83 protein-coding genes and 2 pseudogenes (2 of these 85 cut by a window edge) are annotated in these 115343 nt (G+C 54.6%); 37 read left to right on the forward strand and 48 right to left on the reverse strand.

What is annotated here, in order from left to right; translation table 11 throughout:
• The 3 genes in view from R9X49_RS07770 to R9X49_RS07780 are tightly spaced (at most 50 nt apart) and all read right to left on the reverse strand, a layout consistent with a single transcriptional unit that may run on beyond the window.
• Positions 1–258: the 5' portion of a contact-dependent growth inhibition system immunity protein gene (locus R9X49_RS07770; protein WP_319847840.1), read on the reverse strand. 132 nt of this gene lie to the left of the window's left edge; only the first 258 of its 390 coding nucleotides appear in the window; it begins with the start codon at positions 256–258; its stop codon lies off the left edge, out of view.
• On the reverse strand, positions 255–17495 hold the full coding sequence (locus tag R9X49_RS07775) for a hemagglutinin repeat-containing protein (protein ID WP_319847841.1): 17241 nt from the start codon (positions 17493–17495) through the stop codon (positions 255–257). The genes R9X49_RS07770 and R9X49_RS07775 overlap by 4 nt, the downstream gene beginning before the upstream one ends.
• Positions 17496–17545: 50 nt before the next feature.
• On the reverse strand, positions 17546–19219 hold the full coding sequence (locus R9X49_RS07780) for a ShlB/FhaC/HecB family hemolysin secretion/activation protein (protein ID WP_319847842.1): 1674 nt from the start codon (positions 19217–19219) through the stop codon (positions 17546–17548).
• Positions 19220–19553: 334 nt separating this feature from the next.
• Between R9X49_RS07780 and R9X49_RS07785 the strand changes: the two genes are divergently transcribed.
• Positions 19554–20219 carry a GntR family transcriptional regulator gene (locus R9X49_RS07785; RefSeq protein ID WP_319847843.1) on the forward strand — a complete coding sequence of 222 codons (666 nt, stop codon included), beginning with the start codon at positions 19554–19556 and terminating at the stop codon, positions 20217–20219.
• Positions 20220–20239: 20 nt separating this feature from the next.
• Here the strand turns inward: R9X49_RS07785 and R9X49_RS07790 are convergent, their stop codons facing one another.
• The gene (locus tag R9X49_RS07790; RefSeq protein WP_319847844.1) at positions 20240–20662 is read right to left on the reverse strand and encodes a type III secretion system chaperone; all 423 of its coding nucleotides are present in this window, start codon (positions 20660–20662) and stop codon (positions 20240–20242) included.
• 24 nt (positions 20663–20686) lie between these two features.
• Positions 20687–25570 (reverse strand): AvrE-family type 3 secretion system effector, encoded by a 4884-nt coding sequence (locus R9X49_RS07795; RefSeq protein ID WP_319847845.1) that lies wholly within the window; start codon positions 25568–25570, stop codon positions 20687–20689.
• 179 nt (positions 25571–25749) lie between these two features.
• Here R9X49_RS07795 and R9X49_RS07800 point away from each other — a divergent pair, with 179 nt between their 5' ends.
• Positions 25750–27231 carry a pectate lyase gene (locus tag R9X49_RS07800; RefSeq protein WP_319847846.1) on the forward strand — a complete coding sequence of 494 codons (1482 nt, stop codon included), beginning with the start codon at positions 25750–25752 and terminating at the stop codon, positions 27229–27231.
• 1 nt (position 27232) lies between these two features.
• Positions 27233–27556, forward strand: a complete 324-nt coding sequence (locus R9X49_RS07805) for a DNA-binding protein (protein WP_319847847.1) — start codon at positions 27233–27235, stop codon at positions 27554–27556.
• Positions 27557–27665: 109 nt separating this feature from the next.
• Here the strand turns inward: R9X49_RS07805 and R9X49_RS07810 are convergent, their stop codons facing one another.
• The gene (locus tag R9X49_RS07810; RefSeq protein ID WP_319847848.1) at positions 27666–31973 is read right to left on the reverse strand and encodes a hypothetical protein; all 4308 of its coding nucleotides are present in this window, start codon (positions 31971–31973) and stop codon (positions 27666–27668) included.
• A gap of 410 nt (positions 31974–32383) precedes the next feature.
• Positions 32384–33020, reverse strand: a pseudogene (locus R9X49_RS07815) (IS630 family transposase); the annotation flags it as partial.
• Between the two features lie 338 nt (positions 33021–33358).
• Here R9X49_RS07815 and R9X49_RS07820 point away from each other — a divergent pair.
• Positions 33359–33667, forward strand: a complete 309-nt coding sequence (locus R9X49_RS07820; protein ID WP_319847849.1) for a hypothetical protein — start codon at positions 33359–33361, stop codon at positions 33665–33667.
• A gap of 67 nt (positions 33668–33734) precedes the next feature.
• Here R9X49_RS07820 and R9X49_RS07825 read toward each other — a convergent pair whose 3' ends face one another.
• The 11 genes from R9X49_RS07825 to R9X49_RS07875 all read right to left on the reverse strand — a co-directional run bounded on the left by R9X49_RS07825 (position 33735) and on the right by R9X49_RS07875 (position 41087).
• Complete coding sequence (locus tag R9X49_RS07825) at positions 33735–34817, reverse strand: type III secretion protein HrpN (protein WP_319847850.1); 1083 nt, start codon at positions 34815–34817, stop codon at positions 33735–33737.
• Between the two features lie 145 nt (positions 34818–34962).
• Positions 34963–35310, reverse strand: coding sequence for a type III secretion protein (locus tag R9X49_RS07830; RefSeq protein WP_319847851.1), 348 nt, complete (start codon positions 35308–35310; stop codon positions 34963–34965).
• Positions 35303–35494, reverse strand: coding sequence for an HrpT family type III secretion system protein (gene hrpT / locus R9X49_RS07835; protein ID WP_319847852.1), 192 nt, complete (start codon positions 35492–35494; stop codon positions 35303–35305). The genes R9X49_RS07830 and hrpT overlap by 8 nt, the downstream gene beginning before the upstream one ends.
• Positions 35495–35517: 23 nt before the next feature.
• Positions 35518–37587, reverse strand: coding sequence for a type III secretion system outer membrane ring subunit SctC (sctC, locus tag R9X49_RS07840; protein WP_319847853.1), 2070 nt, complete (start codon positions 37585–37587; stop codon positions 35518–35520).
• On the reverse strand, positions 37580–38014 hold the full coding sequence (locus tag R9X49_RS07845; RefSeq protein WP_319847854.1) for a type III secretion system chaperone: 435 nt from the start codon (positions 38012–38014) through the stop codon (positions 37580–37582). The genes sctC and R9X49_RS07845 overlap by 8 nt, the downstream gene beginning before the upstream one ends.
• Entirely contained in the window at positions 38001–38225 is a 225-nt protein-coding gene (locus tag R9X49_RS07850; protein ID WP_319847855.1) for a type III secretion protein HrpF, read from the reverse strand. The genes R9X49_RS07845 and R9X49_RS07850 overlap by 14 nt, the downstream gene beginning before the upstream one ends.
• Before the next feature lie 160 nt (positions 38226–38385).
• A complete protein-coding gene (gene sctL / locus R9X49_RS07855) occupies positions 38386–38985 on the reverse strand; it encodes a type III secretion system stator protein SctL (protein WP_319847856.1) in 600 nt (199 codons plus the stop codon).
• A gap of 36 nt (positions 38986–39021) precedes the next feature.
• Entirely contained in the window at positions 39022–39672 is a 651-nt protein-coding gene (locus R9X49_RS07860) for a type III secretion protein (protein WP_319847857.1), read from the reverse strand.
• Entirely contained in the window at positions 39669–40436 is a 768-nt protein-coding gene (gene sctJ / locus R9X49_RS07865; protein WP_319847858.1) for a type III secretion system inner membrane ring lipoprotein SctJ, read from the reverse strand. Before sctJ ends, R9X49_RS07860 begins: the two co-directional genes overlap by 4 nt.
• Positions 40437–40442: 6 nt before the next feature.
• The gene (locus R9X49_RS07870; RefSeq protein ID WP_319847859.1) at positions 40443–40814 is read right to left on the reverse strand and encodes an EscI/YscI/HrpB family type III secretion system inner rod protein; all 372 of its coding nucleotides are present in this window, start codon (positions 40812–40814) and stop codon (positions 40443–40445) included.
• Positions 40815–40880: 66 nt separating this feature from the next.
• On the reverse strand, positions 40881–41087 hold the full coding sequence (locus R9X49_RS07875; RefSeq protein WP_009112561.1) for an Hrp pili protein HrpA: 207 nt from the start codon (positions 41085–41087) through the stop codon (positions 40881–40883).
• A 341-nt stretch (positions 41088–41428) separates the two neighbouring features.
• Here R9X49_RS07875 and R9X49_RS07880 point away from each other — a divergent pair, with 341 nt between their 5' ends.
• On the forward strand, positions 41429–43009 hold the full coding sequence (locus tag R9X49_RS07880; RefSeq protein WP_319847860.1) for an EAL domain-containing protein: 1581 nt from the start codon (positions 41429–41431) through the stop codon (positions 43007–43009).
• Between the two features lie 112 nt (positions 43010–43121).
• Here the strand turns inward: R9X49_RS07880 and R9X49_RS07885 are convergent, their stop codons facing one another.
• From R9X49_RS07885 to R9X49_RS07900, 4 genes are all read right to left on the reverse strand, one after another.
• Positions 43122–44192, reverse strand: coding sequence for a sigma 54-interacting transcriptional regulator (locus R9X49_RS07885; RefSeq protein WP_319847861.1), 1071 nt, complete (start codon positions 44190–44192; stop codon positions 43122–43124).
• Between the two features lie 366 nt (positions 44193–44558).
• A complete protein-coding gene (locus R9X49_RS07890) occupies positions 44559–45200 on the reverse strand; it encodes a response regulator transcription factor (protein ID WP_319847862.1) in 642 nt (213 codons plus the stop codon).
• A 36-nt stretch (positions 45201–45236) separates the two neighbouring features.
• Positions 45237–46706 carry a PAS domain S-box protein gene (locus R9X49_RS07895; RefSeq protein ID WP_319847863.1) on the reverse strand — a complete coding sequence of 490 codons (1470 nt, stop codon included), beginning with the start codon at positions 46704–46706 and terminating at the stop codon, positions 45237–45239.
• A gap of 242 nt (positions 46707–46948) precedes the next feature.
• The gene (locus R9X49_RS07900) at positions 46949–47494 is read right to left on the reverse strand and encodes an RNA polymerase sigma factor (RefSeq protein ID WP_319847864.1); all 546 of its coding nucleotides are present in this window, start codon (positions 47492–47494) and stop codon (positions 46949–46951) included.
• A 327-nt stretch (positions 47495–47821) separates the two neighbouring features.
• Between R9X49_RS07900 and sctW the strand changes: the two genes are divergently transcribed.
• Genes sctW through sctU form a run of 11 tightly spaced genes read left to right on the forward strand, consistent with a single transcriptional unit; the run spans position 47822 to position 58382 of the window.
• Complete coding sequence (gene sctW / locus R9X49_RS07905) at positions 47822–49030, forward strand: type III secretion system gatekeeper subunit SctW (protein ID WP_319847865.1); 1209 nt, start codon at positions 47822–47824, stop codon at positions 49028–49030.
• Positions 49027–51129 carry a type III secretion system export apparatus subunit SctV gene (gene sctV / locus R9X49_RS07910; protein WP_319847866.1) on the forward strand — a complete coding sequence of 701 codons (2103 nt, stop codon included), beginning with the start codon at positions 49027–49029 and terminating at the stop codon, positions 51127–51129. Before sctW ends, sctV begins: the two co-directional genes overlap by 4 nt.
• Positions 51130–51138: 9 nt before the next feature.
• Entirely contained in the window at positions 51139–52074 is a 936-nt protein-coding gene (locus tag R9X49_RS07915; RefSeq protein WP_319847867.1) for an FHA domain-containing protein, read from the forward strand.
• Entirely contained in the window at positions 52074–53441 is a 1368-nt protein-coding gene (sctN, locus tag R9X49_RS07920) for a type III secretion system ATPase SctN (RefSeq protein WP_319847868.1), read from the forward strand. The genes R9X49_RS07915 and sctN overlap by 1 nt, the downstream gene beginning before the upstream one ends.
• The gene (locus R9X49_RS07925; RefSeq protein ID WP_319847869.1) at positions 53431–53868 is read left to right on the forward strand and encodes a type III secretion protein; all 438 of its coding nucleotides are present in this window, start codon (positions 53431–53433) and stop codon (positions 53866–53868) included. Before sctN ends, R9X49_RS07925 begins: the two co-directional genes overlap by 11 nt.
• Positions 53865–54410, forward strand: coding sequence for a type III secretion system HrpP C-terminal domain-containing protein (locus tag R9X49_RS07930; RefSeq protein WP_319847870.1), 546 nt, complete (start codon positions 53865–53867; stop codon positions 54408–54410). Before R9X49_RS07925 ends, R9X49_RS07930 begins: the two co-directional genes overlap by 4 nt.
• Positions 54407–55564, forward strand: coding sequence for a type III secretion system cytoplasmic ring protein SctQ (gene sctQ / locus R9X49_RS07935; RefSeq protein ID WP_319847871.1), 1158 nt, complete (start codon positions 54407–54409; stop codon positions 55562–55564). The genes R9X49_RS07930 and sctQ overlap by 4 nt, the downstream gene beginning before the upstream one ends.
• Positions 55561–56214, forward strand: a complete 654-nt coding sequence (sctR, locus tag R9X49_RS07940; RefSeq protein WP_319847872.1) for a type III secretion system export apparatus subunit SctR — start codon at positions 55561–55563, stop codon at positions 56212–56214. Before sctQ ends, sctR begins: the two co-directional genes overlap by 4 nt.
• Before the next feature lie 7 nt (positions 56215–56221).
• Positions 56222–56482: a type III secretion system export apparatus subunit SctS gene (gene sctS / locus R9X49_RS07945; RefSeq protein WP_180740882.1), complete on the forward strand. Its 261-nt coding sequence runs from the start codon at positions 56222–56224 to the stop codon at positions 56480–56482.
• Between the two features lie 6 nt (positions 56483–56488).
• Complete coding sequence (gene sctT, locus R9X49_RS07950) at positions 56489–57289, forward strand: type III secretion system export apparatus subunit SctT (protein ID WP_319847873.1); 801 nt, start codon at positions 56489–56491, stop codon at positions 57287–57289.
• Positions 57290–57302: 13 nt separating this feature from the next.
• Entirely contained in the window at positions 57303–58382 is a 1080-nt protein-coding gene (gene sctU, locus R9X49_RS07955) for a type III secretion system export apparatus subunit SctU (RefSeq protein WP_319847874.1), read from the forward strand.
• Between the two features lie 10 nt (positions 58383–58392).
• On the opposite strand, the gene R9X49_RS07960 is transcribed toward sctU, so the two are convergent.
• A complete protein-coding gene (locus R9X49_RS07960) occupies positions 58393–59319 on the reverse strand; it encodes a LysR family transcriptional regulator (RefSeq protein WP_319847875.1) in 927 nt (308 codons plus the stop codon).
• A 142-nt stretch (positions 59320–59461) separates the two neighbouring features.
• On the opposite strand from R9X49_RS07960, the gene R9X49_RS07965 reads away from it, so the two are divergent.
• A complete protein-coding gene (locus R9X49_RS07965) occupies positions 59462–60880 on the forward strand; it encodes a M20 family metallopeptidase (RefSeq protein ID WP_319847876.1) in 1419 nt (472 codons plus the stop codon).
• A 99-nt stretch (positions 60881–60979) separates the two neighbouring features.
• Here the strand turns inward: R9X49_RS07965 and R9X49_RS07970 are convergent, their stop codons facing one another.
• From R9X49_RS07970 to R9X49_RS07995, 6 genes are all read right to left on the reverse strand, one after another.
• On the reverse strand, positions 60980–61300 hold the full coding sequence (locus R9X49_RS07970; RefSeq protein ID WP_039358997.1) for a helix-turn-helix domain-containing protein: 321 nt from the start codon (positions 61298–61300) through the stop codon (positions 60980–60982).
• A complete protein-coding gene (locus tag R9X49_RS07975) occupies positions 61293–61730 on the reverse strand; it encodes a type II toxin-antitoxin system RelE/ParE family toxin (protein WP_319847877.1) in 438 nt (145 codons plus the stop codon). Before R9X49_RS07975 ends, R9X49_RS07970 begins: the two co-directional genes overlap by 8 nt.
• A 40-nt stretch (positions 61731–61770) precedes the next feature.
• Positions 61771–62595 carry a MetQ/NlpA family ABC transporter substrate-binding protein gene (locus R9X49_RS07980; protein ID WP_319847878.1) on the reverse strand — a complete coding sequence of 275 codons (825 nt, stop codon included), beginning with the start codon at positions 62593–62595 and terminating at the stop codon, positions 61771–61773.
• Positions 62596–62900: 305 nt separating this feature from the next.
• Positions 62901–64013, reverse strand: a complete 1113-nt coding sequence (gene menC, locus R9X49_RS07985) for an o-succinylbenzoate synthase (RefSeq protein ID WP_319847879.1) — start codon at positions 64011–64013, stop codon at positions 62901–62903.
• A 41-nt stretch (positions 64014–64054) separates the two neighbouring features.
• Positions 64055–64714, reverse strand: coding sequence for a methionine ABC transporter permease (locus R9X49_RS07990; protein WP_319847880.1), 660 nt, complete (start codon positions 64712–64714; stop codon positions 64055–64057).
• Complete coding sequence (locus R9X49_RS07995) at positions 64707–65729, reverse strand: methionine ABC transporter ATP-binding protein (RefSeq protein WP_319847881.1); 1023 nt, start codon at positions 65727–65729, stop codon at positions 64707–64709. Before R9X49_RS07995 ends, R9X49_RS07990 begins: the two co-directional genes overlap by 8 nt.
• Before the next feature lie 542 nt (positions 65730–66271).
• Here R9X49_RS07995 and R9X49_RS08000 point away from each other — a divergent pair.
• From R9X49_RS08000 to R9X49_RS23150, 3 genes and pseudogenes are all read left to right on the forward strand, one after another.
• On the forward strand, positions 66272–67615 hold the full coding sequence (locus R9X49_RS08000; RefSeq protein WP_319847882.1) for a phosphatase PAP2 family protein: 1344 nt from the start codon (positions 66272–66274) through the stop codon (positions 67613–67615).
• 438 nt (positions 67616–68053) lie between these two features.
• A pseudogene (locus tag R9X49_RS23145) lies at positions 68054–68806 on the forward strand (MCP four helix bundle domain-containing protein); the annotation flags it as partial.
• Positions 68801–69580 (forward strand): methyl-accepting chemotaxis protein, encoded by a 780-nt coding sequence (locus R9X49_RS23150; protein WP_413775885.1) that lies wholly within the window; start codon positions 68801–68803, stop codon positions 69578–69580. The pseudogene R9X49_RS23145 and the gene R9X49_RS23150, both read left to right, overlap by 6 nt.
• Positions 69581–69609: 29 nt before the next feature.
• Here the strand turns inward: R9X49_RS23150 and R9X49_RS08010 are convergent, their stop codons facing one another.
• From R9X49_RS08010 to R9X49_RS08045, 8 genes are all read right to left on the reverse strand, one after another.
• Entirely contained in the window at positions 69610–70914 is a 1305-nt protein-coding gene (locus tag R9X49_RS08010) for an aspartate aminotransferase family protein (RefSeq protein WP_319847884.1), read from the reverse strand.
• The gene (locus R9X49_RS08015; RefSeq protein ID WP_319847885.1) at positions 70911–72035 is read right to left on the reverse strand and encodes a phosphotransferase; all 1125 of its coding nucleotides are present in this window, start codon (positions 72033–72035) and stop codon (positions 70911–70913) included. The genes R9X49_RS08010 and R9X49_RS08015 overlap by 4 nt, the downstream gene beginning before the upstream one ends.
• On the reverse strand, positions 72028–72762 hold the full coding sequence (locus R9X49_RS08020; RefSeq protein WP_319847886.1) for an SDR family oxidoreductase: 735 nt from the start codon (positions 72760–72762) through the stop codon (positions 72028–72030). Before R9X49_RS08020 ends, R9X49_RS08015 begins: the two co-directional genes overlap by 8 nt.
• Positions 72763–73157: 395 nt before the next feature.
• Positions 73158–73976 (reverse strand): ABC transporter permease, encoded by an 819-nt coding sequence (locus tag R9X49_RS08025; RefSeq protein WP_319847887.1) that lies wholly within the window; start codon positions 73974–73976, stop codon positions 73158–73160.
• Between the two features lie 36 nt (positions 73977–74012).
• Positions 74013–75281, reverse strand: coding sequence for an ABC transporter permease (locus tag R9X49_RS08030; RefSeq protein WP_319847888.1), 1269 nt, complete (start codon positions 75279–75281; stop codon positions 74013–74015).
• A gap of 42 nt (positions 75282–75323) precedes the next feature.
• Positions 75324–76403: an ABC transporter substrate-binding protein gene (locus R9X49_RS08035; protein ID WP_319848610.1), complete on the reverse strand. Its 1080-nt coding sequence runs from the start codon at positions 76401–76403 to the stop codon at positions 75324–75326.
• 366 nt (positions 76404–76769) lie between these two features.
• Positions 76770–78236, reverse strand: coding sequence for an NAD-dependent succinate-semialdehyde dehydrogenase (locus R9X49_RS08040; protein WP_319847889.1), 1467 nt, complete (start codon positions 78234–78236; stop codon positions 76770–76772).
• Positions 78237–78246: 10 nt separating this feature from the next.
• Positions 78247–79512 carry a 4-aminobutyrate--2-oxoglutarate transaminase gene (locus tag R9X49_RS08045; protein ID WP_319847890.1) on the reverse strand — a complete coding sequence of 422 codons (1266 nt, stop codon included), beginning with the start codon at positions 79510–79512 and terminating at the stop codon, positions 78247–78249.
• 152 nt (positions 79513–79664) lie between these two features.
• Here R9X49_RS08045 and R9X49_RS08050 point away from each other — a divergent pair, with 152 nt between their 5' ends.
• The 8 genes from R9X49_RS08050 (at position 79665) to R9X49_RS08085 (ending at position 88284) form a co-directional block, all read left to right on the forward strand.
• Positions 79665–81158, forward strand: coding sequence for a PLP-dependent aminotransferase family protein (locus tag R9X49_RS08050; protein WP_319847891.1), 1494 nt, complete (start codon positions 79665–79667; stop codon positions 81156–81158).
• A 193-nt stretch (positions 81159–81351) separates the two neighbouring features.
• Positions 81352–82446 (forward strand): ABC transporter ATP-binding protein, encoded by a 1095-nt coding sequence (locus R9X49_RS08055; RefSeq protein WP_319847892.1) that lies wholly within the window; start codon positions 81352–81354, stop codon positions 82444–82446.
• A 515-nt stretch (positions 82447–82961) separates the two neighbouring features.
• The gene (locus R9X49_RS08060; RefSeq protein WP_319847893.1) at positions 82962–83741 is read left to right on the forward strand and encodes an SDR family oxidoreductase; all 780 of its coding nucleotides are present in this window, start codon (positions 82962–82964) and stop codon (positions 83739–83741) included.
• A gap of 163 nt (positions 83742–83904) precedes the next feature.
• A complete protein-coding gene (locus R9X49_RS08065) occupies positions 83905–84720 on the forward strand; it encodes a TauD/TfdA family dioxygenase (protein ID WP_319847894.1) in 816 nt (271 codons plus the stop codon).
• A gap of 13 nt (positions 84721–84733) precedes the next feature.
• Positions 84734–85783, forward strand: a complete 1050-nt coding sequence (locus R9X49_RS08070) for a sulfotransferase (protein WP_319847895.1) — start codon at positions 84734–84736, stop codon at positions 85781–85783.
• Positions 85767–87011 (forward strand): aspartate aminotransferase family protein, encoded by a 1245-nt coding sequence (locus R9X49_RS08075; protein ID WP_319847896.1) that lies wholly within the window; start codon positions 85767–85769, stop codon positions 87009–87011. Before R9X49_RS08070 ends, R9X49_RS08075 begins: the two co-directional genes overlap by 17 nt.
• A 74-nt stretch (positions 87012–87085) precedes the next feature.
• Positions 87086–87739 (forward strand): 2OG-Fe(II) oxygenase, encoded by a 654-nt coding sequence (locus tag R9X49_RS08080; protein ID WP_319847897.1) that lies wholly within the window; start codon positions 87086–87088, stop codon positions 87737–87739.
• Positions 87736–88284, forward strand: coding sequence for an AAA family ATPase (locus R9X49_RS08085; protein ID WP_319847898.1), 549 nt, complete (start codon positions 87736–87738; stop codon positions 88282–88284). The genes R9X49_RS08080 and R9X49_RS08085 overlap by 4 nt, the downstream gene beginning before the upstream one ends.
• A gap of 47 nt (positions 88285–88331) precedes the next feature.
• On the opposite strand, the gene R9X49_RS08090 is transcribed toward R9X49_RS08085, so the two are convergent.
• From R9X49_RS08090 to R9X49_RS08100, 3 genes are all read right to left on the reverse strand, one after another.
• Positions 88332–88580 carry a GlsB/YeaQ/YmgE family stress response membrane protein gene (locus R9X49_RS08090; protein ID WP_005972245.1) on the reverse strand — a complete coding sequence of 83 codons (249 nt, stop codon included), beginning with the start codon at positions 88578–88580 and terminating at the stop codon, positions 88332–88334.
• Between the two features lie 142 nt (positions 88581–88722).
• Positions 88723–92526, reverse strand: a complete 3804-nt coding sequence (locus R9X49_RS08095) for a hypothetical protein (protein ID WP_319847899.1) — start codon at positions 92524–92526, stop codon at positions 88723–88725.
• 167 nt (positions 92527–92693) lie between these two features.
• The gene (locus R9X49_RS08100; protein WP_319847900.1) at positions 92694–93317 is read right to left on the reverse strand and encodes a transcriptional regulator; all 624 of its coding nucleotides are present in this window, start codon (positions 93315–93317) and stop codon (positions 92694–92696) included.
• Positions 93318–93587: 270 nt separating this feature from the next.
• Here R9X49_RS08100 and R9X49_RS08105 point away from each other — a divergent pair, with 270 nt between their 5' ends.
• The 3 genes from R9X49_RS08105 to R9X49_RS08115 are packed head-to-tail and all read left to right on the forward strand — an operon-like array spanning position 93588 to position 96652.
• Positions 93588–94562: a threo-3-hydroxy-L-aspartate ammonia-lyase gene (locus R9X49_RS08105; protein ID WP_319847901.1), complete on the forward strand. Its 975-nt coding sequence runs from the start codon at positions 93588–93590 to the stop codon at positions 94560–94562.
• A 9-nt stretch (positions 94563–94571) separates the two neighbouring features.
• Positions 94572–95513: an ornithine cyclodeaminase family protein gene (locus tag R9X49_RS08110; protein ID WP_319847902.1), complete on the forward strand. Its 942-nt coding sequence runs from the start codon at positions 94572–94574 to the stop codon at positions 95511–95513.
• Positions 95510–96652, forward strand: a complete 1143-nt coding sequence (locus R9X49_RS08115) for a DSD1 family PLP-dependent enzyme (RefSeq protein ID WP_319847903.1) — start codon at positions 95510–95512, stop codon at positions 96650–96652. Before R9X49_RS08110 ends, R9X49_RS08115 begins: the two co-directional genes overlap by 4 nt.
• A gap of 102 nt (positions 96653–96754) precedes the next feature.
• Here the strand turns inward: R9X49_RS08115 and R9X49_RS08120 are convergent, their stop codons facing one another.
• Together R9X49_RS08120 and R9X49_RS08125 are read right to left on the reverse strand one after the other, a co-directional pair.
• On the reverse strand, positions 96755–97231 hold the full coding sequence (locus R9X49_RS08120) for an OsmC family protein (RefSeq protein WP_319847904.1): 477 nt from the start codon (positions 97229–97231) through the stop codon (positions 96755–96757).
• A 57-nt stretch (positions 97232–97288) separates the two neighbouring features.
• Entirely contained in the window at positions 97289–97852 is a 564-nt protein-coding gene (locus tag R9X49_RS08125) for a MarR family transcriptional regulator (protein ID WP_319847905.1), read from the reverse strand.
• A gap of 62 nt (positions 97853–97914) precedes the next feature.
• Between R9X49_RS08125 and R9X49_RS08130 the strand changes: the two genes are divergently transcribed.
• Entirely contained in the window at positions 97915–98787 is an 873-nt protein-coding gene (locus R9X49_RS08130; RefSeq protein WP_319847906.1) for an EamA family transporter, read from the forward strand.
• 272 nt (positions 98788–99059) lie between these two features.
• Here the strand turns inward: R9X49_RS08130 and narI are convergent, their stop codons facing one another.
• The 5 genes from narI to R9X49_RS08155 form a co-directional block, all read right to left on the reverse strand.
• The gene (gene narI / locus R9X49_RS08135) at positions 99060–99749 is read right to left on the reverse strand and encodes a respiratory nitrate reductase subunit gamma (RefSeq protein ID WP_319847907.1); all 690 of its coding nucleotides are present in this window, start codon (positions 99747–99749) and stop codon (positions 99060–99062) included.
• Positions 99749–100468, reverse strand: coding sequence for a nitrate reductase molybdenum cofactor assembly chaperone (narJ, locus tag R9X49_RS08140; RefSeq protein WP_256543280.1), 720 nt, complete (start codon positions 100466–100468; stop codon positions 99749–99751). Before narJ ends, narI begins: the two co-directional genes overlap by 1 nt.
• Positions 100461–102026, reverse strand: coding sequence for a nitrate reductase subunit beta (narH, locus tag R9X49_RS08145; RefSeq protein WP_319847908.1), 1566 nt, complete (start codon positions 102024–102026; stop codon positions 100461–100463). Before narH ends, narJ begins: the two co-directional genes overlap by 8 nt.
• A complete protein-coding gene (locus tag R9X49_RS08150) occupies positions 102026–105802 on the reverse strand; it encodes a nitrate reductase subunit alpha (RefSeq protein WP_319847909.1) in 3777 nt (1258 codons plus the stop codon). Before R9X49_RS08150 ends, narH begins: the two co-directional genes overlap by 1 nt.
• Before the next feature lie 781 nt (positions 105803–106583).
• Positions 106584–107972: a NarK family nitrate/nitrite MFS transporter gene (locus tag R9X49_RS08155; protein WP_319847910.1), complete on the reverse strand. Its 1389-nt coding sequence runs from the start codon at positions 107970–107972 to the stop codon at positions 106584–106586.
• A 336-nt stretch (positions 107973–108308) separates the two neighbouring features.
• On the opposite strand from R9X49_RS08155, the gene narX reads away from it, so the two are divergent.
• The 4 genes from narX to R9X49_RS08175 all read left to right on the forward strand — a co-directional run bounded on the left by narX (position 108309) and on the right by R9X49_RS08175 (position 113664).
• A complete protein-coding gene (gene narX, locus R9X49_RS08160; RefSeq protein WP_319848611.1) occupies positions 108309–110117 on the forward strand; it encodes a nitrate/nitrite two-component system sensor histidine kinase NarX in 1809 nt (602 codons plus the stop codon).
• Positions 110110–110760 (forward strand): two-component system response regulator NarL, encoded by a 651-nt coding sequence (gene narL / locus R9X49_RS08165; RefSeq protein ID WP_010276892.1) that lies wholly within the window; start codon positions 110110–110112, stop codon positions 110758–110760. Before narX ends, narL begins: the two co-directional genes overlap by 8 nt.
• A 283-nt stretch (positions 110761–111043) precedes the next feature.
• Positions 111044–112321 (forward strand): acyltransferase, encoded by a 1278-nt coding sequence (locus tag R9X49_RS08170; protein WP_319847911.1) that lies wholly within the window; start codon positions 111044–111046, stop codon positions 112319–112321.
• Positions 112322–112623: 302 nt separating this feature from the next.
• Positions 112624–113664: a DUF481 domain-containing protein gene (locus tag R9X49_RS08175; protein ID WP_319847912.1), complete on the forward strand. Its 1041-nt coding sequence runs from the start codon at positions 112624–112626 to the stop codon at positions 113662–113664.
• 67 nt (positions 113665–113731) lie between these two features.
• Here the strand turns inward: R9X49_RS08175 and R9X49_RS08180 are convergent, their stop codons facing one another.
• Positions 113732–114418: a gamma-glutamylcyclotransferase gene (locus R9X49_RS08180; protein ID WP_319847913.1), complete on the reverse strand. Its 687-nt coding sequence runs from the start codon at positions 114416–114418 to the stop codon at positions 113732–113734.
• A gap of 471 nt (positions 114419–114889) precedes the next feature.
• Between R9X49_RS08180 and R9X49_RS08185 the strand changes: the two genes are divergently transcribed.
• A protein-coding gene (locus R9X49_RS08185; RefSeq protein ID WP_319847914.1) for a siderophore-interacting protein crosses the window boundary here: on the forward strand, positions 114890–115343 show its 5' portion. The gene runs 350 nt beyond the window's last position; 454 of the gene's 804 nt are visible here — the first part of the coding sequence; the start codon lies at positions 114890–114892; its stop codon lies beyond the right edge, outside the window.

The raw sequence follows: 115343 nt of genomic DNA on the forward strand, positions 1-115343 counted from the left end.
ATTTAAAGAGGATATAGACGATATTAATTGTCCATCATAATCCTCTCCAGCCAGAGGGTCTTGCTTTAAAATAACTTCAGCTTTTGGCAAAACATCGGCTAAAAAAAGATCTTGCCTTATTGCTCGAGCAACATCACCAACACCTAACTCATCGAGAGAAATATCTATAATACTACCAAACCATTCATCTAAAGATGAATTTTCATTCGATTCATAATTGCTATTACTAATCAGTAATAACTCTCTAAATGTTGTCATATTCCGTGCCCCTTTATCGCTGATTCAAGTTTATTAATAGCATCAGTTGCTCTTCCATAAGCTGCCTGCGCCTCAGGATTATTGACATTTTTTAGTGTATTCGCATGATTTCGAAGACCATTAAGAGTGTCGTTCATTTCCTTCATATGATTCCAATACTTACCACTACCATCAGGCTTGATTACTGGATTACTATCCATATCTTTCAATGTACCGGTGATATCATGGTCTTTAATCGAGTTCTTAATCAGATTATCGATCTTCTTAACCGCGCTTTCCTGCTTCTGATTGAGTTTTTGAACAGGTTTATCATCCTGCTGTTTAGGATCATTTTCTGGCGGAGGTGGATTACCAGTTCCTGAACCTGTACCGCCCAATTCCTTTTTCTGATCATCGGTAAGGTTTTTACCTAGATTCGGATTAGAAGCATTTTCAGAACCGTACTTATCCTGAAGCGAGTTCAGATACTTCACGGTAATCTCATCATTACCCATCATGTTCAGTCTGATGAGATGATCCAGTTCATCCGACGAGAGATTGTCCGCGATTTCTTTCGCTACAACACCGGTAATACCCGCTTTCACACCGAGTTCAAGTAACTTTTCAGCAACCTTGGTTCGGCATGGTGCCGCTATCGCACATCCTTCAACCAACGCTTTGCCGAAGAAGTTATTCTCCACCGCATTACGCCCAGACTGCGCGCCGCTGGCGGCAGAAGCAGTGCTGTTGCTCGCCAGACCGGACAGCAGGCCAGACGCCAGCAACGAGAGGGCGCTGACTGACTGCTTTTCCTCTTCCGTCAGGTCGTTCGCCGTCTTGCCGGGATATTGATCGGCCATGATGGCGCGGGCAGCCAGTTCACCGCTGGAGGCACCGATGGCCCCCGCGGCCGCATCCTGACCTGACAGCTGGGCAACTACCGCCCCCACAACCGCGTGCGCCATCGCGTTGGCTGCGATATCCGACGCCGTGATTTTACTTTCATCCTTCGGTAGCGTGACATCTTTCACCAACTGGGCCAGATACGGTGATGCGCCGCTGGCAATCGCTTTCTGGATGTCCCCACCCGCCAGTGCCTGAATTGCCGCCGTCGCCGCCTGTGCCGCACGCTGGAAATCACTGCCCGTGCCGTATTTCTGCATCTCGGCCTTGTAGGTCGGCGATTCCGTCAGCGCCTTTTTATACTCCTCCCATTTATTCGCCGGATCGCCCTCTTTCGGACGCTCGACGGTGGCATCGCCTTTAGCTTCCGCGGCGTTCTGCGCTTTCAGCTCGCCTTCCGTGCGCACGATATCCATCACCTGCGCGCCGATTTCACCAATCAGCTGCGCCTGTTTCAGGCGTTTCTGCTCTTTCTCTTTGTTAAAGATCGGGCTGAGCGCGTTGTTCGCGTGCTCAACGTCACGGCTCAGCGTAGCGATATCCTGCACCTGCTTCGCTGTATCCCGCAGCAGCAGGGTGCCGTCACTCACCGCCGCATAGGTGGTGCTGGATGCATTGCCGCTGTGACCCAGCGCCATCAGCGCCGACGGCACGTTCATCGCCAGCGTCGACAGCATACTGCCGTTCAGGGACGGGCTGGCACTGAGGCCGATACCACTGTGTTCTACCTTGAATTCGGCTTTGTTGCTGAGCCCGCTCCAGCCCAGCGTCCCCGTGTCCAGCCGGTTTTTCTCGGCGCTGGCAGTGGAGCCAATGACCGCAGCGTCAAGCTGGGTGTGCTCACCGGTTTTTATACCAAATCCGTCTTTACCCGCAAAGAGCCCGGTCTGCTGCTGCACGCTGTCATAATTGCTGTGCATCTTGTCTTTGCTGAGGCTGATATAGCCGCTGCCGCCTCCGCCGCCCCAGGTAAAGCTGCCGCCCGCCGAGCCGCTAACCTGTTTAGAATCATAACGCTCGCTGTCCTGCTGACTTTGCAGCAGCAGGTTACGTCCGGCATCAACATCAATGCGCTCGCCGTTTACCTGCGCGCCAGTCAGCCGCGTATCGCGCTCGCTTTTCAGCGTGACGTGGTTACCCGCATCCACCGTCGTTTCTGACCAGCTATTGCCCGAACCGGTTTCGCGCCCTTTCGCCGCATTGACGTTGGCGAAAATGCTGAGCCCCGCGCTGCCGTTGCTTAAGCCCACGCTGACGCCGATATTCCCGCCGCTGCTGCTGTTCTTACCGCTGATGTCCTCGCTGTTGCGTGCCGAGAGCAGGTGGATATCCCGCGCCGCGTTCATCAGGACATCGCCGCCCGCCTTAAGCTGGCTGCCCGCGACCGTGATATCTCCGGTGCGTGACTCGATGCCAATATCTCCCGCCGCATTCAGCGTCGAGCCAAAGCTCTGCTTCTGCTCGCTGGTCTGGCTGGAGCGAGAGTTTTGCGCCCCGAGCGAAACGCTGACGCCGACAAAAGACGACTGCCCCTTATTGTTCAGTTCGGACTGGCTGCCCTGATAGGCCTGATAACCGGCCAGTCCGGCCTTCATGCCCTGAAGCAGCGCCAGCCGACCATCACTTTCACTTTTTGCCGCCTGAATGCTCTGCACCGCGCTGTTAAGCGCCGACCCTACCACACCAGACAGCGCCACGGTCAGACCCGCAGTTTTCTGCTGAAACTCCTGCTGCTGTTTGCGTGTGTCATAGCCTGGGTCGATGGTGACGTTGTTGCCTTGCAGGAAGATGTCTTTTCCGGCCACCATATCGGTGCCGCTAAGGGTGACATCATTCCCGGCCTTCACCGTCACCGAGTCGGTCGTGCTGCCGAGGGTGCTGATGCTCTGGCTTTGTGTCGCCGCCTGATCGCGCAGTTTCTGGCTGGTCGAGGTTGAACCGATGGTAAAGCCGATGCCGCCGCCGCTGAACAGGCCGCTTTTCTTCTTGCTGTGCTCTTCATAGTTCTGATAGTTCTCTACGCTGGCCGCGGTGTTGACATCATTATTTGCCAGTAACGTCACCTGCTTGTCGCCGACCACGGAAGAGCCTTGCAGGTTGATATCCTGATTGGCCGCCATCGTGACACTGTCACCCGACAGCAAACTGCCTTTCTCATCGGTTTGCAACGTTTCCCGCAGGGTATGCGTCACCGTCTTCGAGAAGGCCTTTTTCTTGACCTTCGTTTCTTCAAAGAAGGTGTGCTGCGTTTCGGTGGCCGACAGCAGGTTGATGTTGTTACCCGCCTGTGCCGTCACCGCACCGCTCGCCACACCCTGCGCCGCCTGCAAGTTGATATCTCTGCCCGCCTGCAAGTTCAGGCCCTTGCCCGTCGTTAACTCGGTACTCTGCTGGGTGATGTTTTGCTGCCAGTCGGCATGACGGTTCCACCAGTTGCCGCTGTAGGTTTCTTCCTCTTGGGACAGCAGGTTGAGATCGCGTCCGGCTGCCAGTGTCGCATTGCCTTTGGCGTTCAGGCTGGCCGCTTCTGACAGCACATCCCGCCCAGCCACCAGATTCAGATCGCCCCCGCTCAGGAGCTGGCTGTTTGCCACCTCCTGCGTGCGGCGCTGTGCGGTACTGCCGCCCTGATAGAGCGTCTCTTTCAGCGTGTCCTGTGCGGTCAGGCGAATATCGTTGCCCGCCGCCAGCGTCAGCGCCGTGCCGCCGGAAAGCGCGCTGGCATCAATCTGCACGTCCTTACCTGCCACCGCGCTCAGCGCGCCGCCCGCACTGATGGTGCTGCCCTGCACGGCCGTGTTCAGCGCGGTGTTGCTGCTGCCCCAGCCGATATCGACACGATTATTGGTCAGCGTCAGCGCCTCAATCGCGACATTACCTTTGGCGTTCAGCGCCATGTCCTGTCCGGCGTTGAGCGTAGCCGCCACATTGCGGATATCCTTGCCCGCGCTGAGTGCCAGGCTGTTGCCCGCGACGATTTCGGCGGTTTTGCCCAGTTCAGTAAAGACCAGCGAGCCAGTGCCGCTGTGGGAAGCCGTCGGCTGTGCGGTCTGGAAGTTGCGGCTTTCGGTTCGGTTGATGATATCGCCGTTGATGCTGGCGAGCTGCAGCGTGTTGCCTTCCATCCGGCTGCCGCTGTTGGTGATGTTATTCAGCGCCACCAGATTCAGGCCGCCGTCTGATTTGATCAGGCCGCCCTCGTGGTTATCAATCTTGTCGCCGCTGGCAATCGCCAGCACGTCAACCGCCTTGAGCGTACCGCTGTTGGTGACGCTGCCGCCGGCGTTCAGCTCAATTTTATTCGCGACAATCGCGCTGCCCTGCAGGTTGCTTTTATCCGCCTGCGCCAGATACAGCTTCGGCGCCAGCACGGTCTGCCCGTTGACCTCGATATTTTCCCACCAGACCATGCTTTGGCTGAGGTTCGCGACCTGATCCGGCGTCAGGCTGACGCCCAGTTGCAGGTTCATGCCTTTCTGCGCCGCGGCCGCGTTATCCAGCAGCGTCTGCATTTGTTCCAGATCGGAGCCGGTGCCATTCAGGTGACGCTGCCCGCTCTGTTTCAACACCGCCTGACTGATGTAGCGGGTATCAAACTCCGCGTCCCCAAGGAAGCGGTAATCGTGGTCTGCATCCAGATTCAGCTTATCCAGCAGATAGGACGAGCCCAGCACCCGGTCGGTCTGCGTCCACTGAGAGCGCGTTTCGACCGGCACCACCGTGGACGGCTGCTGCCCCAGTAGCGTCTGCAAATCGCTGAACAGCGCGTTGTCCACCTGTCCCAGTTGTTCCAGTTTCGGGTTGGTGTGGATCAGGTAGCGGCTGTCGGCATTCGGATCGACAACCAGCAGCCCGTTATTGCCCGTCGGCAGCGGGTAATCGGCAAGCGGATTGGTGCTCAGGTTTTGCAGCCCGTTGCCGATGGCGCTCAGCAGCGCGGCGGCAGAGAGAGGCTGTGGCGCAGAAGGCGACGTTCCGCCCGACGGGGTGTCTACACTGACCGCGGGCTTCGGTGCGTCAACCGCTGCCATGCCCGGTGTGGTCAACACAGCAGGCGTGCCCACCGTGCCCGCTATCGTGACGCCCGTTGCGGTATTGTCCACGTTAACCGGCGTCAGGCTCTTGCCGCCATCGGGCCGCTGACCTGTCGACGTCAGTGCGACCGCATCGGGGTTGTTGACGTGACCGGAGGTTGAAGGCTGTAGCACCACCGCATCACCGGTGTTGAGCGTCAGCGGCCCGGTGGTATTCGGAGCCGCAATTACCGCGCTGATGTTATCCGCCTGCGCGCCCGCTTGCAGCACGGTGCCTGCCTGCTGCGTCAATTCGACCGCATCAGGATTGCTGACGTGGCTGGAAGTCGAAGGTTGTAAGACCACCGCGTCGCCAGTGTTCAGCGTCAGCGGTCCGGTGGTAGTCGGGGCCGCGATGGCCGTGGTGATGTTGTCAGCCTGTGCGCCCGCGTGCAGCGCGGTGCCCGCCTGCTGCGTCAGCGTCACCGCTTTACCCGTCGCATTCACGCTTGCAGCATTACCTGACAGCGCAGCCTGTCCGTTCCCTGCTTGGGTAACGTCTACCGCACTGGTGTTAAACGACGAATCCTGACTGGCCAACTGGCGCGTGGTCTGCTTCTGCAAGGGGGATAACGTGGTAGCCACATCCAGCACCGGTTTGGTTGCCGCAGGCATAAACCCGCCGCTGCCCGGCTGTAGCGTGGTATTGCTGATATCCTGTTTAAAGTCGGCGGTAATGGTGCCACCTGCCTGAATTAACGCGTTATAGCTTTCGCCCTCGGTTTTTTCGTAGGTTGGAGTGCCTGATAATTTATAAGACATATATTTGTTCATTACACGATCATGCTTATCTATAAATTTACTAGGCCTCGCCACTTTCCCCCTTTCTTTATAAGAAATATGTTCATAAACCAAATATCCGAAATAATCACCTGATTTATATGATAAATTATTTAATTTATCACCTTTCAGATTGATGTTTTTAATCGCTTCCAATATAGATGATTGATTTGCAAAGTCATTAGAATATAAGAAAGCATCCTTCCCTGAACGAATAACTCCAGCTTGATTATCAGATTTTATTTCTATGGTTTTATGTTCAATGACGACTTTCTGTATATCAGCATCTTCAAAAGGGAGATACATGTATTCTGTAACCCATCTGGGAGCTCCATTTCCACCGCCACCATTATCAGTTCTTAAGGAATAGATTCCATAATCCTCAGGTTTAAACCACCCAATGGGAATATTCGCTATCGTTTTCCCTGCCCACTCCGGCACAGAGTCCCCCGCCAATTCCGTTTCCGTCACCACCAGTCCCTCACGCTGGTTAGTCAGCGTGCCGGTGTTAATGGTGATATCGCCAGACTGCGTTTCGATGGTGCCGGAGCTGTTGAGTAACGACGTGCTGGCGTTGCCCTGTGCGTCACGCTGCACCCACAGGCTGTTGCCCGCCAGAATGGTGCCGAACACGTTGGTCAGGGAATCCGACAGCAGGCGCATATTGCCACCTGCATACAGCATGCTGCTGTTATGCAAGACGCTCCCCGCCTGCACCAGCAGGTCGCCCGTGGTACCAACAAGTCCTTTGTTATTCAGCGTATTGTCGCTTATCAGCGTCAGATTACCGCCCGCCTGAACGCTGCCCGCTTCCAATTGCACGATATCTTTCGCGCTGACGCGAGACTCCCCGCCGCCTGCCAGAATGCGGCCCTGATTGGTCAGCGTGCCGGTGCTGGTCAACCGGACGGATTGACCCTGTAACGTCCCGCGCTGGTCGAGGTCACCCGCCACGTTCAGCGTCAGCTGCTGTCCGGCGGCCATGCTCTGGGTGAAGGTCAGCGGCCCGGTGACATCGGCGCTCAGGTTACCCAGCGCCACCAGTTGCCCGTCCTGCTGCAGTTCATGGGTTTTCAGGCGCAGATCCTGTGCGCTGTAGAGCTTCGCGCCCTGATGGTTGACGAGACGCTGCGTCTGCAGCGCCAGCTGTGTCAGGCCCAGCAGCGTACCGTGGTTGTCCAGTTCATCCGCGATAATCTCCAGTTCACCGGCCTGCACCAGCCCGTTGTTCACCCACTGCGGGATGGTTAGCGTCAGTTTGTCCTGCGCCATCAGGCTGCCCTGCTGGGTCAACTGCGCGGTGTTGAGCACCAGCCCACGCCCCTGCAGCCAGCCGTGGTTCTCGACAGCCGCCGCGTTCAGCGTGGTGGTGCCGTCGGACAGCAGTTGTCCGCTCTGCTGGTTGACAATCTTCTCTTTTCCATCCAATTGCAGCGCGGCGGTGCCCTGTACTGTGCCGCCATTGGTGATGGTGTTGCCCGTCAGCATGGTGGTGGCGGCCTTGATGTCGCCCTGATTGTCCAATGCAGTCGCCTGCACGTTCAGCGTGCCGTCGCTGCTTAAACGCGCCTGCGGCGCATTGCTGAACTGGCCGACAACGGTGGCATTGAGCGCGCGGTCGCCGCGCAGAGTGCCGTGATTAGTGAGTTCATCGGCACCCAGCGTCAGCGTGTTTCCCTGTATCTGCCCGCGATTGGTGATGTCATGCGCCGTCAGGCTCAGGTCGCCGCCGCTGACCAGCTGGCTGCCCTGCGCGCCCTGATAGGTCCCGCTCAGCTGCAGCGTCCCGCGTTGGACGCCCAGCAGATTGCCCTGCTGATCGAGGTCACGGGCAGTCAGGCGTAGGTCGTCCGATTGCCACAATCCCTGATTGCGCAGCACGCCCGTTGTCAATTCACCCGTACCGCCGCTGAGCAACCGCCCCGTCGCCAGGTTATCGACGCGGTCAGTGAGAGCCAGCGTAAAGCCGCCAACACCCGTCAGCGTGCCGCCGTTCTCCAGCGTCTGGCCGACCACTGTCACGGTACCTTGCGAGAACAGCTCGCCCTGATTGTTCAACACGTCGCCATTGAGCGACAGGCTGTTCAGCCCCGCGACGGTGCCGCGATTGCTGAATGTGTCACCGTTCAGCGTCAGTGTACCCGCCTGCCATAACCCGGCGTTGTCCGCCTGTTTAGCCTGGAGCGTAGCCGTACCGTTGCTGAGCAACTGGCTGCTTTTATCGCCGACATAGCGCAGCACATCAAGCAGGCGCAGCGCGTCGGTACCCTGAATACGACCCTGATTCTCCATCTCACGGGCGCGCAGTTGCAGGTTGTTAGCCTGTAGCGTACCGGCATTGCGCAGCGTGCCGCTGTCGAGGCGACCTTCGCCGTTGGTCAGCAGTTCCGCCCCGGCGCGGTTAATCAGCTCGTCACGGTTAGTCACCGTCAGGCCGTGGCTACCCAGCAGGCGTCCGCCATTATCCAGCGCGCGGGTGGTCAGATTCAGCGTGCCCGCGGCTATCTCACCGTTCTGGCTCAGGCGCTCGGCCGTGATAACAGCGTCGCCATCGCTCAGCAGGCGAGACTGCGCATTCCCCTGATAGATGTCCAGTAAATCAAGCCGTAGCCCGTCCTGACCGAGCAGCGTCCCGCCGTTGGTCAGGGCGTTTGCCGTCAGCGTCAGCGTGTTGCCCTGCCAGAATCCGTCGTTTGTGACATCACCCGCCCGTGCGGATAACACCCCGTTGGTCAGCAGTTGACCGGTAGCGCCGACCGTCAGGCCATCGCGCAGTTCCAGTGTGATGCCACGCTCACCGATAACCGTGCCGGTGTTGTCGAACGTCCCCCCGTTCAGCGCCAGCGCCCGGCTTTCCCAGCGTCCGCTATTGCGCAGCTGATTACCGCGCAGCGTCAGGGTGTCGGCAGTATGCAACAACCCCGTGCCCTGATAGTCGCCGTCAAGCGTCAGCGCCCCATCGGCAATCACGTTGCCCGCGTTGTTTACCGCACCGCTGTCGAGCGTCAGCTTACCCACGCCGGATACAATGCCCTGATTGTCGAGCTGGCTGGCGCTCAGCCAGCTGTCGCCGCCGGAGAGCAACGTGCCCTGATTGGTTAACCGGCTGGCGGGGTTAGCGCGATCCAGCGTAACGGCTAACCCGTTATCCCCCTGAATGCGTCCGCGGTTGGTCAGTTGCTGCGCGTCAAACGTCAGACGGTCTGCCTGCGCGTCGCCGTCGTTTGTTATCGTCGCCGCGCGTAAAACAGCAATACCCTGCGACAGCAGTTTACCGCCCTGCTGGTTGCTAAGGTCAGTGGTGGTGGTCAGCGACAGCGCATTAATACCAAAAATCTGCCCACGGTTGGTCAGGTCAGCCGCCTGCAGCGTGATATCGCCCGCCTGCCACTGGCCGTCATTGTCAACCTCCCCCGCCGTCAGCGTACTGCTGCCCTGACTCAGCCATTTGCCCTGATTGCGGGCCGTCCCCGCAATTGCCAGCGTCAGGGCATCCACGCCCAGCATCTTGCCGCGGTTCTCCAGCGTCTGCGCGTCCACCTTCAGCTTACGGGCTTCCAGCGTGCCCTGCTGATCGATATGGTTCGCCACCACGCCCAGCGTGCTGCTGCCGCTGATAAGCCCGCGGTTATCCAGTTGATTACGCACATTCAGTTGCAGATCGTCCGAGCCCAGCATCTGCCCGCGGTTCAGCACATTCGTCGCGCTGACGTTGATGTTTTTACTGGTGAGGTCACCGCTGTTGGTCAGGGTGCCGTCCAGCGTCAGTTGCAGGTCACGCGTGCCGTTCAGCTGTCCGCCGTTGGTCACGTCGCGGGCGGCAATGGCAAGCGCCTGGCTGTTCAGCGCGCCCTGATTATCAAGGTGATTACCGAGCGCCAGCGTCAGCCCGTTCACGCCCATTAGGGTACCGTGGTTGACGACGTCATTGGCCTTGAGGGTCAGCGCATGACTGCTGATGTCACGCGTATTATTCAGCGTCCCATTCAGATGTAGATTCAGGCTGTCGACGCCGGTGATCGCGCCGCTGTTGGTCAGGCCGTTCGCGCTCAGCGCCATCGCCGCCCCGTACAGCGTGCCAGCATTGTCGAGGCTTTCGTTTACTGTAATGTCCAGTAGATCAAGGCCGTTGATTTTCCCGCGGTTGTCCAGCCTGTCGGCCTGCGTGGTCAGCTGATAACTGCTCAACGTGCCCTGATTGGTTAAGGCGTCATCCAGCGTCAGTTGAAGACCGTCAACGCCGGTAATATCACCCGCGTTGGTCAGCGTACGGGCAGCAATCGTGGCGAGCTTGCTCCACAGCGTCCCCTGATTGGTGACATCGCCATTCGCCAGCGTCATCTTCAGGGATTTGTCGCCCTGAATGTGCCCGCGGTTGTTCAGGCTTTGCGCGTCCAGCGCCAGGCTGTCCGCCTGCCATTCGCCCTCGTTGCTCGCCTCGGCCGCGTTCAGTACCGCCATGCCCTGGGTGAGCAGCTTACCGGTTTGCGCATTGGTCAATTTATTTTTCGCCGTCAGCGTCAGCGCCGACAGCCCCAGCAGTTGTCCGGCATTCCCGACCTCATCCGCCGTCAACACCAGCGTGTTGCCCTGCCAGAACCCGTCGTTCATGACCGTGGCTGCCTGCGCCTGCAGAGCACCGTTGGTCAGCAGTTGGCCGGTGTTGCCAACTGTCAGCCCATCCCGCAGTTCCAGCGTGATGCCGCGCTCACCGATAACCGTGCCGGTGCTGTCGAACGCACCGCCGTTCAGCGCCAGCGCCCGGCTTTCCCAGCGTCCGCTATTGCGCAGCTGGTTGCCGCGCAGCGTCAACGTGTCGGCGGTATGCAACACTCCCGATCCCTGATAGTCGCCATCGAGCGACAACGCCCCGTCGGCGATAACCGTGCCCGCGTTGTTTACCGCACCGCTGTCGAGCGTCACCTTACCCACGCCGGACACGGTGCCCTGATTGTTGAGCTGGCTGGCGCTCAGCCAGCTGTCGCCGCCGGAGAGCAGCGTCCCCTGATTGGTTAACAAGCTTGCCGAATTGGTACGGTCCAGCGTGATGGCCAACCCGTTGTCACCCTGAATGCGCCCGCGGTTGGTCAGTTGCTGGGCTTCAAACGTCAGGCGGTCCGCCTGCGCGTTGCCGTCGTTTGCCACCGTCGCCGCACGCAATACCGCTATACCCTGCGACAGGAGTTTCCCATTCTGCTGATTAGTCAGGCCGTTGGCGGCGGTCAATGACAACGCATTGAGACCAAAAATCTGCCCGCTGTTGGTCAGGTCAGCGGCCTGCAGCGTGATATCGCCCGCCAGCCACTGCCCGTGATTCTCAACCTGATCTGCCGTCAGCGTGCTGGTGCCCTGACTCAGCCATTTACCCTGATTGCGTGCCGTTCCCGCAATTGCCAACGTCAGGGCATCCACGCCCAGCATTTTGCCCTGATTATCCAGCGTCTGCGCGTCCACCTTCAGCTTACGGGCTTCCAGCGTGCCCTGCTGGTCGATATGGTTCGCCACCACGCCCAGCGTGGCGCTGCCGCTGATAAGCTCGCGGTTATCCAGTTTATTACGCACATTCAGTTGCAGATCGTCCGAGCCCAGCATCTGACCGTGGTTCAGCACGTCCGCCGCGGTGATGCCTGCTCGTTGGCTGGTAAGGTCACCGGTGTTGGTCAGGGTGCCGTCCAGCGTCAGTTGCAGGTCGCGTGTGCCGTTCAGTTGACCGTCGTTGGTCACATCGCGGGCGGCAATGGTCAGCGCCTGGCTGTTCAGCGCGCCCTGATTATCAAGATGATTGCCGAGATCCAGCGTCAGCCCGTTCACGCCCGTCAGAGTGCCGTGGTTGACGACGTCCCTGGCCTTGAGGGTCAGCGCGTTACTGCCGATGTCACGCGTATTATTCAGCGTCCCATTCAGATTAAGGGACAGGCTGTCGACGCCGGTGAGCGTACCGTGGTTGGTCAGGTCGCTGGCATTCAGCGTCACCGCCGCCCCGTACAGCGTGCCGCGGTTGGTGAGGCTATTGCCGGTTGTCAGTTCAAGGCGGTCGAGGCCGTTGATTTTCCCGCTGTTGTCCAGTCTGTCGGCCTGTGCAGTCAGTTGATAGCTGTTCAGCGTGCCCTGATTGGTTAACGCGCCATCCAGCGTCAGTTGAAGACCGTCAACGCCGGTGAGGGTGCCTTCGTTGGTCAGCGACCGGGCAGCAACAGTGGCGAGCTTGCTCCACAGCGTGCCCTTATTGTGTAATTCGCCGTTTGCCAGCGTCACCTTCAGCGAGGTATCACCCTGAATGTGGCCGACGTTGGTCAGTTGCTGTGCGTCCAGCGTCAGGCTGTCCGCCTGCCATTCGCCCTCGTTACTTGCCTCGGCCGCGTTCAGCACCGCCATGCCCTGCGTGAGCAGCGTGCCGGTTTGTGTATTGCTCAGCGTATTTTTCGCCGTCAGCGACAGCGCCGACAGTCCCAGCAGTTGGCCGGCATTCTCGACGTCATCCGCCGTCAACGTCATCGTCTTCGTCTGCCACTGGCCTGAGTTCTCCAACCGTCTGGCGGTCAGCGTGCTGTCGCCCTGACTCAGCCATTTTCCGCTGTTGCGGGCCGTGGTGTTAATCGCCAGCGTCAGCGCATCCACGCCCAGCATCGTGCCCTGATTGTCGAGCGCATCCGCCTGCACAAGCAGTTGGCGGCTTTCCAGTGAGCCCAACTGATCGACCTGACTCGCCTCAAGCTGTACCCGCTGGCTGCCGCTCATCAGGCCGCTATTGCGCACCGTCTTCTGCAGCGTCAGGTGCAGCGCGTCACCGGAGACCTCGCCCTGATTGAACAGGTCAGTCGCCGACAGCCCCAGCGTCGCCCCATAAAGCTGGCCCTGATTGGTCAGGCGGTCAGCAACGGTCAGTTGCAGTGCATCAATGCCGGCAATCTCGCCGCCGTTAAACAGGGTATTGGCCGTAATCGCTGTCCGCTGCCCCAGTAGCGTGCCCTGGTTCTCCAGCGCATGTGCCTGCAGTTGGATAGTGTTAGCCTGCCAGCGCCCGCGGTTGGTGAGTGTGGTGCCGGACCAGTCCAGCAACCCGTCCGTCTGCAGCGTCCCGCTGCCCTGATAATTTCCCGCCAGTGACAGCGAGGTGACGGCCAGCACGGTTCCGGCATTTTCCACCGTCTCGCCGATAAGGGTTGCCGCGCCGTTACTGGCGAGTGAGCCCTGATTGGCTATCTGCGTGGCGCGCAGCTGCGTGTCCCCCCCGGACACCAGCGTGCCGCGGTTGTCCAGCACACCGTCTGTTGCTCCGCGGCCCTGACGTGTGGATGACGCGTTGAGTTGCTGAATATCTGCCGCCAGCGACAGCGCCATCGGCAGGAATGAACGCTGACGTGAGGCGCCTGCTGGCGCTATTGCGATGTCAATATCGCGATCGGCCTGAATCCGTCCCGTATTGATGAAATGGGCAGACTGCAGCGTCAGGTTATCCGCCAGCCACTCGCCGTGGTTCTCCGCCTGAGCCGCCTGTAACACCGCCGCCCCCTGCGTCAGCAGTTTGCCGCGTTGTTGGTTGGTCAACCCGCCCTGTGCCGTTACCGACAGCGCCTGAATACCGAGCAGTTGCCCCGCATTGGTCACGTCATCCACTTCCAGCGTGAGGTTTTCGGCCTGCATCAGCCCGCTATTGTTTATCTGCTGTGCAGTTACCACGCCATTTTTCTGGGTCAGCAGGCTGCCATCATTAGACAGGTTACCGGCAATCGACAGCGTCAGCGCATCCACACCCAGGATTTTGCCCTGATTGGTCAGCGAGGCCGCATCCAGCGTGACGGTATTTCCTTCCAGCGTGCCGCTCTGTTTGACATCACCAGTTGTCACTACCACAGACTGGTTGCCACTGATGAGGCCCGCGTTATCCAGCAGCCCGGTGGTGTTCAGTTGCAAATGATTAATGCCCTGCAACTCGCCACGGTTGTTCACGCCCGCCGCCGCAACCGACAGGCTGTCGCTGCGCAACGTGCCGATATTATTCAGGTTGCCGCCGAGCGACAGCGTCAGCGTATCGACACCCGTGATGTCGCCGTGGTTAACCAGACGATCCGCGGAAAGCACGACCGAGTTCCCCAGCACTGTGCCCTGATTGGTAACGTGCTTCCCTTGTAAGGACAGCGCACGGCTTTCCCAGTGCCCGTTATTCACCAGCGTGTCGCCGTGCAGCATCAGTGTACCCGCCGTATTCAGCAGGCCGCGGCCCTGATAGTCGCCACGCAGCGACAGCCCGGTTGCCGCGACCACTCGCCCGTCGTTAACCAACGACAGCCCCGTCAGCGACGTATGGCCCAGACTGGACAATGAGCCCTGGTTATCCATCAGGCGCGCGAACAGTGTGGCGTCCCCGCCTGTCGTCACGGTGCCACGGTTAACTAGTGTGCCTTTGCCATCCGTTGCGGGTAGCGTCAGGGATAAGGAAGTATCCCCCTGGATCTGGCCGTCATTGGTCAGATTCTCTGCCGCCAGCGTCAGGGCTTTCGCCTGCCAGTCTCCGGCATTGACGACCTCCGCCGCGGTGAGCGTCGCGGCGCCCTGAGACAGCAGTTTGCCTGCCTGCCGGTTGGTGAGCCCGTTTGTGGCCGTCAGCGCCAGCGAGGACACACCAACGATTTTCCCCGCGTTGTCCAGTTCATCGACCTGCAACGCGACATTTTTCGCCTGCAAGGTCCCCTGATTATCAAACCGGTGTGCCGATGTGGTGCTGTCGCCCTCACTCAGCAACTCACCCTGATTGGACAGGTTGCCGGCTATCGCCAGCGTCAGCGCGTCGGTGCCCCGCAACATACCCTGATTGTTGAGCTGCGCTGCTTCCACACGAAGTTGGTTACCCTGCAGCGTACCAGCGTTATCCAGACTGCCAGTTAAGAAGAGCGACAGGTTAGTGATACCGCTCATCGTGCCACTGTTGTCGAGAGACGTACCGTCTGCCGTCAGGGTTAATGCCTGCAGCGAGCCCCGATTCTCGGCCTTCGCCGCCTGAAGGCGCAGCGACTCTCCGCTGAGCCAGTCGCCGCTATTGGTAAAGGTATCGGCGATGCTCAGGTTCACTGCGCCCCGCGCCTGTGCCTGCCCGCTGCTGGTGAGGGTATTAGCCTGAACATGCAGGGCATTGCCCTGCAACGTCCCGGCCTGGCTGGCGGTATTGCTGTGAATCGTCCAGCTCCCGGTGGCCAGCAGGCTGCCGCGGTTGTCCAGATGGGTGGCCGTAATCTGTCCGTCGCCGGTAATACTGGTTTTACCCGCGTTGAGCCAGCGCTCGGCATTCAACAGGAACTGCTGCGCCTGAATCGCGCCATCGGTCTCCGCCTGTCCGGCGTTCACCGTCAGGTCTGCGCCCGCCAGCAGCGTACCGGTCGCGGATTGCGTCAGGGTACGCGTGGCGTCCAGTTGCAGTGCGTTGTCAGCCTGAAGCGTCCCCTGATTGGCGAGCGTACCGGTGTGCAGCTGTAATGTCGGGGCAGTAAGCGTACCGGCATTGCTGAGGCGGTCAGCGGTGACCTGCAGGGTGTTGCCGGCCTGCATCAGGCCGCGGTTATCCAGCGCGTCTCCCAGCGTCAGCGCCAGTTTTTCACCCGCACTGAGCGTGCCGCGGTTCACCAGACTACCGCCGTGCAGCGCCAGCATCTGTTGTGCATTGATAACATTATGGTTTTCGGTCGTCTGACTGGTCAGATCGAGTTCGTTCGCGGTCACCTCGCCCTGATTGGTGAACTGGTTAGCTTGTGCGTTCAGCGTCGCAGCCTGCAGTGTGCCGTCATTGGTGAGGTGGTCGGCCAGCAAAAACAGCTGATTATCGGTCAGAATGTTGCCCTGATTGTTCAGCACCGTTTGCAGTTCCAGTTTCACCTCGTTCCGGGCGCTGAGTAATCCGCTGTTGTCCAGACGCTGTGCGTTAGCCGTCAACCGCTCGGCCGCCGCTAACGTGCCGCGATTCGTTATGTCGCCGCCGCTGAACGTCAACGCCTGCAACGCCGCGATATCGCCCTGGTTATCCAGCGCATCCAGCGTCAGCGTGAGGGTTTTCCCCGCCAGCGTACCGCGCTGCACCAGACGTCCGCCGTCAACGGTGAGCCCATTACCGGCGGTCAGGTTCCCCTGCCAGTCACCCTGCTGCGCTACACGCACCGTGGCACGGTCTTTCGCCTGAAGCTGGGCGCTGCCTGCACCGTTAAGCGTTTTCGCCTCGAGTCGCACATCCTCTGCGCCCGCGCTCCCCGCCAGCGATACGGCGTCGCCGCGCACCTCAAGCACCGACTCCGCTTTGAGGCCGCTTTTCGCATCCTGCTGCAGCGATTGCCCTGCATCGACCGTCATTTTGCCCGCGGCAAGCTGGGTAGCCGCAAGCGTGACACCGTCACTCTTTATCGATAATTGGTTCGCTGATTTGACCTTGCCCTGCGCATCGACACCGGCACTGATGACGCTGTTTTGCGCGTTCAGCCCGCCACCCGATGACAACTCGATATTTTGCCCGGCACGCAGCGTCGCGTCCTGCAACGTGATGTCCTGTCTGGCGTTCAGCGTCAGCGCGTCACCCGCCTGCTGCTTACCCCGCAACGCCAGCGCATCCGCGTCGGCCTGAATCGTGCCTTGCGCCACCGTATCGCCCAGGCTGAGTTTACCGTTGGCCGACAGCGTGATATCGCCGCTGCGCGCACTCAGATTGCCGACGTTGACGCCCACGCCCTTATCGCTGGAAACCAGCTTGATGCGGTTGGTGTACATGCCACCCAGCGCGCCCGTATCCAGCGCCACTTTTACATTACTGCCAGTCACGCTGCTATCCGCCGCCTGCGCCGTCACCTTGCCCGTTGCGTCAACCTGATTGGCACCGAGCACAATCCGGGTATCGTTGGCATTCAGCCCGGCATCAATCTGCGCCGTGCGGGCAATCAGGCTAAGGTAGTCACTTTTGCTCGCATCCAGCCCCTGCCCGGTCAGCGTGATATCGCCGCGCTTCACGTCGATATGTTGCAGGTTTCCCTGCGCATCCAACTGGGGTTTTCCGGTGGTTAGCGTCACCTGCGGGGTATTGATAAAACCGCAGCCGTCGCAGGTAATGCCGTTCGGGTTGGCCACGATGACGCTGGCCTGTTTGCCCCCCACTTCAAGGTAGCCCGCCAGCGTACTGCGGTTGGTGGACACCACTTCGTTGATAATGGCGTCGGCGGCTTTGCCTTTCAGGTTGGGGTTGTTCTGGATCAGTCCGCCGAGCTGGGTAGGGTTCAACTGGGCCGTGCCGTTATTCAGGATCAGGCCGGGCTTGTCGACGTTAAAGTCCTGGTACTGGTTGTGGGAAATCCCCGCGCTGTTTGGCGTGGCAATATTGATGACCGGTACGCCATTACCCGCCTGAGCCAGCGAGGTGTTGCCCGTTGCAACCTGCACACCCGCCGCCATCGCTGGCAGCAGCGGCTGAAACGCAATAAGGTGGATCAGCGTATACGCCAGCAGGCGCTGTGTGGTTTTTACTGGTTTCATCCCTGATCCCCGGTCTTAATGATTAACAACGAAAAATTAAAAATGAATAATTAAAACGACAGCCCAACGCGGTAATACACCACGGCGCTATCCGGTTTTAGCCAGTCGGGGTGTGCCAACGGCCAGCCAACCGTGATTTGTTGTGATAAATATTGATTCGCGACCCCTGCCCCTACCGCCGCGCCCCACAGCGTGCCCGCCGAGTCGCTTTCGGCCTGATGTGAGAAAAGATGCCCGCCGTCCACCGCCGCCGTCAGGGTGACGCTGCCCAACAGCGGCAACTGTGTTGCCCGCCAGTTGAGTTCGTTGCGCCAGTAACCACCGCGATTGCCTGAGAGATACTGTTCTTTGAAACCACGTACGGAGGTTTCCCCGCCCAGCGTGACCTGTTCGCTGCCATACAGGCGCTGCGGTGAATACTGACCGTAGAGGTTGGTGAGGTAATGGAGGTTGTCTGCGATCGGGTAGTAATAACTGGCTGCCAGCGTCACTTTGTTGAACTCAGCGCGCAGCGCATCGTCAGACTTACCGTCATCCGTTTCCGCGCCAAACCAGCGCGTTCCCCTGCTGTAAGCCGGATTCAGCGTCGCCAGCCCGCCCCACAGTTTCTGGCTATGATTGATGCCAATAATCGCACTGCTGAGTTTACGGCTGCTGGTTTGCAGCAGTACATCGCTCAGGTAGTTCTTTCCGATGCGGTGCGACATGCCCGCCGAGAGGCTGGTTTTCATGTCGCCATTACGGAACACCACGCGTGACAGCGTGGCACGGTGCGTCTGGCTATCGCCGGTTGAATGCCAGAGAAAATCCCGGTTGATGAAATCGTTGCGATAGCGGCTCTCAGAATAGTCATAGCTGAGCGTCCAGTAGCCGTAAGGCAGCGACACGCCCGCCTGCAGGCTTTCGGCATTGCGGCTATCGCGAAATTCGCTGCTGTGCCCGCCGCTGATAAACCACTGATCGGCCAGCCCCAGTACGTTATCCGCCCACAGGCCGCCGTTTAGCTGCCGCTCCCCGGTACTTTTCTGCCCGCTATTGTCAAAACTGATGTTTGCCGTCAGCGGAATTTGCTTTTTGCTAGTCAGGTTGACGATAGAATAGCCTGGCTGGTTGCCGGGCTGAATTTCGATGCTCACCTGCTGCGTCGGCATGCGGTTGAGCTGTTCCATGCCCTGCTCGATATCCCGGAGATTGAGAATTTCGCCTTCCAGCCCTGGGAAAACCTGCTTTAATGCCCACGTCGATTGATTATTAATGTTAATAGATTCGAGGCGACCTTCCAGAATATCGATTTGCAATACGCCGCTGGAAAGATCTTGCTCAGCAATAAAGGCTCGACTGGTAATATACCCCCGTTCGATATACCAATTACTGACGTCATGAATCAGCTGATTTATATCATTAACATTAATACAACGATTAATATAATCTTTATTTAACCGTTCTTTGTCTCTTTCACGCAGCAGCGAACTATTGTGATAATTAATTTCCTTAATGGGAAAGCAGTGCCCAGTATCGCTGCCGCCGGCTGGATTTACCGTCGTTTGTGGCTGATTTAATTGCAATAAGGAATCACGCTGCTGCCGAGATTGATCGATCACCTCGGCCTGCCGCTGCTGGATGTCATTTCTGTCTGCCGGATTAAGCGGCGCGGAAAATGCCGGAAATACTGTACAAAAAAATAGCGCAGGCGTGATAAAGATCAGCCTGAAAAAACCACGCATGGTTTCATCCCTGAGATAATAATTTTTTTGGCATAGTAGAACCGTTAATTACCAAGCTCAATATGTCAGGTAATATATAATTTTATGACAATTGGTTTGCGTTAAGTCGCGATAAAATATTTCCTTAACCAATAATTTTAGGATTGTTACACCTCGCCATACAATACTGCGTATTTCATGACCTTTTCTTGTCGCTTCCCCCCCCAAGAGATGCCTCCCCCATAGCGTCGTTGATGCATCATATTATATAGTAGCGCCTCATTGCCGCAGGCTATTGCGGCGTTAACACCGGCTTATCTCACCACGTTGCGCAGCGCTTCTCTCTGGGGGAACAGTGAATTATCCAATTGGGCAGATCAATCACAGCTATTTAGGCTCCAGCGTTTATACCATGCTGCGCGAGGCGTTAATTACCGGTCAACTCAAACCGGACGATCGCCTGAGAATACGGGAGCTTGCCGCACAGGTTGGCACCAGCGTAACGCCGGTGCGAGATGCGATCCTACAACTGGCGAAAGAGCAGGCGCTGGTGCTCAAAACGCCGCGTGATATCCGTGTTCCCCAGTTGACCGAAGCACAATTTATCGAGATCCGCACATTGCGGCTGGCGCTGGAAGGCACGGGGGCCGAGCAGGCTGCCGCACACATTACGCCGAAGATGCTGGAGCAGATTGAAGAGAATATTCGCCAGAATCGTCTGGCGATTGACGAGAAAAATCTACGCGAAGCCCTGCGGTTAAATAGCGAATTTCACCTGTTTCTGGCACAGGCGGCGCGTATGCCGCTGTTAACGCAGTTTATCGGCAGCTTGTGGATGCGCACCGGCCCGTTGATTGCCCAGGCCTATGCGCATTTTTCCGTGCAGATGGCGATCGAACATCACGAAGACGTCCTCGCCGCGCTACAGCAGCGCGACGCCAGCGCCGCTCGGCAGGCCATCCAATCCGACATTCTGGACGGCAGTGAAACGATGCTGGCCTTTATTGCTATGGATCAATAAGTTAACACTAATCAACCGCGTTAAGCCGCCATGAGCCGGGGCAATAAGCCGCGAATCAGCAGTCGGGTTTCTTTGGCCTGACTGATAAATGCGGGCAGCAGCGCGGTAAAGCTGGGTTCATCGAGCGATTCTGCGGTGTGCTGAGTGCACAAACGCAGCGTCGAGTTCTCATCCAGCGCCAGCCAGCAGCCTTTCATCGCCGCCATTTCAAAATTAAGCATCAGCATCAGCTGGTAAACCGCCGTACTGACGTCCCCCTGAAATCGCATCACATCGCTGTGTAATAACAACACGCTGCTGCTGGCGGGGACCTCTAACACCACCGCCTCCTGCCCGTCAGATTCGCGTAGCGCGCAGATGCCGTCCTGCAAACTCAGTGGAGTACGGCTGAGCGAACCGTAATGGCGCAATAGGCGAGTAATATGCTGTTGTGTCGGTGTCATTCTGTTCTCCTTTACTCTTTACAATTAACCGTTAAGTTGCAGGCCTTCCTGCTGTAGTTGCTGTAAGGCGTTGGCGGTAGCCGGACTGGCTTTTGCAATCTCGCCGCTCAGTTTGTAACTTTGCGGCACGGTTTGATCCTGCCCGTAGCTGAAGCTGACGCTGCCAAGCAGTTTGTTCATGCTCACGCCTGCACTGCTTGAGGCGTTGATGATGACCGCCGGGGTATTGAACCCTTCGCTCTTCTTCACTGTCTGCGAAACATCAATACTGGCGAGGCGTAAATTATTGCCGTCCTTAAACAGCGCAATCACATCATCCTTGCCGTGCGTTTTGTTCTGAATGCCCTTCTCGATCTTTTCCCGCACATCGTCTTTCAGCTCTAGCGAAACCGTCACCGACGCACGGTCGTTATCCTGCAAGCGGCTCACGATATCCTTCAGCGCCGGATTGTCCGCAATCAGTTGATTAATGCGATCGGCGTTGCTCGGCGGCAGTGAAGAAAACAGATGGTTGCCGATGACCTGGAACAGCCCGTTTTCCGTCAGTTTGCTGAGATTGGTGTAGGACGTCGTGTGCTTGACGCTATCCAACGTGGCACCATCGCGCTGCGCGACATCCTGTCGCACGTTCAGCTTTTGCAGACTCATCAAACCCTGATGCTGGTCGTCAGTTTTTGCTGTTTTATCCGCAAAATGCTCATTCAGAATGGCCAGTTGGTCGTCCGGCTCCGCCATTTTTTTCACACCGTCAATCAAAAGCTGACTGGCCGGATCGTTAAACGCGGAGTTCAGCGTTTTGGTCAGCGCGTCGATGTCCTTTTTCTCCAGCGGCTCGGCTTTCTTCATACCCAGGCTGATCGATTGGTTCGTGCGCGAGTCAGCCGCCACATTCACCCCGATGCTGGCCGAAGTGAAGAACGGGACGGTGCCATCCGGCGTGGTTCTGGCGGCACCCGCGCTGAGGGTCGCGTTTGCCCCCATTGCGGCCTGATTCATGAAACGCAGGCGGTTGTCGGATTCCGTATAGGTGGTGGATTTTTCCCCTTGCGCGACGCTGGACGAACTGGTGGCAGACAGCACGTTGGCGCTTGCCGTCAGGCCCACCGATCCACGCAGCGTAGCGCTGGTTGGCGCCGCACCTTTTTCCGTCAGGTTTATGCCGCCGCGCAGTTCCAGCGCCGCGTTGCTATCCAGATTGAAGCTGACCGTTTTACCCGCCTTCACGCTGTGCTGCTCCCCTTTATCCAGCAGGGCAAGCGGGTTGATCGTGCCGCTCGACAGGCCATCAATAAATCCGGGCAGCTCTTCTTCGCTGAGGGTAAAGTTCAAGGCGTTTTGCTGCGCCATTTGCAGGCTGGCGGATACGCCGAATGAGGCGCGAACATCCGGTGCAAAACTGTGTTTGCTATTAATGTTTTGCGTCATCTGCGCCGAGGTTTTTCCTGTCAGATACTCGCTGACGTCATACCCGCCGGAGTAGCTCACTTTCCCCGTGATCCCGCCCGAACGCTCGAAGGCGACATTGATGCCGTTTTCACCGCGAGAAAAACTCAGATTGTAATTGCGTTCGCCGCTGACACCGCCACCCGGCACCGGAGGGAAAGGCAATGGCGTGCCGCTGACCACAAACGACATGGATGCCCCGCCGCCATAGGTCCGGTTAAACGCGATACTTTCGTTGCTGTCCAACGACAGAACGGTCGCTTTCATTTTATCGATCATGTCCGTCTGGCTGGCCGCCTGCATCACGGTCTTCGACGTTACGCTGACAGCGTTTTCTTCTTTCCTGAACGCCTTCATAAAGGTTTTAACCGAGTCATAATCCGCTTCCAGCGCTTTATGGTTGGTGAACCCCATGTCGGTCATCTTTTTCACCGGATTGTCGCCGTAGTCTCCCTGCCGCAGCGCGTTAAGTTCTTTCATCATCGAGGCCAGTTCCGCCTCACCCGGCGATGTGCCGGATAACGCACCGATGCGATCGGTCAGCTTATGCAAATCACCTAGCACCAGGGTATCCAGCACCAGTCGCGTTTTCGCCAGCGACAGGGCATCACTGGTATCCCGCTGCTGCCCAAACGCCTCGCTATTCGGCTTTTGCGCGATCGGCGTTTTACTGTCTACAAAGGTTTTAATCAGCGTACCGGCCGTACTCGTTTTCGATGACGGATGGCTTTCCATCGCTGCCAGCAGCACTGGAGCCAGATCTTTTTCTCTGCCATGCACGCTGGCAGGCTTGCCTTCCGTATTCATGACACCGTTATCGTTCACCACGCCCTGCTGCCTGCCGATAAGCAGGGCTGCTTTGGCCGAACTGCTTTCCAGTTCGGTCTGGAACTGTTTGAGCAAGTTCACCAACGGTTTCCCTTTCTCCCCCAGATCCAGCTTGTCTATCTTACTTTCCAGATCCATCGCCGCACCCTGCGGCTGGCCCGTCGTGGCATCCAGTTTTTTCAGTAACTCCGTCTGCATGTCGTAAACGGGCTTCAGTCCTTCACGCCCGCTGATCTGATGCTGAACATGGTCAGCAAAGGTTTTTAACGGCCGGGGGACTTCCATGGAGAACGAGACAACATGCGCTCTGAGCAAATCTGACAGCTTGCTTTTCACCTGCTGTGACTCTTCGCCGGTTTTCCCCAAAACCTGAACATCAGCTTTAACCGTCACCCCGGTCAACGGTATCTTCGTCCCTTTTGTCGCCACATCAAGCCGGCCAAACACCGTTTCTGCGGCACGGGGTTCTGCGGGTAAAGCTTCCTGCCCTTTTGGCACCGCCGTTTTCCACGCGTTGCCTTGCTGTGTATGGAGCTCATGATCGTCATGCGCCACCTGCAAATGATGCTGCGCATCCGTGCCCAGCGAATTGATTTTCCCCTCAATCGGCGTCTTCACCGGCTGCCATTGGGCAGTGTCATGATTAGCCGCATTTTGCCAGTCGGCCTTCGGCAGTTGGAAAAGCTGCCCATCTTTGTTCAAGGCGAAGAGCGTCTGCTGGTGATCCAGCGTGATGTCCTGAATCTCACCGGACAGCCCATTTTTAGGCAGCGCCAGCGGTGGTGATGCGAGTTTATCCGTGCCCGGCTTGATCTGGTGGAAATGCAGGTCACCCTGCTTATCGACAGCAATAAATTTATTACGGTTGATCACCGCCATCGCCGAGACGCCATCGTCCTTCGCGATACCAGGAAGCGCGGTGCCCGCAGACGGCGTCATTCGCACCTGCGGCAGCGCAAACACGGTGTTATCACCGTGCGTAAACGTGCCTGATTTCTGATTGATGGACAGCGGCGTGATTTCACCGTCTTTCAGCGTGTAAGCCTGATTGTCCAGTCCGCGCTTCAGCTGGCTGGCTTCAACGCTGGATGCCTCCCAGCTTTGGGTATTGCCGTTGTGAAAATGGACTTTGCCATCCTGTAACCCAATTTGCCCCAGCCGTCCCAGATCTAAGGTGTCTTTCGCCGCGGGCGCCGTCGTGGTCAGCCCCAGTTTATTATCCACCACCAAACTGTCGCTCAGGTTCCACCCCGGCGTTGGCGACAGCCCATTTTGTCCCAGAGGCGCAACGTGTTTTTGCCCCTGACGATCGGTGGCAAGTGCCTGCGTCTGGCCGTGTTCATCGTGGGCAAATCCGGTAATACGGTGGCCATCGCCCAGCACCGCATTCAGTTCTGGCGTGCTGGCTGGGGTTAATGTGACATGCGGTTCACCCGCCTCAGGCAGCGGTGCGTGGTAAAGCTTGCCGTCATTATCAGCAATCAGCAGGTGTTCTGCGGTTAACCCCACTGCTTTCGCATATACCGGTTCGCCGCTGTCCAGCTTGAGCGCCACCGGCTGCGGTGTCGCATCCAACGCACTCATCAGATGCAGCTGCGTAAGGTGATCCTGCTCGGTCAGCACGGCCGATTGCCCGTTCTGATTGGCAGAGAACGCCGTAATCTTATCGCTGAACGTTGATGACTCTGCCCCCGACGAGAGATTGCTCAGCGTGTGGCTATCTTTGACCGCGTACAGCTGTCCATCGCCCTGCCGGGATAACTGGCTGTGGGAGACATCGCTGCTTTGCTGCCAGACGCCAAACTCGGTATTCAGCGCAAAGAGCTTGCCGTCATGGAGACGCAATTGCTCGCCAGCACCGGAAGCAGAATCGGGCTGTCGATGGACACCGGTCAACAACTCATGGTTCATGCGCCCGGATAGCGGCACGCTGGTCGATTCCCCCGCTTTTGTTTGCAAAGAGAGGCGCTCCGGCGTGGATTCCAGCTGTACGTTACTCGCACTCATCTTGCCCGCTGGCATCGCGCTGCGACCGCTGCTGTGCAGCGCAATGTGCTGATTGTCATCGCTTTGAATCACGAACAGTCGCCCTGATTTGTCGACTAACGCGTGCTGCTGCGCCTCCTGATTTTCATGATGGGCGACGAACGGCTGGCTATTCTTCCCGATAGTCTGTTGTAACAGCGTGGTCAGCGCCTCCGGCAACCCCTTGCCGAACTGAAGCTTACCGTGACTGTCCAGCGTGATATCGGCTTTAGCAGCAGGTGTAGCGGTACTGCTGCCGCGGATGTTGATCTCAGCAGCCTCGGTAGCAGCAAAACGCGGCAGGCTTTGGATTGGTCCGCCCGACGCCAGCGAATCACGCTGTACGTGCGGTAAACGCTGACTCGCGCCTTCCAATGAAAATAGTTCGCGCAGGGTTGTCGACCGCGCACCCTGGTTTTTCACCTGGCTGCTGCTTCCCTGCTCCAGCGCTGGCGGTTTGCTTTTATCATGCAAACCTTGCTGAATCAGGGATTGCGCGCCTTTCTGGCTCGCACTGGTGCTACTGCCCTGCGATAACGATGCTTTAGCTAACGTGGCTGGTGCAATCTCCGAAATAGACAGACCAGGCTGAACATGCTGGATTTTCTGCATAACAAGTTCCAAAGGTAATGAAGTGAACGTGTCGGTTAAGTGGTCATTTTCACCTTTCGGTTCCCGACATCTTTCTCTTCCCGGAACGGGAACCACATCACACCTTCCCTCACTTAATACGCAACAGACGTAAGCCTGTTAATGACCCATCACGATTCATTCACTTTCAAGGAGATGTTATGGCTGATATGACGATTACGCTCAGCATACAACCCGGCGCAGGCCTGTCATCAACTGGCCTGAATTCCCCGCTTTCAGGCAGTAACAGCGGGGCATCGCCACGCTCTGCGCAACAGGATAGCCAGCTCATGGAGGCGCTGGGTACCCTGCTTAGCGCGCTCTTGCCTAATGCACAGGGCAATACGCCGTCCTCGACTGATGGCAGCCCGCTGGGCCAGTCTGGCGCAGGCAACGGTGGGAGCTCGGCGTTAGGGCAAAACGGCAGTCCTGCCGATATGCTGATGAAACTGCTGGAAGCGCTGATTCCGGGTAAAAACGGGCAGGAAGCGGGAAATCCACTCTCTTCCGGTTCGTCGGGCGCGGCAGGCGGCAACAGCGGTGCCTCACCGCTGGCGGGTTCATCCGGCACGGGTGGTGCAGGTGGTGCGCAAAATCCAGAAGATCTGAGTCGTTCTCTGCTGCAAGATTCGGCTGGCAGCGCATTAGATAATGCCATCAGCCCAACGGCAGACGGCGGCGGTCAACTGAGCGGTAACGATCTGTTAAAAGCGCTGTTGGAATTAATCGGCAATCTGATGGATTCACAGAAAGGTGAATTCGGCCAGCCGCAAGAAAGCGGACAGTCTCAAGGTGGCGGTTCGCCGTCAGTGGGCGCGCCGCAGGCTGCATCCGGCGGTGGCGGTGGGTCGCCTGCCGCACCGTCTGCGCCATCTGCTGGCGGTGGTGGTTCACCTGCTGCACCCTCAGCGCCGTCTTCACCCGTTGGCGGTAACGGCGGCGGCGCGTCTGCTCCACTGACGGCCGCCCCAGCTGGCGTTGGCGGTGGTTCCGCGGCATCGCCCAGCACATCAACCGCAGGTGCTGGCCCAGTTGCATTCCCAACAGCCAGCGGTGATGCCACCGTGGTAAATGAAACTATTAAAGTCGGCCCCGGAGAAACCTTTGACGGCGGCGGTAAAACCTTCACCGCCGGTAGCAAGTTAGGCGACGGCGGCCAGGCTGAAGGCCAGAAACCGGTATTTGAGCTAGCTCCGGGCGCGACCCTCAAAAACGTGGTGTTTGGTGATAACGCAGCGGATGGCGTACACGTTCGCGGCGATGCCAAAATAGATAACGTGCACTGGACCAACGTGGGTGAAGATGCACTGACGGTGAAATCCAATACCGGTAAGCCAGCCAACGTGGAGATCACCAACAGTAGCGCTCAGGGCGCTGCCGATAAGATTTTCCAGTTGAACGCAGATGCCAACCTGACTATCGATAATTTCAAAGCGAAAGATTTCGGTACGTTCGTTCGCACCAACGGTGGACAACAGGGTAACTGGAACTTGAACCTGAGCAACATTGACGCAGAAAACGGCAAGTTCTCGTTTGTGAAAAGCGACAGTGAAGGGTTGAACGTCAAAGGCAGCAATATCAACCTGACGAATGTCAATAATCACTACAAAGTGCCGGATTCCGCCAACTTGCAGGTGAATTAAGATGCCAAACACGATGACCTCTCCCACTCCGACACGCTGGGCGGATCTCGCTAAACAAGGCGGGTACATTACGCCGGCTCAACGCGAATCATTCACTCAGGCTATCCATCTGGTGAGAACACAGTTGAACACCGTACTTAGCCAGTCAGGATCGCTGCGGCGGGGTGAGTTCGAGTTTGACGCCTTTGTGGATTCGCTGGAGCAGGATTTTCTGCATCAGGCCGACATCCACACGAAGAACGGGCTACACAGCGACGTGGCGCAGACCTCGTTCTGGGTTGCCCGCCTGATCGCCGATCGTTTTATTGCGGTGCGTCAACTGTAATACCTGCGCCATCACCGCATCAGGGAAAAGCCAGCCTGGGAAACCTGTGCTGGCTTTTTTTGGGGGCTTTACTATAGATCCATGAACAGCTTTTACAACAATGTCATCTTCAATCTTTTGACTTCGCATCTCTAACAGTTAAATCGATTAAAATAACATCAATTGCGACTACACTAGGGAAATTACTGGCAACGGAATCCCAATAAGATTTGAGCGCATCTTTTAAGCCCGAAAGCATAATTCTCTGCTCCCCGATCTGCCAATGCTCTTTGTTAGATTGACCTTTCCAAACCAAAAGCATGACTCCGCACCCAGCAGTGTGTTCACGCAGATAGTCACCTGCAAGTTGATTACGCAATCGCTCACAGAGCTGTGGACCAGTCCAATTATCAAGTAATTTTAGCTCAATAGGAACTGGCGAAGGTATGAGTACATGTTGAGTCCAAATATCTGGTCTCTGACTGTTAGGAAGTTCGTTTTCCTGTGCACATGTGTAGCGTCCAGAAGAGTGATTGCTCAGCCATCCTGCCACAAGGTTTCGCATCTCCGTTTCTCCTTCAACTCTTTGCCAAGTTTTGTAGGGGCTGTCGTTGCCATTTTCGATCCATGCCTTAAGATCAATTAAACGGTCTACTGTGAGATCAAAGAGTTGTCGATGTGTCGTAGGCGTTCGCATCTGGTATTGGCTAAAATCCCGCACTTGCTGCGCTGACCAAGGTTCTAAGTCTGTATCTTCTTCAGCTCGTTTATACGCGAGTCTTTCCATCCAAGATCTAGATTTTACAACAGGATGTTCTCTGGAGAGTTCAATGAGAGCAACGTATGTCTCTTTGCCAGGAATTGAGGATAACTTGTTGAATAGTGCGTTACGACCATCTTGCGCATCATCTCTCAGCCCTGGGGAATATGCCACCCCGCTAACTCGTTCTATATCGTCTTGCACCCGAATATACGTATGCATAAGAACATAAAGCACCTTAAGGTGCATCACACTGAGGGAGTCTCCATGGCTAGCACCCATGTTGCAAGAATAACGACTACCCATCAATTTTGTTATAAACAACTGCGCTGCTTTTGATGCTTCTTTTGAAGGGAGGCTTATTAGCCACTTTTCAAAATCTGCAATAGCTTTACTAGCGTCAAGATCTACCCAAACTGCATACCAAGTTGCTAATTGTTCATTTGTTAGATTACTTGCAATTTTTAACTGGGCTAAATCTGAAACAGCATCACAATGGGTATTGTCACTCATCAAAATATGGATGCAGTAACGGAGTGCGTCAGGGTTCTGAATATCGTATTGTTTCATCCAGTTGAGAATCGATGGCACCAAACATTTATGCAACCAAGGAGCATAGTAAACCAGATCATGCAGAATATAATGTATCGACTGGTCCACAGTTGTATGTGCAAGTTCCCAATACAACTCAGTAAGTACTGTTTCTAAGACCAATTTTGGGTAAATTCGATATACACGCTCAAGCCAGTTCGGAAAACCATTAAGTTCCCAAACAATATACCGAAGTGCATGATGAACCTCTGCTTCGGTCAAATTTTCTGGAAAGCTGTTATTCTCCCTTGCTTCGATTTCGAGACCAGCCATCGCAAAGATCAAATGATAGGCTACCGAGTTTGTGTCGCCCCCCTCGGATCTGAGAGTTGGGGAAAATTTACGCCAATATGATACTGCCGCATCACGGTAAGCTCTTGCAACATCCTCCCCAAATTCAGGTATCAACTTCACCCAGTTTGCACCATCTGAACGGCTACCGTTGCCTTCAATTTCGTCTAATAAGTGATATTGATCATTGCTAAACTCGCCCGGATTCAATCCTGGAGGATTACGAATAACATCCGGTGTTGCTTTTAAACGCTCAATCCATTCCACTCGGTTACGATTGCGCTCTTCTTTTTCCCACTTAGCTTGCCGGCGTGATTCCTTTTCTTCCCATTCGGTAACTGCTTGCGACCTTAGTGGGTTCAAAAAAGTATCAAGGTGCTCTTTCAACTCCACTTGCCCTTCTGTAACACGCTTTAGTTTGTTTAACCAGTCTTCGGGCTCGTCAGCTAATTTGTAAAGTCTATATGCAAGAGATACAGCAACAAGCTTGTCATCCAAAAAATCTCGTGTTGCGACAAAACCCAGAACATCGCCAAATCTGTCTGTTCCAAACGTCCAAAAATGCCCGAGCCACTGCACAGAAAAATCATCAATTACACGTTCGGATTTCTTCGTATCTCTCCTTTCACGTACTTCCTCAATACTTTGCCAGAACAGTGCATCGTTCAACACCTTCCACGTTGGTACGATTTCGTGAAGTAGAGTTTTGTATTCGTCAAATCCTTCACCGCGCCAAAATCTCACTGCTGGTACCGTCAACATAATTGCGAGTGAGTCTGATGAAAGTACGTCCTCAGAATGAATGGAGGCCAATCTTTCAACGGCATGGGTCGCAGGAGATAAGAGCCATGTAAATTCTTTTGAAACATGGCATTCTCCCCGCGCAATGTAAGGTTTACGATTGAGATAACCATTTAAGCCACTAATGAGTGCCACCAAAAGTCTGGGCGCAGCTCCATCTAAAGGAAAACGCTTAATGAAGCCATGCAATGCACGGCACAATCCAGTTATGTTAGAACGCTCATAAGCTTCAAGTTTGTCGATTGACATCAACAAGCGTTCAACCGAGAGCATGTTTGAGTCAGCATTTTCTAACACTTCTGCAAGCAATCTTCTTGGCAGCGTATCAGGATGTGTGTTCAGTTGATCCCATAAGTGATCTTTTTGGCTACACATCCCACACGTCATCACAGCCCGCGCTGAAGCAATGCGCGCATAAATTCCTCGCGCTGAATCAACTGCGATATCAGTCAATGCAGGTACACATGCCGTCATATCACCTTGCCAAACCAATCTGCCTAAGAAGTAGATTGCATTGTCATTGTTTCGATGTTCCGTGATAAGACTGAGGACGTCTTTAATTAGGTCAGAGTGGGCAATGCGGGCTATAGCACTGTTGTCACCAACAGAACGTTCATCTCTATCTTCGGCAATACGCGTGACAATTTCTGTGAGGATGGCTTGGCGAACAGTAAAGGGTAAGTGCGCGGCGTCACCTCCTTCAACTGCAACTTCAGGTGCAATTTTCAATGCTTTATGACGCATTGCATCGTCGAACAAGATCAGCCAAGGCAATATTGGCCGCAACCGAGGTGTTATGACCGAATGGCCATATTGTTCACGAATAAACAAAGACTCTATTGCATGTCGAGAATGACCAGATCTTAGTTGATGACTGAACCATTCCGCCGCGAGTAGCTCTCGCACTTCTCGGTGTCGAAATCGCACAATACCGTAAAGTGCATCGTTGAAAATTCCACGCTCAAGCAATGCCTGAACTTCTGCCGGTTCCCAATCTCCTAAAACAGTCGCCGCATCAATGCCTTTATTAGACAGAGTTGAGTCTGGAATTCGAATGCCAGGTTCACCAGTCAGGATCACCGCAGCAGCAAGCAAACGTACGCCAACCATTGCTTTTTCTCTATTAAGTGGCTGACGTTGAGTGCGGCTTGGATCGATTTCATCCAAACAAAGTGCGATATTATGTCGCAATAATTCGAGCCGCCCATCAAGCTTTTGGTCTGTTTTCCACTTAGCAAGGATGCCTTCAAGATCAAACGGCCTGGCGGCCATCGATATCAAATTTGCACGCTGAAGATCAATGAGCAGTTTGTCTACTTGTGGCGTTCCCCGATGTTCTGCGAAGATGCGAATCCCACTATCATCAAGTGGATCGAGCAGGTATACCTGCAGCGCACTCTGAGGTTCAACAGACTCATCAATATCGATTTCTGAGGAACGACTCTCTATTCTAGTCGTATCCTCCATTGTCAGCCTGTCACATGGCAGGTACCGCTCAAGCAATTCTCGATCAGAGCGCGCTCGCCATGCATAGGGACGGCTGGAAACAAAAACGTGCGCACGCTGTTGCGCCGGTTTGATTTTCGTAGCAAAACGCCTAATTGCTTTCTCGAAAGTACGCGGGTTTTCCAGCCTAGCCTCGTCGATAGAATCTAGGAAAAACCAAGCTTGTTCATGCGAATCTAGCCAATGCTCAAAAGAATGTACGCAGCCAACTTCGAATGCATTCTCAAAGCCATCTTCGATATCTTCTATCCTGATGAAAAATGCTGCGCGGCCTGATTGCTCTACATGCTTTGCACGAGCCTCCATCTCGAAGCTTTTCCCTGCTCCAGCTTCAGCCAATATGACGCAACGATATTCTTCCTCAAGCTCCTGCCAACCAATGCGCTTCCGATCGATCCAGAGTGAATTCAATTCCTTCTCGTCTGAGTCAGTTTCGGATTTGGGTACCAAAGAAAAATACCGCATAAGTGGTACAGACTTGTCCGTCATATACAAAAACCTCGAGATTACATGGAGTTTAAAACCGACTTCTCACTAAATTAATATTTTCAGGCTAACTAATTAAAAATTAAAATGTCTCTGCTGTTAAGAGAGTACCTTCATCGATTTAGACAGATGAAACCGAATGAAGAACCGGCTCAATTGATTAGATTACCGACTTTAATATTACTCCTTCAAATGAAAAGAGAAATGAATCTTTACTGAGTTAGGAGTTCATCACTTTAATACCACTAACTGACTAATATAAAAAACTATTTTCTTCATCTCTCTTTGTTTATTCGATAATTTTCCTATCAATATAAGCAACTTGCTCGTTAGCCCAGCATCTTGCATTGAAGTTTTCGTGCTCAAATAAAGGACTTAGTGCTGCCTTATCCGATTCTAAATAACTTCGCATATTACCGCTCCATTTTAGCCATACCATGCTGATTACCGGGGAACGGCAAAGCAGCATTCATAAATAGCTTCACCTGTTTCAGTAGCTACCACATATACCGGAACTGATGGTTACGCGTTATCGCTTCGTCCAACAACAACCAGAGCAACTCAATTGGATTCAGCCACAGCGAATACGTGGGCAGGAACAACAACCGGAACTTCGTATTTTTTCCAGCCACCGTTCCACCTTGCAGCTTTTATGAATGATGTAGTTATCAACGGCCAGCGTAATGGTTTTCGCTCGCCAACACGCCCGCCGAAACTCAAATAATAATTTGATAAATAATAATATTTTTACAGCACTGCCATAATGGACTCGTCCCGTCTCCGAAGGCAACGCATCTGCCAGATATGTCCCGGTGTAGTAATACGTTTCTGTTGCCCTTTGAGCATCCAGTTCGCACCGATTTTCGGGTTCAGGTCAATATAAACTTCATCCTGATAAAACACGGGATGCTCTGCTCGCTTCTGGCCGACGGCGCATTCGATGACGAGCCGCTTTTCCACATAATGAGGGTCTTTGATTTTCAGTGCTGGCGCGGCGCTACGCCTGACAATACCCGCTCGTCTCAGGTAGCGGTGCAACGTGGCGGGATGAGGCTATACATATACCATTCTGGTTCTGGACAATCGTTCAGAACGTACTCTCACCCAAGTCATGAGTCCCACACATTGGGAACATATCGCTAAAGCTCTTGATCAATCGAAAGAAGGCGACCTTCTGGTGATGACAGCTGTGCCAGTGGGTTACCGAGATTTTGCTGCAGCAGAGTCCTTTGTCGACTAACCCCCTTGGGAAGAAGAAGTCACCGATGATTTAAAAGATCACTGGCGAGCTAAAGAGCACCAGGGTGAGCGCCAAAAGCTCATCATGAGTTTATTGGACAATACCAAAACGCGTAAAGGTAAAACCGTGATGCTTTCTGGCGATGTTCATGGGGGGTGCCTGGGGGTTATCCGCGACAAACGCCAAACCCCGCCGGTCAATATCCATCAAGTTGTTTCACCATCCAACTCCCACTTATATCCAATGGCCAGATATTTTGGCCATCACAAACGATGACACAGAATATCTGGATGAGAATAGATCTATCACCTCAGATATGCTCAAGCCGTATGGCTCGAATCGTTATATCCGCACCCGAAACTTTGTCACTCTACTCGAAGGTTCCGCCGAAAAGCTCTGGGTGAACTGGATTATTGAAGGAAAAGATAAACCGGCCTATCCATTAGCAAGTCAATAATATATACGAAAGGTAATGCCGGACACATGACGTGACCGGCATTCGCGTTTTCAAGAACACACACCGTTTAATCAGCGAGCTTCTTCAACCCCATATTGACGATACGGTCGCCAATCATGGCCGCATCAATACCCAGAGATGAGCCTCCATTGCCGCGAGCATTCAGGTTGGTATTGCCGGTATCACCGGCGACCGCGCTTTTGATCATGCCGACCGCCTTCATGAATTTATCCATGCTGCCTTTGGTCATGCCGTCGTCGTCCGGCTTGCTCAGCGCCTTCGCCCAGGATTTGTCATCCTGCTTCGCCGTCTGCCAGTGATCTTTCTGATATTCCGGCTTACCGAAGACTTCAGGATATTGATCCATAAACTGACCAATTTCTTTCGCCATCGCCCGATCTTCTTTATCCACGAAGTAGCGCGTCGGGCTGTCACTGTGCGTGCTGATGTTGTTCAGCTCCTGCAGGCCGGCTTTTTGCCCAACGCTCATCCCCAGCGTGCTGCCCAGTTGATTGAAAGCGCCCGCGCCACTCAGGCCTTGCAGGCCGTTGTTACCCAGTTGCAGCGGTGAAGTTTGCCCTTTCGTCTGGCTCAGGCCGTTGCCCAAAATAGCGGACAGCACATCGTTAACGCCCTGGGTGTAGGCGGAAATTTCCGGCGACGACGGCTGTTTGTTACCGAAAAGTCCCCCCTGTTGCTGCGACATGCCACCACCCAGCAAATCTTCCAGTGCGCTAAACAGCAGGCTGCCCATCATGGCCGATGGATTCATGGCATTCATACCGGCGCCCAGCGCTCCACCCAATCCACCGCCGAGCGCGCTGCCCAGACCGCTGCCGAGGCTACTACCGAGACCGCCACCCAGGCCACCGCCCAGCAAGCCGCCACCTAATCCACCCAGGCTGCTGCCCAAACCACCGAGCCCACCGCCTAAACCACCACCCAGGCCGCCGCCCATCAGGCTGCCCATGAACATCATGGTCGTCATAATATCGGACAGCTGTTCTGCGATGTTGCTACGCTGACCACCAAACGCCGACTGCGACGGCGAACCGCCCTGTTGTGAAGACTGAGATTGAAATAAACCGCCGTTACCGCCCGCCTTGATCGTGATTTGCAGAGAAGTGCCGCCACCAAGAGAATTAAGCATAATGTTTCCTCAATGAGTAAATGGGTTATGAAAGCGCCAATGGATGTGCGGTTAGCCCGCGTGATTGTGACACTCCCCTATTAAGTGATTTTCCTGCCTGTACGGTTCCCGTCTTATGCACGAAAACACACGACTTTTTCACGGCTCAGCGCGGCGGCAGACCGGCCAAACGCCAGAGTTCATCGATCGCCGCGACCGACTCACTCACGGTGGATAGCATGCGGCGTAACCGCAGATTTTGCTGTTCGTCCAGGCTCAGGCTACAGGCAGGCAGCGCGTCAGCCTCCAGAAAGCGACGTTGTAAAATTTGCCGCAGCATACCGGGGTAATGTCGGGCAGGCGCCAGCGTTAAGATGAGCGCCGCCTGTCGTGCCGACACCGCCGTAAACCACAGAGTGACGCCCGGCTGTACTGACCAACAGGCCGTCGACGCGGTTTCCAGCGCCGTGAGAAAGTCATGCTGATTGTCGAATATCTCTGCTGGCTCACTCATCCACGCTGACCCTGCTGTAATCCGCCGGGCCGCTGCGCAGATCGGGCTGCCACCAGATGATGAGCTGTCGCGTTTCCGGCTGCGGACGACAGGTGACGGAAGCGCAGTTAGCCGCCTGCCGCGGTGCATTGCAGGCGCTCAGCAAGAGAGCGATCAGCGCGACGGACAATGCTTTGTAGTTCATGAGAATGTCCTTGGTTAATTTAACTATCGAGATGTCAGCACATTACGTCGGGCTGGTTGAGACGCTAACGCGGGCTGCAACGCCAGGAATACCTCGCTGGATTCCCCCGGCGCCAGCGTCGTTTTTGGCCATACGGCGACCGCCAGCGTACGGCTACTGGCGCAGGCGGCTTCATCAAAACGCTGTGGCTGCGTTCCGCCGTTACGCACGACGCCGACGCTCAGGCGCACCTGACCATTGTCGTACCACTGATAGCGTGAACTGTCGTAGATCAGACCCGACTGCGAGCGACACACCTCGCCCAATCGCGCGCCGCTGCTGCCGGTCTTAAACCCGGCAGGCAGTTGACGGCTGGCGAGATCGCGAAATGCGCCTTCAATCAGGCTATAGAGGTCCGTTTTACCGTTGCGCGACGCGACGCGGCTCATCGCACCGTTCAACTGCTGGCGATTGGCGGAGGAAACATAGCGTGTGGGATCGGTCTGATCGCCGACAAGGTGCGGCGTCAGGATAAACAGGCGTTCACGGCGGGAAACTTCATGGCGCGTCGAGGTAAACAGTTTTCCCAGCAGCGGAATATCTCCGAGGATCGGAATGCGGCGATCGCGGTCACCGCTCTCCTCAACGTGGAAACCACCCAACACCAGCGCACGGTTCTCACCAATCAGCGCCTGCGTGCTAACGGTGCCCCGCTTCACGCCTGACGCCTCACCTTCGCGTCCTGTTTCCACCTGACCGTCTTCGATATCGATAACCAATTGGATGCTGCGCTGTGTCCCTTCGCCGACCACGCGCGGCGTCACCTGTAGGCTGGTGCCGGCGGTCACAGGTTGAATCTCTGCAACACGTTCGCCTGTCGCCGTAATGAACGCCGTCCGGCTGAAATCGACAATCGCGGGCTGATTCTCCAGCGTCAGCACGGAAGGATTGGCGACAATGGAAGCCGTTCCTTCCCCTTCCAGCGCCTGAATATCGGCGAAGAAGCGCTTGAAATCGCTGACAAACAGGGTGCTTCGCCCCATCATCATGGTACTGCCCGCGCTCACATTGCCGAGCTGCGCCTGCCAGTTCGCTTCCAGCCGTGACAGGGCGGTTCGATCCACATCAAGAATAATGGCGTCAATGTTGACCAGATTCTGCGGTACGTCGATGTGCTCGACGAGCTGCTGATACTCCGCCCGGCGTTTTTCATCATCCCGAATCAACAGCGCGTTATTGCGTACATCAGCGGAAATCTTGCCGCTTAGCGTCACGCGGTCCGATGCTTCACCACTGCGCCCTGGGTTATTACGGGTCGCCAGCCGGGTCATCAGCGAACGCGTACTGTCCCGCATCGCTTCCATCCCCGTATCCGGCTGCACAGGCATTGGCCCCGATGCGCCCGCTGGTGCCGCACGCTGACCATCCATCAGCTCATTGAGAATGGTCGCGACGCCGGGAATGGTGACCTTCTGATCGCGATATTGCAGCGTCCGGTCAGATACTGAGGCATAGCGCAGCGGAAAAATCATGACCTTGCGCCGTTCGTCCTGCTTTTCGCGCTGCTGGCTGAAATTACGGATCAGATCGATGTACGCCTGCGGACCGGTGACCAGCACCACGCCTTCTTCAGGCAATTCCCCCCAGCCGAAGCGCGTATCAAGCAGCCCGATACCGCTGAGTGCCTGTTTGATATCGGGCGCAGCATCCGGGGAAATCTCCAGCCTCACCGACGCCTGCTCATCCTGCGGGCTGACATACAGCGCATTGTTATATACGAACCACTGAAAGCGGTGCTCCAACGCCAGCCTGTCGAGAAACAGCGCAGGGTTCTCCGCCCGAATTTTCGCCGTGACGTCATTGTCCGCAATATTGCCCAACACCAAGTCCACACCGTGGCTGTTGGCAAAATCCGTCAGAATCGCAGACAGCGGCGTTTGTTCGGCAGAATACGCATACGCCCCCTTGTTCCAGTCAGCTGGCGTGGCGGCGTGCGCCAGCGCAATCATTCCGTTCACCGGGATAATCCCGATCAGCACCACCGCCCAGCAAAACCAGCGATAGACCGCCAGCAAAATGCGATACGATCGATGACGCATCAGTCCCTTACGCATGTCGTTCTCCTTGCAAAAAAGCCAGCGTGTTCAAATTCAGTGGAGCGGAAACGGGCACCTTCGCACGCGGCGTAAGCAGGCTCAGCCAGACGTCCCGTTGATTCAGTAAGGTTTCCAGGCTGCGGCAGAGCTGCATGACATCATCGGCATCGGGCCGCATCCATAGCCAGATCTGTTCATCCTGCGGTGAGAGCGACAGAATGGCGGTGTCATCCTGAAACTGGGCGTGGGCGGCGTCAGCCAGCTGCAAGGCTCGCGCCAGCATCGGCTCATCCGGCAACGCACGCAGCGGAATAGCCGCGCTGCATGCCACGCCCGATGACTGCCGCACCATCGCCACCGCGCCGCCGTCAATCTCCAGCCTCAGCGTCGACGTCCCGCCGTTTAGCCAACGCTCCAGCATCGCGGCCAACTCAGTTGAAGTCATTGATGATGGCCTTTGCCAGACCGTGTTTAACGCTCAACAGCTGCCCGACAGCCCAACTGGCATTGGAATAATCCATACTGGCTTCAAAAAAGGCGTAGCTATCCGCCTGACTGGCGCCGCCTTCGGCAACATTCAGCGCAATATCATCCAGTTGTTTCTGCGAATCGACCAGGTGCGCGTCAAGACGACGCTGGATCGGGGTAAGGGACATCGCACGCTCTCCTCATAAGGTAGTTTCCTCACAACACAGGTTTTGGTCGTTGACCTGACGTTTTGGCCGTTAACCTAAAAGTGGGTTATTGACCTGATAGTGAGTGGTTAACCCCGGCGTGCAGTTCCCCTTGTCAGTAGCAATTTTGTCAGAGGCTATTTCATCTGGCGGCAGAACGTTCAGGCGGAATGAGCTGTTTTGCCGCCTGCTGCCAGCTCAGCGACATCGCGCCGTGCGCCGTAATCAGCTTCATGGCATCGCTATCCAGCGCCTCATCGCTGGCGAGACGCCACTCAAGATGTGTATGTGCATCCAGCCAGTGCTGTACATCGGCAAGCTGGGCGGGATGGCAGTACAGCGTTCCCCGGCTTTCCCCCTGCTGTTGCTTTAGCAACTGCCGCAGTAAAGCGTGATGGCGCGACGGTGCAGGCGTTTTATCCAGCAAATGCGCCAGCGCATCGCGCAGCAACTGCCCGGCTTGCGTAATCACGATCTTCTCCAGATGCATTCGATCTTGCTGAACACCCTGCAATAGCGCGTTTGCCTGCTGCCAGAATTCCGCTTCTGCGTGTTCTACCGCCTGCTCACAGAGCGTCCGAGCACGTTCGTGCGCCTGTGCCACGATCGTCTCGGCCTGCGCATTGGCCTCTTCCCAGAGTGTCCGACTACGGCGGTGCGCCGCGACTCGCTCCGCCGGAATAATCACCGTTTCATCCCGACTGCCGCCGGGTAATGTCACAAACGTCTTCGTCATCAACATGCTTCGTCCTTAGCAAAATGAATAGAAATGGGAGGGTTATGTGGGTACCGACGCTTTCCAGATCAGAGCATCGCACAGCGCATTGAGTCTGGCTGCGGGCACTGACATCGTTGGAACAGGGTCATGATTTTCGCCGTCGCAGGGGCAATCGCGTGGAAAAAGCAGCCGCAGGTGCGGCCAGCACGCCTCACCATAGCGAATGCGCAGCAGCAACAACGCATCCTGATAGCCAGTTGCAAAGGACTCCGACGGCGAGGGTGCGGAAGATGGCGCAGAAAAGGTGATCGGTGCCGGTAGCCACAACCCCGGTCGCAACGCCTTTGCCAACCGCTCGCACCATATGCCCTCCGCATCGGAGCGATCTGGGTTACGCATGGGCTGACACACCCGCGCCATCAGGCGTAATACCGTTTCGCGCTGCGCCGTATCCAGCGCCCCTATCTGCATCAGTGAAACGTGCATCAGTGAGGCAAACGGGTCCGGCGGCGGCAAAGAAAAATGGCGATGAAGCTGGGCTGCGTTCACGTGCAGCCAGTCACGACGCTGCGACGACTCAGGCAACCTCACCTTCCCGCGCCACCAACTGGGATCGGCCTGTAGCAGGCAGTCCTTTACCCACCAGGTCAACCATGCCAGCGCGGTGGCGTCACCTGATTCGCGCCCTGAGTGTTGCGCTTGTGTTGTCATTGTGACGACGATGCCCCCGCTTTTTTCTGCTGCCATTGCCGCAGGCAAGGCGTGCCAACGCGCCAGCCTAATAGCCCGGCCAGTAGCAGACCGAACAATCCGGCACTCCACTGCCAGCGCCGCATCTCATCCGGCGTGAGCGTAAACGGCCCCAGCGTGACAACGGGGATCGTGTCCTGATACGGTTCGGCCGGAACAAAGACGATCGCCAGCTCTTTATCATCTTTACCGGACAGGCCGGGGATACTGCTGGCCACCATGCGGCGAATGCGCGGTTCCATCCCGTCAGGTTCCAGCTCGGCGCGGTATTTGATAAACACCGCCGCCGAGGCGGGTTGAACCGGCTCGCCGGGAGCGATACGCTCTGGCAGCACCACATGCACCCGCGCGACCAGCACACCATCAATCTGCGCCAGCGTCGCCTCGACCTCCTGCGATAAGGCATAGATGTAGCGGGCGCGCTCTTCCAACGGCGTCGAGATCACGCCGCTTTTCTGAAAAACCTCGCCCAGATTGGTACGCGATTGCTTCGGTAAACCCGCCGCATTCAGAATATTGACGGCACGTTCCATGTTTTTTGCATCGATCACCAGCGTGACGCCGGTTTTGTCCACCCGTTTCTCCGCACCGATCTGATAGCGGCCGAGCATCGAAATCGCTTCGTTGGCATCGTTCTCCGACAGCCCGCGATTCAGCTCAATCGGCTCGCCGCAGCCAGCCAATAGCCCGATCAGCAGAAGAAACACTCGCTTATCGATTTTCATAGGCCGCTACTGTAAGTTGGTGAGTTTTTCCAGACTTTGCACACTTTTCGCCACCAGTTTGGCGCTCAGCAGACTTTCCAGATAGAACGATGACAGCGTTCGGGTCGCATCCAGCACATCCTTGGGATTATTGGAGCGCATCGACTGGCTGACATCGCGTTCGGCGGATTTAAAGACGCCGTTCAGTCCCTGAGATTTTTCCGCCAGCGCGCCCAGCCACTGGCTATTACCGCTTTCTGCCGTCACCGGTGCTGACGACAGCGCCGCGCTAAACCAGGACACATCCTGATTATTGGCGGAGAAGGAAAAAGACGTGCCGTTGTCCGCCAGCGGAGCATCCCCCGACTGAGACGGCGTGGTGGCGTGATTGATTTTCATGGTGTGGATTCCATCGCGGACGGATAAAATAAAGCCGGAGCAAGGCTCCGGCTCGTTCACTCACAATCAGAACTGGATAGCTTTCGCCGCTTTCTGCCCGGAGTTCAGTGATTTGGACGCGGAATCCATCTGACCATCCAGAATGGAGTTTTCCGTATCCAGCGCAATTTTCTGTGCCTGAGCGCCAGCTGCACGCGTCAGAGAACCAGCCATTGCGGTATCCAGAGTCTGAGAAGCCGCCTGAGATGCAACCTGAGAAAGTCCTAAAGCCATGATATATCTCCAAATATAATGAATGTTTACGGTGGTGAACTGTCATGCTGTACATACAGTCATCTTGTTCATTCATTAAGTGGGAGAGCGGGTCAGTGAGTTCCAACAGAAAGGAAATTCTTTCAGCAATGGTCATTCAAGAGGAAGAACTAGCCCGGTTTTCGCTGTGTTTCCGGCCGTTAGTTATCGTAGATTTTCTTTTAAAATAATAAAAAGCGTTATTACCTTACCGAAAGGCCGTATGTTGTTTCTGATTTGCACGCTTTACGCTGTGTAACTGGCAAGGATGCGATATCTGAACCTATGCCGCACTATTCCCGTCACGCTGCCAAATGGTCGCTATGCCCAACTTAACTACCAATACCGGATTGTGGTTCAGACTTGTTTTGATTTCGTTTGCCAGCGCGTTGCTGGCGCTGTTTATTGGGCAAGGCATTTTAGCCAGGCTGGAACAAACGCAGCTGCAGCAGTATAGCCAGGAGGTGCTCGATCAGGGCATCGCCGTCGCGAATGAAGGCCGGGAGACCATCAACCGAGTGCTGATGCTGAACAACGCCCCGTGCTCCAGCGCCGATCTGAAAGAGTTACGCCTGATCTCCTTTTATTCCGTGTATCTGCGCGATATCGGGCGTATCAAAGACAACTATCTCATCTGTTCTGCGGGTTGGGGCATTCTTAACCCACCGATTTATCTGCTGCCACCAAACCTGACGACGCCCGAGGGCGTACAGCTGTGGACCGCAATGAAAGACGTGGTGGACCCACGTATTACCGCCGATATGGCCAGCCTCCACGGCGTGGTCACGATCACCGCTGCCGCGGCATTTCGTCGTTTCATTCATCCACCAGCCGAATACAGTGCGGTACTCCTCACGCGTAATCTGGATCATGTCTATCAGACCTTTGGCAATATCGACCTGTCAGCATTTAAACAGACACAACAGCAGCATAACGCGTGGCTGACCATGGGAAAACGTCAGGCGTTTTTCTGTGCGCCAGACCGGAATATCTGCGTACTGGCGCAGTTGGATTCCGCCGGTATCCTCTATCGTCCCTGGTATATCATCGCCGCCCTGTTTTCTCTCGGGGCACTCATCGGTGCCAGTTTTACCCTGTCCTATCAGCTCTATGACGATCGGCACCATGCTTTGCCATCGCAGCTAAAACGCGCAATCAAACATCAACGACTGCATGTCCATTATCAGCCGCTGATCAGCCTGCCACAGCGCGCGATTATTGGCGTAGAAGCGCTGGCCCGTTGGAAGAACGAGCGTGGTGACAATGTTTCGCCAGAACTTTTCATCAGTATCGCTGAAAAAATGGGTTACTCAGCCGAACTCACCCGCATCATTACCCGTCAGGCGCTGCGGGATATGCAGCCGTATCTCACCCAGGAAACACCTTTTCTTCTCAGTATTAATCTGTCCGTCTCCGACATTGTTTCGTCCGATTATCATCGCTTCCTACAGCAAATGTGTGACGAATTGGCGATCGATAAAACGCGCATCATGCTGGAACTCACCGAGCGGTCGAGTACGTCCCATAAGACGCTGGCAGATGGCCTTGAGGCCTTACGACGCTCGGGCTATAAGGTTGCGCTCGATGATTTCGGTACGGGCTATTCCAACCTCGACTATCTGAGCCACTTACCGTTCGACATGATCAAGATCGACAAGATTTTTGTCGATGCCATCGGCACAGACACGGTGAATGCCGCCATGGCAGATCTGTTATTTACCCTCATCAAAAAGCTGGATGTGCCGGTGATCATCGAAGGGGTAGAAACTCGCGAGCAAGCCGCCTACATCCTGCAACAATGCCCTTCGGCGATTATTCAAGGATGGTATTTCAGTAAGGCGGTGGCGCTGCACGATCTACCGGATATCCACCGCTATCCGTGCCCACCGATAGAAACGGTGTAACCAGAAACGGTTCAAATAGAAACGGTGAACCCGAACGCAGGCCTGCCGTCAAAAGCAGGTCTGCCAGCGTTGGCCACCGTATCCCGGCAGATAAACGGTCAGCGCTTGGTCCTCATGCCTGGCAGGCTTCCCCGCCCCCAGCGCACATCTCTCGCACCGTCACGTTCAGCACTTTCAGGCGGTGATAAAGCGTCCGTTTGGGGATCCCCAATTCCACAATCACATCATCAATACAGTGGTCATGGCGGCGCAGCGCATCCTGAATCAGAAATTTTTCTATCCGCTTTAATCGATCTTTGAGTTGCAGAGGACGCGGGTGCAGCAGCGGCTGGACTTCAGCCAAAGGCGACAGCCCCAGCGCCCAGCGATCCGCCGCCGCTTTCAGCTCGCGGATATTACCCGGCCAGCTGTGGGTCAGTAGCTGCTCGTAAATTTCTGCCGTCATCGGCGGCAGCGTCATTTTCAGACGTACCGCCGCTTCCTGACTAAAGCGCTGAAATAGAGGCAGAATGAGATCGCTGCGGGAGCGCAGCGTCGGCAGTTGAATTTTTACCGTATCAAGACGGAAATAGAGATCGCGACGAAACAGCCCTTTTTCCACCAGTTGCAGCAGCGGCGTTTGCGTCGCCACAATCACACGCATATCGACGGGCGTAAACTGGGTACTCCCCAACCGCTTTACGCCGCGGCTTTCCAGCACGCGCAGCATCTTGGCTTGCAGCGTCATGGGCATACTATCGATCTCATCCAGAAACAGAATCCCCTTATCTGCACTTTCCAGATAGCCAGCGCGGGAACGGTTTGCGCCGGTATAAGCTCCCGATACCACGCCAAACAGTTCGCTTTCGGCCAGATTTTCCGGCACAGCGGCGCAGTTCACCGCCACCAGAGGGCCGCTGCATCGGGAAAGCCGATGAATGCGATTCGCCAGCGTGTCTTTGCCCGTGCCGGTTTCACCTTCAAGCACGATGTCGACATTAAGCGGAGCAATAACATTGATGATGGGTGACAGCGATGAGTGAATATCATCAGCCGTAGAGGGGGAAAATCCCGACGGCGGTGGGAAATAGCCTAATGGTGCCCGACGATCTGCTGATGACGCGTTCTCTAAGGATGAATGATCGAATGATAAATGCTCGGGTGATGAATCGTGCTGTCTGTCCTGACGGTAATGATTATTCATTGACTACTCCTGGAGCCCAAACGGGCTAACTGACTGCCTTCCATAACGTGGGGCCCACCGATCATCCGTGACGTTTCTCCGCATAACGCACACCGATTCCTCCCCGGTGGAACGATGACAAGCATTACCGCCATTGAATAATGAAACCATCAGGCATCGCTGAACATCAGGTAGGAATTCCAGAGGAATTTGTAGGGAAATGCCTACAAAAAACGACCAAAGCAAGTAAAAACAGCCAATTAATCGTTCACATAACACGCAGGAAAACGAAAAGATATCGTCAGGAAATCGTAAATATCAGCAAAGGGATTCATCAACCGTTGAATCCCTTTTATCTGTTATTTTTCGCACAGCGGATTCCTACCGCTAAGGAATGAGCTTCTTGCTAACGACATATTTAACAATCTCCACATTGGTGCTGAACTGCATTTTTTCCATCAGGCGCGCCTTGTGGGTGCTGACCGTTTTGTTGCTGATGGCCAGCTCATTGGCAATGGCATTGATGCCCATCCCCTGCGCAAACATAATCATGATTTGGTGCTCTCTGGCCGTCAGCACATCGTGCTCGGCTCTACCGCCCTCCGTGTAGTTGGAAAACACCAGTTGCTCAGCAATCGTGTGGTCGATATAGCGAGCGCCCTGTGCCACGCGTCGGATCGCCGACAGCAGCGCTTCCGGATCTTTATCTTTGGTGATGTAGCCTCTCGCGCCGCTCTTCAGCGCATGCTGCGCAATTTGCGCCTCGCTATACATGCTCAGCACCAGAATCGGCAGACGTGGATACTGTGCCACCACGCGCGAAATCAGCGCTTCACCGCTGATACCGGGCATCGACATATCCAGCAGCAGTAAATCGGGGGTCACACTGCGCAGCTGCGCCAGGACCTGTGCGCCATTGCCGGCTTCGGCGACGACGCTCAGCGAGTCATCCAGCGCAAAGATCTGCTTGAGCCCCTCACGCATGATGACGTGATCGTCTGCGATCATTAAACGTATTGGTTTGCCCATCGCTCATTTCTTCCTTTTGTTGTTCTTGTCCCGTGGCTAACGGGTATAGCCATTTTTAGGAAACGTTAACTGCACCAGCGCGCCTTTCCCGGGCGTACTTTCAATGATGACTTCGCCTCCCAGCATTCGCCCTCGCTCCTTCATGCTCATGAGTCCGAAAGCGTTTTTATTTTTGGCGTGGGCATCAAAACCTTTACCGTTGTCCTTAATGCACAGCACCACGCAGTCCTGCTGGTTATCCAGTGTGATGAGCACCTGTGTAGCCGCGGCGTAGCGCGCCACGTTAGTCAATGACTCCTGCACGACGCGAAAGGCTGCCGTAGTGCTTTCGTCATTGAGCGCCAGCGGTTCCCCCAGCGTTCTCAGCAGACAGGTCGCGCTGTAGTGCCGGTTAAATTCGTCGCACAACCATTCCAGCGCGGGCGTCAACCCCATATTCAAGACATTCGGCCTGAGCCGGGTTGACACGTTACGCACCACCTGAATCGTTTGGTCAGCCAGCTGCATCAGCTTTTGCAAATGCGTTTGCATGTCGGGGTTTTCTTTGGCAAAACACATGCGCATCAGCGACAGGCTCATGCGGATCGTAGTCAGGTGTTGCCCCAGTTCATCGTGAATCTCCTGAGCGATATGCTTACGTTCCTCTTCACGTGAAATTTCACGCTGTCGCGCCAGTAAACGCAGTTGCATATGCGAATCGGCCAGTTTCTTCTCCGCATAGCGAATGGCGGTAATATCCCGTCCGACGGTCAGAATCGACACCAGAACGCCGTGCTGATCGAACTCGGGCACGCAGCGAATATGGTGAATATGGTGATGGCGCTGCTCGCCTCTCCCCAGTTCTTCCATCACTTCGCCTTCCGCGCTGCTGCGGGTATCGACCACCTGCTGAACCAGCTGTTCTATGCGGATCGCACACCCCGCACCGGGCATGAGTTCCGTAATCATACGGCCCCGAAGTTGCTCTACGGTGAAATCCAGGTGTTTCAAACTGGCGGGATTGGCGTACAGGCAATTCAGGTTGGGATCGAAGCGGATAATCAAATCCGGCGTGTTCTCAACCAGCGCGCGAAACTCCTGCTCTCGCGCATAAGCCAACTGTTCAATATGTTTACGTTCCCTGATATCTCTGACGACACACATGTTGTAGCTACGTCCTCTGTGTTGGAAATGCGTGAGATTGACCTCGACCGGAATCGTCATGCCATTGCGGGTGAGGTGCTTGGTTTCAAACGTGGTGCCGACGCCCAATGCGTACTCATGAAACCAGTCGGGCGAGCTATGCTCAGCGACCCAGTCGGGATCGATATCGGCAACGCTCAAATGCATGAATTCCGTAATGCTGTAGCCCAGCGTCTGACTGGCAGCTTCATTGACATAACAAAAACGCTGATCTTCATTGACGATATAAATCGCGTCCTTGATGCGACCAAATGCAAAATCCACCAGTTCAAGCTCGGGGGCTTTGGTTTTCTCATCGGAACGAAAGGGTTGGGTGAACATCATTGCCATCTCCTTATTTTGAATTAAGACACTTATGCAGCCACCCGCCGTGCAGGTAGCTCAATACGGCGTCTCAACATTCCAGAAGATGGACAGGAAACCCTGCAACGGCATAAATGCGACCTGATATCACGGCGTGCGACCCACTCACTGAACGGCAACCGCCACCTTGAACAAGGCGGTTACCACATCAGTCAATGAAAAACGGTGGGTGCAGACACGTCCTTTCGTCCCGTGAAATACCGTCAGGATTCAACGGCCTGACGGATCACACCTCGGGCACGAGACAGCCGTGACCGCACCGTACCGATGGGGATCTCCAACTGCAACGCGAGATCCTGATAGCTGGCATCGGTATCCAGCAACTGCATCAGCATCTGACGGGTGTCCTCAGGCAGTGAAACAATGGCATCCATTGCGCGTTTCAATGCCCGCTGACTTTCGGTGATAGCGCCGGGATCGAGATCTATCGCGATGTGTTCCAACATCTCATCCCCCATTTCCTGAGCGCGCTGTCGTGCCTGCTTGAAATAGTTGCGCACCAGATTGAGGGCAATACCGAATACCCACGTCTCCGGCCGCGATGCTCCCGCAAATTTATCCTGATGTTTGAGCACTTCCAGATAGGTCATTTGCTGTAAATCCTCAACGTCGTCATGGTTGCTGACGCGTTTGCGGATGAAGTTATGCAATTTCTTTCCGTGTTGACGAAACACCTGTTCCCAATCGACAGCGAGCGCCGGGTAAAGCGAAGGGGTCTGTTCGATGTGTTTCAGGGTAGACATTTCCATTTGCTGACTCTCCGTTGTTGTGCCCCATTGGCAAAAACGGAAGAGCAAGCCTTGTGCCAGCCCGGAATTGTTTTTATCACACTGATTTTTAATCAGTTATTTTTTAACTTATCTTTTATCGTGCCATTTTTTGCCAACGCCCACAGCACGAAATTGCAAGTTATTGCAATCAGTAAAACGGCATTTAATCCAATCCGCCATCTAATTCAGCCTGCTCCGATGACTTCATGCCGGGGAACCCATTCTTTTCTGCTTCCACATAGCAATACATTCATACCGCTGCTCGTTCATACCACGACACGTAGCCGATTTATTCAGGATGACATCATGATCAAAATGCCGACCGTCCTTCCCTCTAGCAGCCCTCTGCCACGCCCTGTCGTCGTGGATGACGATCCCGCGCCACAAGCGGCAGTGCAACAGACCAGTTCGCACCACGCGTCTCCCGGTTCGCCGTTATCGACCTCGATGGAAGAAGTGGCAATGGCGTTTGGCGAGCAGGCCGAACGAAGAAGCAAATCGCTGAACCGGCGTCACATCGCCCAGCAGCCGGAGGCGCGTACCTCAGCCAGTGTTGAACGCATTGAAAAACTGACGGAACTGTTCCGAATGCTGGAAAATCCGTCGCAAAGTACGCTCGATCAGCAACTGAGCCGCATGCGCGATCTGCTGATGCAGAAAGGCTCGCCATCTCTTGAGGCGGTGCTGGAAGCCGCCGGCAACGACCCGGCGCGCGGCGATATCCTGCTGCGCCACATTCAGCAGCAATCCTCTCAGCAGCCAGAACTCGCGGCGGCGGCAGAGAATGCGCTACAGCAACTGCATCAGGAGAAAGGGCCAGAAGTCCGGGCTGGTCTGAATACGGCAACGGCCATTGCGCTGTTCAGCACCCAGCCGGAACAAAAACAGGCGATGCGTGAGCTGTACTACCAGAAGATTGTGCATCAGCAGTCAGCCAGCGCACTGCTGGATTCCCTGCTGGAACGCTTTGATGCAGCAACCTTTTCCATTGGGCTGCGCACGTTGCAGCGGGCGCTGGCGGCGGATATCGCCTCGCTGACGCCCTCTATCTCGAAAGCCGTTCTCAGCAAAATGCTGAGCAACCTCAACGATTCCCGCCACCTGAGCCATACGCTGTCATCCAGCCAGACGCTGCTCGCGCGGCTGGCGAACAAAGTGCCTGCCTTTACGCTCGGCGCCGTGGAGCTGACCCGTCGTCTGATTGGCCTGAGCGCCAACGGTGCCTATGCTCGCGATCTGCATAATCTCGGTCGGGAAGTCGCCGGCACGCAGGTACACCATCAGGCCATGTTTTTCAGCGCCCTGCTGCCGCTCGTCAGCGACCTGCCGCATCCGCTGTGGCGAGACAGTAAAAACCGGCAAACGGCGCTCCAACTGATACGCGGCATGATTGGCGATATCGCCCAATACGAAAAACAGCAGGCCAACCATTCTCAACATAATGAGCTGGCGCCGCGTGATGCCCCATCGCCGCAAAAACAGGGCGCACGCGATGCGGATAAGGAGCAGTCATGAATCTGCTGATTACCTGGCTGAACCGTATTGCGCTGAGCGCGATGCAGCGCTCGGAGGTCGTTGGCGCGGTGATCGTGATGTCTATCGTCTTCATGATGATCATCCCGCTGCCTACCGGCCTGATCGATGTGCTCATCGCGCTCAATATTTGCGCCTCCTCCCTGCTGATCGTGCTGGCAATGTATCTACCCAAGCCGCTGGCCTTCTCGACGTTTCCGGCGGTGCTGCTGCTGACCACCATGTTCCGACTGGCGATCTCCATTTCCACCACGCGCCAAATCCTGCTCCAGCAGGACGGTGGCCATATCGTTGAGGCCTTCGGTAACTATGTGGTGGGCGGGAATCTGGCAGTCGGTCTGGTGATCTTCCTGATTCTGACAGTGGTGAATTTTCTGGTGATCACCAAAGGCTCCGAGCGCGTGGCCGAAGTGGCGGCACGCTTCACGCTGGACGCGATGCCCGGTAAACAGATGTCCATCGACAGCGATCTGCGCGCGGGATTAATCGAAGCCCATCAGGCACGGCAGCGGCGGGAAAACCTGGCAAAAGAAAGCCAGCTATTCGGGGCGATGGACGGGGCGATGAAGTTCGTTAAAGGCGATGCGATTGCATCGCTGGTTATCGTCTTCATCAACATGATCGGCGGCTTCGCCATCGGCGTGTTGCAGCACAACATGGCCGCATCCGATGCGATGCACGTCTACTCGGTATTGACCATCGGCGATGGGCTGATCGCCCAGATCCCCGCCCTGCTGATATCGCTGACCGCCGGGATGATCATCACCCGCGTCTCGGCCGATGGGCAAAAAGTGGATGCCAATATTGGTCGGGAAATCGCGGAGCAGCTCACCAGCCAGCCCAAAGCGTGGATCATCTCCTCCATCGGCATGTTTGGCTTTGCGCTGCTGCCGGGGATGCCAACGCTGGTGTTTATCGCCATTAGTCTGGCATCGCTCGGCAGCGGTCTGTTTCAGCTCTGGCGTATCAAGCAGCAGGGCCAGCTAGATGCCAGCCAGTCAGAAGCAGACAACATGCCTGCCGAACAGAACGGCTATCAGGATCTGCGGCGTTTTAACCCCACGCGCGCCTATTTGCTGCTGTTTCATCCGGTCTGGCAGGGGCAACCAACGGCGACCGCGCTGGTACAAAATATCCGCCGCCTGCGTAACAGGCTGGTCTACCGCTTCGGTTTTACGCTGCCGTCCTTTGATATCGAATTCAGCGATCGGCTGGCAGAGGATGAATTTCAGTTTTGCGTCTACGAAATTCCCTACGTGAAAGCTACGTTTGTCACCGACCGACTGGCCGTTGCCAGCGGTGCCGTCGAATCGACTGATGTTGATCTTGCCACACCCGGCCCGACGCTGCGGGATGAAAGCCAGTGGCTCTGGCTGCCGCTGGCACATGTCGCGCAACAGCCGGACAGCGTGCCGCGCTGGACGGCGGATGAGCTGATTCTGGCGCGCATGGAACAGGCCATTCACCGTACCGGTTCACAATTCATCGGCTTGCAGGAAACCAAATCCATTCTGGCCTGGCTGGAAAGCGAGCAGCCGGAGTTAGCACAGGAACTACAGCGCATCATGCCGCTTTCGCGTTTTGCCAGCGTGCTGCAACGGCTGGCGTCCGAACGCGTACCGCTGCGGTCGGTGCGTCCCATCGCCGAGGCGCTGATTGAAGTCGGCCAGCACGAACGGGATACGCTGGCGTTGACCGACTACGTGCGTCTGGCGCTCAAATCGCAAATCTGCCACCAGTACAGCGACGAGAATAGCCTTGCCGTCTGGCTGCTGACGCCGGAAAGCGAAGAGCTGCTGCGCGATGCGCTCCGCCAGACGCAGAACGAAACCTTCTTCGCCCTGACCCAAGACTACGCCTCCACGCTGCTCAGCCAACTACGGCAGGCATTTCCGCCACTCTCGTCGCATCGCAGTCTGGTGCTGGTGACGCAGGATTTACGCAGCCCGCTGCGTACGCTGTTGCAGGACGAATTTCACCACGTTCCGGTGCTGTCCTTCACCGAACTGGAATCCACCCTGTCGATCAACGTCATTGGACGTCTCGATCTTTACGACTCCCCCGACCCCTTTAGCGCATAGGAACACATCATGTTTGAATTACGCGTGCTGACTGGTTTACATCGCGGTGCGGCGCTGCCGCTCTGCGGAAACGCCTGGCGCATCGGTGCAGCCGATGATGCCGATCTCGTGCTCTACGATCCCGGCATCGCGCCGTATCACGGTCAGTTGGAGAAGACCGCTGACGGCTGGACGCTTAGCGCACAAGATGGCGCCTTGTGTAATGCGGAAGGCCATACCATCGAACACATTGACGCTCTGCCGCCCGGCACGCCGTTTGCGCTGGGGGAGATTTGGCTCTGCATTGTCGCGGCCGATACCCCCTGGCCTGACGACAGCGAAACGCCTCCGACCGTGGAAGAAAACGTTTCCTCTGCGGATATGCCCATCGATGAACCGTCGGATCATGTCGCTGCACCTATTCCTACGCCTGCCTCCACACCACGTCTGCCGCTGTGGGCCAAAGCCAGCTATCTGCTGCTTGGCGCGCTGCTGCTGGTAATGGTAGGCAGTTGGCAGCTACAGGAGAGCGTCGCGATGCCTGCCGCCCCGCCGCCGCAGGATACCCGTAAACCGCTCAGCACCCTGCCACAGCTGGAAAGTACGCTGCGCATTATGTTGCAGGAGCGGGAACTGAGCACGGCCGTGAAAGTGGCGGCGTATCAAGATCGCCTCACGCTCACAGGACAATTAACGCCGGACGATCAAAAAAAGCTGGAACGGATGCTCGCCCAACTCCACCAACGTTATAGAACCGCGCTGTCCGTGGATAACCGGACGCAGCTGAAAACGGAACAGTTGCCGTTTCAGATCGTTCAGGTAACCAGTGGGTCACGCGCCAACGTCGTCACAGCGGATGGCCAACGCTTTTTCATCGGCGATGAGATCGACAACCTGCGTCTGGTGAAGATTGATGAGCACCAGATTGAATTCAGCGGCAGACAACAGATAACGGTGAACTGGTAATGCAGACTCAACCCTCTTCTTTTCCCCTGCTCGACCAGTGGGTCGCACAGCAGCGCCAGCATCTGGCAGCCTATGCGCCCGTGGAGAAAAAAGGCCGCGTCATGGCCGTCAGCGGCATTCTGTTGGAGTGCAGCCTGCCGCAGGCACGCATTGGCGATCTGTGCTGGGTGGCCCGTCAGGACGACAGCCAGATGATGGCCGAAGTCGTGGGGTTTAGCCCGAACAATACCTTTCTCTCCGCGCTCGGGGCGCTGGACGGCATCGCACAGGGTGCCGCCGTGACGCCGCTGTATCAGCCGCACTGCATTCAGGTGTCGGAACGTTTGCTGGGCAGCGTGCTGGACGGGTTTGGCCGGGCGCTGGAGGACGACGGCGAGAGCGCGTTTGTCGAACCCGGTCATGCCACAGGCCGCACACAGCCGGTGCTGGGCGATGCCCCGCCGCCGACCTCCCGACCGCGCATCAGTCAGCCGCTCCCCACCGGACTGCGCGCCGTCGATGGCCTGCTAACCATCGGTCAGGGGCAACGCGTCGGCATCTTCGCCGGCGCGGGCTGCGGCAAAACCACGCTACTGGCCGAACTGGCACGTAATACGCCGTGCGACGCCATTGTTTTCGGGCTGATTGGCGAACGTGGCCGCGAACTGCGCGAGTTTCTCGATCATGAACTGGACGATGAACTGCGCAGTCGCACCGTGCTGGTGTGTTCCACCTCCGACCGCAGCAGCATGGAACGCGCGCGCGCGGCGTTCACCGCCACCGCCATCGCCGAAGCTTACCGGGCTGAAGGCCGTCAGGTGCTGCTGATTATTGATTCCCTAACGCGCTTTGCCCGCGCCCAACGCGAAATCGGCCTGGCACTCGGGGAGCCACAGGGGCGCGGCGGACTGCCGCCGTCGGTCTATACGCTGCTACCGCGTCTGGTCGAGCGCGCCGGACAAACCGAAGACGGGGCCATCACCGCGCTCTATTCCGTGCTGATCGAGCAGGACTCCATGAACGATCCGGTTGCCGACGAAGTGCGTTCGCTGATTGACGGGCACATCGTGCTCGCCCGACGGCTGGCGGAACAGGGGCACTATCCGGCTATTGATGTGCTGGCGAGCCTAAGCCGCACCATGAGTAACGTCGTAGATACCGATCACACCCGCCACGCGGGCGGCGTACGGCGTCTGATGGCGGCGTACAAGCAAGTTGAGATGCTGATCCGCCTCGGAGAATACCAGCCCGGCCATGACGTGCTGACCGATTCCGCCGTCAACGCCCATGCAGAAATCACGCAGTTTCTGCGTCAGTCGATGCGTGAACCGATGCCTTATGGCGTGATTCAACAACAGCTCGCCGGAGTCAGCCGCTATGCCCCATAACACCGAACGCGATGCCGAGTTACAGACCGTGCTGAACCTGCTGATGCCGATACGCCGTCAGCGCTTAAGCCGCAGCGAGCGTCAACAGCGGCAGGAAGAACAGCAGTTGATCCGCATTGCGGAACAGCAGCGCCATCATCAGAAGCAGGTCGATGCGCTGCAACAGGCCAGCCAGACGCAGCGCGACCAGTTTACCCGAGAAACCCTGGGGCAGCGCCAGACGCTGGAAAACCTGAAAAAACGCCTTGCCGCCGAGCAGCGCTTACTCGGTGATATCGCGACAGAAACGCAGCAGGTGCGGGCCTCGCAGCAGCAGCACCGCGATCAGCAGCGTCAGGTTGATAACGCCCGAGATGCCACCCGCCAATGTCAGAAGGCGGTGGAGAAACTGGAATATCTGCTTACGTTACCTCAGGAGCACGTATGAATAACCGACAGATTGCGTCATCCGAATCTACGGCGACGCAGAACGCGCAGGCCGTGCTACACGGCAAATCCTCTCGCGCAGACGGCTCGCAACACGACCCACAGCCCGATCCGCAACATAGCGATTTCTGGGAGGCCTTCACGTTTTCAGACGGTTTTGAAGACGCATTCTATCAGGACACGCCTATCGTCTTATCGCCGGGCGGCCCCATCAATGGTGCGCAGCCGTTGCAGAGTGAAGCATCAGACAGTCCACAGTATGTGACACCGTCACAGTGGCAGCCGCTGCAATGTGAGCTGATTGAGGCGATGGACAACATCTGCGCCCCACCGTTTGCCTTCAGTCTGCAACTGCCGCAGTTGGGCGATATCGATGCGCGTTTAGCCACGCTGGCGCCGCGCGGCTGGGATATTTCTCTGCGTTTCAGCCGGGAAAGTTACCACCAGTTAAAAGATCGGCGTGAAGCCTGCCGTCACTCGCTCGCCAGCGCGCTGGATTGCCCGATAAACCTGCGTTTTGACGCCAGAGAGTATGAGCGATGAGTTCAAATTCCCCACACATTCGACCGCTGACACTGCCGACCCGGCGTGCGCAGCACACCCGCATCCGCTCGATGCTGGCAACCGGGCTGGTTCTGCCGTTTATTCGCGAGGGGTGCGAGGGCCGCCTGCATCTTCAACTGACGAACGAATGCATGCTGGCAGAGGAATCGTCCACCGCGCAGGCCAGCGGTTGGCGTAGCGACATCGGTGATATCGCACTGACCGATCCGTTCCCGGTGCTCAGCCTGCTGTCGGACTGCCCACTGCTGCCCCTCACAGAAGACGATGACGTGGCACAAGAATGGTACTGGACGCTCTACAACCAGTCGCTCAATCCCGTACTGCGGACACTCGTCGGGGAAATGTACCCGCTGGATCGTTCCCCGAAAGCACCTGACTCAACAGAACAGCACGGCAAGGGTTCGGCTCTCTGTGCCTGGCTCAGCGTGAGTTGGAACGGCATAACCGTGCGCAGCCGGATGCAGGCCGCAGATACTGTCTGGCAGGCGCTGCTCTCTCGCGCGAGTTGGCTCCGTCAGCGCCACGCGCTGCCCGCCGGAATGACTATCGCTATTCCGCTCACGCTGGCTGATGCCGTGCTGCCGCTGTCCGCGTTACTTCGTTTGCGTACGGGCGATCTTATTCTGCCCAACCGCCCGTGGTTTACCCCCTCCGGCGAGGGAACGCTGTCATCCGGCACGCTGCGCCTGCGCGGCACGCTACAGCTCACGGAGCTCGCCCCCTATACCTTTACCGTTACCGACATGGAGACTGTCTCAATGCCCTCGTCCGCTACCGACACGATGCTAGCCGATCCCCACTCAGAGGCATCGGCACTTGAATTCACACCAATCAGTGACAACGTCACTGAAAGTGTACCCCCGCTGCCGGTCACCTTACATATTCGCTGCGGCAGCCTGACGATGACGCTGGCCGAATTGCAGCACCTTGCCAGCGGCAGCGTGTTAACGCTGCGCGACGTGGTGCCGGGGCAAGCCTGGCTATATCACGGCGATATCGCTCTGGCGAGCGGCGATCTGGTCGATGTGGAAGGAAGGCTGGGGTTACAGATTACCGAGCGTTTTTCCGCACCCACGCAGCATGTCGCGATAGCGGATGAAGAACACGCCGCCGAACCGGAGCTGGCCCCATGACCTCCGGCGCGTTCGACCCGTTGATGTTTGCGCTCTTTCTGGGCGCCCTCTCCCTGATTCCGCTGATGATGATTGTCTGCACCTGCTTTCTGAAGATTGCAATTGTGCTGCTGATCACCCGCAACGCCATCGGGGTACAGCAGGTGCCGCCCAATATGGCGCTGTACGGCATCGCGCTCGCGGCAACGCTGTTTGTCATGGCCCCGGTGTTTCAGGACGTCAGCAAACGCGTGCAGGAAAAGCCGCTGGATATGACCGATATCACGTCGCTTCAGGCCAGCGTGACCTACGGACTGGAACCGCTGCAAACCTTTATGTCACGCAACGTTGACCCGGATATCCTCACCCATCTGCATGAGAACAGCCTGCAAATGTGGCCCGCGTCGCTATCCGAAAAGGTGAATACGCAAAATCTGCTGTTGGTGATTCCGGCGTTCGTGCTGTCGGAGCTACAGGCTGGGTTCAAAATCGGCTTCCTGATCTATATCCCGTTTATCGTCATCGACCTCATCGTCTCAAACGTGCTGCTGGCACTGGGGATGCAGATGGTTGCGCCAATGACGCTTTCGCTGCCGTTAAAGTTGCTGCTGTTCGTGCTGGTTAACGGCTGGACGCGACTGCTGGACGGCCTGTTCTACAGCTACCTGTGAGGCCGCGATGGAAATAATCACGCTTTTCCGTCAGGCCATGGTGATGGTCGTCCTGCTCTCCGCGCCGCCGCTGCTGGTTGCGGTGATCGTCGGCGTGCTGATTTCACTGCTACAGGCGGTGATGCAGTTGCAGGATCAGACGCTGCCTTTCGCCGTCAAACTGATTTCCGTCGGGCTGACGCTGGCGATTTGCGGGCGCTGGATTGGCGTAGAGCTGATGCAGTTGGCCATTACCGCGTTCAACATGATCGCGCAGACCGGGGTATAAATCCGCATGATCGCCATCATTCAGCACGTTTACGACTTTATTATTGCTATTACGCTCGGCATTGCCCGGCTGTATCCCTGCTTTATTCTGGTGCCGGTTTTTTCACTCAACGTGCTGAAAGGCATGATGCGCAACGCCGTGGTGATTTCCCTGACGCTGCTACCAGCCCCCATCGTACAGCAGCAACTTTTGCTGACGCCGCTGTCCTGGCCGATGCTGCCCGGCCTGTTGCTGAAAGAGCTGATCGTCGGGCTGCTTATCGCGCTGATTCTGGCGATGCCATTCTGGCTGTTTGAATCCGTCGGTGCCCTGTTCGATAACCAGCGCGGCGCGCTCATGGGCGGCCAGCTCAACCCCGCGCTGGGTTCGGACGCCACGCCGCTCGGCCATCTGCTGAAACAGACCCTGATTCTGCTGCTGATTATCGGTATCGGCCTGAAAGGGCTAACGCAGTTGATTTGGGACAGCTACCAGATCTGGCCGGTGCTGTCCTGGCTGCCCGCACCGGGTGAAAAAGGGTTTGAAGTCTACCTCAGCCTGCTGGCTGATACCTTTACCCATCTGGTGGTGTACGCCGGGCCGCTGGTCGCGCTGCTGCTGCTGTTGGAATTCAGCATTGCGCTACTCAGCCTGTATAGCCCGCAACTTCAGGTGTTCGTCCTCTCCATTCCGGCCAAGTGTCTGGTTGGGATGGCATTTTTCATCGTCTACCTGCCGGTGCTGCAATATTTAGGTGACGACCAACTTCAGAAGCTGCCGGACCTTAAGCACCTGCTCCCGCTGCTTTTTACGGCATCGAACAGCTAATCAGGCGGAACCGATGAGCGAAAAAACGGAAAAGCCCACAGAGAAAAAGCTGGAAGACGCGCGCCGTAAAGGAGAAGTCGGGCAAAGTCAGGATGTACCCAAACTGCTGATCTGCGTCGGCCTGCTGGAATGCGTACTGGCGCTGGCAGACAGCACCATGGGGAAACTGCAAACGCTAGTGCAACTGCCGCTGCAACGGCTGGATGCCCCGTTTGCGCAGGTAGCAAAAGAAGTCTTTCACGACGCCGCTGTGCTGGCGGGCACGCTCTGTCTGCTGGCCGCCGCCATTGCCGTGCTGTTGCGCGTGGTGGGCGGTTGGATCCAGTATGGCCCGCTGTTTGCACCCGAAGCGCTGAAGCTCGATCTCAATCGACTGAACCCGATTAACCAGTTCAAGCAGATGTTTTCGATGCGCAAGCTGGTGGAAATGCTGACCAATATCCTGAAGGCCGTGGTGATCGGTACGGTCTTTTATAAAGTGGTGGTACCAGAGCTGGAAGCGCTGGTCGAATTGGCCTATGGCGATCTACACGGTTTCTGGCAAGGGGTGAAAGCGCTGCTGACGCGTATTGCCCGTACCACGCTGACAGCACTGCTGGTGCTGTCCGCACTGGATTTCGGCCTGCAAAAATATTTCTTTCTCAAGCAGCAGCGCATGAGCCATGAGGACTTGCGTAACGAGCACAAGGATTCCGAAGGCGATCCGCACATGAAAGGCCACCGTAAATCGCTGGCGCACGAACTGATGAACGAACCCGCCGCGCCGCGCCCCAAAGCCAAAGTCGAAGATGCCGATATGCTGTTGATTAACCCAACGCACTATGCGGTGGGGCTTTACTATCGCCCCGGCAAAACGCCGCTGCCGCGCATTTTGTTTAAAGGGGAAGATAGCGCGGCGCAGGAGCTCATCGCGCAGGCGAAAAAAGCGGACATTCCGGTGATTCGCTTCATCTGGCTGACCCGTACGCTGTACCGCACTACGCCGGAAGGCCATTACATTCCGCGCGAAACGCTTCAGGCCGTGGCGCAGGTGTACCGCGTCCTGCGCCAGCTCGAAGACGAACAAAAACGCGACATTATTGAGATGGAGTGAGGGCGGATATTTAGCTTTCCGCCACCTGACTCAGGTAATACGCTTCCCCCTGACGCAGCTCCGCCACCATGAAATCCAGAAAAGCCTGCTGCTGGGGCGCGTGCGCTTTGCCTGCCAGCGTTTGGATTTGAAGCGAACGCTGGTCAAGCTGCTTAATATTCAGCGGTTTCAGGCGCATCGGTTGCTGTAAGCACTTGTACATCACGGAATAGAAACTACAGGCAGTGACCGCCCCCGGCGTGCTCATCGCATAGTAATAAAGCGTGGTGAAGTTGTTGCAGCACAGCGTCGGCTCCAGAAAGGTGCCGTTCATGCGGCACGAGAGGTCAAACAGCTGGCGCAGCGTGGTTGAGGATTCCGGCAAGGCCAGCGGGAAAGGATGCAGGTCCGCCAGTTGAATAGACTGCTGCGCCAGCGGATGATCGTCAGACATCAACAGCATCAGCGGTGCAGGCAGCGCCAGTTCCACATTCACCCCCTGTTCAGGCGCCAGCGCAAACTGGAGTGCAATATCCACTTCACCATTGCGGATCATCTGGGACACCTGCATCGCCGAGTCCACCTTCAGCGCAAAGGTGGTATCCGGGTCATGCTGACGAAAACGCGCAAACAGCGTCGGCAGCAGATCAAACGCCATCCCTTCCGTACAGCCGATGCGCAGCAGTGCCCGACGGCTGGCTTTCAGCCCCTGAATCTCCGCCACGGCAGCATCCATGTCCATCATGCTCTTGCGCACATGGTTTTCCAGAATGCGTCCGGCATCGTTTAACACCATGCCACGCGCGTGACGCTCGAACAGTGGTACGCCGATGCGCTCCTCCAGCCGCTGGATTTGACGACTGATTGCAGAAACGGCCACAAACAGGTGCTGACTGGCGGCGCTAAGCGAACCAGTAGTGGCGACCACCAGAAAATAACGAATCTCGGTGCTGTGCACGGCGGCGTTCCTTTCAGACAGAGCGGGGAATGTGAAGGTTTATATTAAAAGCAAAGCTTAATTGCAATTTTTATTATTGTTGCAAAGCTCATTTTTTCTTTAAATATCGGTAACTTCGGCACATTATCCAGCAAGGAAAGGCATGACCAGCGCAGACCTTATTCGTATCGCCTGTGAACGTTTCGATCGCGGAGAATTTAAACAGACGTTGGCTCGGCGTATTGCCCACGCCAGCGAGAGCCAGAAAGCCGGTAACCAGCTCGCGCTGAACCGCTATCTGACCGATGAGATCCAACCCGCGTTGCAGGCAATGGGGTTCAGCGTAAGACAGATTACCTCATCGGACGAACGGCATCCTCCTTTTCTGCTGGCCGAACGCATTGAAGACCCCAGCCTGCCGACCGTGCTGTCTTACGGCCACGGTGATGTGGTTTTCGGTGATGAAGAAAACTGGCGCGATGGGCTAACGCCGTGGGAACTGGTGGAGGAAGGCAACCACTGGTACGGGCGCGGCAGCGCCGATAACAAAGGCCAGCACAGCATTAACCTGATGGCGCTGGAGCAGGTGTTTCAGGCTCGTGGGCAGCGTTTAGGCTTCAACTGCAAACTGCTGTTCGAGATGGGGGAAGAAATTGGCTCACCGGGGCTGGCCGAGCTGTGCCAACAGCACAAACAAGCGCTGGCGGCCGATATCTTTATCGCCTCCGACGGACCGCGCCTCAGCGCAGAGCACCCGACGCTGTTCCTCGGCTCTCGCGGCTGCGTCAATTTCCGCTTGCGCATCAAGGCACGCGAGCAGGCTTACCACTCTGGCAACTGGGGCGGGCTGTTAAGCAATCCGGGCACCCAGTTGGCGAACGCTGTCGCCAGTCTGGTCGACGGGCAAGGACGGATGAAGATCGACGCCCTGCTCCCTCCACCGTTGACGCCCGCGCTGCGCGAAATCCTCAGCACCATCGATCCCGCCGGCAGTGAGGGCGATCCGGCGATTGATGAAAACTGGGGCGAAGACGGTCTCACGCCTGCCGAACGGCTATTTGGCTGGAACACGCTGGAAGTGCTGTCGTTCATTACCGGCAACCCGAGCAAGCCGGTGAACGCGATTCCCGCCGACGCGACGGCGATTTGCCAACTGCGTTTTGTGGTCGGCACCGACTGGCCGCATCTGGCGCAACATGTGCGCCAACACCTCGACCAGCACGGCTTTACGCAGGTGGACGTTGAGGTGCTTAACACGTCTCCGGCGACGCGCTTTAACCCGGAAGACCCGCTGGTGAACTGGACGCTGGCACTGATGCAGCACATCAGCGGCAAACAGCCCGCGTTGTTACCGAATTTGGGCGGCTCGCTGCCCAATGACGTTTTCGCCGACATCCTCGGTCTGCCAACGCTGTGGATCCCCCACTCCTATCCGGCGTGCGGCCAGCACGCGGTCAACGAACATCTGCTGAAATCCGTCGCCCGCGAAGGATTAGCGATCATGACTGGATTGTTCTGGGAACTGGGGGAGCAAGGAGATACGCTATTAGAAGAACACCGAGAATATGCGAATCAGAGGTGATGTTTAGAACCTGAGTTCATTGCTATACACACAAAAGTGGCCGTATTAAACGGCCACTAAACGCAATGAAACAACCATTTATTTTTCTTAACTGCATCATCAAAGAATAGCACTTAAGCCTTTTCTCTCGATGACCTCCAGTATTCGTAACGCCGCACCCGTTGGTGCGCTTACTCCACGTTCCCATTTCTGAACGCTGTTGGCCGACATATTAATGATGCCAGCTAGTTGGCTTTGACTAATTTTTTCACGCTCACGGATGGCTCGCACTCTGCTCGCGTCCATGCTGGCGCGTGATTCCGTTTTTTGACTTTCAGCTACCAAGCGATTGATAGCGTCAAGATCAACGTCACTGGCCGTACCTGCGGCATGTTGACGCTGAATCATACTCTGTATATTTAATAAGCGCTTATCAACCATTTATCACCTCAACAAGCTCTTTGTTTTTAAGGTCTGTTTCGAGATCGGCATCAGATTTATTTTTAAACACCGTTGACGCAATTTTAAAAGCCGCCAATACATCATCGGGAATTTCTTTCCCACGCGTTGATACCGTGTTTTTCTCCCATCCTTCAAAGAAAAACACCTTACCTTCTCGATGATAAGCCACTATTGTCCGGGCACCACCGCGTTTACCCAAACGGGTAGCCACGCGCTTTTTATAAACACCACCACCGAGGCCTCCTTTATCTGGATGATCAATAATGTCTGCCGCAATATCACGTAACTGTTGATCGGTTATGCCTGATTTTCTACGAGATTTATCGTAGTGACGCTCAACAAAAATCCTTTTTTGTCCCATGCTTTTCCCATAAAAAATGCCCGATATTACTATGGTAATAACTACCATAGTAATATCGGGCAATAGCGTCAACCGGTTCGGGAGTCGTTTACTCGGATGGCGCGCCTTTCTTCATCCACTCCGGTTTCTGGAACGCGTGGAACATGGAGTTTTTGTCTTCAAAGAACGCGGCGAATTCCGGAGATTGAACGGCGGCTTTCAAATCCTGAGCGAACGGTTTATCGGCATCTTCCGCACGCACGACGATCATGTTTTTCAGATCTTCCGGCAGCACATCCAGTTGAATCGCGTCAGACAGATTCAGACCAGCGGAAATCGCGAAGTTGGCGTTAATCAGCGAGCCGGTTACGCCACCCAATGCACGTGGCAGTTGTGCCGCTTCCAGCGGCTTAAAGACCAGCCCTTTCGGGTTTTCGGTGATATCGCGCAGCGAGGCTTTCGTCGGCGTAATCTCTGGATTGATCTTGATTAGGCCGTATTTTTGCAGAAAATCCAGCGAACGTGCCAGATTTGACGGATCGTTTGGCAGCGTGACGATATCACCCGCTTTTAGCTCATTCAGGGAGCGGACTTTGTTGGAGTAAAAGCCCATGCTGGCCGTCGGCACGGTGATCACTTCCGCCAGTTTCAGCCCTTTATCCGCACTGAAACGGTCAAGATAGCGGCGGTTTTGGAACAGGTTGGCGTCGATACTGTTGTTCGACAGCGCCAGGTTCGGCTGGATGTAGTCGCTGAATTCGCGCACTTTTACCTCGTAGCCTTTTTTCACCATTTCCGGCTTGATCGCTTTCGTGACCATATCGCCATACGGCCCCGGCGAGACGCCGATGGTGATTTCTTTGCCTGAATCTGCTGCATAAGCCTGAGAGATACCCAGCGCCAGCATGAGTGGAATGAGTTTTTTCAATCGCATCGTCGCGTTCCTGTCTGTCTGATTGAGTCAGTGTTCGCCGTTTTGCTAACGGCATTTTTGTTGTCGTTATATAGAGCGCCAGCACAGGGTTAAGATCGAGATTCCGGGAGCGACCACGGTGCGAGGTATCCCTACGGGAACCTCATCACCGTGTTTCTCCCTAAATCCATACTCTTATGCCCTGCGCGGCATCGCTCATTATTTTTTTCTATTTTGATAACGTTATTCCCTGGTGTTGGATAACGTTTTACTGCTCACATGTTTTACTAAAAAAAGGTTACTAAAAAAGCTGATTCAATAATCAGTTAAAACAAAAAGGTTTCCTGTCCGTAGCAATATTTTTCGTACAGTTCAGGGTTAATATCGAAGCCGATTCCCGGTTTATTTGGCACCGCGACACAGCTGTCTTTGTCTAATTCGACAAACGGCAGCATGAAGTCTTCATGCCAGTAACGGGAAGATGGCGGAATATCGTGCGCGTAGATAAAGTTCGGCAGCGTTGACACCGCAATGTTGTGCGCTTTACCGACCGCCGTATCCAGCATACCGCCGCACCACACCGGAATATTGTGCGCCTGACAGTAGTCATGAATCAGCTTGGTTTCAGTAATACCGCCCACGCGCGCGACTTTAATATTGATGATTTTGGCGCTGCCCAGTTCGATCGCCTTACGCGCGTCTTCTACCGACGCAATACTTTCATCCAGACAGATAGGTGTATTCACCGCCGCCTGAAGTTTGCGATGGTCGATAATGTCGTCGTGCGCCAGCGGCTGCTCGATCATCAGCAGATTGAATTGATCAATGCGCTTAAAGAAATCGATGTCATCCAACGTGTAGGCGGAATTGGCATCCACCATCAGCGTAATATTACCAAACGCCTGACGCAGTGCCAGAATATAGTCGTAATCTTTTCCCGGCTTGATCTTTATTTTGATGCGTTTGTAGCCTTCATTCAGGAAATTATCGACCACGCTGACTAATTTATCGGGCGTGTCCTGAATACCAATACTCACACCCGCTTCGACTTTATCCCGTACGCCGCCCAATAATTGATGCAGCGGTACGCCTTTTATCTTCGCGTAAGCATCCCAAATACCGCCTTCGATTGCCGCTTTGGCGCAGTTATTACGCTTTACCGGGGCGAAAATATCGCGCACCTGCGAAGGATGCTCTATATCCCCAGCCTGCTTAATCATCGGGATCAGGAAGTCACGCATAATATGCCAGGCGGTGACGTTGGTTTCTTCGTTATAAAACGGTAGAGAAATAGCCGAGCAATCGCCGTAACCAATCTGTCCGCCAGCGTGAACTTCCGCGATGGAAAAGTGTTTCTCCGTCTGCGTCGCAAAGCTGGTAGTAAATGGTGTTTTCAGCGCCATTTTCATTTTTCTTAATACAATTTTGTCTATTTTCATGACATCTCTCTGCTGCCCTGAATACCCTATTCTGTGGTGGTTTAGCGGCGTTCGCGCTTATTCGCTCGTCGCGATAGCCTATCACCCAGCGTTTGCACGACCTGCACCAGCACCACCAGCGCAATCACGGTCACCACCATGACTTCGGTTTCATAACGGTAATAGCCGAAGCGGATCGCCAGATCGCCCACGCCGCCGCCGCCGACAATTCCGGCCATTGCCGAGTAACCAATCAGGCTGACCAGCGTGATCGTCAGGCCACGTAATAATCCTGCCAGCGCTTCCGGTAACAGCACGGTTCCGATAATGCGCGTCGGGCTGGCACCAAACGCTTCTGCCGCCTCCACAATGCCGGGATCGACTTCGCGCAGCGCGGAATCCACCAGTCGAGCATAAAAGGCAATCGCCGCGACAGACATCGGCACCGCCGCGGCCACTGGCCCTATCGTGTTCCCCAGCAGAAACTGCGTTAATGGCAACAGCAGCACCAGCAGGATCACAAACGGGATCGAGCGGATAATATTCACCAGCACGGTCGAGACCAGATAGATAAAACGGTTCTGCCAGAATAAATGACGATCGGTCACATAAATCGCGATACCTAACGGCAGGCCGAATATCACCGCACACAGCGTTGAAATACACACCATCGTGAAGGTTTCACCGAAGGCAAAAACTAATTCACCCCATAACTCAGCCATTGATGACCTCCACCCCAAAGGTATTCTGTCGAATATAAGCAATAGCGGCCGCGAGGTTATCCGCCGTAGGATCGTCACGGTATGAAAGCTGGGCGATAATATGCCCCAGTGCGCGATCGTTAATGTATTCAATATTGCCGTGCAGAATATTTACCGATACCTGAAATTGCTGTGCAACGTCGGATAATATGGGCTGCTCTACCGAATCATCGGCAAAGAGTATTTTCAGCAAGACACCTTTGTTGTTCTGCTTAAAGCGTTCCGGTAATTCGATCGGGCTGGTATGGCTAACCAGCTGTTTGGTGTAGGCGTGTTGCGGTGAGGAGAAGATCGTAAAGACGTCGCCTTCTTCCACAATATTTCCACCTGTCATCACCGCCATGCGCTGACAAATACTTTTAATCACGCTCATTTCGTGGGAGATAAGCACGATCGTGATACCTAATCGGACATTGATGCTTTTCAATAGCGCCAGGATAGACGCCGACGTTTCCAGATCCAGCGCCGAGGTCGGTTCATCACACAGCAGCACTTCGGGGTGGTTGGCGATGGCGCGAGCAATGCCAACACGCTGTTTCTGCCCGCCGCTCAGCTGCGCTGGATAAGATGTTCCTTTGTCCTGCAACCCGACCAGCGCCAAAATTTCCGGCACGCGCGAGGCGATTTCTTCTTTGCTCTTACCCGCGGCACGCAGGCTGAACGCCACGTTGTCATACACATTGCGAGTATGCATCAGATTAAAATGCTGGAATATCATCCCGATGCGCTGCCGATGCTGGCGCAGTTCGCGGCCGGACGCATCGCTAATCAGCGTATCGCCCAGAAACACGCGTCCTTCGGTCGGCCGCTGCAATAAATTGATCGTCCGCAGCAGCGTACTTTTCCCCGCGCCGCTGGTGCCGACAATCCCAAAAACTTCACCCTGTTGAATGGTCAGGTTGACGTTGTTTACCGCTCTGGACTGTGCTGCTTTGCCGGCGGGAAAATCAACGCTCACGTTTTCTAACCGAATCATTACCTGACTCACTCCTGCTGACTGACTATTTTAAGAAATGTATCGTCGGCATACGCAAACGTATGCCTGTTTGATGTAGGGAAACCCTGATTTCGCATTAACGGGTGTTAAGCCTATCCCACAGAACCGTTTCACTTGTTATGTTGAACAGAGATAGGCTTTTCATCGCCTTTTGCATTGAGGAATAACCGGGCTATTTATCGTTGCCATTTTTGTTATAATTAGATTAATTTCTTATAAATCAATGAAATATTAAAAAATATTCGTCTGTTTAAGTTAGAGAGAAATGAGCTTTGCGTCAATGATAAAAAAAGCAAATCACCTTTCTGTTTTTTAGAAACTTTTTTATGCTTTTTTCTTCTATATAGGTGACTACCGCCCTCGGTTATCCCCATTCGAATCACGGCATCACTAAACATAACAAATCATGATAATTCTTTGATAAGTATCTCAAAATATATCCTGAAACATTACTATCACAATCAGCGCCTAGCCTGATCCCGCACAGAAAAACGTCTATCCTCCCAATTAAGGATGCCACCATGCGTTATCGCTCTATGCTGCTACCGGCGACTAAAGTGTTACCCGCGCTCAACGTTTTACCGGCGATCAAGCTGCTGCCCGTTGCCAGTCTTTTCCTGTTACCACTTTCAGGGTTTGCTGCAACGTCTGAACCGGACAACGCAAGTATCAGCGCCATTGTGGATACCACCACGCAGGCCAGTAACCGTCCCCACGTGATTGAACTGGAGCAATCCATTCAGGCCGCGCTGCGCAAAGCGATCCAGGGGGATGCGCCGCAGCTTACCCGAGCGCAGTTGGATCAGGCGAAAGAAACGCCACAAATGGCGGATATTGACTGGCTCAACAACAGCGGTTATGACTTCGCCGTGAAAGCCAACCAGCAGGCAGGCATTGCGCTGCTGGAATCCTTCTCCCACCTTTCCACCGATGTATTACAGCAAAACATGGCTATCGTGACGCGCATTAATCGCGAAGCGACCACAGGACAGCGCGAACAGGCACTGGTGGATGCAGAAGGCCAGGGGTATCTCTACTATCTGGCTGATGCATTGGGTCCACGTTTGGGTAAGGTCTTCATTAACGCGTATAACCACGGTGAAATACGCAAGGCTGCCGTCTTACTCAAGCTATCCGCCGTCAGTACGTCCGCAGCTAAGCAACATTTCAACTACCCTCGCCCTTTCCTACAGCCGAATAACACCATTCATCTGGTGCCGGATACCGCCGTGATTGGCGATAACAAACCCTACACCGCTTCCGGCGGCGCATTTCCGAGCGGGCATACTAACACAGGCTACACCGACGCTCTGCTGTTAGCAGAAATGCTCCCCGAGCGCTTCGTCCCGCTGATCGATCGCGGCGCGCTCTACGGCTATTCACGCATCGTGCTGGGCGTGCATTATCCATTAGACGTGATCGGTTCGCGGATGCTTGCTGAACGCAACGTGGCGCACTACCTCAACGATCCACAGTACCGTCGGCTGTTTGAGCAAGCGAAAACGGAGTTACGCAGCGCGTTAGAGAAAGCCTGCGGCACGACGTTGAGCGCCTGCGCGAAGAGTGCGCCGCAGGACGACCCCTACGCCGCACCGGAAATGAAGACGTTTTACCGCTACACGATGACCTACGGTCTGCCGGCGCAACCCGGTACGGCGTCCCCGGTTAGCGTTCCCGAAGGTGCGGAAGTCCTGCTCGACCCCGTGCTTCCCCATCTCTCCGTAGCCCAACGTAGAAACCTGATGGTGAAAACCGCGCTGGCTGACGGTTACCCACTTTCCGGCGCGCCGGGCGATAAAGGTACACAGAATTTCTGGCAACGCCTCAACCTGCATGACGCCGTGCAGTTAGCACTGCGCCGCTAATGGAGCCCTCTTCCTCGCGTTTTCTTACGCGGGGAGGAGGAATGCCACGGGCGGATAATATTTAATTACGGAAATTTATTATCATTATTATCTTCACTTGCCGTTGTTTCATTTTTTTTAAAAATAAATGATTCTATTTTTTAAAAAATGCCCCTATATGAAGAAATGTTGAAGCTACAACACCACCTTCATAGCGCCACCTTAACGATTATTCCATCCATTTAACTGTAACGGTAACTTTCCAGACAGGATAATATTTTAATGGTTATTTACCTATCAGCATAGAATACCGATCGCTTTGTAAACCAATGTAAATCGATGCTATCACAAGTCCCCTAATGCCATTTTTTAATTTTAGTTCACCTCAATATAAACCTTATCTCCCCCCCGTCGATATAGAAATACCGCTCCTTATCCGGGAGTCATTTAGAGGTACTTATGAGCATTAAACTTAAATTAATTTCGGTTATGTTGTTAATGGCATTATTGCTTTTGGTTGTCTCTCTTATCGGACTGTTTGGCATGAATAATACTAACCAGTCGATGAAAACCCTGTATCAGGACCGGCTGATCGCGCTGGGCTATCTGGACAATATCACCCGGCAGGTAAACACCGTGATGTTTGAGATCGCCAGTGTTGATCTCTCACAGCCGGACGATGTCAAGACCGGGTTGGCGCACATTGAAGAAGCACAAAAAATTTATGATGCGCAATGGGATTTATACAGCAAGACGTATTTAACGGGCGAAGAAAAAATATTAGAAGAACAGTTTGCAGTATTATACAAGCAGTACAACGATAAAGTCGTTGTTCCTGCCATTAATGCAATACAGAAAAATGATAAAGACGCATTAGAATATATTATCAATCACACACTAAAAAGCGGATACGCCCCGATACAAAAGACGGCCGATCAATTGATTAAATTACAGTCTGATGTGGGACAAGCACTTTATTCCGAATCACAAAGTAGTTTCAGTAATATATTATTCTCCGTCGTCATTACCCTGCTGGTCGGAGTCGTCATCGTTGCCTTATCCGGCTGGCGATTGATTATGTCGATTGCCGTCCCAATAAAAAATGCCGTGGATTTAGCCAGAAAAGTCGCAGGCGGCGATCTGACGCATCGCATCGAGATTACCTCGCGCGATGAAATGGGACAGTTGCAAACCGCACTGCGGGAAATGGTGCTGAACCTGACGGATATCGTTGAGCGTGTACACAGCAACGCCGACATTATTGCAACCGCATCCAACCAGATCAGTAGCGGTAATATCGATCTCTCCTCCCGAACCGAGCAGCAGGCCAGCTCACTGGAGGAAACCGCGGCGTCAATGGAACAGATGACATCCTCCGTGAAACAGAATGCCACTCATGCTGCCCACGCCAGCCAACTGGCAACGACCGCCTCGCAGCGCGCTGTTGATGGCGGCAAGATGATGGGCGATGTGACCAATGCCATGCAACAGATGGTGTCCTCCGCAGAGAAGATCACCAATATCATCAGCGTGATCGACGGTATTGCGTTCCAGACCAATATCCTCGCGCTGAATGCTGCCGTGGAGGCCGCTCGGGCGGGCGAGCAAGGGCGAGGCTTTGCCGTCGTCGCGGGCGAAGTTCGCACGCTGGCACAGCGCAGCGCCAGCGCGGCTAAAGAGATCAAAGAACTGATCGGGACGTCCGTCGAACAGGCAAACCGCGGGCACCATGTCGTTACCGACGCGGGCAGTACGATTCAAAGCGTGGTGGAAGACATCAAACGCGTGGCCTCGCTCGTGACCGAAATCTCCACCGCCAGTAATGAGCAAAGTCTGGGCATCGGGCAGATTAATACCGCGATTTCACAGATGGAAACGGTCACGCAGCAAAACGCCGCGCTGGTTAACGAAGCCGCCTCTGCCGCCGGTTCGCTATCCGAGCGGGCGGGTGAACTCAGTCATGCCGTTGCGGCGTTTCGTATCTAACCACCGTTCTCACTACACCCAGACGCGAGTTATGGCTTCCACGTGTGGGTGTCGGTGACTGTCAGCACATCGCTCAACGTGGTTAAAAACACATCGGCGTGTTCTTCCTGAAACACCAGCGGTGGGCGAATTTTCAGCACGTTCGCCGCGGGTCCCGTCGCGCTGATCAGCACACCGCGCTGGCGCATGGCATTCACCACCTGCAATGCGGATTCACTTGCCGGCGCTTTGCTTTCACGATCACTGACCAGTTCTACGCCGATAAACAGGCCGTAAGCCCGAATATCGCCAATCAGCGGGAAATCCTGCGCCAGCTGCTGTAACCCTTGTCGCAGATAATGACCCACGCGCTGGGCGTTCTGCTGCAACTGCTCTTCCCGAATCACTCTCAGTACCGCGTGCGCCGCCTGACAGGACACCGGATTGCCGCCGAACGTATTGAAATAGCGAACCTCTCGCCCAAATGCCTCAAATAATGCGGAACGTCCAACCAGCCCGGCGATAGGATGCCCGTTACCCATCGGCTTCCCTAAACTCACCAAATCCGGGACGACACCGTGACGCGCAAAGCCCCACATTGATTCCCCGGTGCGACCAAAGCCCGGCTGCACTTCATCCGCGATAAACAATCCGCCCGCCTGACGAATCAGCGCCGCCGCTTGTGCCATTTCGCCTTCCGGCGCACAGAACACGCCGTCGCTGGAAAAAATGGTATCCACCAGCAGCGCGGCAGGACGAATACCTTCCTGCTGCATCTGTGCCAGCGCGTCACGAATACTGGTAAGAAATGCGCCGGGCTGACGATAGGAATCTGGTGCGTCAATCAGCTTCACATGACTACCGCGCGCCACACCATCGCCCAGCGACGGCGACAGCTCCGCCAGCGCACTGGTCACGCCGTGGTACGCCCAGCGCGTCACCAGGACGCCCGTCCCCCCCGTGGTGTGGCGGGCAATGCGCAACGCCAGATCGTTGGCCTCACTGCCGGTACAGGTCAACATCACGTTGTCCAGTTCGGCGGGAAATTCGCTGAGTAAATCTTCCGCAAAATCGACAATGGCTGAGTGCAAATACCGCGTGTGGGTGTTGAGCAGAGCGCTTTGCCGCGCCATCGCCTCCACCACCGCCGGATGACAATGCCCGACCGAGGCCACATTGTTATAGACATCCAGATAACGTTTCCCCTGCTGATCGACCAACCACACGCCCTCGCCGCGCACAACATGCAGCGGTTCTTCATAAAACAGGCGGTAACCGCTGCCCAATACCCGCTGACGACGTGCCAGCAACGCTTCTGTCGTTGTCATTTCAGGCGTGATATCTCTCTGACTCATCGCATGTCCTCCGGGCAAACCTGCTGTAGGCGAGTCACAAACTGCGCATGGGAATAGGTCGCGATGCGCTGCAAACTGTGCCAACAGCGCGGCACATTACGCAGCAGATATTCCCGGTTGTCGGGGTAGCGTGATGCTCGCCACTGGGCAATCGTCAGGGTCAGTGCCATGCGGGTCGCAATCAAATCCGGCAACAGTGCGATTTCTTCCGGCGCTAGCGGCCTGTGCTGGTGATACGCCGCGATAAAAGGCACAACATGTTCCAGCAGATCCGCCCCATCGCCAATTTGATACGCCAGCGCCGTCGCCACTTCACAGATTAACGGGGCAAATACGGCGTCGCCAAAATCGATAATGCCGGTAACCCGCGTTGGTAACGTCCCCTCTACCAGCACGTTATGCGGATTCAGATCGTTATGAATGACCTGGCGGCGTAACGTCGTCAATGCTGGCGCGACGCGACTGTCATAGCGGTCAAAAATACGCCGAAGGTGCTGGTGCTGTTGCCGCTCAGAAATGAAATCGAGGTAAGGACGCACCTGCTCTGCGCGGCTGATATCCCACAGCAGAGAACGGTTCGCCGCCGGATGCGTAAAGCCGTGCAGCGCATTGTCCAACTGCGCCAGCGTACTTCCCAACTGCGGCATCAATGCCGTTGAAGGCGCGGCCAGGTGCTGCGGCGTGCCTGCCAGATAGCTCACCAACCGCACGCGCAGCAGTACGCCATCGCTTTCAACGCTCGTTTCCACCCGACCTGCTGTTGTCGGCAGGATTCGTGGAACGGGCAGTTCAGGGGCCTGCTGCGCAAGGTGCAACAGCAGCGCGGTCTGGAAATCGCTGACGTCGGCGGGTTCCGCCGCATTGATCACCTTCAGCATATAGCGTTCATCTGGCGTGACCGTTAGGCAGAAATTCATATCGCGCTCCCCCTGAAGTAGCGCCATCTGCCCGGATAAGCCATATTCTTGCTGCGCGATAGCCAATGCCTGCTGGCAGGAAACCTGCGGCACGGCCTGCGTCATCAGATCGTCGCCATGCGATACCGCCTCGGCAAACACCGGCTGATTAGACGCGGAGAATGGGAACTCGGGAAAAAGTGCAGTGCGTCGTCCGTCAGACATGCTGCCCTCCGTTGATGTGAATTTCCGCGCCGTTGACATAAGACGCACCGGAGGTGCAGAGAAAATAGATCAGGCTTGCTACTTCTTCGGGCTTGCCTAAGCGCTGCATCGGCACCTGCCGTTCAATGATGTCGCCCGTACCGGGTGACAGAATCGAGGTTTCAATCTCCCCCGGCGCAATCGCATTCACGCGAACGCCGTGTGGGCCGAAATCAAACGCCATTTCCCGCGTCAGCGCGGACAATGCCGCTTTTGACGTGGCATAGGCTACGCCAGCAAAGGGATGAACGCGCGATCCGGCAATCGAGGTCACATTAATCACGCAACCCTGTGATGCTTTTAGCTCGTCGAACAAGCCGTTTGCCAACAGCGCACAGGAAAACAGATTGACGTTGAAGACCCGCAGCCAGGTCGCATAGTCCGTGTCGCGCACGCCCAGACGCTGCCCGCCTTCGCCTTTTGGCGAAATCCCCGCGTTATCGACCAACGCATCCAACCGCCCGCCCAGTTTTTCCTTAATCAGCGGCAGCGTCTGTTGCAGGCTGTCGATATCTTCCAAATCGAGATGAATGTGATTAAGCAGTTTTTCCGCCCACGGGCACTCTTCCGCCCAGTTCTGACGCGACGCGGTAAAGATCCGCCACCCCGCCGCGTGGAAATGCTTAACGGTGGCATGCCCGATTCCCCGGCTGGCACCGGTCAGCAAGAGTGTTTTTTGCACTGTCATACCGAATCTCCTGAGCCCTTGTAGACGATTCATCAAATGGTGTTTGATGCATCATAAATTAGGTTTTAAAAAAAGCTGAATAAATTTTCAGCGAAATCTAATCTTTTCTCTTGGCGTAGAATGATGCTGAAGAGAAAACGTTTTCAGGATGAGCAGCATGGATGCTGCGAAAGCCAGTGCCGCGTCGGGAGCACGTCACTGGCGGTCCGTCAGGAAAACGTTATCTCTGAAGGCACCGCGTAGCGGCATCATGAACCGCCAAAAAGCCAGGGTTCCAAGGGCGACGGCAACTGAGCCGCCCTTGGTCGTGCGCTCTCCGATGCAAAGGGAGAAATGCGATCTCAACGCGCACGAAACATTCTCTCATGATTACATTGTACTGTTTGACTCCCCACCTAACTCCCACTCCGTAGCCGCTCAGAACGGCGGCGTAAAATCTCCATCACGATCAACAGGATAAGCGCAGCGCCCACCATCATGGTGGCGGCGGCGGCGATCGTCGGGTCGAGATTTTCGCGGATACCGGCAAACATCTGTAGCGGTAGCGTGCGCTGGCGCGGGCTGGCGAGAAACAGTGTGACGATCACCTCATCAAACGACGTCGCAAAGGCAAAGAGCGCACCGGAGAACACGCCAGGCGCAATTAGCGGAAACGTCACCTTACGAAAAGCCAGCAGCGGCGAAGCACCCAAACTGGCGGCGGCACGCGTCAGGTTGTGATCGTAATTCTTCAATACCGCCGTGACCGTAATTACCACGAACGGCACACCCAGCATGGCATGTGCCAATACCAGCCCCAAATAGCTGTTCAACAGCGATAGCTTGGCAAAGAAGAAAAACATCCCTACCGCGACAATCACCACCGGCGCAATCATCGGTGAAATCAATACCGCCATCACCAGTGATTTACCGCGAAACTCACCGCGCACCAGCCCAACTGAGGCCAGTACGCCGAGTACCGTCGCCAACAACGTCGCTAGCGGAGCAATCAGCAGACTGTTGCCCAGTGCACCCAGCCACTCGCTGGAGTTAAAAAACTCGCGATACCAGCGCAGGGAAAATCCCGTCAGCGGATAGCTCAGAAACGAACCGGCATTAAATGAGAGCGGAACAATCACCAGCACAGGCACGATCAAAAACAACAGCATCGCCGCCCCGTAGAAATTAAAGAACGTGTTCCACAGACGGATCACCACTTCACCCTGCTGTCTCATTGGTTATCTCCCAGTATAAGGTTACGGATATCGTGCTTAGTGCGCCGCGGCTTCCGCATTGGTGCGCGTCACGCGGATGTACACCACATACAGCAGCGTCACGATAATCAGCAGTTGTGTCCCCAACGCGGCGGCCATTCCCCAGTTCATGGTGGTATTGGTGAAGAACGCGACAAAATAGCTCAGCATCTGGTCGCTCGGCCCGCCCAGCAGCGCCGGCGTAATGTAGTAGCCAATCGCCATCATGAAGACCAGCAGCGCTCCCGCCGTCACGCCCGCGTAGGTTTGCGGCACATAAACCCGCCAGAAGGCGATAAACGGATGCGCCCCCAGCGAAACGGCCGCCCGCACGTAATTCGGGGAAATGCCTTTCATCACCGCGTACAGCGGCAAAATGAAGAATGGCAGCAGGATGTGGGTCATCGAGATGTAGACGCCGATACGGTTGAACACCAGCACCAGCGGTTCATCGATAACACCGATATTCATCAGCGAACGGTTAATCAAGCCACCCGACTGTAACAGCACAATCCAGCTCGCGGTGCGCACGATCAGCGATGTCCAGAACGGCAGCAACACCAGAATCAGCAACAGGTTGGCGCGGTTAGACGGCTGTTTCGCCAGCCAATAGGCCAGCGGGTATCCCAGCCCCACGCACAGTAGCGTCACCACGCCTGCCATCAGCAGCGTGCGCAGCAGCACATCGACATACAGCGCCTGATCGGCAGGCTGCGGGACAATCTGCTGCGTGGTGGCATCAACTTTATGGTCAAACACCGCCAACAGGTAATAGCTGGTAAAAGGCCGCGCTGCGCGATCGAACGTTTGCCAGGTCGCCAATTCCCCCCACATCGGCTGCTCGCGTATCAATTGAGCACGTATGTCGCTGCTGCCCTCAGCGGGCAGCTTACGCAATGTTCGGGTAATCAGCGTACGGTATTCCGCCCCTTCATACCCCAACCGTTTGGTAATCGTGCTCAGCTTACCGCTGCTGCGGGCATCGCGCAGATCGCCAACCAGTGCCCGAAAGACCGCTTCATCCGGCACATCATTGCCCGACCATTGCCGCATAGCAGCAATGGTCTGTGGCATATTGTCGCGCAATTCCGGGTTGGAGACGCTTTTCCCCAAAATCGAGGTGATCGGGAAGAGAAAACTCACCACAATAAACAGAAACAGCGGCGCAATCAGCAGCAGCGAACGCTTCTTATAAGCTTTCTGCGCTAGCCACAGTTGCTGCTTCAAGGTCGAATTTTCCTCGTTTCCGCCAGAAGGTACAGCGGCGACGACATCGCTCTGGGACATAGGCTCTTTCTCCATCATCACGTACGGTCAATCACTGCGGCTTTACTGCGCGGCCCAGGCGTTAAAACGCTGCTCCAGCTCTTCACCGTGATCGATCCAAAACTCAGTATCTACCTGCAATGCCTGTGCCAGATTATCCGGTGCGGTCGGCAGATTGGCGGCGACGGCTGGCGTTAACAGACTAGTGGTTTTGATGTGTGTCGGGCCATAGGGAATGTTCTCGGCGAATACTTTTTGGTTTTCCGGCTGATTGGCAAACGCAATGAACTGTTCCGCCAGCGCTTTGTGCTTGGAGCCTTTGACGATTGCCCAGCTATCCAGATCGTAAATGCTGTCGGCCCAGACGATCTTGAAGTCATGCCCTTCTTTCTGCGCTGCCGCGACACGACCGTTATACGCAGAGGTCATCACCACATCGCCCGACACCAACCATTGCAGCGGCTGTGCGCCAGATTCCCACCACTGAATATTGGATTTGATCTGATCCAGTTTCTTAAAGGCGCGATCGACACCCTCTGGCGTCGCCAGTACCGTATAGAGGTCGTCACGCTTCACGCCATCGGCCAACAGCGCGATTTCCAGCGTAAATTTGGCACTTTTACGCAACGCACGCTTGCCGGGATATTCTTTTACATTCCAGAAATCGGCCCAGCTTTTCGGTGCCTGCTTCAGCTTCTGCGCGTTATAGGTCAACACGGTTGACCACAGAAAAATCCCCGCGCCGCACTCGGTGACCGCCCCTTTAACAAACTGGGATTGATCGCCCAGTTTTGACCAGTCCAGCGGCTCAAACAGCCCTTCGTTACAGCCGCGCATCAGCTCAGGGCCTTCGACTTCCACGACGTCCCACCCTACCTGTCCGGTTTCCACCATCGCCCGGATACGCGCCATTTCACCGTTATACTCACCGGCTTCAACCGTGCCTTTACCCGCCGCGGCGAACGGTTTGTAAAATGCCTTATCCTGTGCGTCCTTGTTCAAACCACCGAATGAGATCACCGTGACGGATTCCGCCTGCGCCTGACAGGCCATCGTCACCAGAAAAGCCGTGGCCGCTATTTTCTTCAGTACCGGACGGTTGAAGAAGCCTTTCGCTTTGGATGTGTTGTTGAGTTTGGACATCATTTCGCTCCTGGAGTGGTAGTCAACGTAAAGGTCAAATGCGTATCACCATTTGCGCACGCTATTTCTTGCTCATCATTTTTGATGCATCATGTATCAAAATAATCATGCCAAAAAATATGAGCATAAATTGTGCCAATTCAAAAATTTTATTGATGTTTTGCTACAGCAGCGGCGGGAACGGGGATGAGAAGCATCAGGGGGAGACGGCTATCCTTTACACCTGATGAGACTTCGCCATTTTTGCCATATTGTGGTGCACGCTGATATTGCCTTGCACCACCCAAACGCATTGCGCGTCTGATGTTCGCGTGCCGATATCGGCTATCGACACGCGTTTCTTTACCGACGATCTAACACGACGAGCTACCGGGAAAGATCGACGCAGAGGTATTTCATTTCCAGATAGTCTTCGATACCAAACCGTGACCCTTCACGCCCTAGCCCGGACTGTTTCACTCCGCCAAACGGCGCGACTTCATTCGAGATCAGACCGGTATTAACGCCGACCATGCCGTAGTCCAACGCTTCCGGCACCGTCCACTGGCGCACGGCATCGCGCGTGTAGACGTAGGCCGCCAACCCAAACTCGGTATCGTTCGCCATCGCAATCGCCTCCGCTTCATCGCTGAAACGGAACAGCGGCGCCACGGGCCCGAACGTCTCTTCACGGGCGAAGCGCATCTCGCGCGTGACCCCACCGACGATGGTTGGCGTGAAGAACGTACCGCCCAGCTCATGACGTTTCCCACCTAACAGCAGCGTTGCCCCGTGCGATAGCGCATCGGCAATGTGTTGTTCAACCTTGCTGACCGCATCGGCATCAATCAGCGGCCCCTGCGTCACGCCCGGTTGCGTACCATCGCCGACATTCAACTTGCGCACTTCCTCAACCAGTCGTTCGACCAGCGTCGGATAAATCCCGTCCTGCACGTAGATTCGGTTAGCGCAAACGCAGGTCTGCCCACTGTTGCGGAACTTCGAGGCCAGAATGCCTTTTACCGCCTGATCCACATCGGCATCATCGAAGACAATAAACGGCGCGTTGCCACCCAGCTCCAGCGACAGCTTTTTCACCGTTGGCGCGCTCTGCGCCATCAGAATGCGGCCCACTTCCGTGGAACCGGTAAAGCTCAGTTTGCGTACCACCGGACTATCGCACAGCACCTTACCGACTGATTGCGCATCGCCGACGATGACTTGCAACACGCCGCGCGGAATACCCGCCTGCTGCGCCAATTCCGCCAGCGCCAGCGCGGTAAACGGCGTTTGCTCGGCGGGTTTGACGATCATTGTGCAGCCTGCCGCCAGCGCAGGACCGACTTTACGGGTGATCATCGCCGCCGGGAAATTCCACGGCGTAATCGCCGCACACACGCCGATAGGCTGTTTAATGACCAGCAGGCGCTGTTGCCCCTGTGGTGATTGCAGCACGCTGCCCTCAATACGCTTGGCTTCTTCCGCAAACCAATCAATGAAGCTGGTCGCATAGGCGATTTCGCCCTTGGCTTCCGCCAGCGGTTTTCCCTGTTCCGCCGTCAGCAACGCAGCCAGGTCATCCTGATTGTCCATAATCAGGCGCGCCCACGCCTGCAACAACGCGGCACGTTCTTTTCCTGTCTTCTTACGCCATTCAACCAGCGCCTGTTCAGCCGCGGCAATCGCCTGTTCAGTTTGTGACACCGTCACCAGCGGCACCGACCCCAGCACCTCGCCCGTCGCCGGATTGGTGACGTTCAGACGTTCACCGTTTTGGCTGTCTTGCCACTCGCCGTTAATCAGGCAGTGTTGACGGAATAAGGCTTGTTGTTTCAGTAACTGTTTCAGTTGCATAGCTTCTCTTCTATCGTGTTAATACGCGCGTCAGGATGCTCAAGGCCTTGCTGAACTGATCGTCAGGCACCGTTAACGGATACAGGAAACGAATCACGTTGCCATGCACGCCGCAGGTCAGCAGCAGCAGACCGGCTTCCAACGCGCTTTTCTGAAATTGACGGGTAATTTCTGCCGAGGGTTTACCCGTGTGCGGGTCGTTAAATTCTGCCGCCACCATCGACCCCTGTGCACGAATCGCTACCAGTGCCGGACACTGCGCTTTGATTTTCTCCAGCGTTTCCACCAGCGCGGCCCCCAGACGCTGTGCCCGCTGGCACAATTTCTCTTCTTCAATCACATCCAATACCGCCAGCGCGGAGGCCACCGATAGCGGGTTCCCCGCATAGGTGCCGCCCAGCCCGCCCGGTGATGGTGCGTCCATGACGTCAGCGCGACCGACAACGCCTGAGATCGGGAAACCGCCGCCCAGGCTCTTCGCCATAGTAATCAGATCCGCTTTCTCCGCGTAATACTCCATCGCAAACAGCTTACCGGTACGGGCAAAACCCGTTTGCACTTCATCAGCAATCAGCAGAATGCCATGCTCATCACACAGCTTACGCAGCCCGCTAATGAAGGCCGGTGGCGCAACATTGAAGCCGCCTTCTCCCTGTACCGGCTCCAGCAGAATGGCGGCCACCTGATCGGCAGCGATGTCGGTATGCATCAGACGTTCGACGCTTTCCAACGCCTGTTCAACGGTGATGCCTTGCTTCTCATTCGGATAAAGCGCATGAAAAATGGAACCGGGGAACGGGCCGAACCCTGTGGAATACGGTGCCACTTTGCCCGTCAGCGTCATCGTCAGCAGCGTGCGGCCATGGAACGCCGCGTTGAAGGCGATCACACCCGGGCGCTTGGTGTATGCACGAGCGATTTTCACCGCGTTCTCCACCGCTTCGGCTCCGGTGGTAAAGAACGTCGTTTTTGCCGCACCGTCAATGGGTGCCAGCGCGTTGATGCGCTCGGCCAACGTGACATAACTGCCGTAAGGCACAATCTGGTAGGCCGTGTGGGTAAAGCGCTCCAACTGCTCGCGCACCGCCGCGACAATCTTCGGGTGGCGGTGGCCGGTGTTCAGTACCGCAATCCCAGCGGCAAAATCGATAAACTCCCGTCCTTCAACATCCCACAGGGTGCTGTTTTCCGCACGCTCGGCATAGAAATCACACATGACGCCCACACCACGCGGCGTGGCGGCCAGACGGCGTTGATTCAGTTCGCTATTCTTCATGGTCTGCTCCGGTATCTCAAACACATCGGTTAGTCGTTGAACGATGGTGAGTCGAACGATGATTGTAGTGTCGTTGCAAGATGATGATGTCATTTAGACGCGAGATGGTTCTATAATCCAGTGCCAGTTTTGAATATTTGAAGGATCCACTTTTGCGCTCACTTCTGACCGACTTATTGCTCCAGCGTTTAGCCAACCAGCAAGACGGTGCGCTAAACAAGCGTTTGTACGACTGCATTCGGCTAGCGATTCTCGATGGCGCGATTGCCGCTGGCGAGCGCTTGCCGTCGTCGCGCGATCTGGCGCAGCAGCTATCGCTGTCACGCAATACCGTACTGACCGCTTACGAACAGCTCCTGGCAGAAGGCTATATTGATGCGCGCAAAGGAAGCGGAACCTTCGTCACGGAACAGTTGCCCGATGGCAATATGCAACCGGTGAGCAGCGACAGCGCCGGAGAAATCCGTGAACCTAAACATGAATTATCGCGCCGCGGTATGCATCTGCTGGGTTATGCCGGTGCCTCCGCCCGCCAATGGGGGGCGTTTATGCCGGGTATCCCGGATATCGCCAGCTTTCCTCACGACCTATGGCGACGCATTCAAACGCGCCTGACGCGCCGCGTGCGTCCCGAACAACTGTCCTATTCGCCGATTGGCGGCTGCCCCGAGCTGCAACTCGCCCTGGTGGATTACCTGCGCGTCGCCCGCTCCGTTGAGTGCACGCCGGAACAGATTCTGATTACTGAAGGCACCCATCAGGCGATGGATCTGCTGGCTAAAATGCTGTGCAACCCCGGCGATTTGGCGTGGATTGAAGATCCCTGCTACTGGGGGATTCGCAATGTCCTGACGATTAACGGCCTGCGCGTCGCCCCCGTTGACGTCGATGAACAGGGGCTGGCACCGCCGGATACGCTTTCGTCCGACGCCGTCCCACGTCTGATTTGCGTGACACCGTCACATCAATATCCGTTGGGCGCGGTGATGAGTCTGGCACGGCGTCAACGGCTGCTGGCACTGGCGCAGGAGCACGGCTGCTGGGTGGTGGAGGATGACTACGACAGCGAGTTCCGCTTCTCCGGCAGTCCGATCCCCGCGCTGCAAGGGCTACAGACGCAATCACCGGTGATCTACATCGGTACATTCAGCAAAACGCTCTACCCCGGCCTGCGCGTGAGTTACATGGTGCTGCCGCCGCTGCTGGCGCAGTCGCTGAAGACGGCACATTCCGAACTCTATCGCGGCGGACACTGGCTCACGCAGGCGACGCTCGCGCAGTTTATCCGCGAAGGCCACTACGCCGCGCATATCCGCCGCATGCGCCTGCTGTATGCCAAGCGCCGCGCGCTATTGACGTCCCTGATCGAACAGCATCTGGGCGAAGATTACGTCGGGGACAACAGCAACGCCGGGCTGCATATGCTGCTCAGCCTGCCTTCCCACATCGATGATGTCGTGCTGAGCGCCGCGATTTTGCGCCGTGGCGTGATGGTCAAACCGCTTTCCAGTTACTACCTGCAACCGACACAGCAGCGCGGTTTATTACTGGGCTACGCCAGCGTGGAAGAAGAGCAAATGACGCAGGCTTTTTCCGTGATTGTGGCCTGTATTCAGGCGCTACATACACGTCATTCCGACGCCTGACAGCCCCCCGTTTTTATACGCGTTCCTTCGCACCGTTACGGTGCCATCCTCCATCGATACGCCCCATTACAGCGCACCCGTCGTGATGAACAATGGCGTGATGACGCATTGCAGCGAGGTATTTTCTGCTCGCTAAGCATCCGGCATGGTTTATGCATTCTTATGAATAACAGTGACTGCCGGAGAGTGAAAAATGAGAAATTATGTCAGCTTCAGGAATGTTCAGAAGACCTATGACGGCGACCGCCTGATCGTCAAAAACCTCAATCTGGATATCCGTGAAGGTGAATTTCTGACCCTGCTTGGGCCATCCGGCTCGGGGAAAACCACCAGTTTGATGATGCTCGCCGGGTTTGAAACCCCGACGCAGGGGGAAATTATGCTGCGTGACGCCCCGCTGCACCATCTCCCGCCGCACCAGCGCGACATCGGCATGGTGTTTCAGAACTACGCCCTGTTCCCACACATGACCGTGGCAGAGAATCTCGCCTTTCCATTGTCCATCCGTCGCCTGAACCGCGCCGATATCAAAGAGAAAGTGGATCGGGTTCTGGATCGCGTGAAGCTCACCAGCCTGGCCGATCGCTACCCCGCGCAGATGTCCGGCGGCCAACAACAGCGTGTTGCGCTGGCTCGCGCGCTGGTTTTCGAACCTAAGCTGGTGCTGATGGATGAACCGCTGGGCGCGTTGGATAAACAGCTACGTGAACATATGCAGTTGGAAATCAAAGAACTGCATCAGTCGCTGGAGCTAACCGTGGTGTACGTGACTCACGACCAGAGCGAAGCGATGACCATGTCCAACCGCGTCGCCGTGTTTAACGATGGCGTGATTCAGCAGATGGACAGCCCCAGCGATATCTACGAAAAACCGGAGAACGCTTTTGTGGCGCAGTTTATCGGCGAAAACAATACGCTGCTAGCCACGCGCGCCGAGGCCGAAGGCGCATTCTATCGGGCCACGCTGGACGACGGTACTTCGCTGCGCGCGCTGAAAGTCCGCCCCAGTTCACCAGGTCGAAAAATTACGCTCTGCATCCGCCCGGAACGCATTCACGTCAACGCAACCCATGTCGGCGACGGCATGCAGCAGGTCACCGCCCGCATTCAGCAGTTCATCTATCTGGGCGATCACGTCAGGATGATGACGGAAGTGGCAGGCCAGCCTCAGTTTATGGTGAAACTCCCCGCCAGCGAGATTCAGCCACACTGGAAAGCTGGCACCGAAGTCAATCTGTCATGGCAGCCAGAGCACCTGCGCGCGCTGGATAGCATCATTACGCATTAAACGTGGCGCGCTAACCGTGTCAAAAGACGCAGAAAAGTTAATGACAGAAAAATAGTATGTTGCCCCTGAAGCAAGGGGCAACGAATAAACAATTAACGCAACGAAACAGATAAAGAAAAGGAAAAATCATTAGCGTTATAGTGCATATACCCTAAATAATTCGAGTTTCAGGACAAAACGTTAACGTTTTGAATAACGCGAAGCGTTAGCCCTTTAGGGCGATGCCCACTACGGGCCGAGTATTTGAACGCAGCCAACGCACATGCAACTTGAAGTATAACGGGTATAAATTTTATTTAGGTAATTAATGGGTGATTAATCACAACTCAAAAATATCCTGTTTATTGGCAACAGAATATCGCTGGAATTTTTTCCTGATATCTATTTACACTCAATGTCGTTGCTCGCGTAATCCCTTTCTATTTCAAGTTTAAGATACGTTATCGTTTATTCTACAACTTGAATTATCGAGGGCACATTCTAATGGATAGAGATTTCAATATAAGGGAATCGGTATGGATACGCCGCACTTCTTTGATCTGTCTGGAAAAACCGCGCTCATCACTGGAGGATCGCGTGGATTAGGGCTACAAATTGCTGAAGCGCTCGGGGCACAAGGGGCTCACATTATCCTCTCGGCGCGCCACGCCGATGAATTGCAGACAGCGCAGTCACACCTCTCCTCACTGGGTATTCGTGCCGAATGGATTGTCGCCGACAATATGCAAGATTGCGACATTGAACGCCTCGCAGAGGAAGCCATCGCCAAGACAGGTCAGATAGATATTCTCGTCAACAATGCCGGTACGGCCTTCGGCTCCCCAGCGGAAGACCATGCGATTGCTGACTGGGATCGCGTCATGAACCTGAATATCCGCAGCCTGTTTTTATTAACGCAGAAAATCGGCAAATACAGCATGATCCCCCGCCGCTATGGAAAAATTATTAACGTAGCATCACTTGCTGGCTTGCAAGGCAACCTGCCCGGCTGGCTGGAGGGCATCGCTTACAGCACCAGCAAAGGTGCCGTGGTGAACTTTACCCGGGCATTAGCGGGCGAATGGGGAGAATTTAATATCACCGTCAATGCGCTCGCCCCCGGTTTTTTCCCCTCCACTATGACACAGAACTTGTTGAATCGGCTTGGCGTTGATGCACTGGCGCAAAAGTCTCCGCTGCGACGTATTGGGGATGATCAAGACTTAAAAGGCGCAGCGATCCTATTTGCCTCCGACGCCAGTAAATATATTACGGGTCAAATACTTTCTATCGATGGAGGCATGAGCGCCATATAAATACCGCCCACATCATTAGCTATCAATCTTATTTTTAATCATTCCAAATTAACGAGACTCATGGAGGAGGCGCGTAAATATAGCTAATAGGCATGCAACTTGAAGTATGACGGATATAAATTCATGTACGTTTTCAGTCGAGCTAATTACAGGAGTAATAGCGATGAAAAGTTGCTTTGATGGATGGTCGCCACAAGTCATTGATAGTGAAGATAAGGCAGCAGTTATTGCGCATATCGAAAAATATCGGTTTGCCATCGTTACCAGCGAATGGAAATACAATGATTCCGACTTCCAAAAAATGTCGGCGCTTTATTCGCTGGGCGATATTTATCAGTCCGCCTTTAATCGTCAGGAACACAAAGAAGGGGTATCTACATCCGGAGTAAATCAGATTGGCGGGCTCTCACACGGCACACATGTCGTTTTCAATAGCACTTCACACCTTTCTCTGCATACCGATGGTTCTTACATCCCGATCGGGAGCATAAAAACGTCGATTCTGCTTTGTAAGCAGCATGCAAGTCAGGGCGGCGGAACCGTTCTGTTCGATAGCGTCTCCGCCTTTCAGCAACTTCGGGCCGAACACCCTGATTTAGCGAATATTTTGCTTGAAGAACAGATTTTCAGACGCCGTTCAACCGGCACACAGTCCGGGAAACAGTATGCCCATATCGGTCCGGTGTTTCGTCCCGATCGGAATGGCGGGTTTATTGGTGGGTTTACGCTGGATGTGACCGCCGACTGGGAGTATTCACGCAATATCAATCCGCGTGTTGTCGAAGCCGTCGAGTACATGTCAGCGCTGGCCGCTGAAGGTAGCCGCTATCACCTGACCTTCCCTCTGTATCGCGGGCAAGCCTTGATCATGCGTAACGATAAAATCTCTCACGGACGCCATACCTATACGGACGATCCCGCCTCCCCAAGAACCCTGCTGCGAGGCATGTTCACCCGCGCCCCCACCCTGATCGCATAATCAAGGAGAGATCATGACCGATCGTTCAATGACGGAATCCGCGCTATCGACGCATTGGGATGGCTGGCTGACGTGCCCGCAAGAGCATCTTCAAGCCCGGATGCGAGATGAGTTAACCGAGCTACCGATAAGCGAGAAAACGCGGGCAGCGATGCTGGCCTTCATTCATGAATACCGTCTCAACGGCGTCAACTGGAGCGCTCAGGGCATACGCGGCGACGAAATTCAGGCGTCGCTACAGGATCTTCAACACGACGCGCCACCCTACTTTGCGCTGTTTTGCGAGAAAATCGCCCTTGCCGAAAAATACAAATGGGTCGGCGGCAGCGTGGATGCGGACATTCTGGCCGCACAAACCCGCTATCAGAAATTTGCCATCGTCTCCACGCCCAGAGCGGGCACCCACCTGCTTCGCACGCTGTTAGGTTCCCACCCAAATATTGAAATGCACGGTGAAGCCTTCAACCGCTTTGGTCAACATTTGCTGCCCTATTCCGTTAAAGACACCACGATGGAGACGATCCTGCATCGTCACCTGTTCAGACCCTATTTTGAATACGTCGAGGCGGTCGGTTTCGTGCTATTTCGGGACCTTGATAGCCATTGGGGCGATGCATCCATCTGGCCCGCCTTGCAGGCGATCCCCGATCTGAAACTGATCCTGTTGGAAAGAAGAAGCCGGCTACAGCAATTTGTGTCGTTGAAGAAAAGCCTGCGCGATCGCATCTGGTACGTCGGCAAGCAGGATAGCCGCCCGATTTCGCACGAAAAAATGGCGGTGCCGGTCGATGAGCTAACGGAATTCATTGATAACAATCTGGAGAATCAGGCCGCGTTTTATCAGGCTTTTCAGCACCATGACATCCTCACCCTTGACTACGAAGAGGTGATGTCCGCACCCGATATCGTTGCCAGCACGGTGCTGTCCTTTCTGGGGATTTCCGATTTCAGGCTCTGTGCTGGCACAGGGAAAAAAGAGACCCGAACGATTGATTCGATCGTGAGTAACGTTGACGACATCAGAACCACGCTGACAGGGACACAATATGAATCCTACCTCTAACCCATACTGGCCACCTTATACGGCTCTCGCGGAGCAAGACGAACGTCCGCTGATTCACCGTGGCGAAGGTGTTTATCTTTATGATGAACGCGGGCAGCGCTACTTTGACGGCATGTCCGGCTGTTATAACCACTGTCTTGGGCACTCTCACCCTGAATTCATTGCCGCCCTGCAACAGCAATTATCCACACTGATTCATGCCTGCAATATCTATTCAAATACCCAACTCCCCGGCGAACTGGCCGAAAAACTCGCGGCTAAGTTACTCGGTACCGGTCTGAACAAGACATTCATCGTTGGGAGCGGCAGCGAAGGCGTTGAAAGCGCACTAAAAATGGCCTGGCAATATCAGGTCAACCGTTCCCGTCCCGCACGAACGAAAATCGTGGCGATTAGCGACGCCTACCACGGCTGTACGCTCGGCGCGATGATGGCGACAAGACGCCCCTTTATCAACGAGGGCATTTTACCGTCTCTGCTCGCCAGCAATACGATCACAATGCCGCCACCTGAACACCTCAGCGATATCAGTGCCTGGGAAACACTGCTGGCAGAACAGGAATCGGCCATCGCCGCCGTCATTATTGAACCGATTATGGCAATGGAAGGCACCCGACTGCTGCCTGAGGGCTTCCTGCAACAGCTCTCGCTGTTGACAAAAAAGCACGATATTCCGCTGATCTGTGACGAAGTCTACTGCGGCGTTGGCCGCGCGGGGACGTTCTGTGAATCAGTCTCACAAGGCGCACAGCCTGACATTGTCATTTTCAGCAAGTGTCTGGGTGGTGGCGTTCCCATCACCGCCGTGCTTGCGACAGAAACCATTACCGACAGCTTCAAAGGGCAAACGCCGCCGTTTTTCCGCCACGGCCATACCCAATCCGGCAACCTGCTGGGCTGCCGCGCGGCGCTGTTTGTCATGGATTATCTGGAGGTACATCACCTCTACGATGCGGTCACGGCAAAGGGAAGGACGATCCTCCAACTCGCCAAACAGCATTTCCCTCAAACCGAGGGACTGATCAGCCTGCAAGGCAAAGGCCTGATGCTATCGATGACATTTTCGTCTCTCGAACAGTGTGGCCGCGCACAGGCGGTGATACGCCAGCATGGCGTCATCGTTGGTGCAGCAGGCCCGTACCTAAAACTGGCACCGGCCTTCACCATTTCAACCGAAGAGACAGAGGAACTGATTCAACGCATCTCTACCGCACTAGGAAGCCTGTGATGGGCGTTAACCGTCACTATCTGTCAGGTGTGATTAACACCTATCAGAGGTAATTAACAACAGGGAGTGAAAAGATGTCCAACTACTTTGATCTTGAACGCATCATCCACGGCAAACGACATGAAACCCCTTTCCAGTGGGGAGAATTAACCCAGATATGGCGTAACCATGATATCGCTTCAACGCTTGCTCGCGAGTTCCCAACCGACGGGTTTAACTATCGTGAACGTAACGGCGGTTACTTCTATCGCCGTACCCTTATTCCTTTAGCCTCCGGCAAAGTCAGCGACACCACGACGCTGTCCGACGCCTGGCAGGGAATGTGCAACGAGTTGGTTTCTGACACCTTTACTGCCGCGCTGTCCGCCTTCTGCGGAGCCGACCTTTCCGAACTCAAAATGGAAGCGGTGGCTTTTCGCGGCGGCCGGGACACCCACTATCTCCCCCATGTCGATGCGTCGCTGAAACGCGGATTCCGCCTGATTATCTATTTCAACGCCGAATGGGAAGAAAGCTGGGGCGGCGCCTTTCAGATTCTCAACCCAGACAACCATGCTGACGTCTGTCATTCCGTTCTCCCGATCATGGGCAACGCCAGCATTATCATCCGCAACGGATTTTATGAAACCTGGCATGCCGTCGTGCCACTAACTGGCGTTTCTGTCAAAACACGTAATGCGCTGAATATTACCTATTACGAACCCGGCACGACGAGTACGGCACAGTGAAGAAGCTTATTTTCCTCTACGGGCCACCTGCGGTGGGGAAACTCACGATCGGTCGCCTGCTGGCGGAGAAAATGGGGGCAACGCTATTCCATAATCATCTGACGTATGATTTAGCGATGGCGGTGCTCCCGCCGGACAGTGCATTTAGCACACTCAGGCGCTTCGCCTGTGAGCTAAGACTCTATGCCATTTCGCTGCTTTTTGCAGAAGATGAGCGCGATCTGATCACAACCTTCTGCTACGAGGGAAGTAAAGACGACGGATACATTGAGGCGATAAAGACACGGTGTGCGGAACATGGCGTTACGCCATTTTTCGTCCAACTCTGTAGCGACGAAACACACCTGTTAAATCGGGTGGAAAACGCTGACCGACACCAGTTCGGTAAGGTAAATTCGCAGGATAAGCTCAAAGCCATTCTGAGGAATTACGACTACGCCGACACGATCGAGGCTGCCCATCATCGTTCATTGCACACCTCTGCGCTGGCGCCTCACGAAGCCGCAGAACAGTTACTTGACTGGTTTTATTCATCTTCATATTGACGCAGTAGAAAGCACGTTGCCCCTGAACAGGGGCAACGGATCTAACACTAATCTCGAATCTTGCGGTACACCCACAGCACGACAATCGCGCCGACAATCGCCACCACAAAACTGCCGAAGTTAAAGCCATCGACCCGGCCGAATCCAAAGAAAACGCTGATATAACCACCCACGACCGCACCGACAATCCCGAGCAACACCGTCAGGATAAAACCGCCGCCGTCTTTACCGGGCATAATCCACTTAGCCAGAATCCCTGCAATCAAGCCAAAAATAATCCAGGACAGAATACCCATACCTACTCCTCGCGTTTTCGTTTCACCACACCCGACGTTGCTACTCGTTGGCAAATCGGGCAGTTAAGCAAGTATAGGTGAGGATTGGGGAAGTTGTGGGTTGAGCATCAAACCACCGCTCTACTCACACTCTTCGACGCTATTATTCTTTCTGGTTAAAGCCAATCCATATTTTTTCACCTTGATGAGACACTGACGTTTTCCGAATAAAGTTCGCGTTCTCCAACAGGCTGGCTAATTCATTTAGGTCATTAGTGAAAGGAAGATACGTGCTGCTCTTATCTTTAAGGAAACCACGGTAAACATTTTCACGAAAGGCATTCAATACCGTCGTGATGATATGACGATCATGAAGTCCTCCTTTCAGCGCACTTATCAAGAGATTAAACCGCAAGTTATCATCACTGATGCTTGTATTTAGGCTCAATAACTCTGCTTCTGGGAGGCGGATATTTCTGCGAATCAATTCAGGGAAAGCTGCATTGATGTGCACAACTAGTGCAACTTTTTGAGCCAGCGAAAATCCTTTATGTCCCAATAGGGCTTGCATAAGTCCGGAATCAGGGATTTCGTCAGATGGAAATAGCATCTCTGGCTCTGTACTTAATAGTTTTGGTGACTGCGTAAGCCAAATAACCCTGACGGAATTTAATTGATCATCTGTACTATCGCTAAACTGTGTCTTCATCTGCTCCCAGAGCTCGATAGTATGGGATACCCTTCTATGAGATACCATTAAGCTCATGACAGGCAATGTGATCTCTTCAGGAAGAGAATCCAAACGCAATGGTATGAACGGAAGCAATCGTTCCAATGTCTGAATCTGAACAAATGGGTTACAAATAATCCCTGCTTTGACAATATCTACAAGATCATCAGGAATTTCGGTAGAACCTTCATCGGATAGCCCCTCCTGGCAGGCGTTGAGCCAGTTCCCTACTACATTATTTGGTACTTCTTCACGTAGTGCACTAAATACATTATCCCACGTTGCTCTAATTCTTCGATGTTCCAACAGTAAAGACCATAAGGTTTCACTACTGTTATTTTTTTCGTCATTGCTGCCAGAAATCTCTGCAGTAATATCGGGTAACTCTTCCAATATTGGTAACTCAAAATCCATCTGTGTCACGATCAGTTCTGCTATCACCAGATCCATTTCAGGTCTGCAGAGAAGTGTTGGGATAGCTGCGAAGTCCGATGATGTGATGAATACGTCACGAACAAAAGAAGCAAGGTTGTTATACGTATTTTTTATAATCGCTGGGATATCTAATTTTTCTATTAATGTTAGTGGGCTCGCCCGAAATTCAGACGAACTGACAACTGTGTCTGACAACGATATGACTAACACAGTCAGATTTTCCAGACTAAATTTATACAAATTATTGGCTGCGATAATTTTCATTACAACCCGACCTGCATCACTGGTAACATTCATTAAAGTAGGATAATTGGCATTAGCAGTCCGTAAATTTTGAGCAAAAAAATCTGCCTGTGGCAAAGATATATTATCGAGAATATGGGGATATTTGATGCAAATACTACCAATAAAATACCGAATATCGGGAAATTTTTTAATATCTACCTTCTGCATCATTATTAGAAGGATGGTATCGCAGACAGACTGATTGCCAGACTCGACCAAATCCGAATTTATGAATATAAGCATTTTTTTCAACTGAACTTCACGCTCAGAGAGAAGCAGTATTAACTTTTCATAATCAATAGCTTCCCAATTTTTCGTGAGCTTATCGTGTAACCAGAAAAAACGCTCTAGTGACATATGATCAAGATGTTCGACCAACAAGCTTCTGAGAACATTAATATGCTTCCTCAGTAACCAAAGTAACAGTTGAGGATGAAGTGCATTCTCCTGGCGTGAAACTGCTAACGTCTGCAGCTCTTCCCACACACTTGGAATTTGTTCAAGTAACATACCTACCGTTATTTCTGGCTCAGTATGTGCGGTCACCGCTCGGATAAATGCATTATCAGCGGAACTAAGAGCCCCTTCTCGAAATATGGAACGGAATGACATATAGTCGGTCGATAAAAAACCATCCGTCAGCAGAAGAACGAGTATATCTAGCCCATGAGTATCTAAATGGGCATCTTCTTCTAGTAATCCCTGTAACTTTAACCATTTAATATAAACTGGTCGTTCTGCGTCACGTAACAATTCACATAGAGATATTCTATTTTTTTGAAGCAGCTTTTTTTCAAGGTTACGAACTCTTGAGCCAAGCTCCTCTAATTCTTTACGGTTGCGGTTATCTACACTCTTTATCCGTGTCTCGTATTCTTCTAGCAAACCTTTTTTATCTATTTTGTAAATAATATTTTGTGGGTGTCTATCATCAGTTGGACTAATACTAATTATGAATTTTGATGTGAGACATTGCCTAAAAATATCTTCAGATGTAACTAGTGCTTCTAACGGCCAAGATTGCTGAGAGTAAGAATTAATATCTGCAAAACCCATAAAACAGAGTCTCTTAGAAAAACGGACAGGTAGTTCTCGCTCCAGTATTTCCCTGCGTAATTCAGTGTCATTAACATTTTCCTTTTTGAAATCACTAATGCGCATTCTGGCTTTTTGCAAAGAAGACTCTATTTCATCAAAAACTAAACTTTGCAATTCTCCTCGTCGAAAAGCATCTACAGTGTGGAACAGCAAACCGCTGCGGCTATCGATAAGGTTGTAATCTTCTGTAAAAATATTTTTATAGCATATAATCGCCAACAGTTTCGTAATGTCACCGCGGTTATTCACCATATTCTGATAAACACGAAATTCATTGGTAATGTTGTGCATCACTCGCATATCAGGGATGAAACGAGAGACTTTCTTCAGTAGCTCTTCAAAACGAGGATACTGTAGTTCATCCTGACTAAATCTTTGCAGCAGATGACTGAAAGCATTCTGGCTGTCAAGTACAGGTATTACTGGAATAATAAGATCAAAGAATTTTGTACGGGATTCCGCATCCTTAAATATATCATCCCTCACAGCATAGATAAATCGCAGTGAACCTTTTCGCCCAGAAAGATTATTATTTATAATCTGATTAATTTCTCGTAATTTTATAAAAATCCGACCGTCATCAAATCGGTCGAGATCTTCAAAAATAACGACTCGGCAACGTGTTTGTGCAAAGAAATAGACTATTTCATCAATGCAGACATTCAGAAGAGAGGGCTGTTCAGCCTGCGCGCTGAGCGTTCCCTTAAGTAGATCGACTTTATCCAGCCTAATTTTTCTGTCAAATAGCCCAATACGATCAAATTGCCAAAATACTGACCAGAGTGTAAGTGTCAGGATCACCCCAGTATTAACAAATCGCATAACTGGATAATCTGTAGCCAGCAAAACACCTAGTTCAGGTATACCTAGCCACCCAGAAATTCGAGCAGGGAATAGCAACAAGCTGGATAATCCAGTCCCGACAATAGAAATAAGCAGCATTATCGAGGTATGGAGTAGTTGCCTTGCTGTACGATCGCCGATACGTTCAATACGGGAATGAGGCAGTTTACTCTTTTTTTCAGCATATAAAATTTGCTGTAGGATACTGTACTCGATAGTCTTTTCCTGAACAGCCATACGCTTTTTTTCTTGTTCGGTAACATCAGTACTGGTGTGTTCAGGACGTTGAACATCGAAATCGGCCAGAGATACGGTCAGAAAATCATCACCATCATCTCTGCTCTCTCTCCATGTCAGCAGTACAGAACTTTTACCTGAACCATAAGGGCCAGTAAGCGCTATATTACGAACATAAGGATCTTCAAGAGCAGTATTCAACGCAGAAATACAAGGAGCAGCAGAACCATCGCTGATCAATTTCGGCGTCAGAGGTTCCAGTTCAACCAGATTTGAGGCGGGTATTTTTTTATTTTTACTAGAAAACCAACGGCACAAGAAACTTCCTGCTCTTGTCATTACGTCAATCCTAACAATGTTTGTTGAGCCTATAATACCTTTGTCTTACTTCGTTGAGGAATAATCGCCGTATAAAATCAGGTCAGAGATCAAATTAATTCCCTTCCCTACTCACGTATACACCCATTACCTAAACATCAAAGCAATCTAACATTAAACACCCGCCCCTACTCCTTCGCATACAAATACACCGACGCCCGGGATACGCCGAGGTGCTGGGCGATGGTTTCCATCGATTTTTTGACTTCCAGCAGGCCGCTGTCTCTCAGTTCCTGAAGCAGGGCTTTTCTGTCCTGTGCTTTTAGCGCCCGTGGCGTGGTGGCAAGCCGGGCGGCGAAATTGTCGATGTGTTGTCTAATCGCCGCCGCGCCGTTGGGTTCCAGATGCTCGGTTACGGCGTCAGAAGCAAGCTGGGTGAACTGTGCCAGCGCATTCTGCATGCCGCGAAATAGCGTCATATCGACGTTCAGACACAGTGCCGCGACGTAGTCGCCCTCCGCATTTTTAATGCCGACCGAGGTGCTTTTTACCGGGCGCCCATCGGCAAACTGGTTGGCGTAGTTCGCTAAAATATTAGGAAAGTCAGGCGAGGCGATACGAGCAAGGCCCAGTTCCGTCGCGGGCGCGCCAACTTCTCTGCCAGAGAGATTATTGTGGATGGAAAGTATCGCGTGCTCCGGGTTCTTCAGATCGTGCACGACCACTTCACAGAATGGCGCGAACGTCTCACTCAGCCCTTTCGCTATCGCATCTAACTGCGTCAGCAGCAGACCTTCTCCAGATGCCGCCATATTTCTCTCCCATACCCATACCTGCGCAAGCGCGTTTTCTGGCGCTGAGTGTACTGTAAGTACATTCGATTTAGTACCGCGCCTTACCCCGAGGCACGGACTCATTCCGCCCTTTTCCGCAGCACATGACACCTCTCACGTGGCCGATAAGTTAAAAATAAATCAAGTTAGACAATTTATCTAATTTTATATATTTTGTTTATTAGGCATTCGACAGCATCGGGCCAATGGCCACGATATTCATAATCACTAACATCGGATTATCCAGATATGAGCGACTTACGCCTCCCAACCTACGACGATGTGGTAGCCGCAGCAGAACGTATTGCTGGCTATGCCAATAAAACGCCGGTGATGACATCACGCACGGTCAATGACGCGTTCGGCGCAGAGGTTTTCTTCAAGTGTGAAAACTTCCAGCGTATGGGCGCATTTAAGTTTCGCGGTGCCATGAACGCGCTGTTGCAGTTCTCCGATGAGCAGAAAGCCGCCGGCGTGGTCACCTTTTCTTCCGGCAACCATGCGCAGGCGATTGCGCTGGCCGCCAAATTACTCGGCATTCCCGCAACAATTGTCATGCCGCACGATGCGCCGGCGGCAAAGGTCGCCGCCACGCGCGGCTACGGCGGAAACGTGGTGGAATACAACCGATATACCGAAGATCGTGAGCAGATCGGTAACGATCTGGCGAAAAAGCATGGCCTGACGCTCATTCCGCCTTACGATCACCCGCACGTTATTGCCGGACAAGGCACGGCGGCGAAAGAGCTGTTAGAAGAAACCGGTGAACTGGACGCTCTGTTCGTCTGTCTGGGCGGCGGTGGATTGCTGTCAGGTTGTGCGCTTGCCACCCGTCAGCTATCCCCACAGTGCAAAATTTATGGCGTCGAGCCGCTCGCGGGCAACGACGGACAGCAATCTTTCCGCAGCGGCAACATTGTGCATATCGATACGCCAAAAACCATCGCCGACGGCGCACAGACCCAGCATCTGGGCCACTATACCTTCCCTCTGATTCGCCAGAACGTCGACGATATTCTGACCGTGACGGATGACGACCTGATTGACACGATGCGGTTTTACGCCGAACGCATGAAGATCGTCGTTGAGCCAACGGGATGCCTCAGCTTCGCGGCGGCGCGCAATCTCAGAGAATCGCTACGCGGTAAACGCATCGGCATTATTATCAGCGGTGGAAACGTCGATATCAGCCGCTACGGCGCATTTCTGACCAGCAACGCCTAAGGAAAAACCATGATCTTTATTTCTGAAGCAGAATCCACGGCGCTCATCAGCCACGAACTGGCTTATGATGCCGTTCGTGAAGCCCTGCTCGCCGCTAGCAAACCGGAAGCCCGCAGTTTTCCGGTGGTTCACGGTCAAGGCTCCGATCCGGGTAACACTTTCAGCGTCAAAGCTTCCGCCACGAGTGAACTCGCAGGGCTAAAAGTCGGCTCGTTCTGGCCGGGAAACCCCGCTAACGGGCTGCCCCGCCATAATTCCCTGATTCTGCTGTTCGATCAGCAAATCGGGAAAATCGCTGTCGCCATTGAAGCCGGAAAGGTGAACGCCTTTCGTACCGCTGCCGCCAATGCCGTCGCCGCCGACTTGCTGGCAAGGCCCGATGCTTCGGTGCTGGCCGTGTTCGGAACCGGTCATCAGGCCCGCTATGAGTGCGCCGCATTGGCAAGAATACGGCCAATTCGTACCGTGCTGATTGTCGGGCGCGATAGCAGCAAATCCGTGGAAATGGCACAAGAGCTCAAGGCTGCCGGGCTGGATGCACAAATTAGCGATGCTGAAAGTGCGTGCCGCGCAGCGGATATCATCGTGACCGCAACGCCATCACGCGCACCGCTTTTTAACGCCGAATGGGTTAACGCCGGAACGCATGTCGTCAGCATGGGATCGGACGCCGTCGGCAAGCAGGAACTGCCGCCAGAGCTGTTTACCGCTAGCCGCCTGTTTTGCGATCTGCCTTCCCAGTCACGAATGATCGGTGACTTCCAGCACGCACCAGCTCAGGTCACGCTGACCGCTATCGGCGACGTGATTAGCACGCGTGCAGCGGGACGACAGACTCTGGATGATATCACCGTGTTTGACAGTTCCGGTTTATCCATTCAGGACTTATATATCGGCCAACGCATTCTTGCCGCCTGGCAACAGGCTAAACAAAATGAAGGTGCACCATGAACAATATTGAATGGCTTAGCGCGCTGGAAACGCCCTTTTTACTGATTGATGAGTTTCGTTTTCAACGCAATATCGACAGACTTTATCAGCGAACGGAAGCATTGGGCAGCCGAGTTCGACCGCATCTCAAAACGCTACGCTCGATTGAAGCAGGTCGCTATCTGCTCCAAGACGCGGCGTCACCCGCGACGGTTTCGACGCTGGCAGAAGCGGAAGCCTTTGCCGCCGCGGGTTATACCAACCTGCTCTACGCCGTGGGAATCGCCCCGCACAAGCTGCCGCGCATCGCCAGCTTAATCCGCAAAGGCGTGAATATTCATATTCTGCTGGATAGCCCAGAACAGGCTCAGGCGGTGACCGATTTTGCCCGCGCCAATAACGTAACGTTTTCGGTCTTTATTGAGATCGACTGCGACGGGCATCGCGGTGGCATACCACCGGAAAGCGACGCATTACTTGAGCTGGCACAGCAGATCGACGGCAACGGCGCGACGCTCACCGGCCTGCTGGCACATGCGGGAGAATCTTATGCCTGCCGTACGGACGAGGCGATCAGAGCAGCGGCACGCACCGAGTGCAAAGCCATCAACACCGCCGGACAGCGAGTGCGCGCGCTGGGAATTGCCTGCCCTGTGCTCAGCGTCGGTGCTACGCCGACGGCGCATTTTGCCGAGGATTTAACTGGGATTACCGAAGTCAGGGCGGGCGTCTTCACCACGTTCGATCTGGTGATGAAAAATGTCGGGGTCTGTTCGCTGGATGATATCGCGCTGTCGGTCGTCAGCACTGTGATTGGGCACAACCGCGAGAAAGGCTGGGTGTTTATCGATGCGGGCTGGATGGCGCTCTCCCGCGATCGCGGGACGGCATCTCAGGCAAAAGATTACGGTTACGGACTGGTGTGTGATCTCTATGGCGGCCCTTACAACGACCTCTGCGTGACGATCACCAATCAGGAACACGGCATTATCACGCTACCTGCCGACAGTGGACTTTCAGTCGACAATTTTCCCGTCGGCACGCGGTTGCGGATACTGCCTAACCACGCCTGCGCCACGGCTGCGATGCACCAGCACTATCAAGTACTGAAATCGCACAGAAATGAGCAGGAAACCTGGCAGCGCATCACCGGATGGTGATGCTCGGCTGACCGTAACCGGTCACACCGCCCGATTTGAATGCGTCGGGCGGTGATTTCGCATTACTCACGTTTATCTCTGCGCGCCGTCAACGCGTTCAGTTCAGTTGCTCGCCCCTAACGTCGGTTCACAGTTCACGGGGAAATTCACCGAATGGGCGATGTAGCAGGCATCATGCGCCAGTTCGTGCAACTGGGCGTACTGCTCGGCGGTCGGCTGTTTTTCACCGCTGAATGTCACCTGCGGACGCAGCGTGACGCTCAGCATCGCCGTTTTTCCCGCTGCGTTCACGCCCATCGTTCCTACCGCATCGTCCTGATAATCATCGACGCAGAAACGTTTTTTGGCCGCGATCGACAGGAACCACAGCATATGGCAGCTCGACAGCGAGGCCACCAGCGCTTCTTCAGGGTCGACCGCGTCTTCCAGTGAAAACGGCAGTGGCACGACATGAGGCGACGACGAGGCCCGCAGCGTAATACCACCGTCAAACTGCCACTGGTGCAGCCGGCTGTAGCGGTTATCAATAAAATCTTGCCCATCGCGCTGCCAACAGATTGACGCATGGTATTCAGACATCGTTCAGTTCCTTTTGTAATAACGTATTGAGGTTTCGTCCGGCGAATGACGTTGTTTCTAACTATTTGTCTCTAACGACTTCGTCTCTTTAGGCGCTGCACGCCCAGCGTAGCCTTCCAGCCCGCGCAATAGTGCAGCAAGATTAGCATCAAGCGCAGCCAGAACCTCGGCAGGCAGCACCGAGAGCACCTGGCGTTCGTTCTCAATGTGTGCCTCAACGGCGCGATTAATCAGTTCAAGCCCCGTGCTGGTGAGTTGCACAAGCGTACTGCGCGCATCCTGCTCGTTCTGCACGCGTTCGATAAATCCGCGAGTTTCAAGGCGCTTGAGTCGGTGGGTCATCGTGCCTGACGTCACCATCAGCGTGGAGAACAGATCGGTCGGACTCAGGCAATGCGGCGCGCCCGCACGCCGTAGCGTAGCCAGCATATCAAATTCCCAACTGCTCAGTTCGAATCTGGAAAAACAGGATTCCAAGCGCTGATCCATAAGCACGGCACAGCGCCTGAGGCGTCCAATCGGTCCCATAGGGCTGGCATCCAGATCGGGCCGTTCGCGCCGCCACTGTTCAAGAATGACATCTACCGCATCGTATTCGCGCTTGCTGGTTTGATTTTTCATTTATCTTGACTTCAAGGTAATTAATCAACACTATCATAATATCTTGAATTGAAGGTAAAGTCATGAACACTACATCCTCACCACACTATTGGCGCGACGTCCTACTCACAGCGCTGGCTCCCGCGATTTGGGGGTCTACCTACATCGTGACATCCGAACTCCTGCCGCCGGATCGTCCTTTCACAGCGGCGCTTATCCGCGTGCTGCCTGCGGGATTGCTGCTGCTTTTATTCACCCGCCGCTTTCCTGCCCGGCAAGACTGGTGGCGTGTCGTCGTGCTCAGCGCCTTAAATATCGGTGTGTTTCAGGCACTGCTGTTCGTTGCGGCTTATCGTTTACCTGGTGGATTGGCTGCGGTATTGGGTGCGATCCAGCCGCTGTTGGTCATGGTGCTGGTCTGGGCAGTGGATCACCGCGCCCCCAGACTCGCTACGCTGTGGTCAGCAATAATCGGCGTGGCCGGCATGGCTATTCTGCTACTGTCGCCGCAGACAACATTTGAACCTGTGGGCATCGCCGCCGCACTGCTGGGTGCCGTGTGTATGGCGACGGGAGTCTGGCTGACGCGCCGCTGGCGACTCGATCTGCCCGTGCTGCCGCTTACCGGCTGGCAACTCTTCATCGGCGGATTGATGCTAGCACCCGTCGCGTGGGTAGTCGATGCGCCTCTGCCTGCGTTAACGCTGTCGCAATACGCCGCCTATATCTATCTCTGCCTGGCTGGTGCCGTGATCTCTTATGGGCTGTGGTTTCGTGGCATAACCCGTCTGCCGACAATTGCCGTTGCGTCATTGGGATTACTGAGTCCATTAACTGCCGTCTTGCTGGGTTGGGTGTTGCTTTCACAGTCGATGACCGGCACAGCGTTTCTGGGGTTGGCGATCGTGCTGGCGAGCGTCTTCGCCGTGCAATGGACGACGGCGCGAGGTAAGTAATCAATTCTAAGAGTTGCTGATGACGATTGTTGTTGGCGGGGAAAGATGAAAAGGAAACAATTAAAACAGCGGCGGTATCATACCGCCGCTGTTTTAAATTGATGACTGATCTATTTGTAAAACGAAAACGGGGTAATGGAATAGAAGAGTAAAGCGTCCGCGCCAAGGATGGCGCGGCTCGAGCTTACAGGGAGGTACTTGCAGCGTCTTTACGATCTATCCATTATCCCCGCTTCACGTACTTCATCAGCAAGCATTATTTTCTATCATACTTAGCGACGGTTACGCACTAACTGGTAGCGACGCGTCAGATACTCGACCGGTGCGCTCCAAATGTGAACCAGACGGCAGAACGGGAACAGAACGAACAGCGTCAGCCCCAGTACGATGTGCAGTTTGAAGATCAGCGCGACACCCGTCAGATGTTCAGACCCTCCACCCTGGAAAAACGCCACGCTTTGCGCCCAACCGACCAGCTTCAGCATTTCACTGCCGTCCATATGCTGTGCAGAGAATGGGATGGTCAACAGCCCCAAACCAGCCTGAATCACCAGCAGAGACAGAATGAGAATGTCGCCAACGCTGGAGGTGGCACGAATACGCGGGTTGGTCAGACGGCGTTTTAACAGCAGCACGCCACCGACAAACGTCAGCAGACCTGCCGCACCGCCGCCGAACATCGCCATTTTCTGTTTTACATCCATCGGCAGGAAGGCTTCGTACATCCAGTGCGGCGTCAGCATACCGAGGAAATGCCCGGCAAAAACGCCCAGAATCCCCAGATGGAACAGGTTAGATGCCAGACGCATCCCTTTCTTATCCAGCATTTGACTCGAACCGGCACGCCAGCTGTACTGGCCGTAGTCATAGCGCAACCAGCTGCCAATCAGGAAAATGGCCATCGCCAGGTAAGGATAGATGTCAAAAAAGAATATATTGAAATAGTTAGTGATTGCACTCATTAGCGTTGCCCTCCCGCCGATGTCGCGTCAAGATTCAGATATTGCGGCACCACCGCGCCAGCGAAGCGGCGTTGGTGTTGCGTTTGTTGGGCCGATGCGCAACCTTCTTCGCCAAGGAACTTAACCTGTTCCTCTTCCCACACGGCATCCAGCGCCTGCGGCGTGTCATCACGCGCTTCGTCAACCACCTTATGTGTGACATCGTCACTTTTCAGGTCGCTACCGGACAGCGATAACAGCAGATCGAACAGCACGGCATAGCTGCTGTCACGCTGCTGCAAACGCGCGCCAATCAACGCCAGAATTGGCGCGATGTCGACTAAACCCGCGCGACTCTGCGCGGGTTCCAGACGAGAGAGGTACTCAAGATACAGCGGCAGATAGTCCGGCAGCTCACGGCAATCCAGCGCCAAGCCAGCATCCTGATATTGCTGCATCAGATCGACCATCGCCTGACCACGGTCACGAGATTCACCGTGAACGTGTTCGAACAGCAGCAATGAGGTCGCCCGACCACGGTCAAACAGGCCGCTATACTCCGCCTGTTTGTCCAACAGATCCTGCGCGCACAGCGTGTTGATGAACTGCATGAGCTGATGACTCTCACGCAGCGGTAAAGCATCGGCCTGCTCTACCGCTTCGATCAACTCAGCCCGGTTTTCCCACAGCTCGCTATCGGGATAGTCCAGCAGGCGGGCAATAATCCGCAGGCTAATCATGGTTCGTCTCCCGCATGACTTTGCTGTTCATATCGCGCGTTTTGCTGCTGACATCAATCGCATCAATACGCTTACTGTTGAACAGGTTGAACTTGGTATCGCTGCCGTGGCAGCCATCGCCAAAGCTGAAGCCGCAGCCTTTGCTTTCCGGGAACGCTTCACGCGCCAGCTCACGATGGCTGGTAGGGATGACAAAACGGTCTTCGTAGTTCGCAATCGCCAGATAACGGTACATTTCCTGCGCCTGTGCTTCAGTCAGCCCAACCTGCTCCAGCGCGCTGGTATCGATTTTGCCTTCTACGCTTTCTGCACGTTTGTAGTGACGCATCGCCAACATACGCTTCAGCGCCAGTAAGACCGGTTCGGTATCCCCTGCGGTCAGCAGGTTCGCCAGATATTGCACCGGGATACGCAGGCTTTCGACGTCCGGCAATACGCCGCTGTGCGCCAACTGGCCTGCATCCGCGGCAGACTGAATCGGTGACAAAGGCGGCACGTACCACACCATCGGCAGCGTGCGGTATTCTGGGTGCAGCGGCAGCGCCAGCTTCCAATCCATCGCCATTTTGTACACCGGCGACTGCTGTGCTGCTTCAATGACGCTGTTTGGAATACCATCTTTTAGTGCTTGTTCAATGACTTTCGGATCGTGCGGGTCAAGGAACACGTCCAGTTGGCTCTGGTACAAATCTTTCTCATTTTCCACCGAGGCCGCTTGTTCGATGCGGTCGGCATCATAGAGCAGTACGCCCAGATAGCGGATACGTCCGACGCAGGTTTCTGAGCAGAGCGTCGGTTGACCGCTTTCGATGCGCGGGTAGCAGAAAATACATTTTTCTGATTTGCCGCTCTTCCAGTTGAAGTAGATTTTCTTGTACGGACAACCGGTCAGGCACATGCGCCAGCCGCGGCATTTGTCCTGATCGATCAGAACGATGCCGTCTTCGCCACGTTTGTAGATCGCGCCACTCGGGCAGGTCGCCACGCACGCGGGGTTCAGGCAGTGCTCGCACAGACGCGGCAGATACATCATGAACGTGTTTTCGAACTGGCCGTACATCTCTTTCTGCATATGCTCAAAGTTTTTATCTTTGGAGCGCACGCTGAATTCACCACCCAGATCGTCTTCCCAGTTCGGGCCGTTCTCGATTTTCTTCATCCGCTGACCGGTAATCAGCGAGCGTGGACGGGCGACAGGCTGATGTTTGCCTTCCGGCGCTTTACGCAGGTTCTGATAGTCGTAGTCGAACGGCTCATAGTAGTCGTCGATTTCCGGCACATCCGGGTTAGCGAAGATTTTGGACAACACGCTGACGCGGTTACCCATACGCGGCTCAAGTTTGCCGCTGATCTTACGGATCCAGCCGCCCTTCCATTTTTCCTGATCTTCCCAGGCATGGGGATAACCCACGCCCGGTTTGGTTTCGACGTTGTTGAACCAGGCATATTCCATCCCTTCACGGCTGGTCCAGACGTTTTTACAGGTAACAGAGCAGGTGTGACAACCGATGCATTTGTCCAGATTCAGCACCATGCCCACTTGTGAACGAATTTTCATCAGGCTTTCTCCTGCTGTACCGCTTTCTGTACTGTTTGTTGCTGAACATAGTCCTGGCCTTCATCATCCAGCCAGTCGATGCGTTTCATTTTACGAACCACGACGAACTCATCGCGGTTTGATCCGACGGTGCCGTAGTAGTTAAAGCCATAAGCCAGTTGGGCATAGCCGCCGATCATATGGGTCGGTTTCGGCGTGATACGGGTTACCGAATTGTGAATACCGCCGCGCTGCTGGGTCATTTCCGATCCCGGCAGGTTAATGATGCGTTCCTGCGCGTGGTACATCATCGTCATACCCGCAGGTACACGCTGGCTGACCACCGCACGCGCCGTCAGCGCACCGTTGGCGTTAAACGCTTCTACCCAGTCGTTATCCGCAATACCCAAATCGCTGGCATCGTCTTCGCTCAGCCAGATAATCGGGCCGCCGCGTCCCAACGTCAGCATCAACAGGTTGTCACTGTACGTGGAGTGAATGCCCCATTTCTGGTGCGGCGTCAGGAAGTTCAGCGCTTTTTCCGGGTTACCGTTAGGCTTCTTATTCATCACCGGCTCCGCCGCACGGGTGTCGACTGGCGGACGGTATACCAGCAGGCTTTCACCGAAGGCACGCATCCACTCATGGTCTTGATACAGCTGTTGTCGGCCGGACAGCGTACGCCACGGAATCAGCTCATGAACGTTGGTATAACAGGCGTTATAGGAAACGTGTTCATCTTCCAAACCAGACCAGGTCGGGCTGGAGATAATCTTGCGCGGCTGCGCCTGAATATCACGGAAGCGAATTTTCTCGTCTTCTTTATTCAGTGCCAGATGCGTGTGGTCACGACCGGTGAATTTGCTCAGCGCTTCCCACGCTTTCACCGCTACCTGACCGTTGGTTTCCGGGGCCAGAGACAGAATCACTTCTGCCGCATCGATCGCCGTTTCAATCTTCGGACGACCCGCCGCCGCACCGTCAGCCTTGGTGTAGTTCAGCTTTTTCAGGAAATCGACTTCGGTCTGCGTGTTCCAGCCGATGCCTTTACCGCCGTTGCCCAGTTTGTCCATCAACGGACCGAGCGAGGTGAAACGTTCGTACAGGTTCGGGTAATCGCGCTCCACCATCATCAGGTGCGGTGCAGTTTTGCCCGGAATCAGATCGCATTCGCCTTTTTTCCAGTCATCCACACCGAACGGCTGCGCCATTTCAGCTGGGGAATCGTGTTGAATAGGCAAGGTAACCAGATCGGTTTCCTGACCAAGGTGTCCCTGACAGACGCGGGAGAAGGCTTTCGCGATACCTTTGTAGATTTCCCAGTCGCTTTTGGAATCCCACGCCGGATCGACAGCCGCAGACAGCGGGTGAATAAACGGATGCATATCCGAGGTATTCATGTCGTCTTTTTCGTACCAGGTTGCCGTTGGCAGGACGATGTCGGAGTACAGGCAGGTGCTGGACATACGGAAATCAAGCGTCACCACCAGATCCAGTTTGCCTTCAACGCCTTGGTCACGCCATTCTACTTCTTCCGGTTTCACGCTGCCCGCCGTGCCCAGATCTTGCCCTTGAATACCGTGCTCCGTACCCAGCAGGTACTTCAGCATGTATTCGTGGCCTTTACCGGAGGAACCCAGCAGGTTAGAACGCCAGATGAACAGATTGCGCGGGTAGTTTTGCGGGCTATCCGGCTGCTCAGCGGCAAATTTGATTTCGCCTGATTTCAACGCAGCAACGGTATATTCCTGCGGCGTGACACCAGCAGCACGCGCTTTCTCCGCGATATCCAGCGGGTTAACATTCAGCTGTGGTGCAGACGGCAGCCAGCCCATACGCTCGGCGCGCACGTTGAAGTCAATCATGCTGCCGGTAAAGCGGGATTTATCTGCCAGTGGTGACAGCAGTTCCTGCGGCGCGACAGTTTCATAACGCCACTGACTGGAATGGTTATAGAAGAACGAGGTACTGTTCATGTGACGCGGCGGACGCTGCCAGTCCAGACCAAACGCCAGCGGCGTCCAACCGGTTTGCGGACGCAGTTTTTCTTGTCCAACGTAGTGCGCCCAACCGCCACCGCTCTGACCGACACAGCCGCAGAAAATCAGCATGTTGATGATGCCGCGGTAGTTCATGTCCATGTGGTACCAGTGGTTGATACCCGCCCCCACGATGACCATGGAGCGACCGTGCGTTTTATCCGCGTTATCCGCGAATTCACGCGCAATACGGATGATGTTCTGACGAGAAACGCCCGTAATTTCCTCGGCCCAGGCAGGGCTGTACGCTTTCACATCGTCGTAATCACGCGCGCAGTTATCGTCACCCAGACCGCGATCCAGACCGTAGTTCGCCATCGTCAGGTCATACACGCAGGCAACCAGCGCTTCGCTGCCGTCCGCCAGCGTCAAACGCTTTACCGGCAGTTTGTGCAGCAGGATGTCTTGCAGCTCAACGTTGTTAAAATGTTCGCTGACCGCGCCACCAAAATACGGGAAGCCGACATCAACGACGTCGTCGTGTGAACCCAGCAGGCTCAAGCGCAGTTTCACTTCTTCGCCGCTCAGACCGTCGCGCTGTTCCAGGTTCCATTTGCCCTGATCGCCCCAACGGTAGCCGATCGACCCTTGCGGTGCCGTCAGGTTGCCGGTTTCATCATCAACCGCGATGGTTTTCCACTGCGGATTGTTGTCCTGGCCGAGGTTGTCCACCAGATCGGAGGCTCGCAGCATACGACCCGCGGCGTAGTAACCGTCTTCCCGCGGCTCCAGCAGCACCAGCATCGGTAAGTCCGTGTATTGACGAACGTACTCGCTGAAATACTGGCTCGGTTTATCGAGGTGGAACTCTTTCAGAATAACGTGGCCCATTGCCAGCGCCATCGCGCTGTCGGTGCCTTGTTTAGGGTTCAGCCACTGATCGCACAGCTTGGCGATTTCAGCGTAATCCGGCGTGACCGCCACGGTTTTGGTGCCTTTGTAGCGGACTTCCGTAAAGAAGTGGGCATCCGGCGTACGGGTTTGCGGTACGTTAGAGCCCCAGGCAATGATGTAAGAAGAGTTGTACCAGTCAGCAGACTCCGGTACGTCAGTTTGCTCACCCCAGGTCATCGGTGACGCTGGCGGCAAGTCGCAGTACCAGTCATAGAAGCTCAGGCACACGCCGCCGAGCAGAGAAAGGTAACGCGCCCCCGCAGCGTAAGACACCATCGACATCGCAGGAATTGGTGAGAAACCGATTATACGGTCTGGGCCGAAGGTCTTGGCGGTGTAAACGTTAGAGGCAGCGATCAGTTCGTTGACTTCATTCCAGTCAGAACGAACGAAGCCACCACGGCCACGGATTTGTTTGTAGTATTTGGTTTTCTCGGGGTCGTTGACGATGGACGCCCAGGCATCAACCGGATCGCTGTGCGTCAGTTTCGCTTCACGCCACAGTTTCAGCAGGCGCTTACGCATCATTGGGTATTTCAGGCGGTTAGCGCTGTAGAGATACCAGGAATAGCTGGCACCGCGCGGGCAGCCGCGAGGCTCATGGTTAGGCAGGTCCGGGCGGGTACGTGGATAGTCGGTCTGCTGCGTTTCCCACGTCACCAGACCGTTTTTCACATAAATCTTCCAGCTACATGAACCGGTGCAGTTTACCCCGTGGGTAGAACGCACGATTTTGTCATGCTGCCAGCGACTGCGATAGCCGTCTTCCCAGTCACGATTGGTATTGAGGGTCTGGCCATGACCATCGGAAAACGGTTCAGCCAGTTGTTTGAAGTAACGTAACCGGTCAAGGAATTTGCTCATCCGGACTCTCCTGCTGCGAAGCCTGCTGGCCCCTGTCGTTATGAAATGCTCGTAGCAGACATCTGTTTTTGCTTACGACACATCGCTCAAGTTGGCGCTAGCGTATCGAGCAACCACGTCGCCAAACTTGATAACGATCAAGAGTGTCACCCCGTGAAAAACGGAGTACACCATCAACTACCACTAAAGAATTATCACGAAAAAATAATTTAACCATATGATTTTTAAATATAAAAATAAAACCACTGATTTTGTGTTTATACTAAATTCATACACACGACTATTTAGAGGTAGTAGTCGAAGGAGACGTAATATTGTGCAGATTTAGTAAGGGGGCGTTGGATGTAGCACGAAAAAAACGCCGCCCCGTAAGGGATGGCGTCGTAGTCACATTTTCATGTTTTATGCAGATACTGCGAATATTTCGTGCGCAACAACACTGTCATTTTCATGCTACTTCGTAGCACGCGCCCGACAAGGAGCGCTCAATTGCCGCGCTCCTTGACCTGTGGCTATTTGGCGCTAATTGTGTCGCTACGCGATACCTTCGGCGTTCGTGACTGCTATTCGGGCCACTAGTGACGCGTTTACTCGCTCCATAAATGGAGCTCGCCCTTCGGGTCAGCACAAGTGCTGTTCAAAAACGTCTCTGACGTTTTTGTCCGACGCGGCACTAGTTTTCGCCGCCTCCATGCGGCTCACCCGGCAGCCACGCCCACCTCAGCACAATTTTTTACGCCAGAGAAAACACAAGCAAAATACACTCTGGCATTTCAGATTATTAACTTTTCTTTCTGGCATAAAACAGCCAGGTCACCAATACGCACACCACGTAGCACACCACAAACACCTTCATCGCGCCGGTGGGTGAACCGGTTAGCTCCAGTGACATCCCGAATGCCTGGGGAATGAAGAAGCCGCCGATCGCGCCGATAGCCGAAATAAAGCCCAGCGCCGCTGCGGTATCCGTGGCCGCGGTACGCTGCGCATCCGCATCGCTTCCGCCCTGTGCTTTAACACGATCCGCCGTTAATTTACGGAAAATCACCGCGATCATCTGGAAGGTTGAGCCACTGCCCAGACCCGCCGTCAGGAACAGCATCATGAAGATGCCAAAAAACATCCCGAATGACCCCGCAGAGTTTACACTCGGCAGAGACAGGAACAGTAATACCGAGAAAATTGCCATCAGGATGAAGTTAATCAGCGTAACTTTCACACCGCCAAAACGGTCAGACAACATTCCGCCCACCGGACGCGCCAACGCCCCCAGCAGCGGCCCGAAGAACGCGTAGTACAGAATCACAATGTCTGGGAACTGTGTTCTGGACAGCATGCCGAAGCCCGCCGAAAAGCCGATAAATGAGCCAAACGTGGACAGATACAGGAAACTGAGCACCCACAGATGCATTTGCTTCAGAACCGGCAACTGCTTGCGTATTGACGCATTAGGCGCAGGAAGATCGTTCATGCCAAACCAGGCAGCAGTTGCAGCAATCACCAAAAACGGTACCCACATCCAGGCTGCATGGTGCAGCCAAATCTGATGCCCGTCTGGCTGAACAACACCATTGCCGGAGAATCCCAGAATCGGCAGGAAAATCACCACGGGCACCAGCAACTGCATCACGCTCACGCCGAGGTTACCCAAACCGCCGTTAATCCCTAGCGCACTGCCCTGACGTGATTTGGGGAAAAAGAAGCTGATGTTAGCCATGCTGGACGCGAAGTTCGCCCCCGCGAAGCCGCACAGCAGAGAAATCGTCACGAAAATGCTGTAAGGCGTGTGCGGATCCTGTACGACAAACCCGAGCCAGATACACGGGATAACCAGAATGAGGGTACTCAGCGTCGTCCAGCGGCGACCGCCAACCAGCGGGATAACGAAGGAGTAAGGAACACGCAACAGCGCACCGGAGACGGAAGGCAGCGCGGTCAGTAAAAATAGCTGGTCTGTGGTAAAACTAAATCCGACCTTGTTTAGGTTAACGGCCACGGTGCTGAATATCATCCAGACACAAAACGACAACAGCAGACAGGGAACAGAGATCCAAAGGTTACGCTGTGCTATCCGTTGGCCGCCAGATTGCCAGAATTTTGTATCTTCAGGATTCCATTCCCTGATCAGCGTGCTTTGCGATACTTTTGCGGGTGATGAAGGCTGCGTCATAAAAACCTCGATAAATAAAAACGCGGTAGAATTAAGGCGCAACATTAGGGATTACACCGCAGGTAAAGTTGATGCAAATCAACGCGCTGTCAGGTAAAAAAACCGTGTAAAAACAACCACACTCCTTAATGAGTAATAAAAATAGAAAAATAAGCAACGATAATTCAATCTGTTATATCTCTATTTTTTCTTACTGTCATATCCCCTTTCAAGGCGTGGATATTCGGTGGTACTCACTAGTGGGTATGGGGTTATCATGTAGGATCGGGAAAAATGCCAAAAGGGTTATCCTTCCCGGTACTGGTTTTCTACTCCTCCAGCAGAGGTCGCTGTATTATGTTGAAACGTTTCCTGCTGCCGCTGTCGCTCGTCAATCAGGTCGCACTATTGATGCTGCTACTCGGTTTGCTGGGTATTGCAGGTATGTCGGTTTCCAGTTGGATGTCTCAAAGCATCCAGGGGAACGCGCACGCCATTAATAAAGCGGGCTCGCTGCGCATGCAGAGTTACCGCCTGCTCTCGATGGTGCCGCTCTCTGCCGAGAATGAAATTTACCTGCAAGAACTGGAAGAAGACGAAATCAGCAGCGACCTGCAACAGGCGGTACGCCGGGAAGGGCTCAGCGAACAATTCACCGCGTTGCGCATTTTCTGGCTGGAAAATCTGCAACCGCATTTGCGGCAGGCCACACAGGCCTCTGACGCTTCAGCGGATGTCGCCCGCTTTGTGAAGCAACTCGACGATCTGGTTTCCGCCATCGATCATAAAACCGAACAGCGATTGATGATGGTGACACTGGTGCAACGCATCTTCATCGGCATCATGTTTATTCTGCTGGTCACCACGTTCTTTTATCTGCGTCGCCGTCTGTTGACACCGTGGCGACGTCTGGTTTCGATGGCGCAGGCCATCGGTCACGGCGATTTCACCCAGCGCGTCACCATTAACGGCCATGATGAAATGAGCACGCTGGGACAGGTGCTGAACAGCATGTCGGACGAACTTTCTGCCATGTACCACAGCCTGGAGCAGCGCGTGGCCGAGAAAACCGCCGACCTGCAACAGAAAAACGATCTGCTCTCTTTCCTTTATCGCGCCAGTCGGCGCCTGCATACCGGCGCGCCGCTGTGCAGTCGGCTAATGCCGATCCTGAACGAACTTCCGTCGTTAACGCCGCTTCGCAACATTCAACTACGGCTGTATGAAGATAACAATCAGGAACAGTTTCATCAGTTTAGTGATTTCAGCCAGTCGCAGCCGGATCACTGCCCGGATAACAGCTGTCAGAGTTGCGGGATGCAGACAAAACGGGAAGAACTACTGGGTGAGCCTCACTGTTGGGATCTGCATGACAAGCACGGGCAGTACGGCGTCGTACTGGCCACGCTGCCAGACAATACCGCACTAAGCCGCGATCAGAATCAGTTACTGAATACCTTATTGGAACAGTTGACCAGCACGCTGGCGCTGGAGCGGCAATCCAACCATCAACAGCAGTTGATGCTGATGGAAGAACGCGCCACGATTGCCCGCGAACTACACGACTCTATCGCCCAGTCCCTTTCCTGCCTGAAAATTCAGGTGAGCTGTCTGCAAATGCAGGGCGGCGATTTACCCCCCGTTTCGCAACAGTTGCTGACGGAAATGCGGGAAGAGTTGAACACCGCCTATCGCCAACTGCGTGAACTGCTGACCACCTTCCGGCTGAAGCTGTCGGAATCTGGCTTACTTGCCGCGCTGCGGGCGTCGGTCGATGAATTCAGCAAGCGGCTTGGATACCCCATCGAACTCCACTACCGTCTGCCGCCGCAGTCGGTCTCCGCGCATCAGGGTATTCACGTCCTGCAAATTGTGCGTGAAGCGCTGAGCAATATTTATAAGCATGCGCAGGCCACACAGGTCGATATCACCCTGCAGCTACGTCAGGGCTACATTGAACTCAGCGTGGCCGACAATGGCATCGGTATTCCTGATGATGCCAGCCGCGCCAACCATTATGGACTTATTATCATGCGCGACCGTGCACGGGGTTTGCACGGCGAATGCATTGTTCGACGCCGGCCGTCGGGGGGCACTGAAGTGAACGTCAGCTTCCTCTCCGAATACCGTCACCGGCTGCCATTAACAGGAGAAACTCATGATTAACGAAGATGCCGCCACCCTACTGCTGATTGATGACCATCCCATGTTGCGGAATGGCGTTAAGCAACTCATCAGCATGGATCCAGAATTACAGGTGGCAGGTGAAGCCAGTCACGGCGAACAGGGTGTCGAACTCGCGGAGCAACTGGACCCGGATTTGATTCTGCTCGATTTAAATATGCCCGGTATGAATGGCCTGGAAACGTTGAATCGTCTGCGGGAAAAATCGCTGTCTGGCCGTATTGTCGTCTTTAGCGTATCTAACCACGAAGACGATGTTGTCAACGCTTTAAAAAATGGTGCCGATGGTTACCTGCTGAAAGATATGGAGCCGGAAGATTTACTGGCTGCGCTGCATCAGGCGGCGTCAGGGAAAATGGTATTGAGTGAAACACTGACGCCGATTCTGGCCGCCAGCCTGCGCGAAAGCCGTCACAGCAGCGACCGGGACATTCAGCAGCTCACGCCGCGCGAACGCGATATTCTGAAACTGCTGGCTCAGGGGTTGTCCAATAAAGTCATTGCCCGCAAACTCACGATTACCGAAAGCACCGTTAAGGTTCACGTCAAACACCTGTTGAAAAAAATGAAGCTAAAATCACGGGTTGAAGCGGCAGTCTGGGTATTACAAGAAAAAGTGATTTAATCAAATCGTCACAAAAAACAGCTATTGTCAGCGGTACGGATAAGGCGCTCTGGCGCCCTACCGTCCGAGATTATCCTCGCGTGAGCGAGGATGCCGCCGTAGTTGATGAGAAATAGAAATAGTTGGTGGAAATGCCGCCAACGCCCCCGCAAAACCTAAACGGTTGCTAAACGAAACCGGCATTTATAGCCATTATCCTAATTAATGTGACGTTGCTCTCGTCTAAACTAGTTTGTAATCGCATTTTTCGGCTTTTACACCGAGTTTAACGTTGAGGAACAACATGAAGAAGGTCAGTAAGGAGCGATTTATCGGCCTGGAATGGTTACGATTTTTGCTCGGCTGCTATGTGATGATTTATCACACGGTCCACGTTTATCCCCAGCGTGAGCGCATTCCTTTCTTAAGCGAACTCACCAGTATGGGATTCTTCGCGACCAGCACATTCTTTGTTCTGTCTGGTTTTTTACTCGCACATGTCTACATTAAAGACGGACGTTTGCGTGAACCTGTTCGCCAGTTCTGGGCCAAACGCTTCTTTAATCTTTACCCCATTCATATCATTGCCCTGCTGTCTTCTATTGCTGTCGTCACGCTCATGCAGTGGCTGGCCGTGCCGCCAGAAGGACAAGTCGCCAGTGCGCGTTTTGTCATTTATGACACCAACGACCCCGCGGCCGACCCCGAAACGCTGCGTCATTACATGACGAACGCGCAGTTGGCGTTCAACGGGATATTGCAGGTACTGATGTTGCAGGCATGGAATCCTTACTTCCTGACCTTCAATGCCCCGTTATGGTCACTTTCTACCCTGTTCTTTTTCTATCTGACATTCCCGCTGCTGGCTCCGCGTCTGCTGAGCAGCAGACATCCGTGGCTGTGGATGGGGATCGTCTGCCTGCTGTATCTGCTGCCGCCGATTTGGGTGATCTGGCAACAGCAGTTTGGCATGCCGTACACCGGATTATTGCAGCGCGGACCGATCTTCCGTCTGCCGGAATTCCTCGCCGGGATTTTGGGGTATGCGCTGTTCCGTCATTATCGTCAGAAAGATCGCTTGCCGCTGACCAAAGGCCAGCGCTATGCACTCGCCCTCTTTATCAGTGTAAATTTCCTTGTCGCTACCTGGCTGTTCACAAAAGGCGAAGCCTATTGGTATTTCCTGCTGCATAACGGTTTGCTCCTGCCAGCTCAGGTCGGTTTGGTCTGCCTCAGCGCGCTGGCGCGTGAACCTAATAGCGAGTGGCTGCGACATTGGTCGCCGCGTCTGGGTGCAGCATCGCTCTCGATCTTTGCGCTGCACGTTCCGCTCTTCAATCTGTTCCGCACGCTGGAACAGTTGGTGCGCGGTAACCCGATGGCCTGCTTCAGCGACTGGGATCAGTGCATTGCCGCCGCAGGTCAGGTGCAGCTCTCCATGACGGGCTATATCATTTTCCTGCTCACCACCGTGACACTCTGTGTACTCTTCCAGGAACGGATCGTGCTGCGCGTGAGGACGTTCCTGACCTCGCGCTTCCTGAGCAACAACAGCACATCACGCACGCAACGTACTGCGTAGCATCAGTTCTCGCCCACGCTTCTCTGGCCTGAAACCGTCTGGGCCAGAGAAGCCTCCCCGCATAACGCATTGCCTTTCCCGTAGCCCAAAAATGTGACAACCGTCGCGTTATAGCCGTTAATCATCAATAGCAACTTTTATAACTATTTACATTCTAATCAATTACCGTTTTCGGGTAGAGCATCACTTCGATTCCTGTTAATGTTTGCCGTTCCGGGCTAAACCGGTTCGTTATCAACGGCTGTACGTCTTTGTCTCCGACGGACATCTCAATACCTGTCACCACTGTTTACTTGGCAATAATGACACTATCCAAACACGCAATCTCTTCCCTCAGCCTGGTTATCGCCCTCTCTGCTGGCATTACGCAGAGCCGCGCTGACACCATTTGGCTGAACAACGGCGACAAGCTCACAGGGAAAATCACGCTGCTCGACGGCGGTAAACTGTTTATCAACACCGACTATGCTGGCTCTATTTCTGTAGCCTGGGACAAGGTGAAAACCTTTGAATCCGACCATGGTCTGGTGATTCAAGGCGAACGCTACGAAAAAGGCGTACTGTATCCGACGATCAAAGCGGGCGAAAACCGCGCTATCGTCGCGAACCCGTCGCTTGCTAACGAAGCTGCTGGTCCGCAAACATTGCCGCTTTCCGAAATTACGTCCATCGTCGCGCAGAAACCGCTGGTGACCGATTTCGCCTGGAAAGGCAACATTGATGCCGGCATGTCGCACAAGAAAAGTTCGACAGAAACGGATAACTACGATGTGACGCTGAACACCAAAGCGCGTCACGACACGTGGCGACACAACCTTGATGCCAGTTACCATTTGGCAAAAGAGGATAAAGTCGAGAGCACCAAGAATGCGGCTGGCGAATATGCGCTGGATAAGTTCGTGGATGAGAACTGGTTCTGGCAGGGTCGTTATCAGTACAAACGCGACTGGATCGAAAGTATTAAAATCAACCGTTCTTTCGGTCTCGGTCCTGGTTATCAGTTCTGGGATAACGATTTAGGCGCGTTCTCTCTGACCTCGCTGGTCAACTCCCAAACCTTCGTGTACCGCGATCAGGGCGATGATGACTTCTACTCTGGTGCGATTAAGTGGGCGTACAACCGCTATATGTTCAGCAAATCGGTTGAAGCCTTCACCAACGGTGAATTGGGCCGCTCATTTGACGGCACTGCGCCAATCTACCTGAAAGCGGATGCAGGCCTGCGCTTCAAGCTGACCGACTGGTCTTCTATGACGATGAAAGTGTCACGTACCCGTATCGAAAGTAATCAGGGGAATGTTGATGACACGCTGTACACCATGGGTGTTGGCGTAGGCTGGTAATTCGGTCGCTTCATACGTCTCAAGGTGAACGACGATATTGTCGTTCACCTCAACGCTCACCGCGCCGCTATTGTCCGTTTCCTGCCGCCGCAGAACACGACTGTTGCAGAACCCGCACCCGCTGCGCCAGTTCGCTCACGCTTGCATCTTCCGTCCCGTGATTTTTTAGCTCTTGCTCCAGCGCAAACAGATATTGCGCATTGGTGCCAAGCGGCCCGCTCGCACGGGCAATCAGCGGTGCAACGCTCTGAATACAGGTATCATTTTCATTCAGAGGATGTTCCGGTTCGGACACAAACACCAGCGCCGTCAGCGGTGCGCCATTTTTCCGCTGTAGTTCACACCAGAGCGGACGATAGCAGCCCGTCAGCATTTCACGCTTCCACAGCAGCTCCAGATCTTCACGCAGAGACGCTTCCGGTAACCGGAAAGCCAGACCTGTCGTTTGCCCACCGGGCTGCAACGCCAGCATCCGTCCTGGCTGGGTTACCGTTCCGCGGCCGATGGTGAGGCGCAGACAAAAGGCACGCTGCCACCCTGTCAGTGTAGCCAGACAGGTTTCTTCGGCGTCAAAAACCGGGTTCCACATTAGTGAACCGTAGCCAAATACCCAGACCGGACAGCTATTGGGCCGGAGCGCCAGCATCCTGTCCAACGAATCAGCCCGCTGTTGCGGCGTGAGTAGTAAGGTTTCTTCAATACAACCAAAAGACGTTCTACAATCTGCTTTCTGCAAAAAATCGCGTGTTAACACTACTTACCACCCCCAACCTTACTCTTTTCCTGCTCGTCAGATCGGCTCTCGCCCTGCGTTTAAAAACCTAACTGCTTCATCTGCTTAATTTTACACCACTATCAATCTTGAGGTTATTCATTTATGGCTTTGCGATCAAGTTTGATAGTGGTCACAAAAACTAAAAAAGTTCGTGATAATGTTTCACTCACGCAAGATTCCGCTTTTGTACCCTAAATCATTCGAGTTTAAGGCGGGTTGTATATCAACTAATCGGCAACGCGCCGCCAGACTTGACGTTTTCCTGATACAAACCTCATTTTTGTGACATCAGCAGCCTGCCGAGAATCGTGCGTTTACCGCTTATAGAAAAACGCCGACAGAATATCGACGGCGATAGGAATAATAACGGGCAGACATCAAATGATAACAATTATCATCTCGTGTTATTATCTTCTTTATTTTGGCATCGACTACCCACGGAGACACTGAATGGCAACGCCGCGTCAGCCTGTTTTAGTTCAGGTTAAACAGATCCACGATATTTCCCCTCATTTGCGCTGCATTACTTTCCATCATGACGCGTTGCGCGATTACCCAACCGAGCGATATGGCGCGCATATCAAACTCTTTCTGCCGCAGGCGGGACAGCAAAAGCCGGTTCTGCCAGCCATTGGCGAACGCGGCCCGGTCTGGCCGGAAGGCGAAGCCCGCCCTATCGTCCGCACCTATAGCGTCCGTGCGCTACGCCCAGAAGAGGCGGAACTGGATATGGTTTTCGCACTGCATGAACACGCCGGGCCTGCCGTCTCCTTTGCCCGTCAGGCCAAACCCGGTGATTGGGTCGGCATTTCACAACCCGGCGGCCCGCTCCCCATGCTGCCGCCAGCGGCCGCTTATTATCTGGCCGCTGACCCGTCTTCGCTCCCTGCGCTCATGGCGCTGT

The sequence above is a fragment of the Pectobacterium carotovorum genome (assembly GCF_033898505.1).
GTDB lineage: Bacteria > Pseudomonadota > Gammaproteobacteria > Enterobacterales > Enterobacteriaceae > Pectobacterium > Pectobacterium carotovorum_J.

Bases quoted from the DNA above. Each gene is read 5' to 3' on its own strand.
- R9X49_RS07775 (WP_319847841.1), bottom strand. From the start codon at position 17,495: ATGAAACCAGTAAAAACCACACAGCGCCTGCTGGCGTATACGCTGATC.
- R9X49_RS07780 (WP_319847842.1), bottom strand. From the start codon at position 19,219: ATGCGTGGTTTTTTCAGGCTGATCTTTATCACGCCTGCGCTATTTTTT.
- R9X49_RS07790 (WP_319847844.1), bottom strand. From the start codon at position 20,662: ATGACACCGACACAACAGCATATTACTCGCCTATTGCGCCATTACGGT.
- R9X49_RS07795 (WP_319847845.1), bottom strand. From the start codon at position 25,570: ATGCAGAAAATCCAGCATGTTCAGCCTGGTCTGTCTATTTCGGAGATT.
- R9X49_RS07800 (WP_319847846.1), top strand. From the start codon at position 25,750: ATGGCTGATATGACGATTACGCTCAGCATACAACCCGGCGCAGGCCTG.
- R9X49_RS07805 (WP_319847847.1), top strand. From the start codon at position 27,233: ATGCCAAACACGATGACCTCTCCCACTCCGACACGCTGGGCGGATCTC.
- R9X49_RS07810 (WP_319847848.1), bottom strand. From the start codon at position 31,973: ATGACGGACAAGTCTGTACCACTTATGCGGTATTTTTCTTTGGTACCC.
- R9X49_RS07820 (WP_319847849.1), top strand. From the start codon at position 33,359: ATGGGGGGTGCCTGGGGGTTATCCGCGACAAACGCCAAACCCCGCCGG.
- R9X49_RS07825 (WP_319847850.1), bottom strand. From the start codon at position 34,817: ATGCTTAATTCTCTTGGTGGCGGCACTTCTCTGCAAATCACGATCAAG.
- R9X49_RS07830 (WP_319847851.1), bottom strand. From the start codon at position 35,310: ATGAGTGAGCCAGCAGAGATATTCGACAATCAGCATGACTTTCTCACG.
- hrpT (WP_319847852.1), bottom strand. From the start codon at position 35,494: ATGAACTACAAAGCATTGTCCGTCGCGCTGATCGCTCTCTTGCTGAGC.
- sctC (WP_319847853.1), bottom strand. From the start codon at position 37,587: ATGCGTAAGGGACTGATGCGTCATCGATCGTATCGCATTTTGCTGGCG.
- R9X49_RS07845 (WP_319847854.1), bottom strand. From the start codon at position 38,014: ATGACTTCAACTGAGTTGGCCGCGATGCTGGAGCGTTGGCTAAACGGC.
- R9X49_RS07850 (WP_319847855.1), bottom strand. From the start codon at position 38,225: ATGTCCCTTACCCCGATCCAGCGTCGTCTTGACGCGCACCTGGTCGAT.
- sctL (WP_319847856.1), bottom strand. From the start codon at position 38,985: ATGTTGATGACGAAGACGTTTGTGACATTACCCGGCGGCAGTCGGGAT.
- R9X49_RS07860 (WP_319847857.1), bottom strand. From the start codon at position 39,672: ATGACAACACAAGCGCAACACTCAGGGCGCGAATCAGGTGACGCCACC.
- sctJ (WP_319847858.1), bottom strand. From the start codon at position 40,436: ATGAAAATCGATAAGCGAGTGTTTCTTCTGCTGATCGGGCTATTGGCT.
- R9X49_RS07870 (WP_319847859.1), bottom strand. From the start codon at position 40,814: ATGAAAATCAATCACGCCACCACGCCGTCTCAGTCGGGGGATGCTCCG.
- R9X49_RS07875 (WP_009112561.1), bottom strand. From the start codon at position 41,087: ATGGCTTTAGGACTTTCTCAGGTTGCATCTCAGGCGGCTTCTCAGACT.
- R9X49_RS07880 (WP_319847860.1), top strand. From the start codon at position 41,429: ATGCCCAACTTAACTACCAATACCGGATTGTGGTTCAGACTTGTTTTG.
- R9X49_RS07885 (WP_319847861.1), bottom strand. From the start codon at position 44,192: ATGAATAATCATTACCGTCAGGACAGACAGCACGATTCATCACCCGAG.
- R9X49_RS07890 (WP_319847862.1), bottom strand. From the start codon at position 45,200: ATGGGCAAACCAATACGTTTAATGATCGCAGACGATCACGTCATCATG.
- R9X49_RS07895 (WP_319847863.1), bottom strand. From the start codon at position 46,706: ATGATGTTCACCCAACCCTTTCGTTCCGATGAGAAAACCAAAGCCCCC.
- R9X49_RS07900 (WP_319847864.1), bottom strand. From the start codon at position 47,494: ATGGAAATGTCTACCCTGAAACACATCGAACAGACCCCTTCGCTTTAC.
- sctW (WP_319847865.1), top strand. From the start codon at position 47,822: ATGATCAAAATGCCGACCGTCCTTCCCTCTAGCAGCCCTCTGCCACGC.
- sctV (WP_319847866.1), top strand. From the start codon at position 49,027: ATGAATCTGCTGATTACCTGGCTGAACCGTATTGCGCTGAGCGCGATG.
- R9X49_RS07915 (WP_319847867.1), top strand. From the start codon at position 51,139: ATGTTTGAATTACGCGTGCTGACTGGTTTACATCGCGGTGCGGCGCTG.
- sctN (WP_319847868.1), top strand. From the start codon at position 52,074: ATGCAGACTCAACCCTCTTCTTTTCCCCTGCTCGACCAGTGGGTCGCA.
- R9X49_RS07925 (WP_319847869.1), top strand. From the start codon at position 53,431: ATGCCCCATAACACCGAACGCGATGCCGAGTTACAGACCGTGCTGAAC.
- R9X49_RS07930 (WP_319847870.1), top strand. From the start codon at position 53,865: ATGAATAACCGACAGATTGCGTCATCCGAATCTACGGCGACGCAGAAC.
- sctQ (WP_319847871.1), top strand. From the start codon at position 54,407: ATGAGTTCAAATTCCCCACACATTCGACCGCTGACACTGCCGACCCGG.
- sctR (WP_319847872.1), top strand. From the start codon at position 55,561: ATGACCTCCGGCGCGTTCGACCCGTTGATGTTTGCGCTCTTTCTGGGC.
- sctS (WP_180740882.1), top strand. From the start codon at position 56,222: ATGGAAATAATCACGCTTTTCCGTCAGGCCATGGTGATGGTCGTCCTG.
- sctT (WP_319847873.1), top strand. From the start codon at position 56,489: ATGATCGCCATCATTCAGCACGTTTACGACTTTATTATTGCTATTACG.
- sctU (WP_319847874.1), top strand. From the start codon at position 57,303: ATGAGCGAAAAAACGGAAAAGCCCACAGAGAAAAAGCTGGAAGACGCG.
- R9X49_RS07965 (WP_319847876.1), top strand. From the start codon at position 59,462: ATGACCAGCGCAGACCTTATTCGTATCGCCTGTGAACGTTTCGATCGC.
- R9X49_RS07970 (WP_039358997.1), bottom strand. From the start codon at position 61,300: ATGGTTGATAAGCGCTTATTAAATATACAGAGTATGATTCAGCGTCAA.
- R9X49_RS07975 (WP_319847877.1), bottom strand. From the start codon at position 61,730: ATGGTAGTTATTACCATAGTAATATCGGGCATTTTTTATGGGAAAAGC.
- R9X49_RS07980 (WP_319847878.1), bottom strand. From the start codon at position 62,595: ATGCGATTGAAAAAACTCATTCCACTCATGCTGGCGCTGGGTATCTCT.
- menC (WP_319847879.1), bottom strand. From the start codon at position 64,013: ATGAAAATAGACAAAATTGTATTAAGAAAAATGAAAATGGCGCTGAAA.
- R9X49_RS07990 (WP_319847880.1), bottom strand. From the start codon at position 64,714: ATGGCTGAGTTATGGGGTGAATTAGTTTTTGCCTTCGGTGAAACCTTC.
- R9X49_RS07995 (WP_319847881.1), bottom strand. From the start codon at position 65,729: ATGATTCGGTTAGAAAACGTGAGCGTTGATTTTCCCGCCGGCAAAGCA.
- R9X49_RS08000 (WP_319847882.1), top strand. From the start codon at position 66,272: ATGCGTTATCGCTCTATGCTGCTACCGGCGACTAAAGTGTTACCCGCG.
- R9X49_RS23150 (WP_413775885.1), top strand. From the start codon at position 68,801: ATGGTGCTGAACCTGACGGATATCGTTGAGCGTGTACACAGCAACGCC.
- R9X49_RS08010 (WP_319847884.1), bottom strand. From the start codon at position 70,914: ATGAGTCAGAGAGATATCACGCCTGAAATGACAACGACAGAAGCGTTG.
- R9X49_RS08015 (WP_319847885.1), bottom strand. From the start codon at position 72,035: ATGTCTGACGGACGACGCACTGCACTTTTTCCCGAGTTCCCATTCTCC.
- R9X49_RS08020 (WP_319847886.1), bottom strand. From the start codon at position 72,762: ATGACAGTGCAAAAAACACTCTTGCTGACCGGTGCCAGCCGGGGAATC.
- R9X49_RS08025 (WP_319847887.1), bottom strand. From the start codon at position 73,976: ATGAGACAGCAGGGTGAAGTGGTGATCCGTCTGTGGAACACGTTCTTT.
- R9X49_RS08030 (WP_319847888.1), bottom strand. From the start codon at position 75,281: ATGTCCCAGAGCGATGTCGTCGCCGCTGTACCTTCTGGCGGAAACGAG.
- R9X49_RS08035 (WP_319848610.1), bottom strand. From the start codon at position 76,403: ATGTCCAAACTCAACAACACATCCAAAGCGAAAGGCTTCTTCAACCGT.
- R9X49_RS08040 (WP_319847889.1), bottom strand. From the start codon at position 78,236: ATGCAACTGAAACAGTTACTGAAACAACAAGCCTTATTCCGTCAACAC.
- R9X49_RS08045 (WP_319847890.1), bottom strand. From the start codon at position 79,512: ATGAAGAATAGCGAACTGAATCAACGCCGTCTGGCCGCCACGCCGCGT.
- R9X49_RS08055 (WP_319847892.1), top strand. From the start codon at position 81,352: ATGAGAAATTATGTCAGCTTCAGGAATGTTCAGAAGACCTATGACGGC.
- R9X49_RS08060 (WP_319847893.1), top strand. From the start codon at position 82,962: ATGGATACGCCGCACTTCTTTGATCTGTCTGGAAAAACCGCGCTCATC.
- R9X49_RS08065 (WP_319847894.1), top strand. From the start codon at position 83,905: ATGAAAAGTTGCTTTGATGGATGGTCGCCACAAGTCATTGATAGTGAA.
- R9X49_RS08070 (WP_319847895.1), top strand. From the start codon at position 84,734: ATGACCGATCGTTCAATGACGGAATCCGCGCTATCGACGCATTGGGAT.
- R9X49_RS08075 (WP_319847896.1), top strand. From the start codon at position 85,767: ATGAATCCTACCTCTAACCCATACTGGCCACCTTATACGGCTCTCGCG.
- R9X49_RS08080 (WP_319847897.1), top strand. From the start codon at position 87,086: ATGTCCAACTACTTTGATCTTGAACGCATCATCCACGGCAAACGACAT.
- R9X49_RS08090 (WP_005972245.1), bottom strand. From the start codon at position 88,580: ATGGGTATTCTGTCCTGGATTATTTTTGGCTTGATTGCAGGGATTCTG.
- R9X49_RS08095 (WP_319847899.1), bottom strand. From the start codon at position 92,526: ATGACAAGAGCAGGAAGTTTCTTGTGCCGTTGGTTTTCTAGTAAAAAT.
- R9X49_RS08100 (WP_319847900.1), bottom strand. From the start codon at position 93,317: ATGGCGGCATCTGGAGAAGGTCTGCTGCTGACGCAGTTAGATGCGATA.
- R9X49_RS08105 (WP_319847901.1), top strand. From the start codon at position 93,588: ATGAGCGACTTACGCCTCCCAACCTACGACGATGTGGTAGCCGCAGCA.
- R9X49_RS08110 (WP_319847902.1), top strand. From the start codon at position 94,572: ATGATCTTTATTTCTGAAGCAGAATCCACGGCGCTCATCAGCCACGAA.
- R9X49_RS08115 (WP_319847903.1), top strand. From the start codon at position 95,510: ATGAACAATATTGAATGGCTTAGCGCGCTGGAAACGCCCTTTTTACTG.
- R9X49_RS08120 (WP_319847904.1), bottom strand. From the start codon at position 97,231: ATGTCTGAATACCATGCGTCAATCTGTTGGCAGCGCGATGGGCAAGAT.
- R9X49_RS08125 (WP_319847905.1), bottom strand. From the start codon at position 97,852: ATGAAAAATCAAACCAGCAAGCGCGAATACGATGCGGTAGATGTCATT.
- R9X49_RS08130 (WP_319847906.1), top strand. From the start codon at position 97,915: ATGAACACTACATCCTCACCACACTATTGGCGCGACGTCCTACTCACA.
- narI (WP_319847907.1), bottom strand. From the start codon at position 99,749: ATGAGTGCAATCACTAACTATTTCAATATATTCTTTTTTGACATCTAT.
- narJ (WP_256543280.1), bottom strand. From the start codon at position 100,468: ATGATTAGCCTGCGGATTATTGCCCGCCTGCTGGACTATCCCGATAGC.
- narH (WP_319847908.1), bottom strand. From the start codon at position 102,026: ATGAAAATTCGTTCACAAGTGGGCATGGTGCTGAATCTGGACAAATGC.
- R9X49_RS08150 (WP_319847909.1), bottom strand. From the start codon at position 105,802: ATGAGCAAATTCCTTGACCGGTTACGTTACTTCAAACAACTGGCTGAA.
- R9X49_RS08155 (WP_319847910.1), bottom strand. From the start codon at position 107,972: ATGACGCAGCCTTCATCACCCGCAAAAGTATCGCAAAGCACGCTGATC.
- narX (WP_319848611.1), top strand. From the start codon at position 108,309: ATGTTGAAACGTTTCCTGCTGCCGCTGTCGCTCGTCAATCAGGTCGCA.
- narL (WP_010276892.1), top strand. From the start codon at position 110,110: ATGATTAACGAAGATGCCGCCACCCTACTGCTGATTGATGACCATCCC.
- R9X49_RS08170 (WP_319847911.1), top strand. From the start codon at position 111,044: ATGAAGAAGGTCAGTAAGGAGCGATTTATCGGCCTGGAATGGTTACGA.
- R9X49_RS08175 (WP_319847912.1), top strand. From the start codon at position 112,624: ATGACACTATCCAAACACGCAATCTCTTCCCTCAGCCTGGTTATCGCC.